At 69.4% G+C, this 112,716-nt stretch carries 111 protein-coding genes, 5 tRNA genes, 1 pseudogene and 1 other annotated feature; of the genes and pseudogenes, 69 read left to right on the top strand and 48 right to left on the bottom strand.

The window, feature by feature from the left end; all coding sequences use genetic code 11:
- Positions 1-40 precede the first annotated feature (40 nt).
- Positions 41-1,315, top strand: coding sequence for an ammonium transporter (locus DEJ24_RS06685; protein WP_110902409.1), 1,275 nt, complete (start codon positions 41-43; stop codon positions 1,313-1,315).
- Between the two features lie 155 nt (positions 1,316-1,470).
- On the opposite strand, the gene DEJ24_RS06680 is transcribed toward DEJ24_RS06685, so the two are convergent.
- Positions 1,471-1,800, bottom strand: a complete 330-nt coding sequence (locus DEJ24_RS06680) for a hypothetical protein (protein ID WP_111044215.1) — start codon at positions 1,798-1,800, stop codon at positions 1,471-1,473.
- A gap of 157 nt (positions 1,801-1,957) precedes the next feature.
- The gene (locus DEJ24_RS06675; protein ID WP_111077841.1) at positions 1,958-2,929 is read right to left on the bottom strand and encodes an aldo/keto reductase; all 972 of its coding nucleotides are present in this window, start codon (positions 2,927-2,929) and stop codon (positions 1,958-1,960) included.
- Between the two features lie 89 nt (positions 2,930-3,018).
- On the opposite strand from DEJ24_RS06675, the gene DEJ24_RS06670 reads away from it, so the two are divergent.
- Both DEJ24_RS06670 and DEJ24_RS06665 read left to right on the top strand, forming a co-directional pair.
- Positions 3,019-3,411: a ChaB family protein gene (locus DEJ24_RS06670; RefSeq protein ID WP_111077840.1), complete on the top strand. Its 393-nt coding sequence runs from the start codon at positions 3,019-3,021 to the stop codon at positions 3,409-3,411.
- Positions 3,412-3,462: 51 nt separating this feature from the next.
- Complete coding sequence (locus DEJ24_RS06665; protein ID WP_111077839.1) at positions 3,463-4,428, top strand: beta-ketoacyl-ACP synthase III; 966 nt, start codon at positions 3,463-3,465, stop codon at positions 4,426-4,428.
- An 87-nt stretch (positions 4,429-4,515) separates the two neighbouring features.
- Here the strand turns inward: DEJ24_RS06665 and DEJ24_RS06660 are convergent, their stop codons facing one another.
- Genes DEJ24_RS06660 through DEJ24_RS06640 form a run of 5 tightly spaced genes read right to left on the bottom strand, consistent with a single transcriptional unit; the run spans position 4,516 to position 8,621 of the window.
- Complete coding sequence (locus DEJ24_RS06660; protein ID WP_181432767.1) at positions 4,516-5,364, bottom strand: hypothetical protein; 849 nt, start codon at positions 5,362-5,364, stop codon at positions 4,516-4,518.
- A 41-nt stretch (positions 5,365-5,405) separates the two neighbouring features.
- Entirely contained in the window at positions 5,406-5,798 is a 393-nt protein-coding gene (fliW, locus tag DEJ24_RS06655; protein ID WP_111077838.1) for a flagellar assembly protein FliW, read from the bottom strand.
- Entirely contained in the window at positions 5,795-6,679 is an 885-nt protein-coding gene (flgL, locus tag DEJ24_RS06650; protein WP_111077837.1) for a flagellar hook-associated protein FlgL, read from the bottom strand. Before flgL ends, fliW begins: the two co-directional genes overlap by 4 nt.
- Positions 6,680-6,681: 2 nt before the next feature.
- Entirely contained in the window at positions 6,682-8,133 is a 1,452-nt protein-coding gene (gene flgK / locus DEJ24_RS06645; RefSeq protein ID WP_181436552.1) for a flagellar hook-associated protein FlgK, read from the bottom strand.
- Positions 8,134-8,135: 2 nt separating this feature from the next.
- Positions 8,136-8,621 (bottom strand): flagellar protein FlgN, encoded by a 486-nt coding sequence (locus tag DEJ24_RS06640; protein ID WP_111077836.1) that lies wholly within the window; start codon positions 8,619-8,621, stop codon positions 8,136-8,138.
- Positions 8,622-8,991: 370 nt separating this feature from the next.
- Here DEJ24_RS06640 and DEJ24_RS06635 point away from each other — a divergent pair, with 370 nt between their 5' ends.
- From DEJ24_RS06635 to DEJ24_RS06530, 24 genes and pseudogenes are all read left to right on the top strand, one after another.
- Positions 8,992-9,810 (top strand): sigma-70 family RNA polymerase sigma factor, encoded by an 819-nt coding sequence (locus DEJ24_RS06635; protein ID WP_111077835.1) that lies wholly within the window; start codon positions 8,992-8,994, stop codon positions 9,808-9,810.
- Positions 9,811-9,941: 131 nt separating this feature from the next.
- Positions 9,942-10,398, top strand: a pseudogene (locus tag DEJ24_RS17390) (flagellin); the annotation flags it as partial.
- On the top strand, positions 10,374-11,135 hold the full coding sequence (locus tag DEJ24_RS17385) for a flagellin (protein WP_375334697.1): 762 nt from the start codon (positions 10,374-10,376) through the stop codon (positions 11,133-11,135). The pseudogene DEJ24_RS17390 and the gene DEJ24_RS17385, both read left to right, overlap by 25 nt.
- A 122-nt stretch (positions 11,136-11,257) precedes the next feature.
- Positions 11,258-12,658 carry a flagellar filament capping protein FliD gene (gene fliD / locus DEJ24_RS06625; RefSeq protein ID WP_111077833.1) on the top strand — a complete coding sequence of 467 codons (1,401 nt, stop codon included), beginning with the start codon at positions 11,258-11,260 and terminating at the stop codon, positions 12,656-12,658.
- Positions 12,659-12,675: 17 nt separating this feature from the next.
- Positions 12,676-13,158, top strand: coding sequence for a flagellar export chaperone FliS (fliS, locus tag DEJ24_RS06620; RefSeq protein ID WP_111077832.1), 483 nt, complete (start codon positions 12,676-12,678; stop codon positions 13,156-13,158).
- Positions 13,148-13,459, top strand: coding sequence for a hypothetical protein (locus DEJ24_RS06615; RefSeq protein ID WP_146245947.1), 312 nt, complete (start codon positions 13,148-13,150; stop codon positions 13,457-13,459). The genes fliS and DEJ24_RS06615 overlap by 11 nt, the downstream gene beginning before the upstream one ends.
- A gap of 157 nt (positions 13,460-13,616) precedes the next feature.
- The gene (locus DEJ24_RS06610) at positions 13,617-13,961 is read left to right on the top strand and encodes a flagellar basal body protein (protein WP_110902396.1); all 345 of its coding nucleotides are present in this window, start codon (positions 13,617-13,619) and stop codon (positions 13,959-13,961) included.
- Positions 13,958-14,353, top strand: a complete 396-nt coding sequence (locus DEJ24_RS06605) for a flagellar basal body rod protein FlgC (protein WP_258368647.1) — start codon at positions 13,958-13,960, stop codon at positions 14,351-14,353. The genes DEJ24_RS06610 and DEJ24_RS06605 overlap by 4 nt, the downstream gene beginning before the upstream one ends.
- Positions 14,353-14,685 (top strand): flagellar hook-basal body complex protein FliE, encoded by a 333-nt coding sequence (gene fliE / locus DEJ24_RS06600; protein ID WP_181421458.1) that lies wholly within the window; start codon positions 14,353-14,355, stop codon positions 14,683-14,685. Before DEJ24_RS06605 ends, fliE begins: the two co-directional genes overlap by 1 nt.
- Positions 14,685-16,361 (top strand): flagellar basal-body MS-ring/collar protein FliF, encoded by a 1,677-nt coding sequence (fliF, locus tag DEJ24_RS06595; RefSeq protein WP_111077830.1) that lies wholly within the window; start codon positions 14,685-14,687, stop codon positions 16,359-16,361. Before fliE ends, fliF begins: the two co-directional genes overlap by 1 nt.
- On the top strand, positions 16,358-17,395 hold the full coding sequence (gene fliG, locus DEJ24_RS06590) for a flagellar motor switch protein FliG (protein ID WP_111077829.1): 1,038 nt from the start codon (positions 16,358-16,360) through the stop codon (positions 17,393-17,395). The genes fliF and fliG overlap by 4 nt, the downstream gene beginning before the upstream one ends.
- Positions 17,388-18,011, top strand: a complete 624-nt coding sequence (locus DEJ24_RS06585) for a hypothetical protein (RefSeq protein ID WP_110902393.1) — start codon at positions 17,388-17,390, stop codon at positions 18,009-18,011. Before fliG ends, DEJ24_RS06585 begins: the two co-directional genes overlap by 8 nt.
- Positions 18,008-19,366, top strand: coding sequence for a FliI/YscN family ATPase (locus tag DEJ24_RS06580; protein ID WP_258374749.1), 1,359 nt, complete (start codon positions 18,008-18,010; stop codon positions 19,364-19,366). The genes DEJ24_RS06585 and DEJ24_RS06580 overlap by 4 nt, the downstream gene beginning before the upstream one ends.
- Positions 19,366-19,791, top strand: coding sequence for a flagellar FliJ family protein (locus DEJ24_RS06575; protein ID WP_110902392.1), 426 nt, complete (start codon positions 19,366-19,368; stop codon positions 19,789-19,791). The genes DEJ24_RS06580 and DEJ24_RS06575 overlap by 1 nt, the downstream gene beginning before the upstream one ends.
- Positions 19,788-20,546, top strand: a complete 759-nt coding sequence (locus DEJ24_RS17305) for a C40 family peptidase (RefSeq protein WP_111077828.1) — start codon at positions 19,788-19,790, stop codon at positions 20,544-20,546. The genes DEJ24_RS06575 and DEJ24_RS17305 overlap by 4 nt, the downstream gene beginning before the upstream one ends.
- Positions 20,543-22,054, top strand: a complete 1,512-nt coding sequence (locus tag DEJ24_RS06565; RefSeq protein WP_111077827.1) for a flagellar hook-length control protein FliK — start codon at positions 20,543-20,545, stop codon at positions 22,052-22,054. Before DEJ24_RS17305 ends, DEJ24_RS06565 begins: the two co-directional genes overlap by 4 nt.
- Positions 22,055-22,082: 28 nt before the next feature.
- The gene (locus DEJ24_RS06560) at positions 22,083-22,523 is read left to right on the top strand and encodes a flagellar hook assembly protein FlgD (RefSeq protein ID WP_110902389.1); all 441 of its coding nucleotides are present in this window, start codon (positions 22,083-22,085) and stop codon (positions 22,521-22,523) included.
- Positions 22,524-22,566: 43 nt separating this feature from the next.
- The gene (locus DEJ24_RS06555) at positions 22,567-23,742 is read left to right on the top strand and encodes a flagellar hook protein FlgE (protein WP_111077826.1); all 1,176 of its coding nucleotides are present in this window, start codon (positions 22,567-22,569) and stop codon (positions 23,740-23,742) included.
- Positions 23,743-23,928: 186 nt separating this feature from the next.
- The gene (locus tag DEJ24_RS06550) at positions 23,929-25,224 is read left to right on the top strand and encodes a site-specific integrase (protein WP_146245946.1); all 1,296 of its coding nucleotides are present in this window, start codon (positions 23,929-23,931) and stop codon (positions 25,222-25,224) included.
- Positions 25,225-25,226: 2 nt separating this feature from the next.
- Entirely contained in the window at positions 25,227-26,408 is a 1,182-nt protein-coding gene (locus DEJ24_RS16555) for a hypothetical protein (protein WP_146242524.1), read from the top strand.
- Positions 26,317-27,873, top strand: a complete 1,557-nt coding sequence (locus tag DEJ24_RS06545) for an SIR2 family protein (RefSeq protein WP_111077824.1) — start codon at positions 26,317-26,319, stop codon at positions 27,871-27,873. The genes DEJ24_RS16555 and DEJ24_RS06545 overlap by 92 nt, the downstream gene beginning before the upstream one ends.
- A 704-nt stretch (positions 27,874-28,577) precedes the next feature.
- Positions 28,578-29,999, top strand: coding sequence for a PIN domain-containing protein (locus tag DEJ24_RS06540; RefSeq protein WP_111077823.1), 1,422 nt, complete (start codon positions 28,578-28,580; stop codon positions 29,997-29,999).
- Between the two features lie 198 nt (positions 30,000-30,197).
- Entirely contained in the window at positions 30,198-30,428 is a 231-nt protein-coding gene (locus tag DEJ24_RS16845) for a hypothetical protein (protein WP_181432769.1), read from the top strand.
- Positions 30,386-30,499, top strand: a sequence feature (AL1L pseudoknot). Its footprint overlaps the gene before it by 43 nt.
- Complete coding sequence (locus DEJ24_RS06530) at positions 30,425-31,201, top strand: IS3 family transposase (RefSeq protein WP_111077821.1); 777 nt, start codon at positions 30,425-30,427, stop codon at positions 31,199-31,201. It overlaps the preceding feature by 75 nt. Before DEJ24_RS16845 ends, DEJ24_RS06530 begins: the two co-directional genes overlap by 4 nt.
- Positions 31,202-31,251: 50 nt before the next feature.
- Here the strand turns inward: DEJ24_RS06530 and DEJ24_RS06525 are convergent, their stop codons facing one another.
- The 4 genes from DEJ24_RS06525 to DEJ24_RS06510 form a co-directional block, all read right to left on the bottom strand.
- Positions 31,252-32,082, bottom strand: a complete 831-nt coding sequence (locus DEJ24_RS06525) for a hypothetical protein (protein WP_111077820.1) — start codon at positions 32,080-32,082, stop codon at positions 31,252-31,254.
- Complete coding sequence (locus DEJ24_RS06520) at positions 32,082-32,591, bottom strand: SLATT domain-containing protein (protein ID WP_111077819.1); 510 nt, start codon at positions 32,589-32,591, stop codon at positions 32,082-32,084. Before DEJ24_RS06520 ends, DEJ24_RS06525 begins: the two co-directional genes overlap by 1 nt.
- A gap of 586 nt (positions 32,592-33,177) precedes the next feature.
- On the bottom strand, positions 33,178-33,324 hold the full coding sequence (locus DEJ24_RS16840) for a hypothetical protein (protein WP_181432770.1): 147 nt from the start codon (positions 33,322-33,324) through the stop codon (positions 33,178-33,180).
- 352 nt (positions 33,325-33,676) lie between these two features.
- Positions 33,677-33,892 carry a hypothetical protein gene (locus DEJ24_RS06510; protein ID WP_111077817.1) on the bottom strand — a complete coding sequence of 72 codons (216 nt, stop codon included), beginning with the start codon at positions 33,890-33,892 and terminating at the stop codon, positions 33,677-33,679.
- A gap of 315 nt (positions 33,893-34,207) precedes the next feature.
- Between DEJ24_RS06510 and DEJ24_RS06505 the strand changes: the two genes are divergently transcribed.
- A complete protein-coding gene (locus DEJ24_RS06505; protein ID WP_181432771.1) occupies positions 34,208-34,531 on the top strand; it encodes an SdpI family protein in 324 nt (107 codons plus the stop codon).
- A 1,084-nt stretch (positions 34,532-35,615) separates the two neighbouring features.
- Here the strand turns inward: DEJ24_RS06505 and DEJ24_RS06495 are convergent.
- The 4 genes from DEJ24_RS06495 to DEJ24_RS06480 all read right to left on the bottom strand — a co-directional run bounded on the left by DEJ24_RS06495 (position 35,616) and on the right by DEJ24_RS06480 (position 38,131).
- The gene (locus tag DEJ24_RS06495; RefSeq protein WP_111077814.1) at positions 35,616-36,101 is read right to left on the bottom strand and encodes a GNAT family N-acetyltransferase; all 486 of its coding nucleotides are present in this window, start codon (positions 36,099-36,101) and stop codon (positions 35,616-35,618) included.
- A 134-nt stretch (positions 36,102-36,235) separates the two neighbouring features.
- Entirely contained in the window at positions 36,236-36,910 is a 675-nt protein-coding gene (locus tag DEJ24_RS06490; RefSeq protein ID WP_111077813.1) for an alpha/beta fold hydrolase, read from the bottom strand.
- 89 nt (positions 36,911-36,999) lie between these two features.
- On the bottom strand, positions 37,000-37,821 hold the full coding sequence (locus DEJ24_RS06485) for a phosphotransferase (RefSeq protein WP_181436551.1): 822 nt from the start codon (positions 37,819-37,821) through the stop codon (positions 37,000-37,002).
- Positions 37,808-38,131, bottom strand: coding sequence for a transposase (locus tag DEJ24_RS06480; protein WP_220033983.1), 324 nt, complete (start codon positions 38,129-38,131; stop codon positions 37,808-37,810). Before DEJ24_RS06480 ends, DEJ24_RS06485 begins: the two co-directional genes overlap by 14 nt.
- A 210-nt stretch (positions 38,132-38,341) precedes the next feature.
- Here DEJ24_RS06480 and DEJ24_RS06475 point away from each other — a divergent pair, with 210 nt between their 5' ends.
- Both DEJ24_RS06475 and DEJ24_RS16550 read left to right on the top strand, forming a co-directional pair.
- Positions 38,342-38,782 (top strand): DUF4279 domain-containing protein, encoded by a 441-nt coding sequence (locus DEJ24_RS06475; protein WP_111194388.1) that lies wholly within the window; start codon positions 38,342-38,344, stop codon positions 38,780-38,782.
- A gap of 496 nt (positions 38,783-39,278) precedes the next feature.
- A complete protein-coding gene (locus DEJ24_RS16550; RefSeq protein ID WP_146242525.1) occupies positions 39,279-39,596 on the top strand; it encodes a hypothetical protein in 318 nt (105 codons plus the stop codon).
- Between the two features lie 461 nt (positions 39,597-40,057).
- Here the strand turns inward: DEJ24_RS16550 and DEJ24_RS06470 are convergent, their stop codons facing one another.
- Positions 40,058-40,453 carry a helix-turn-helix domain-containing protein gene (locus DEJ24_RS06470; protein ID WP_220033984.1) on the bottom strand — a complete coding sequence of 132 codons (396 nt, stop codon included), beginning with the start codon at positions 40,451-40,453 and terminating at the stop codon, positions 40,058-40,060.
- Between the two features lie 98 nt (positions 40,454-40,551).
- On the opposite strand from DEJ24_RS06470, the gene DEJ24_RS06465 reads away from it, so the two are divergent.
- Entirely contained in the window at positions 40,552-41,406 is an 855-nt protein-coding gene (locus DEJ24_RS06465) for an NAD(P)H-binding protein (protein ID WP_111077809.1), read from the top strand.
- 80 nt (positions 41,407-41,486) lie between these two features.
- Here DEJ24_RS06465 and DEJ24_RS06460 read toward each other — a convergent pair whose 3' ends face one another.
- Complete coding sequence (locus tag DEJ24_RS06460; protein WP_111077808.1) at positions 41,487-41,831, bottom strand: helix-turn-helix transcriptional regulator; 345 nt, start codon at positions 41,829-41,831, stop codon at positions 41,487-41,489.
- Positions 41,832-41,920: 89 nt separating this feature from the next.
- On the opposite strand from DEJ24_RS06460, the gene DEJ24_RS06455 reads away from it, so the two are divergent.
- On the top strand, positions 41,921-43,156 hold the full coding sequence (locus tag DEJ24_RS06455) for an MFS transporter (RefSeq protein ID WP_111077807.1): 1,236 nt from the start codon (positions 41,921-41,923) through the stop codon (positions 43,154-43,156).
- A complete protein-coding gene (locus DEJ24_RS06450) occupies positions 43,153-43,632 on the top strand; it encodes a nuclear transport factor 2 family protein (RefSeq protein WP_111077806.1) in 480 nt (159 codons plus the stop codon). The genes DEJ24_RS06455 and DEJ24_RS06450 overlap by 4 nt, the downstream gene beginning before the upstream one ends.
- A 248-nt stretch (positions 43,633-43,880) precedes the next feature.
- Here DEJ24_RS06450 and DEJ24_RS06445 read toward each other — a convergent pair whose 3' ends face one another.
- Positions 43,881-44,648, bottom strand: a complete 768-nt coding sequence (locus DEJ24_RS06445; protein WP_111077805.1) for an alpha/beta fold hydrolase — start codon at positions 44,646-44,648, stop codon at positions 43,881-43,883.
- Positions 44,649-44,893: 245 nt separating this feature from the next.
- Here DEJ24_RS06445 and DEJ24_RS06440 point away from each other — a divergent pair, with 245 nt between their 5' ends.
- Positions 44,894-45,145: a hypothetical protein gene (locus tag DEJ24_RS06440; protein WP_111077804.1), complete on the top strand. Its 252-nt coding sequence runs from the start codon at positions 44,894-44,896 to the stop codon at positions 45,143-45,145.
- 59 nt (positions 45,146-45,204) lie between these two features.
- On the opposite strand, the gene DEJ24_RS06435 is transcribed toward DEJ24_RS06440, so the two are convergent.
- The gene (locus DEJ24_RS06435) at positions 45,205-45,534 is read right to left on the bottom strand and encodes a hypothetical protein (protein ID WP_146242526.1); all 330 of its coding nucleotides are present in this window, start codon (positions 45,532-45,534) and stop codon (positions 45,205-45,207) included.
- Positions 45,535-45,563: 29 nt separating this feature from the next.
- On the opposite strand from DEJ24_RS06435, the gene DEJ24_RS06430 reads away from it, so the two are divergent.
- Positions 45,564-45,746 carry a hypothetical protein gene (locus tag DEJ24_RS06430; RefSeq protein ID WP_111077802.1) on the top strand — a complete coding sequence of 61 codons (183 nt, stop codon included), beginning with the start codon at positions 45,564-45,566 and terminating at the stop codon, positions 45,744-45,746.
- Between the two features lie 212 nt (positions 45,747-45,958).
- On the opposite strand, the gene DEJ24_RS06425 is transcribed toward DEJ24_RS06430, so the two are convergent.
- Positions 45,959-47,122 (bottom strand): MFS transporter, encoded by a 1,164-nt coding sequence (locus DEJ24_RS06425; protein WP_181436550.1) that lies wholly within the window; start codon positions 47,120-47,122, stop codon positions 45,959-45,961.
- An 86-nt stretch (positions 47,123-47,208) separates the two neighbouring features.
- Here DEJ24_RS06425 and DEJ24_RS06420 point away from each other — a divergent pair, with 86 nt between their 5' ends.
- The 3 genes from DEJ24_RS06420 to DEJ24_RS06410 all read left to right on the top strand — a co-directional run bounded on the left by DEJ24_RS06420 (position 47,209) and on the right by DEJ24_RS06410 (position 50,393).
- Entirely contained in the window at positions 47,209-47,520 is a 312-nt protein-coding gene (locus tag DEJ24_RS06420; RefSeq protein ID WP_111077800.1) for a helix-turn-helix transcriptional regulator, read from the top strand.
- 205 nt (positions 47,521-47,725) lie between these two features.
- Positions 47,726-48,043 (top strand): hypothetical protein, encoded by a 318-nt coding sequence (locus DEJ24_RS06415; RefSeq protein ID WP_111194389.1) that lies wholly within the window; start codon positions 47,726-47,728, stop codon positions 48,041-48,043.
- A gap of 901 nt (positions 48,044-48,944) precedes the next feature.
- Positions 48,945-50,393, top strand: coding sequence for a competence protein CoiA family protein (locus DEJ24_RS06410; protein ID WP_111077798.1), 1,449 nt, complete (start codon positions 48,945-48,947; stop codon positions 50,391-50,393).
- A 225-nt stretch (positions 50,394-50,618) separates the two neighbouring features.
- Here the strand turns inward: DEJ24_RS06410 and DEJ24_RS06405 are convergent, their stop codons facing one another.
- The 7 genes from DEJ24_RS06405 to DEJ24_RS06375 form a co-directional block, all read right to left on the bottom strand.
- The gene (locus DEJ24_RS06405; protein WP_111077797.1) at positions 50,619-52,307 is read right to left on the bottom strand and encodes a UvrD-helicase domain-containing protein; all 1,689 of its coding nucleotides are present in this window, start codon (positions 52,305-52,307) and stop codon (positions 50,619-50,621) included.
- Positions 52,304-53,911 carry an ATP-dependent endonuclease gene (locus DEJ24_RS06400; RefSeq protein ID WP_111077796.1) on the bottom strand — a complete coding sequence of 536 codons (1,608 nt, stop codon included), beginning with the start codon at positions 53,909-53,911 and terminating at the stop codon, positions 52,304-52,306. Before DEJ24_RS06400 ends, DEJ24_RS06405 begins: the two co-directional genes overlap by 4 nt.
- A 286-nt stretch (positions 53,912-54,197) precedes the next feature.
- The gene (locus tag DEJ24_RS06395; protein WP_111077795.1) at positions 54,198-56,105 is read right to left on the bottom strand and encodes a hypothetical protein; all 1,908 of its coding nucleotides are present in this window, start codon (positions 56,103-56,105) and stop codon (positions 54,198-54,200) included.
- 57 nt (positions 56,106-56,162) lie between these two features.
- Entirely contained in the window at positions 56,163-58,127 is a 1,965-nt protein-coding gene (locus tag DEJ24_RS06390) for a hypothetical protein (protein WP_111077794.1), read from the bottom strand.
- Between the two features lie 153 nt (positions 58,128-58,280).
- Complete coding sequence (locus DEJ24_RS06385) at positions 58,281-58,865, bottom strand: hypothetical protein (RefSeq protein ID WP_146242527.1); 585 nt, start codon at positions 58,863-58,865, stop codon at positions 58,281-58,283.
- Between the two features lie 756 nt (positions 58,866-59,621).
- Positions 59,622-60,278 (bottom strand): NADPH-dependent F420 reductase, encoded by a 657-nt coding sequence (locus DEJ24_RS06380; protein WP_220033985.1) that lies wholly within the window; start codon positions 60,276-60,278, stop codon positions 59,622-59,624.
- Positions 60,279-60,318: 40 nt separating this feature from the next.
- Positions 60,319-61,131, bottom strand: a complete 813-nt coding sequence (locus DEJ24_RS06375; protein ID WP_111077792.1) for an inositol monophosphatase family protein — start codon at positions 61,129-61,131, stop codon at positions 60,319-60,321.
- A 105-nt stretch (positions 61,132-61,236) separates the two neighbouring features.
- Between DEJ24_RS06375 and DEJ24_RS06370 the strand changes: the two genes are divergently transcribed.
- The 5 genes from DEJ24_RS06370 to DEJ24_RS16830 all read left to right on the top strand — a co-directional run bounded on the left by DEJ24_RS06370 (position 61,237) and on the right by DEJ24_RS16830 (position 64,909).
- Positions 61,237-62,145: a LysR family transcriptional regulator gene (locus DEJ24_RS06370; RefSeq protein ID WP_111077791.1), complete on the top strand. Its 909-nt coding sequence runs from the start codon at positions 61,237-61,239 to the stop codon at positions 62,143-62,145.
- 225 nt (positions 62,146-62,370) lie between these two features.
- Positions 62,371-63,027 (top strand): hypothetical protein, encoded by a 657-nt coding sequence (locus tag DEJ24_RS06365; RefSeq protein ID WP_146242528.1) that lies wholly within the window; start codon positions 62,371-62,373, stop codon positions 63,025-63,027.
- Positions 63,028-63,074: 47 nt separating this feature from the next.
- Positions 63,075-63,491, top strand: coding sequence for a DUF4259 domain-containing protein (locus tag DEJ24_RS06360; protein WP_111077789.1), 417 nt, complete (start codon positions 63,075-63,077; stop codon positions 63,489-63,491).
- 11 nt (positions 63,492-63,502) lie between these two features.
- Complete coding sequence (locus DEJ24_RS06355; protein ID WP_181436549.1) at positions 63,503-64,327, top strand: alpha/beta hydrolase; 825 nt, start codon at positions 63,503-63,505, stop codon at positions 64,325-64,327.
- A 126-nt stretch (positions 64,328-64,453) separates the two neighbouring features.
- The gene (locus tag DEJ24_RS16830; protein WP_181436548.1) at positions 64,454-64,909 is read left to right on the top strand and encodes a hypothetical protein; all 456 of its coding nucleotides are present in this window, start codon (positions 64,454-64,456) and stop codon (positions 64,907-64,909) included.
- A 135-nt stretch (positions 64,910-65,044) separates the two neighbouring features.
- Here DEJ24_RS16830 and DEJ24_RS06345 read toward each other — a convergent pair whose 3' ends face one another.
- Positions 65,045-65,416 (bottom strand): VOC family protein, encoded by a 372-nt coding sequence (locus DEJ24_RS06345; protein ID WP_111077786.1) that lies wholly within the window; start codon positions 65,414-65,416, stop codon positions 65,045-65,047.
- Between the two features lie 96 nt (positions 65,417-65,512).
- Positions 65,513-66,214, bottom strand: coding sequence for a YafY family protein (locus DEJ24_RS06340; RefSeq protein ID WP_111077785.1), 702 nt, complete (start codon positions 66,212-66,214; stop codon positions 65,513-65,515).
- A gap of 192 nt (positions 66,215-66,406) precedes the next feature.
- Here DEJ24_RS06340 and DEJ24_RS06335 point away from each other — a divergent pair, with 192 nt between their 5' ends.
- Positions 66,407-68,098 (top strand): class I adenylate-forming enzyme family protein, encoded by a 1,692-nt coding sequence (locus DEJ24_RS06335; RefSeq protein ID WP_111077784.1) that lies wholly within the window; start codon positions 66,407-66,409, stop codon positions 68,096-68,098.
- Positions 68,099-68,192: 94 nt separating this feature from the next.
- Here the strand turns inward: DEJ24_RS06335 and DEJ24_RS06330 are convergent, their stop codons facing one another.
- Complete coding sequence (locus DEJ24_RS06330) at positions 68,193-69,785, bottom strand: peptide chain release factor 3 (protein ID WP_220034441.1); 1,593 nt, start codon at positions 69,783-69,785, stop codon at positions 68,193-68,195.
- A 218-nt stretch (positions 69,786-70,003) separates the two neighbouring features.
- Between DEJ24_RS06330 and DEJ24_RS06325 the strand changes: the two genes are divergently transcribed.
- Both DEJ24_RS06325 and DEJ24_RS06320 read left to right on the top strand, forming a co-directional pair.
- Positions 70,004-70,933 carry a helix-turn-helix transcriptional regulator gene (locus DEJ24_RS06325; RefSeq protein ID WP_111077783.1) on the top strand — a complete coding sequence of 310 codons (930 nt, stop codon included), beginning with the start codon at positions 70,004-70,006 and terminating at the stop codon, positions 70,931-70,933.
- A gap of 70 nt (positions 70,934-71,003) precedes the next feature.
- Positions 71,004-72,197, top strand: coding sequence for an MFS transporter (locus DEJ24_RS06320; protein ID WP_111077782.1), 1,194 nt, complete (start codon positions 71,004-71,006; stop codon positions 72,195-72,197).
- A 12-nt stretch (positions 72,198-72,209) separates the two neighbouring features.
- On the opposite strand, the gene DEJ24_RS06315 is transcribed toward DEJ24_RS06320, so the two are convergent.
- A complete protein-coding gene (locus DEJ24_RS06315) occupies positions 72,210-73,544 on the bottom strand; it encodes an LCP family protein (RefSeq protein ID WP_111077781.1) in 1,335 nt (444 codons plus the stop codon).
- A gap of 90 nt (positions 73,545-73,634) precedes the next feature.
- Positions 73,635-74,039 carry a MerR family transcriptional regulator gene (locus DEJ24_RS06310; protein ID WP_110902375.1) on the bottom strand — a complete coding sequence of 135 codons (405 nt, stop codon included), beginning with the start codon at positions 74,037-74,039 and terminating at the stop codon, positions 73,635-73,637.
- 96 nt (positions 74,040-74,135) lie between these two features.
- On the opposite strand from DEJ24_RS06310, the gene DEJ24_RS06305 reads away from it, so the two are divergent.
- Positions 74,136-74,837 (top strand): SDR family oxidoreductase, encoded by a 702-nt coding sequence (locus tag DEJ24_RS06305; protein ID WP_111077780.1) that lies wholly within the window; start codon positions 74,136-74,138, stop codon positions 74,835-74,837.
- Positions 74,838-74,954: 117 nt separating this feature from the next.
- On the opposite strand, the gene DEJ24_RS06300 is transcribed toward DEJ24_RS06305, so the two are convergent.
- The 3 genes from DEJ24_RS06300 to DEJ24_RS06290 are packed head-to-tail and all read right to left on the bottom strand — an operon-like array spanning position 74,955 to position 78,155.
- Positions 74,955-75,854 (bottom strand): carbohydrate ABC transporter permease, encoded by a 900-nt coding sequence (locus tag DEJ24_RS06300; RefSeq protein ID WP_111077779.1) that lies wholly within the window; start codon positions 75,852-75,854, stop codon positions 74,955-74,957.
- Positions 75,854-76,804 (bottom strand): carbohydrate ABC transporter permease, encoded by a 951-nt coding sequence (locus DEJ24_RS06295; protein WP_111077778.1) that lies wholly within the window; start codon positions 76,802-76,804, stop codon positions 75,854-75,856. The genes DEJ24_RS06300 and DEJ24_RS06295 overlap by 1 nt, the downstream gene beginning before the upstream one ends.
- 10 nt (positions 76,805-76,814) lie before the next feature.
- Positions 76,815-78,155, bottom strand: a complete 1,341-nt coding sequence (locus DEJ24_RS06290; protein WP_258374748.1) for an extracellular solute-binding protein — start codon at positions 78,153-78,155, stop codon at positions 76,815-76,817.
- Between the two features lie 118 nt (positions 78,156-78,273).
- Between DEJ24_RS06290 and DEJ24_RS06285 the strand changes: the two genes are divergently transcribed.
- The 16 genes from DEJ24_RS06285 to csrA all read left to right on the top strand — a co-directional run bounded on the left by DEJ24_RS06285 (position 78,274) and on the right by csrA (position 91,883).
- Complete coding sequence (locus DEJ24_RS06285; protein ID WP_258374508.1) at positions 78,274-79,098, top strand: DeoR/GlpR family DNA-binding transcription regulator; 825 nt, start codon at positions 78,274-78,276, stop codon at positions 79,096-79,098.
- A 169-nt stretch (positions 79,099-79,267) separates the two neighbouring features.
- A complete protein-coding gene (locus DEJ24_RS06280; protein ID WP_110902372.1) occupies positions 79,268-79,486 on the top strand; it encodes a hypothetical protein in 219 nt (72 codons plus the stop codon).
- Positions 79,487-79,536: 50 nt separating this feature from the next.
- Positions 79,537-81,126: a Na+/H+ antiporter gene (locus DEJ24_RS06275; protein WP_111077776.1), complete on the top strand. Its 1,590-nt coding sequence runs from the start codon at positions 79,537-79,539 to the stop codon at positions 81,124-81,126.
- A gap of 124 nt (positions 81,127-81,250) precedes the next feature.
- Positions 81,251-81,532 (top strand): flagellar FlbD family protein, encoded by a 282-nt coding sequence (locus tag DEJ24_RS06270; protein ID WP_111077775.1) that lies wholly within the window; start codon positions 81,251-81,253, stop codon positions 81,530-81,532.
- Between the two features lies 1 nt (position 81,533).
- Entirely contained in the window at positions 81,534-82,346 is an 813-nt protein-coding gene (locus DEJ24_RS06265) for a motility protein A (protein WP_111077774.1), read from the top strand.
- A 2-nt stretch (positions 82,347-82,348) separates the two neighbouring features.
- Positions 82,349-83,278, top strand: coding sequence for a flagellar motor protein MotB (locus DEJ24_RS06260; RefSeq protein WP_111077773.1), 930 nt, complete (start codon positions 82,349-82,351; stop codon positions 83,276-83,278).
- Positions 83,279-83,346: 68 nt separating this feature from the next.
- Positions 83,347-84,228, top strand: a complete 882-nt coding sequence (locus DEJ24_RS06255; protein ID WP_111077772.1) for a flagellar motor switch protein FliM — start codon at positions 83,347-83,349, stop codon at positions 84,226-84,228.
- Positions 84,225-84,938 (top strand): flagellar motor switch protein FliN, encoded by a 714-nt coding sequence (gene fliN / locus DEJ24_RS06250; RefSeq protein WP_111077771.1) that lies wholly within the window; start codon positions 84,225-84,227, stop codon positions 84,936-84,938. Before DEJ24_RS06255 ends, fliN begins: the two co-directional genes overlap by 4 nt.
- A gap of 4 nt (positions 84,939-84,942) precedes the next feature.
- Positions 84,943-85,488, top strand: coding sequence for a flagellar biosynthetic protein FliO (locus DEJ24_RS06245; protein WP_181436547.1), 546 nt, complete (start codon positions 84,943-84,945; stop codon positions 85,486-85,488).
- A 50-nt stretch (positions 85,489-85,538) separates the two neighbouring features.
- Positions 85,539-86,312, top strand: a complete 774-nt coding sequence (gene fliP, locus DEJ24_RS06240) for a flagellar type III secretion system pore protein FliP (RefSeq protein WP_258374510.1) — start codon at positions 85,539-85,541, stop codon at positions 86,310-86,312.
- A 42-nt stretch (positions 86,313-86,354) separates the two neighbouring features.
- Complete coding sequence (locus DEJ24_RS06235) at positions 86,355-86,630, top strand: flagellar biosynthetic protein FliQ (protein ID WP_110902510.1); 276 nt, start codon at positions 86,355-86,357, stop codon at positions 86,628-86,630.
- Positions 86,630-87,391 (top strand): flagellar biosynthetic protein FliR, encoded by a 762-nt coding sequence (locus DEJ24_RS06230; protein WP_110902363.1) that lies wholly within the window; start codon positions 86,630-86,632, stop codon positions 87,389-87,391. Before DEJ24_RS06235 ends, DEJ24_RS06230 begins: the two co-directional genes overlap by 1 nt.
- Before the next feature lie 4 nt (positions 87,392-87,395).
- Positions 87,396-88,595, top strand: a complete 1,200-nt coding sequence (locus DEJ24_RS06225; protein ID WP_111077768.1) for a flagellar biosynthesis protein FlhB — start codon at positions 87,396-87,398, stop codon at positions 88,593-88,595.
- On the top strand, positions 88,592-90,646 hold the full coding sequence (locus tag DEJ24_RS06220) for a flagellar biosynthesis protein FlhA (RefSeq protein WP_111077767.1): 2,055 nt from the start codon (positions 88,592-88,594) through the stop codon (positions 90,644-90,646). Before DEJ24_RS06225 ends, DEJ24_RS06220 begins: the two co-directional genes overlap by 4 nt.
- On the top strand, positions 90,621-91,562 hold the full coding sequence (locus DEJ24_RS06215; protein WP_111077766.1) for a hypothetical protein: 942 nt from the start codon (positions 90,621-90,623) through the stop codon (positions 91,560-91,562). The genes DEJ24_RS06220 and DEJ24_RS06215 overlap by 26 nt, the downstream gene beginning before the upstream one ends.
- A 69-nt stretch (positions 91,563-91,631) precedes the next feature.
- Positions 91,632-91,883: a carbon storage regulator CsrA gene (gene csrA / locus DEJ24_RS06210; protein ID WP_111077765.1), complete on the top strand. Its 252-nt coding sequence runs from the start codon at positions 91,632-91,634 to the stop codon at positions 91,881-91,883.
- Positions 91,884-92,543: 660 nt separating this feature from the next.
- Here csrA and DEJ24_RS06205 read toward each other — a convergent pair.
- On the bottom strand, positions 92,544-94,697 hold the full coding sequence (locus DEJ24_RS06205) for an acyl-CoA dehydrogenase (RefSeq protein ID WP_111077764.1): 2,154 nt from the start codon (positions 94,695-94,697) through the stop codon (positions 92,544-92,546).
- A gap of 232 nt (positions 94,698-94,929) precedes the next feature.
- Here DEJ24_RS06205 and DEJ24_RS06200 point away from each other — a divergent pair, with 232 nt between their 5' ends.
- Positions 94,930-96,393 carry a peptide MFS transporter gene (locus tag DEJ24_RS06200; RefSeq protein WP_111077763.1) on the top strand — a complete coding sequence of 488 codons (1,464 nt, stop codon included), beginning with the start codon at positions 94,930-94,932 and terminating at the stop codon, positions 96,391-96,393.
- A 213-nt stretch (positions 96,394-96,606) separates the two neighbouring features.
- Here the strand turns inward: DEJ24_RS06200 and DEJ24_RS06195 are convergent, their stop codons facing one another.
- The 5 genes from DEJ24_RS06195 to DEJ24_RS06175 form a co-directional block, all read right to left on the bottom strand.
- Complete coding sequence (locus DEJ24_RS06195) at positions 96,607-96,948, bottom strand: hypothetical protein (protein ID WP_146242529.1); 342 nt, start codon at positions 96,946-96,948, stop codon at positions 96,607-96,609.
- A 46-nt stretch (positions 96,949-96,994) separates the two neighbouring features.
- The gene (locus tag DEJ24_RS06190) at positions 96,995-100,360 is read right to left on the bottom strand and encodes an ATP-binding protein (RefSeq protein WP_111077761.1); all 3,366 of its coding nucleotides are present in this window, start codon (positions 100,358-100,360) and stop codon (positions 96,995-96,997) included.
- The gene (locus DEJ24_RS06185; RefSeq protein WP_111077760.1) at positions 100,357-101,184 is read right to left on the bottom strand and encodes a DUF4194 domain-containing protein; all 828 of its coding nucleotides are present in this window, start codon (positions 101,182-101,184) and stop codon (positions 100,357-100,359) included. Before DEJ24_RS06185 ends, DEJ24_RS06190 begins: the two co-directional genes overlap by 4 nt.
- Entirely contained in the window at positions 101,181-102,716 is a 1,536-nt protein-coding gene (locus tag DEJ24_RS06180; RefSeq protein ID WP_111077759.1) for a DUF3375 domain-containing protein, read from the bottom strand. The genes DEJ24_RS06185 and DEJ24_RS06180 overlap by 4 nt, the downstream gene beginning before the upstream one ends.
- A gap of 128 nt (positions 102,717-102,844) precedes the next feature.
- Positions 102,845-102,917, bottom strand: a tRNA-Val gene (locus DEJ24_RS06175).
- Positions 102,918-103,165: 248 nt separating this feature from the next.
- On the opposite strand from DEJ24_RS06175, the gene DEJ24_RS06170 reads away from it, so the two are divergent.
- The 4 genes from DEJ24_RS06170 (at position 103,166) to DEJ24_RS06155 (ending at position 105,682) form a co-directional block, all read left to right on the top strand.
- Positions 103,166-103,237, top strand: a tRNA-Gly gene (locus tag DEJ24_RS06170).
- Positions 103,238-103,323: 86 nt separating this feature from the next.
- A tRNA-Cys gene (locus DEJ24_RS06165) sits at positions 103,324-103,397 on the top strand.
- A gap of 23 nt (positions 103,398-103,420) precedes the next feature.
- Positions 103,421-103,495 (top strand) — tRNA-Val (locus tag DEJ24_RS06160).
- Between the two features lie 267 nt (positions 103,496-103,762).
- On the top strand, positions 103,763-105,682 hold the full coding sequence (locus DEJ24_RS06155; protein ID WP_111077758.1) for a cellulose binding domain-containing protein: 1,920 nt from the start codon (positions 103,763-103,765) through the stop codon (positions 105,680-105,682).
- 55 nt (positions 105,683-105,737) lie between these two features.
- Here DEJ24_RS06155 and DEJ24_RS06150 read toward each other — a convergent pair whose 3' ends face one another.
- Both DEJ24_RS06150 and DEJ24_RS06145 read right to left on the bottom strand, forming a co-directional pair.
- Entirely contained in the window at positions 105,738-107,141 is a 1,404-nt protein-coding gene (locus DEJ24_RS06150; RefSeq protein WP_111077757.1) for a M20/M25/M40 family metallo-hydrolase, read from the bottom strand.
- Between the two features lie 75 nt (positions 107,142-107,216).
- Positions 107,217-108,614 (bottom strand): serine hydrolase, encoded by a 1,398-nt coding sequence (locus tag DEJ24_RS06145; RefSeq protein WP_258374747.1) that lies wholly within the window; start codon positions 108,612-108,614, stop codon positions 107,217-107,219.
- Between the two features lie 123 nt (positions 108,615-108,737).
- Here DEJ24_RS06145 and DEJ24_RS06140 point away from each other — a divergent pair.
- Positions 108,738-108,809 (top strand) — tRNA-Gly (locus DEJ24_RS06140).
- A gap of 369 nt (positions 108,810-109,178) precedes the next feature.
- Here the strand turns inward: DEJ24_RS06140 and DEJ24_RS06135 are convergent.
- The 5 genes from DEJ24_RS06135 to DEJ24_RS06115 all read right to left on the bottom strand — a co-directional run.
- Positions 109,179-109,430: a DUF6510 family protein gene (locus tag DEJ24_RS06135; RefSeq protein ID WP_111077755.1), complete on the bottom strand. Its 252-nt coding sequence runs from the start codon at positions 109,428-109,430 to the stop codon at positions 109,179-109,181.
- On the bottom strand, positions 109,430-110,332 hold the full coding sequence (locus DEJ24_RS06130; protein ID WP_309147009.1) for an FAD-binding oxidoreductase: 903 nt from the start codon (positions 110,330-110,332) through the stop codon (positions 109,430-109,432). The genes DEJ24_RS06135 and DEJ24_RS06130 overlap by 1 nt, the downstream gene beginning before the upstream one ends.
- Positions 110,329-110,922 (bottom strand): molybdopterin-dependent oxidoreductase, encoded by a 594-nt coding sequence (locus tag DEJ24_RS06125; protein WP_111077754.1) that lies wholly within the window; start codon positions 110,920-110,922, stop codon positions 110,329-110,331. Before DEJ24_RS06125 ends, DEJ24_RS06130 begins: the two co-directional genes overlap by 4 nt.
- 129 nt (positions 110,923-111,051) lie before the next feature.
- The gene (locus tag DEJ24_RS06120) at positions 111,052-111,726 is read right to left on the bottom strand and encodes a response regulator transcription factor (protein ID WP_111077753.1); all 675 of its coding nucleotides are present in this window, start codon (positions 111,724-111,726) and stop codon (positions 111,052-111,054) included.
- Positions 111,723-112,716, bottom strand: a 994-nt coding sequence (locus DEJ24_RS06115; protein ID WP_258374746.1) for a sensor histidine kinase, incomplete at its 5' end; no start/stop codon positions are given. The genes DEJ24_RS06115 and DEJ24_RS06120, both read right to left, overlap by 4 nt.

The following is a 112,716-nucleotide window of genomic DNA, read 5'->3' as shown; positions in this document are numbered from 1 at the left end:
CGAGGCGGACGAGAGCCGCACAGCGACGAGAGGTGCACACATGCTTGATCAGGGCAACACGACGTTCGTGTTGGTCATGGCGGCCCTGGTGTTGTTCATGACACCCGGCCTGGCCTTCTTCTACGGCGGACTGGTGAAGGCGAAGTCCGTCATCAGCATGATGATGATGTCGTTCGGAGCGATCGCCCTGGTGAGCGTCCTCTGGGTGCTCTACGGCTACGCGATCGCCTTCGCGAACCCCGGCGACCACACGGCGATCTCCGGCGTCGTCGGCTTCTTCAGCATCGACTGGAACCAGCTCGGCCTCGGCCAGGCGTTCGAGGAGGCCACGGCCTCGAAGATCGACGCGTCCTACCCGTCGATGGCCTTCGTCGGCTTCCAGGCGACGTTCGCGATCATCACCGTCGCCCTCATCTCCGGCGCGATCGCCGACCGCGCCAAGTTCGGCGCGTGGATGGTCTTCGCCGGCGTCTGGGTCACCGTCGTGTACTTCCCGGTCGCCTCCTGGGTGTTCAACCTGACCTCCGGCTGGGCCGCCACGTGGGGCGTCATCGACTTCGCCGGTGGCACCGCGGTGCACATCAACGCGGGTGCCGCGGGCCTCGCCCTGGCGCTGGTGCTCGGCAAGCGTGTCGGCTTCGCCAAGGGTGCGCACAAGCCGCACAACCCGCCCTTCGTCCTGCTCGGTGCCGCCATCCTCTGGTTCGGCTGGTTCGGCTTCAACGCCGGCTCCGAGGGTGCCGCTGACGGCATCGCCTCGATCGCCTGGGTGAACACGCTCGCCGCCCCGGCCGCCGCGATCCTCGGCTGGCTGCTCGTCGAGAAGCTCAAGGACGGCAAGGCCACCTCCGTCGGCGCCGCCTCGGGTGCCGTCACCGGTCTCGTCGCGATCACCCCGGCCTGCGCCAACCTGACGCCCGGATGGGGCCTGGTGCTCGGCTTCCTCGCCGGCATCGTCTGCTGCTTCGCGATCGACTGGAAGTACCGCCTGGGCTTCGACGACTCGCTCGACGTGGTCGGCGTGCACCTGGTCGGCGGCATCTTCGGCACGCTGTTCCTCGGCTTCTTCGCCAACGACACCGGCCTGATCTACTCGGGCTCGTTCGAGCAGCTCGGCAAGCAGGCCGCGGCCGCCGCAGCCGTCGGTGTCTACTCCTTCGTCCTGGCCTTCGTCATCGGCTTCATCATCGAGAAGACGATCGGCTTCCGCGTCAAGACCGAGGACGAGGTCGCCGGCATCGACACCGCGGTCCACGGCGAAGAGGGCTACGTCCTCTACGACGAGGAGGACAAGAGCCCGGTCGGCGTCCGCTGACACGCTCGCTCCACACGACGACGGCCCCCGCTCACCCGAGCGGGGGCCGTCGTCGTGCGTGCGCCCGCGAAACGCAACGTGGGCGACGCCGCGCAACGGAGTACCGCTGCGCGATGCCGCCGCGGTTGCGTTTCGCGGGGCCGGACGGGACGAGGTCAGTCCGTGTCGGCGCCACGCTCGCGCGAGCCGCCCGGTGCTGCCTGGTCGTCGGTCTGGGTGCCGGCGGAGGTGTCGCCGAGGTCGTCGCCACCGCCGACGAGGGCATCGCCACCACGAGCGTCGTTCCCCAGGGCGGCCAGAGCGGACTGCTCCTGGTCCCCACGGTCCTCCAGATCGAGGCCGGAGCGGTCGTCGTCTGCGCGCTCCTCGACGTGGGTGCTGCCGCCTGCGGTGTCCCCGGTGGTCGCAGCCTCGTGCTGCATCGCCTCACCGAGCTCGGTGTTGCCGCCGTCGCCGCCGTGGTCGTTGGGCATCGAGGTGGTCATCGTGCGTGTCCCTTCGTCGGTGGTTCCGTCGAGCCATCCGTAGCCCCGGCCGGCTGGACCCGCACCCGAGCCGTCCGGGAAACGCAACGTGGGCGGCGCCGCGCAACGGAACACCGTTGCGTGACACCGCCCACGTTGCGTCTTGCGGGAGGTCAGGTCACCAGGCGTAGTCCTCGGGGGACGTCTTGTGTCCCGGGAAGAGCTCGTCGAGGCGGTCGAGCGCCGACTGGTCCAGGCGCACGTCGACGGCACGGACCGCGGACTCCCACTGCTCCATCGTGCGGGGGCCGGTGATCGGCGCGGTGACGCCCGGCTGGTGCAGCAGCCACGCGAGCGCGACCTCGCCCGGCGTGTGTCCGAGCTCCTTCGCGAACGACTCGTACGCGGTCAGCTGGTCACGGTGCGCGTCGACGTACTCGGCGCTGCGGCCGGACAGGCGGCGGGACCCGTTCTCGGTCTTCTCGATGACACCACCGAGCAGACCGCCCTGCAACGGCGACCACGGGATGACGCCGAGGCCGTAGTGCTGCGCGGCCGGCAGGACCTCGCGCTCGATGTCCCGGACGACCAGGTTGTAGATCGACTGCTCGCTGACGAGCCCGAGGAAGTTCCGGTGCTTCGCGGCCTCCTGCGCCTGGGCGATGTGCCACCCGGCGAAGTTCGACGAGCCGACGTAGAGGATCTTCCCCTGGCCGACCGCGATCTCCATCGCCTGCCAGATCTCGTCCCAGGGCGTGTCCCGGTCGACGTGGTGCATCTGGTACAGGTCGATGTGGTCGGTCTGCAGGCGTCGGAGCGAGGCGTCGATCGACTGGCGGATGTTGTACGCGCTGAGCTTCTCGCCGTTCGGCCAGCCGGTCATGTCGCCGTAGACCTTCGTGGCGAGGATCGTCTTCTCGCGGCGTCCGCCGCCCCGGGCGAACCACCGTCCGATGATCTCCTCGGTGGCGCCCTTGCCCACCGAGCCGCCGTACGCGTTGGCGGTGTCGAAGAAGTTGACGCCGAGTTCGTGGGCCCGGTCCATGATCGCGTGCGAGTCGTCCTCGCTGGTCTCCGGTCCGAAGTTCATCGTGCCGAGCACTGCCCGTGACACCGACAGCCCTGTCCGTCCGAGGTGTGTGTAGTCCATGGTCCAGGTCTACGCCCCTGCCTCGATGCCCTGCCAGGCACTGGGAGTACCGGTGAGGAGCCGGACCAGCACGCGACGAAGGAGCGATCATGCCCGCCGACGACGACCTCCCCAGCACCCTGCAGCGGTCCCCGGAGCACGCGCAGGAGATCTACCGCGCCGCCCGGGAGTCCGCCGAGGCCGAGTACGGCGACGGGCAGCGCGCCGGCCGCACGGCCTGGGCCGCGGTGAAGCACGAGTACGAGAAGGTCGGCGACCACTGGGAGGAGAAGGACTCCTCCGGCCCGTCGGACTCCGGCGCAGCAGGGTCCCGCGGCTCCGGCACGACCGAGGAGGGCGTCGACGCGAACGCCTCGAAGGCGCACCTGCTCGACGTCGCGAAGCGTCTGGACGTCAGCGGCCGTTCCGGCATGACGAAGGACGAGCTCGTGGACGCGATCAAGAAGGCGAACCGTCGCGCGACGGCGAAGGCCCGGGAGTGAGCATGCCGTGCCGGGCATGCCGCGCTGGACGACAGGCGTAGCGTGCCGGGTGTGAACATCCCAGCACTCCGAGGCAGCCGGATCATCGGGTTCGGCCACCACCAGCCCGACCGGATCCTCACCAACGACGAACTGTCGACCATGGTCGACACGAACGACGAGTGGATCACCACCCGCACCGGCATCAAGACGCGGCACATCGCCGGGCCCGACGACAGCGTCACGTCGATGGCGACCGAGGCCGCGCGCAACGCCCTGGCGGACGCCGGCGTCGCGCCGACCGACGTGGACCTGGTGGTGGTGGCATCGACCACCCACCGGGACCGCTCGCCGTACACGGCCGGCCGGGTCGCGGCGGCACTCGGCATGTCGAACGGTCCCGCGCCGATCGACATCAACACCGCGTGCAGCGGCTTCGAGTACGCCATGGCGACGGCCGACCAGGCGATCCGCACAGGTGCCGCCGACACCGCACTCGTGATCGGCTCCGAGACGCTCTCCCGGATCGCCGACTGGACCGACCGTTCGACCTGTGTCCTGGTCGGTGACGGCGCGGGCGCAGCGGTCCTGGGCGTGTCCGACGAGCCGCAGATCAGCTCCGTGTCGTGGGGCAGCGTGCCGCACCTGCAGGACGCCGTCCGCGTCACGCACGACCCCGAGGTCTTCCAGCAGGAGGGCCGCTCGATCTACCGGTGGGCGATCACCGAGGCCGAGGGGCACGCCCGCGCCGTCGTCGAGCGCGCCGGCCTGACGCTCGACGACATCGGGGTGTTCGCGTTCCACCAGGCGAACCTGCGGATCATCGAGCCGCTCGTCACCGCGCTCGGCGGCGAGGGCAAGTACGTCGTCCGCGACGTCGTCGAGTCCGGCAACACCTCGGCCGCGAGCGTCCCGCTCGGGCTGTCGAAGGCCTGGCACCGCGGGGAGCTCCCCGAGGGCGTCCCGGCACTGCTGTTCGGCTTCGGCGGCGGGTTCGCGCACGCCGGTCAGGTCGTCATGACGCCGATCCGGCGCTGACGCTTCGCCGGTCGCGACCGCACGACGGACGGGAGGCCCGCCACCAGCTGGTGGCGGGCCTCCCGTCCGTCATCGGCAGGGTCTGCGTCAGTGGCCGCGTCCGCGGTCCAGGGCACGCTGCTGCCGCTTGCTCAGCGACTTCGTGTCCTTCGGTTCGCCGCCGGCCTGCTGGGGCAGCACGACCGTGAAGTGCGCGGGCGGCGGACCGAAGGCGCTCCGGGAGGACTGCACGACCTTGCGGCCGAGCGCGTGGTTGCCGAGCCCCCCGACGACCGCGCCGATGCCGAACGGGATCGCGCGGCCGAGGATCGACGTGCCCTGACGGGTCAGGAACCGCTTCACGAACGACGCGCGGAGCCGGCCGCCGATGCCGCTGACGGCCTGCTTCGGCAGGGACGACGTGACGAGCTCACCCCAGAAGGCGGTCCGACCCTGCCCGCCGCCGGCCTGCCCGGCGAGCTGCTTGACGAGCTGCGAGCCGGGCGCGCCGAGCATCATCGCCATGACCAGGGCGCGGGCCCGCTCGGGGTCCTCGACGGTGATGCCGTGCACCTCGGTGACGGACTGGGCGAAGAGCGCGCTGGCCTCGAGGAACCCGACGGTCTCGGCGCCGCTCAGCCCGAGGCTCGCGATCATGCCGACGCCCGGGATGACCGCGCTGGCACCGACCGCGGCCCCGCCGGACGTGACCGCGGTCAGGTACTGGCGCTCCAGGATCTCGATGACCTGCGCGGGGGACGCGTCCGGGTGCCGGCGACGGACGCGGGCGACGTGCGCGACGACGGCCGGACGCTGGACCGAGATGGCCCGGTCGAGCCAGCCGTTCCATGCGGGGGCGTCGGGCTGCAGGCGCCCGGCGTCGGGGGAGGGAGCGGACTGGACGGGTGCTGCGGGCGTCGGCACGAGCGCGTCGTGGTCACGGGGGGTGCTGGACATGTCGGCGACGCTACGCCGGGGGTGCCCGGGGACGCTGGGCGTCAGTGGCGCGCGAGCTCCGCGCGGAGCGGCAGGTCCTGGTCCTCGAGGATGAACTGCGCGCCGACACCGGTGCGGGCGTTCACGACGACGGGTGCCAGGAGGTTCACCGTCGTGCCCGACGCGTCGGGGTTCGCGACGACCAGCAGCATCGCCTCCTCGGCGCGGGTCAGCTCGATGACGTCGGCCTGCTCGTCGGACAGACGCGGCGCGTAGTCGGGCAGGTGCACCGCGGCGTCGAGCAGGTAGAGCCGCGGGGCGTCCACTCCGGAGGCCGTGGTGCCGAGGCCGATCAGGGCGAACAGGCCCTCGGCACCGTCGACCAGGTCGAGCGTGAACGCGCCCAGCGGCTCGAGGCCGAACGGTGCGACGGGGAAGGTCAGGTCGATGCTCATCGGAGGTAGTCCATCAGGGTCGGCTGCAGGACCTTCGCGGTGACGGCGAGGGCTGCCTGGTAGTTGGTGCTCTGGACCTGCAGGTCCAGGACGGCCTGGGCGAGGGCCTTGTCCTCGACACCGGACCGGCGTCCCTCCAGCGTGGTGGACAGGGTCTTCAGCGAGTCCTGCGCGGACAGCGCGGCCGAGTGCCGGACGCCGACGTCGGCCTGGGCGCCGCGGACGGCGAGCTGGGCGGCATCGATCTGGTTGAGTCGTGGGTTCACGTTCGTGCCTGCCTGCAGGTCGGCGACGATGCCGTCGAGGAGTGCGAAGACCGACGAGCTGCCGGTCCCGAAGACGGCGCTGCCGTCGGTGTCGACGCGGACCTGCTCGCCGGTGCCGATGGTGCGGGTGACGCTCGAGCTCGCGCTGCCGGCCCACGTGGTGTCGTCGGCGTACGCGGAGCCGGCGGGCGAGGACCCGGCGAAGACCGAGCGGGTGCCGTACTTCGTGTTCGCGGTGCTGAGCAGGTCGGCCTTCAGCCCCTGCAACTCCTTGACGAAGGCGTCGCGGGCGGTGGGGTTCATGGTGCCGTCGCTGGCGGCCTGCACGGTGAGGTCGCGGACCTTGCCGAGGACGTCGCTGACGTCGGCGAGGGCGGAGTCGGTCGTGGCGAGCCAACCGGCGGCGTCGTCCGCGTTCCGGGCGTGCTGGGCGGCCTGCGCCTGCTCCTTGCGCACCTGCATCGCGGTGGCCGTGCCGGCCGGGTCGTCGGAGGGCTTCCGGATCGCCTTGAGCGTGGTCGCCTGGTCGGTCAGGTCGGCGACCTTCGCGGCACCGGCCTGCAGCCGCGCCTGCGCGGCCGCCATGGTCATCTGGGTGGTCACACGGGCGATCACGGTCAGCTCCTCCCGACGAGGCCGAGGCGGTTGATGATGGTGTCGAGCATCTCGTCGACGGCAGTGAGGACCCGCGCCGCACCCTGGTAGGCGTGCTGGTAGGCGAGCAGTGAGACGTTCTCCTCGTCCATGTCGACGCCGGCGCTGGACTGCTGTTGCGTCCGCGCGTTGGTCAGGGCGAGTCCGGTGAGCGTCGATTCCGACGAGGCCGTCCGGGAGGCGCTGCCCACCCCCGTCACGAACGTCGCCCAGGTCGTGTCCGGGGCTCCGGCGCCGGAGCCGATGCCCGCGATCGCGGTGAGCACCGAGGCGTCGAACTGGCCGGAGGCGCTCCGCGTCGCGAGGCCGGAGCCGTCGGTGGGGACGACGGACAGGCCCCGTGCGGCGGGGACCCCGGCGGCGAGGGCGAAGAACGCGGTGCCCTTCGCACCCGAGGGGGTCGTGCCGGTGGCGTGCAGGGCGTTGACCTTCGTGGCGAGGTCGGTGGCGACGCGGTCGTACGCGGCGGAGGCTTCGGCGAGGGCGCCGCCGGTGTGGGCGTCGTTCGCCGGTGCGAGCAGCGACAGGCCGCCGGCGATCGAGCCACCGTCGAGGGCGACCGGGCCGACCGAGCCGCCGACCCAGCGGAGGGACGGGGCCGACGGCTGCCCGGTGCTCGTCGTCGTGTTCATGGCGTCGAGGGTGGGCGGGCCCTCGAGCGTGACACCGCGCGCGGTGGTGCCCTGCACGAGCGGGTTGCCGCCGATCACGACGTCGACCGTGCCGTCGCCGTTGTCGCGGACGGCCGCGCCGGTCAGGGTCGCGATCTCCTCGGTGAGCTGGTCGCGCTGGTCGAGGAGCTCGTTCGCCGTGCCGCCCGATGCCAGCGCGGTGCGGATCGCGCCGTTGAGGTCGGCGACCTGCTTCGCGGCGTCGTTGAGCTGGCCGACCTGCGTGGCGAGGGTCGAGCGGGTCGCGGACCACTGGGCGTCGATCGCGGACGAGCCGGCGGACAGGGCGGTGGCGACGGTCTTCGCCGCGCCGATCAGTGCGCTGGCCGAGCCGGGGTCGTCGATGTGCGTGGCGAGGTCGCTCCAGGCGGACCAGAGCCCGTCGAGCTTCGCGGAGAGGCCGTCGGCGCCGGGCTCGTGCAGACCGGTCTCGAGCTGGTCGAGCGCGGCGCTCCGGGTGTCGGCGTACGCGGCGGCGCCGGCCGAGAACCGGACACGGGTGTCCAGGGTCGAGGACGCCAGCCGGGCGATCGCGTCGACGGACACACCCTGACCTGCGAGCGCCGCGGTGCCGCGGACGAACCCGGTCTGGGCGGGAGCGCCGACCTCGGTCTGCACGATCCGCTGCCGGGTGTAGCCGGTGGTGCCGACGTTCGCCATGTTCTGGCCGGTGACGTCGAGGCCCGCGCGGGCCGCGGCGAGACCCGAGTAGGCGGTCTGCAGGGAGCCGAAGGTGCTCACCATCGCTACAGGTTCCCGTCGAAGAGTCGTGCGCCGTCGGTGGCGTTGCCGGACGACCCACTGGCGTCGTAGGTGTCGGCGTCGGTCACGGTGCCGGCGAGGGTCTCCTGCGTCGCCTGGGCGGCGACGCGCAGGAAGCGGTCGTTCTCGTCGCGCAGGGACCCGATGTGCGTGGTGAGCTCGAGCATCGCGGCGAGGTGCGACGCGAGGATCTCGCCCCAGGGGCCGGACGGTGCGGCGGCGACGACCTCACGCAGGGGAGCGTCGGAGGGCATGCCCCACTCCTCGGCGACGGCGGCGCTCTGGGCGCTGCGCTCGAGGCCGGTGGTGCGGAGCCGGTCGAGGACCTGCTCGACCTCACGGCTGGCGTGCGAGATCCAGCGGGAGCGCCCGGCTGCGAGCAGGAGCTGCTCCTCCTCGAGCTTGAACGTGAGCAGTTCGAGCAATTCGCGTTCGCGCCACAGGACGGCGGACAGGTCGTTCACGCTCATCAGCTCCCTCCGGGATCAGGCGACCGCCAGCTGCGGTCACCAGGACTTATCGACGCTGACCGCTCCGGCGTAAGCACCGGGCACGGCGTCCTCCGATCGGGGGACAAACCCGGCGCAGGTCCCCTGAACGGCGGACCGGAGTGGGATGTACCTCCCCCCGCATTGGGTACGGAAGAGGTCTCGTCCGGCGCTCAGGCAGCCGATAGGTTCGAGATCAGCACCGGGGGACAACCCCACACTCGCGTCCACGGGCGCGAGCGCACCGCAGGGACGGATCCCGGCGGTTCTTCGACGTATCCGGCGGTCCCGACGCCGGTGATCGTCATGCCCAGGGACGGGTCAGTCGACACAGGACGACCAGGGGAACACCATGGACCGGAACGAACGCAACGCGATGATCGTCGAGCACCTGCCGCTCGTCGGCTACATCGTCGCCGAGACCTGCGCTCGCGCCACGCACCTCAGCCGCGACGACCTCGGACAGGTCGGCTCCGTCGCACTGGTGCAGGCCGCCGACGCCTTCGACCCGACCCTCGGTGTGCCGTTCGGCGCGTACGCCCGCACCCGCATCACCGGTGCGATCGCCGACGACCTGCGCGCCGGCGACTGGGCCAGCCGCGGGACCCGGAAGCGCATCCGGGAGACCCTCGCCACCCAGGAGGCCCTCTCCGCCGGGCTCGGACGCCGTGTCACCCCGCAGGAGATCGCCGACGCGATGGGCGTCGACCGGCAGACCGCCGTGGACGCCCTCACCGACGCCGCCCGCACCGTCAGCCCGATCGACGAGACCGTGCACGACACCGTCGCCGCCGACCTGCCGCTGCCCGGCGAGGACCTGCTCGAAGCCGAGAAGCGCCGCTACCTGGTCGCCGCCGTGCAGGCGCTGCCCGACCGGATGCGCCTGATCGTCGAGGCCGTGTACTTCGGCGACCGCACGGTCACCGACGTCGCCGCCGAGCTGGGCATCACCCACTCCGCCGTCTCGCAGCAGCGGTCGGAGGCGATGCGCCTGCTCCGCGACGGCCTCGCCGAGCACTACGGCGACGGTGGTGCCGCCCCCGAGCCGGCGTCCCGCACCACCGCCGCCCGCCGGAGCGCCTACCTGGCCCGCGTCGCCACGAACGCCGCCGCCGGGGTCACCCGTGCGGTGCAGGACGCGACTTCGGTCGGCGTCGTCGCGGCCAGTTGACCGTCCGGCGGTCCAGCGGACGTGAACTCGTCCGACGGATCGTCTAACGCCTCCGGCCGAACGGCCGAGAGGAACACATGTCAGCCCACGGACGGGCTGACGATCGGCCCAGTTTCACGGAGGAACACATCATGGGTATGTCCATCAACACCAACCTCTCGGCACTCAACACGTACCGGAACCTCAACGCGACGCAGAACGACCTGTCGAAGTCCCTCGAGAAGCTCTCGAGCGGCCTCCGCATCAACCGTGCTGCCGACGACGCTGCCGGTCTGTCGATCTCCGAGGGACTGAAGTCCCAGGTCGGTGGCCTCACGGTCGCCGCCCGCAACGCGCAGGACGGCATCTCCGTCGTGCAGACCGCTGAAGGTGGCCTCACCGAGACCCACTCGATCCTCCAGCGCATGCGCGACCTGGCCGTCCAGGCCGGCAACGACTCGAACAACGACACGTCGCGTGCGGCGATCAAGACCGAGTCGGACCAGCTCCAGAAGGAGCTCGGCCGCATCGCGACGTCGACGAACTTCAACGGGATCAACCTGCTCGACGGGTCCCAGACCAACATGAAGTTCCAGGTCGGCGCGAACGGTGACGAGAACAGCCAGATCACGGTCGACCTGTCGGGCGCCAACGTCAAGTCGATCTCGAACGCACTCTCCGGAGGCGACCTCGACCTGACCGGCACCACCTTCGCCATCGACGACGTCGCGGACCTGACCACCGGTTCCGTGTCGTTCACCTCGACGAAGGACGGCGTCAGCACCACCGTCAAGACCGGCACGCTCAAGGACACCGCTGACGGCTCCGCCGCCAAGTTCCAGAGCGTCGACGAGTACGCGTCGGCCCTCCGTTCGGACGCCGACTTCTCGTCGCACTTCTCCGTGGCGGTCAAGAAGGACGACAACGGTGCCGGTGTCGGCATCGTGGTCACGGCACTCGACGGTGGCACCCTCGCCACCGCTGACAACGCCACCGCTGGCGACGGCCTCGGCGCCGGCGCTGCTGGCACGGCCGTGACCGGCGGGGTCAAGTTCGACACCGCGGCGAACGCCCAGGCCTCGATCAAGCTGATCGACGCTCAGATCGCTCAGGTCTCGTCGGCTCGCTCCAACCTCGGTGCGATCCAGAACCGCTTCGACCACGCCATCAACGTGACGAACGTGGCCAAGGAGAACCTCACCGCGGCGAAGTCCCGCATCACCGACGTCGACATGGCGGAGGAGATGGTCAAGTACACGCGCGACAACATCCTCAGCCAGGCCGGCACGTCGATGCTCGCGCAGGCGAACCAGAGCACGCAGGGCGTCCTGTCGCTGCTCCGCTAGTCGCATCGGTCGCCACCACCGAGGAGCCGTTCGGGTGCTCCTCGGTGGTGGCCTCCACCCCTGCGGACTGACCTCGGCCGGTCCGCCCACACTCCGAGCCGCCGACCACCGGGGAGCCAGCGATGTCCACCACGTCCGCGACGAGCACCTCGCTCGCGATCGACGGCCTGGTCTCCGGGCTCAAGACCACCGACCTCATCAACTCGCTGATGAGCATCGAGCAGGTCCCGCAGACCCTGCTCAAGTCCAAGGTCAGCACGACCAACTCGTTCATCTCGTCGCTGCAGACGATCAACGGACTCGTGCAGTCCCTGGCGACGAAGGCCTCGGCGGCCGCGAAGGCCGGTTCGCTCGACACCTTCACGGCCACGTCGAGCGCCACGAACGCCAGCGTGTCGACGAACGCGAGCGCGACCGCGGGCTCGGTGTCCTTCACGGTGGGTCAGACCGCCGCCGCGCAGGTCGGCGTCACCGCCGCGATGTCGTCCTGGGGGGACACCGCGTCGCCGTTGACCTTCACGAAGCCGGACGGCACCAGCACGACGGTCACCCCGGCGTCGGGCTCACTCGACGACACCGTGACCGCGATCAACGGCTCCGCCGCCGGGGTCACCGCGACGAAGGTCGCCGCGGGGACCGATGCCAGCGGCACCAAGCTCTACCGGCTGCAGTTGACGAGCACCGCGACGGGTGCAGCGAACGGGTTCACCCTGCACCGGGGGACCGCGGCGGACGTCACCGCGGGGACCGCGACCGACGTGCTGGCCGAGCCCGGCGCGGCCGTCGTCACCCGGGCCGCCGACGCGTCGGTGACCCTGTGGGCCGGGACCGCGGCCGCGCAGACCGTCACCAGTGCGACGAACGCGTTCAGCGACCTGCTGCCCGGCGTCAACGTCACCGTCTCGAAGGCGTCGACGGACCCCACGACGATCACGGTCGGCCGGGACAGCACGAAGGCGCAGGGCGTGGCCTCCGGGCTCGTCGACGCGATCAACGCCGTCACGTCGTACTACGCGTCGAACACCGGCGTCACGAGCACCACGAGTCCGACGAGTGGGACGACGAGCACCACGGCAGGTGTCCTGCTCGGCGACGCCACGACGCGCTCGGCCGTCCAGCGGCTGACCAGCGCCATGTCGACCCCGGTCAACGGGAAGTCCCCGTCGTCGATCGGCATCGTCATCTCGAAGGACGGCGACTTCGACTTCGACGCCGCCGCGTTCCAGAAGGCCCTCGCCGCCGACCCCGCCGGCACGCAGGCGATGCTGTCCGGTGTGGCCAAGGCCGTCTCGGACGCCGCCACGGCCGCCAGCGACAAGTACACCGGTTCCATCACGACCGCGATCACGGGGAACCAGTCCGTGGTCAAGGACCTCAACACGCAGATCGACTCCTGGACCGACCGACTGACCCTGCGCCGCGCGACCCTGCAGACGCAGTACGCCGCGCTCGAGACCAGCCTCAGCAAGCTGCAGTCGCAGTCGAGCTGGCTGGCCGGTCAGCTGTCGACGCTGTCCAGCTGAGCCGCAGGAGAACCGTCATGAACGCCTTCGACCTCAGCGGCGCCGCCGCCTTCCGGCAGGCCGCGCAGCCCCGGTCCGTCACCGACCAGCGCCGCGCCCAGTACACGAACGAGGCCGTGCTGTCGGCGACGCCCGCGCAGCTCGTCACGATGCTGTACGACCGCCTGCTGCTCGACCTGCACCGTGCCGAGACCGCCCAGGTCGCCGCGGACTGGGACGCCGCCCGCGAGCAGCTCCTGCACGCGCAGGCCATCGTCGGGGAGCTGTCCTCGACGCTGAAGATCGACGTGTGGGACGGCGGCGAGGGACTGCTCGCCGTGTACAACTACGCGTCGATGTCGCTCATCACCGCGAACGTCCACCGTGACGTCCAGGCCACCCGGGACTGCATCCGGATCCTCGACCCGCTCCGCCAGGCCTGGCACGACGCCGCTGCCTCGTTGCCGGCGGCCCCGGTCGCCCCGCAGCACACCGCCGGTGGGGCGCTCGGTGTCGCCTGACCAGGACACCCACGACCGCTGGGAAGCGGCCCTCGCCGACCTCGAGGCGACCCTCGAGCGCGACGCGGCCGACGTGACCGCCGCGGCCGGCGACGGCACCCCCTGGTCCGAGCCGACCGGGCTGGGACCGATCCCACGCGACCTGGTGGGTCGTGCCTCCCGGCTGCTCGCCGCGCAGCGGGACCGGATGACGGCGGTCGAGGACGCCCGCCGCGTGACGCTCGAGCACCTCGGCGCGCTCCGCGCGGTCGACGCCACGCGCACGCCGCAGGCCTCCGTCTACCTCGACGCGAGCGCCTGACGCCCCACCGGCCCCCGTTCGGGGCGACGGCTTACACGGCTCAGCGGAGCCGCCGATAGGCCTCTCTGAGCACGGATCGCTCGACCACCCGGCCACGGATCGGCCACCACCGCCACGGCGACGTCACCCCGACGACGCCCGACGAGGGGACCCATCCGTGTTCGACTCCGTGACGTCTGCCGCGCTGCAGAGCGCACTCGACGGCCTGTCGATGCGTCAGCGCGTGATCGCCGACAACATCGCGAACATCAACACCACGGACTTCCGGGCCGGCAAGGTCCAGTTCGAGGACGCGCTCGCGAAGTCGATCGTCGACGGGAACGGCCGCACCACGCCGACGGTCGCGCGGAGCCTGGAGCCGACGAACACGAACGGCAACAACGTCAACCTCGACGAGGAGACGCTGTCGAACGTCGACACGGTGCTGCGGTACCAGTTCGCGACGCAGGCGATGAACTCCGAGCTCACCAGCGTCCGTGCGGCGATGCGGACGAACTCGTGACGACCTTCGACGCGATCGGGATCGCGAGCACCGGCATGACCGTGCACCGCAAGTGGCTCGACGCGATCTCCGACAACATCGCCAACGTCAACACCGTCCGGTCCATGGACGACTCCGCGTTCCAGGCCCGCTACGTCGAGGTCCAGGAGGGCAACGGCGTCTCCGGCGCCTACGTCAAGGGCGCCGCGTTCGGCAGCGCCGCCGGCCGGGTCACCTACGACCCGGACAACCCGCTCGCGAACCCCGAGGGCTACGTCCGCATGCCGGACATCGACCTCGGCACGCAGATGGCGGACCTCATCATGGCCCAGCGCGGCTACCAGGCGAACGCCGCCGTGGTCGACCGTGCCAAGACCGCCTACGAGGCGGCACTGCAGATCGGGAAGAACTGATGCCCATCGACGCCGTGAACGGTGTGACCACCAACGCGATGACGAACGCCGTGACGAACGTCACCGGCACCAGCAGCGACCTCGGTTCGTCCGCGGTCACCGGGACCGGGGGCGACGGGTTCGCCGCCAGCCTCGGCAACGCCGTCGACGGGCTGCAGCAGCTGCAGAGCGACTCGAAGACGCTGGCCCTGAAGGCCGTCACGGGCAACCTCGACGACATCCACGACGCCACCATCGCGTCCACCCGTGCGCAGGTCACCCTCGAGCTCGTCGCCGCCGTCCGGAACAAGGGCGTCGACGCGTTCAACGAGATCATGCGGATGCAGGCCTGATGCCCGCCGGCATGCAGAACGTGCTCGGCCGACTCGGCGCGTACGTCAAGGGGTTCACCGCCGCACAGCGGACCATCGCGGTCATCGGCATCGCGGCACTCGTGCTCGGCGGCATCGCGCTCGCGTCCTGGCTCGGCAAGCCGTCGTACGCGCCGCTGTTCACCGGCCTGGCCGCCGCTGACGCGAGTTCGGTCACCGACCAGCTCACCACCGACGGCGTGCCCTTCCAGCTCACCGACGGCGGCGCGACGATCCTGGTCCCGCAGGCGAAGGTCTACACGGAGCGACTCAAGGCCGCCTCGAACGGGTTGCCGTCGTCGAACGAGGGCGGCTACTCGCTGCTCGACACCATGGGCGTGACGAGCTCCGAGTTCCAGCAGGACGTCACCTACAAGCGCGCGATCGAGGGCGAGCTCGCCAAGACGATCTCCGCGATGGACGGCGTGCAGACCGCGAGCGTGCAGCTGGCGATCCCGAAGAAGTCCGTGTTCGTGTCCGAGGAGAAGGACCCCACCGCGTCGGTCTTCATCGCCACGAAGAACGGCTCCCAGCTCGGCACCGACCAGGTCCAGGCCATCGTGCACCTGACCAGCGCCGCCGTCGAGGGCATGCAGCCGACCGACGTGTCCGTGGTCGACCAGAAGGGCCAGACCCTGTCGGCGGTCGGCACCGGCGCGACCGGCTCCGGCACCGACCAGGCCGCCGACTATGACGCCGCGACGAGCAAGAAGGTGCAGGACCTGCTCGACACCACGCTCGGTGCCGGCAACGCCAGCGTCGTCGTCGCCGCGACCATGAGCGACAACTCCGGCACCCGCACGACCGAGTCCTACACGACGCCGACGACCGGCCCGGTGGCGCTCAACGAGTCGTCCACGAAGGAGCAGTACGGCGCCGGGGCCACCGGTGCCGGTGCCGGCGCGACGGGCGTCCTCGGTCCGGACAACATCGCCGTCCCGAACGGCACCGCCAGCTCGGGCACCGGGAACGGCGACGGCGGGTACGAGAACCAGTCCGCGACGAAGAACAACGCCGTCGACAAGACCACCGAGACGACGCAGATCCCGGCCGGTGCGATGGACCGCCAGACGATCTCGGTCGCGCTCAACTCCAAGGCGAAGTCCGTGCAGGGCGTCAACCTGCAGAGCATCAACGACCTGGTGGCGAACGCCGCCGGCGTCGACACGACCCGCGGCGACCAGGTCAAGGTCGCGATGATGGACTTCGACACCAGTGCCGCCGACGACGCCGCGAAGGCGCTCGAAGCGCAGCAGCAGGCGGACCAGCAGGAGGCGCTCTGGTCGGCGATCCGCACCGCCGGGATCGTCGTCGGGATCGTCCTGGCCCTCGTCGCCCTGATGGTGGTCCTGGCACGTCGCAGCCGGCGCCAGCAGCGCGAACAGGTCGACATCGGTGAGCTCGACGCGTTCGGTGAGGCGTTCCCGCTGCCGCTCGCCGTCGAACCGGCCGACGTCCGCACCGGTCTCGAGGCCGGGGACGCCCCGACCGTGGCACTGCAGGCCCTGCCGCACGACGACGCCCCGACCGAGGTCCTCACCACGGACGAGATCACCGCGGAACGCCGCCGCCAGGACATCGCGGCCCTCGCCGAGCGCGACCCGAAACGCACCGCCGAGCTCCTCCGCGGCCTGCTCGACGACCGGGCGTCGGTGTGAGCGCCGTCGTCCCCGCACCCGGCACCGACCGACCGCTGACCGGGGCGCAGAAGGTCGCGCTCATCCTCATGCAGATGGACACCGAGCGGGCCGCCGAGGTCATGAAGCAGTTCACCGAGCTGGAGGCTGAGGAGATCTCGCAGGAGATCGTCCGGATGCGCCGTGTCGACGACGAGGTCGTCGACCGCACCCTCGGCGAGTTCCACCGCCTCACCCGCACCGGCCGCACGAACCGTCGCGGCGGCAAGGAGACCGCGCTGGGCCTGCTCGAGGCGTCCTTCGGCGCCGAGCGCGCCGCCGGTGTGATGGACCGGCTGGCGTCGAACCTGGCCGGTCAGTCGTTCGAGTTCCTCGACGACGCCGAGCCCGGCCAGGTCATCGCCCTGCTCGAGGGTGAGCTGCCCCAGACCATCGCCCTCGTGCTCGCGCACCTGAAGCCCGCCCAGGCGAGCGCCGTCCTCGCCGGGTTCGACGAGCGCGTCCGCACCGACATCGCGCAGGCGTTCGCCACGATGGGCACCGCCACGCCCGAGTCCGTCGGCATCGTCGCCGGGGTCCTGCGCTCGCGCGCCGGAGCCGTCGTCTCGCCGCGCGAGAGCGTCGAGGTCGTCGGCGGCATCGCGCCGCTGGTCGAGATCATCAACCGGTCGGACGTCGCCACCGAGAAGGCCGTGCTCGACGGTCTGGAGGCTCGTGACCCGGAACTCGCCGAGGACATCCGTTCGCGGATGCTCACCTTCGAGGACATCGTGAAGCTCGAGTCGCGCGACATCCAGCAGGTGCTCCGCGGCATCGACTCGAAGATCCTGGCCACCGCCATGAAGGGTGCGTCCACGCCGGTCGTCGAGACGATCCGCGCGAACGTCTCCGAGCGCAACCGCGAACTGCTCGACGACGAACTGCAGTCGATGGGCCCGGTCCGGGTGTCGCAGGTCGAGGAGGCCCGCGCCGAGGTCGTCCGCTCTGTCCGCGAGCTCGAGGCCCAGGGCGTCATCACGGTCCACCGCGCCGAGGAGGACGAGCTCGTTGACTGACGCCTTCGCCCCGGTCGCGTTCCCGGTGATCACCGACGCCGCCCTGGCCCGTCGTGCCGCGAGCGCGGACGTCCGCGGCCACGCTGCCGGGTACGCCGCCGGGCTCCGTGCCGCCCAGGTCGAGACCGACGCAGCCCGCGCCCGGATGGATGCCGAGCACGCCGCGCGACTGTCCGACCTCGAGGCGTTCGTCGTCGACCGGCTCGCGGTCCTCGACCGTGCCGCCGCGGCGCTCCAGGCCCGGGTCGCGCCGGTCCTCGCCGACGCCGAGCAGTCGGTCGCCAGCGCGGCCGTCGACCTGGCCGAGGCCGTCGTCGGGTACGCGGTGCGGGCCTCCCGGGCTGACGACGTGGACGGGGTGTCCGGACGTCCGGCCGCCGCCGAGGAGACGCTCCGACGCGCCCTGGCCGCTGCGAGCGCGCCCGTGGTGACGGCGGTCCGGCTCAGCCCGGCGGACGCGGCGGCCGTCGCGGACCTGACGATGCCGGTCCCCGTGGTGGCGGATGCGTCCCTCCGGGACGGCGACGCCGTGGTCGACCTGCCCGACGGACTGCTCGACGCACGCATCGACGCTGCCCTGGACCGTGCTCGCGCTGCCCTCGGGGGCGTCCGGTGAGCGCTTCCGGCGTCCTCGAGCACGGGCTGCTCCGCCCGCGGGGCCTCGACGACGCGATCCGTGCTGCGCAGCCGCAGCGGGTCGGCACCGTGACGAGCGCCGTCGGCCTCGGCCTGACGATCGCCGGGCTCGACGCCCACGTCGGCGAGGTCATCACGGTCGGCGGCGATGGCGCGGCCCAGACCGCGGTCGAGGTCGTCGCCACGGACTCATCCGGGGTGCGCTGCATGCCCCTCGGCCGCCTGAACGGGATCACCGCCGGCACCCCGGCACGCTCGACCGGCCGGCCCGTGCTCGTGCCGACCGGCCTCGGGCTGTTCGGCCGGGTCATCGACGGTCTCGGCCGTCCGATCGACGACCGCGGGCCGCTCGCGGCAGACGCCTGGGTCCCGCTGGACCACGACACCCCGAACGCCATGGCGCGCACCCGCATCGACACCCCGATGCAGCTCGGCGTCCGTGTGCTCGACACGCTGACCACCGTCGGCCGGGGCCAGCGCATGGGTCTCTTCGCCGGCTCCGGTGTCGGCAAGTCCTCGCTGCTGTCGATGATCGCCCGGGGGAGCGACGCTGCCGTCAACGTGATCGCCCTGGTCGGCGAACGCGGCCGCGAGGTCCGGGAGTTCCTGGAGGACGACCTGGGGCCTGCGGGGCTCGCCCGTTCGATCGTCGTCGTGTCGACGTCCGACGAACCCGCCCTGATGCGCCTGCGTGCCGCGTTCGTCGCGACCCGCATCGCGGAGTCCTTCCGCGACGCCGGCCAGGACGTCGTGCTGATGATGGACTCGCTGACCCGCGTCGCGATGGCGCAGCGGGAGATCGGCCTGTCCGTCGGCGAACCGCCGGCCACCCGGGGCTACCCGCCGTCGACGTTCTCGGTGCTCGCCCGCCTGCTCGAGCGCGCCGGCACCGACCGGGTCGGCAGCGTCACCGGGATCTACACCGTCCTGGTCGACGGGGACGACCACAACGAGCCGATCGCCGACGCCGCACGCAGCATCCTCGACGGCCACGTGGTCCTCGACCGGAAGCTCGCCGTCACCGGGCACTTCCCCTCCGTCGATGCACTCGGGTCGATCTCGCGCGTCGCCTCGAAGGTGACGACGCCCGAGCAGCGCGCCACCGCGACCGCGCTCCGGAAGGTCATGGCCGCACGGCGTTCCGCGCAGGACCTGCTCGACGTCGGTGCCTACCAGCGCGGCACGAACCCGCTGGTCGACGCCGCCGTGGACCACCAGGACGCCATCGACGCGTTCCTCCGCCAGGGCATGGCCGAGCAGGTCACCGCCGCCGGGTCGTGGGAGCGCCTCGCCGGTCTCGTCCGCACCCTCGGCAGCGGCGGGGGGCTCGTCTGATGGCCCGCCGCTTCCCGCTCGCCGGGCTCCTGCGTCTGCGGCACGCCGAACAGGACCGTGCCGCCGCGACCCTCGCGGACGCGAACGGCCGGGTCCGCGAGGCTGCCGACGCCCGGATGGCTGCCCGCCGCACCCTCGACGACGAACCGTCGACGGTCACCGACGCGGCGACGCTCAGCGCCGTCGCCTCGGCCCGTGCCGCGACCCGCGGGATGCTCGAGGAGCTCGACGCCGTCGTCCGGTCCCGCCGTGCCGACGTCGACCGTGCACAGCAGACCTACAACGCCGCACGCCGTTCGGCACTCGGGCTGGAGAAGCTCGAGGGCCAGCACACCACGCGGGTCGCCGCCGAGGACCTGCGCACCGAACAGAACGCACTCGACGAGATCGCGGCGCGTCGCCGCACCGAGGGGGGACACCGATGAGCATCGACGCCGTGCTCTCGCGGATCAGCGAGATCCGCAGCCAGATCGAGACGCTGCAGGGCGGCGCACCTGCGCCGTCCACCGCCGGGTCGGCCGCCGCTTCCTCCGCCGCTGCGTCCACCTTCGCCGACGCGCTGGCCACCGAGACCGGCGCCGGCGCGCGGTCCGGCACGACCACCGGTGCAGCCGCCACGACCGCGGCCGCCGCAGCCACCGCCGCACCCGCCACGTCCGTCGATGCCGGCCGCGGCACCCTGGCGACCGGCAGCGGTGCGACCGGCGGCGCCGTCGTCGCCGCGGCGGAGAAGTACCTCGGCGTCCCGTACGTGTTCGGCGGCGAGACGCGCGCCGGCATGGACTGCTCCGGTCTGGTGCAGACCGTCTTCAAGGACCTCGGCGTCACCATGCCGCGGGTCGTCCCGGACCAGGCGGACATGGGCGTCGCGGTGCCGTCCCTGGCGCAGGCGCAGCCCGGCGACCTCATCATCCCCAAGGGCGAGCAGCACATCGTCATCTACGTCGGCGACGGCAAGGTGCTGCACGCCCCGCGCCCGGGCAAGGACGTCCGGATCGTCGACAACTGGTACAAGGACTCCGACATCGCCACCATCCGCCGCATCGTGCCGTCCGGCCAGGAGGCTGCAGCCACCTCCGCCGCGCAGGTCGCCCGGACCGCCGGTGCGAGCAGCGCCACGAACGCCACCGACATGCAGATGGCCGCGCTGCAGTCGCTCTTCGCCGGGAGCGCCGCGTGAGCGCGCTCGTGACGGGTGCACCGCTGACGCCGGTGCCGGCCGTCGTCCGGCCGCGTGCGGCGGAGTCCCGTTCGGGCGCTGACTTCGGGGCCGCTCTGTCCGCCGTCTCCGGTGCGGGGGAGCGCGACCGCGGGCGGCAGGACCCGGCCGGGGAGCAGAGCGTGAACGCCCCGACGTCGTCGTCAACGACGTCGTCGGCCACGCCCGCGACCCTCACCACGCCGGTCACCGCGACGCCCGAGACCGGGCCCGTGACGCCGACGACCGGCACCGCTGCCCTGCCGATCGACGCCGCGCGGACCGGCTCCGACTCGACCGGGCAGCCCGCAGCGGGCACCCTCGCCACGGCCGTTCCGATCGTCGCCGCCGCCGTGCTCGTCCGCGCCAGTGCGGTCAGCACGGGTGTCGTCGGGACCGGCGTCGCCGGTGCCGTCGCCGACACCTCCGCGATGCCCGACACTCCCGGCGACGGCGGACCGGCGACGGCGGACTCCACCGATGCCACCGGCAACGCGCCGACCGTCGCGGTGCCTGTCCCCGGACCCGTCCTGCCGTCTGCGCCGCTGGTCGCCGCACCGGTGGGCACGGTTCCTCCGGGCCCGACAGCGGTGCCGTCGTCGTCCTCGTCGTCGTCCTCGTCCGCGTCCTCGTCGGTGAACGACACCTCGGCCACCGCCGCGGTCGGGGCGCCGGCAGTCGCAGTGCCGGCGGACACCGTCGCGAGCACCACCGCGGCGCCGCCCACCGCCGCCCTGTCCTCCGTCTCCGCCCCGGTGCCCGCCGCGATGGCTTCACCCACGGCCGCTCCGTACCCGGTCGCCCCGACCACGGGCGCGGCTGCTCCGACCGCGACCGTCACCGCGACCGCGACCGCCGCTGCTGCCGGCAATCCGGCCACCGCAGTTGGCCATCCGGCCACCGCGGCCGCCGCGGACCAGGGTGGGGCGAGCCTCCCGGCCGGCACCGGCACGGTCGACGTACCCGCCGTGCTGGCCGTCCCCTCGACCGCGGCTCCCGCAACCGTCGGGACCACCGCAGCGTCGGTCGCCCCGACCACCGCCGCTGCCGCGCCGCAACCGCTGGCGCAGCAGCTGGCGCGTCCGCTGTTCACGCTCGCGCAGGCCGGACCCGGAGAGCACGTCCTGACCGTGCAGCTCACGCCGGAGGCCCTCGGCCCCGTCACCGTCCGAGCCCACGTCACCGGACACGGCATGCACGTCGAGTTGTTCGCGGCCTCGGACGCGGGGCGCGACGCGGTGCGGCAGATCCTGCCGGACCTCCGTCGTGACTCCGGTGGTGGCACCACGCTCGACCTGTCGGCGCAGAACCACCCGGCGGACGCGGGTGCCGACGGTCGCGACCGCTCGGCCGCCGACACCGCCGGCCGCGACGGCGCCGGCCATGACACCGCTCGTCCCACCGGGCGGGAGGCCCGCACCGGCCCCGCCACGGCCCTCCCGTCCGCCCCGACCACCGTCCGCACCGCGGGACTCGACGTCCTCGCCTGACCGGCCACCACGACAAGGAACGAGAACCATGCCACTCGACGGGATCACCGGCTCCGTGGACACCGCCACGGCCGCCGCAGCAGTCGCCGCCAACCCCACCTCGTCGCGGTCGCAGACGATGGACTCCGAGGTCTTCATGAAGCTCCTCGTGACGCAGCTCCGCAACCAGGACCCGTCGTCGCCGATGGACACGAACCAGATGATCAGCCAGCAGACGCAGCTCGCGATGATGGAGCAGGTCACCAACCAGACCACGACGGCCAACGAGGACTTCTCGCTGCAGATGCGCATGGCCGCCGCGAACCTCGTCGGGAAGCAGGTCAGCTACACCGACGCCGCCTCCGGCGCGGCCGTCACCGGGACCGCCACCGCGGTCTCCTACGCGAAGAGCGTGCCGACCGTGACCGTGAACGGGAAGGAAGTCGATCTCGACGTGATCTCCGGTATCACCACCGCCTCCGGTTCCTGACCCCACCCACTTCCCACACTCCTCGTCCACGAAGGGACGCACCATGCTCCGCTCGCTCTACTCCGGGATCTCCGGCCTCCGCTCGCACCAGGAAATGCTGGACGTCACGGGCAACAACATCGCGAACGTGAACACCGTCGGCTTCAAATCGTCGACCACCGTGTTCCAGGACACCCTGTCGCAGATGACCCAGGGTGCCGGCGGCCCCCAGACCGGCATCGGCGGCACGAACCCCGCACAGATCGGCCTCGGCGTGCAGGTCGCCGGCGTCTCCACCAACTTCGCCCAGGGCTCCGCACAGGCGACCGGCAAGGCCACCGACCTGATGATCTCCGGCGACGGCTTCTTCGTCACCCGCCTGGGCAACGACACCGTGTACAGCCGCGCCGGCGCGTTCGACTTCGACGCTGACGGCCGCCTGATCAGCGCGGACGGCAAGATCGTCCAGGGCTACTCGGCCACCAACGGCGTCGTCAACGACGGCGGCCAGATGAGCGACATCACGCTGCCGCTGCAGGCCGCCGCCCCCGCCACCGCGACCAGCACTGCTGGCGTCACCGGCAACCTGCCGTCCGACACCAAGACCGGCGATGTCCTCAACCGCGACGCCACCGTCTACGACCAGTACGGCACGAAGCACACCCTGTCGCTCGCGTACACGAAGACCGACACCGGGTGGACCGTCGCCGCCTCGAACGGGCAGGGCGCCTCGGCCACCGGCACCGTCACGTTCGGCGCCGACGGCAAGATCACACGCGGTGCGACCCTGCAGGTCGGCGGCGTTTCGGTCGACATGACGCAGCTGACGGGCTTCGCCGCGCTCAACACGGCGTCGATCTCGTCGCAGAACGGGCACGAGGCCGGGTCGCTGAAGAGCTACTCGATCTCGAAGGACGGCACCGTGATGGGCACGTTCTCGAACGGTGCCTCGCTCGCCGTCGGCCGCATCGCCCTCGCGACCTTCGCCAACCCGGCCGGCCTCGAGAAGACCGGGGCGTCGGGCTACCGCGCGACCGCGAACTCCGGGGCCGCCACCGTCGGCGTCCCGGGATCCGCGGGCGTCGGCTCACTGGCTGCCGGCACGCTCGAGATGTCGAACGTGGACCTGTCGCAGGAGTTCACCAACCTGATCGTCGCGCAGCGCGGCTTCCAGGCGAACGCCCGCATCATCACCACCTCGGACGAGGTGCTGCAGGAGCTGACGAACCTGAAGCGCTGAAAACCCGGAAAACCCCCCTGTCTCCTGCTTGAGGGCTGGCAGGGGGGTTTCTGCGTGCTCATCCGGAATACTCCTGTCTCCAGCACGCTCGGCAGGCCATACTGGCCTCACCGAGCGGGAGGTCACCCAGTGGCGAGAGTTGGCGTGCACAAGGGGGGTGCGTGGGATCCGAGCATCGTTCGACGTGTGCTCGGCGTCGTTCCGCATGACCTGCCACCGGTCTCCGCGCCCGTCATCACGATCGACGGGATCATAGAAAACGACGCAACAGCGTGGCTCCGCGAGGTCGACGCACGCTCCGGCCTCCGCAGGACTAAAACGGCACTTACCCGCGCCGACAGCCTCCGCGCATTCTTAAACTACGTCCTTGCGCAAAACACGTCGATCCGCGGCGCAACAAACGCGCACATCATCGGCTACATCCGCACCCGCACAACCGGACCGAGGCGAGTGTCCGGGAACACGATCGCTTCCGACCGCTCGACGATCCGCGGCTTCTACGAATGGCTGCGCGACGAGCGCGGCATACCCCTCCCGATCACACTCGACGAATTGCGGACTCCCAATGGTCCAGTCCTCTCAATGCGTGAAGGACGAGGTATTCCGAAGGCCAGTGCCGCCCAAACACCCCTCGAACCGCCGCAAATCGCCGAACTCCTCGCAGCCGCGACCACACGCAACAACGGCCAGAACTACACAGCAGCCCGCGACGCAGCCTTCATCTCACTCGGACTCGCTTGCGGCGCTCGAGCCGACACCCTCGCTCACCTTCTCACCTATGAGATTCCGGCGTCCCCTCGACCCACCCCACGCAATCGCAAGCCAACTGAAGGCGACCTCATCGAGATCCGCCTTCCTGCCGCAGAAGTAGTCCTGCCCGCCATACGACGACACCTCGACCGTGTCCGCAGATTCATCAATCCGGAAACGGGGGCACGACGACACCAACTCGACCGGTGGACGCCTCCAAAGAACCCGATCCGGGTGGCAACCGGGCCGACCGCAACGTTCCGCGGCATCGTTGACACGGACGGCAATCGGAGAAGCTTCAACACGATGACAGCAGAGGACCGACGGCGACTCGTCACAGAAACCAACGAACCAGCGATGATCTTCCTGACAGTGCATCGAGGGCGCCCGCTGAGCGAACGCTCGGCCGAGGAGATCGTCAGCACCGTATCCGCTGAAGCCGAGGACCGCGCTGAACAAGCCGGGACCGTCTTCCCCCACGTCACCACCCACGACCTCCGGGGAACCTACGCAACGCACCTCGCAGCGCTCTTCTACTTTGGAGTCCCGACCAGCGCTGGTCGAGACCTCGACGGCAAACCGCATCGCGTCAACATCCAAAGCGCTGTGAAGATGGCAGCAACCGGCCTCGGCCACATCAACGCGAGAACGACACAGCTCTACATCCAACAAGTCGGACTGATGGCCAGCCAATACTCGATCAATGCGTTCCTCGGGCGGGAACAGCAATGAGGATGGACAACGACCGCGCCTACCTCAGAGCGCGAAACACCGACCAACGCGGAGTCAACCCCAACTTCATCACAGAAGCCACGAGGACCTCGAGCGGGGATGTTCGCCTCATCGTCAGCGGGTCACGGGATCCGATCCTGATCAAGCAACTTCGCCTGAACGATGCGGGGGATCAGCTCACTGAGCATCTGCTGATGTCAATTCACTTGCATGGCGGCACGTGGACATCCTCACAGACGGTGCTAACCCTGGCAAACCGGGCCGGGAGGTTTCTGTCGATACTTTCGCGAGAGACAGGATCCATAAGTCTAAGTGATGCGACACTGGATGTATCCGTCCTCTGGAGCGCAATCAACGGCGCCGCTAAGAATCATGGCGACCGCCGGAACTTGCGCCGATGTGTGTGTGGCGCATTGGAACGGTGGCATCCGAACGGAGCAGCGCTTTCGGAAGCCCTGTTCAGCTACACGATTCCCGTCACAAAGCCAGCGGTAACCGGCTACTCGCCGGACGTCGTGGACGCCATCGAAGCCATGATGAAGGACCAGGTGGCCGCCTGGTTCCAGCGCTACCGAAGAGCAGTCCAGGACGCATACGGAAGCCTGCCACAAGACTGGCTACAACTCGACGCGTCTGACCTCGCCCCGCAAGAAACGGCGCTCCCGAAGAGATTTGCGACCACCGAGGACGAACTCGTCCCAGCGATGATCCTGCTCGCCACCCTCGACAATCTCGGACCCAACCTGGGGATCATCCGATCATTCACCTCCGATTCCGTCGAGCGATCGAGCGAGATAGCTGGATTCGCGACCGGCGTCAAGGCACGCAACAATCAAGTTATTCGAACACCAGCGCCGGCGGGTGGACTCTTCAGTTTCGTCGGACTCCTTGACTTCGTCACTGCAGCCACGAGCGTCGACCGTGCGTTCCGCCAACACTCTTTCGACTTCGACCGTCTGCTTTTCATCCCGACCGGAGCTGACGGAGTGCTTGACCATGCACCTATCGGCAAGTGGTGGTCGTCGCAAGTCGCAGCTGCGGCTGATCGGCGCGATCTCCCGGATTCCATCAGTTTTCGCAAGCTGAGGAAGGGTGCCGCAAACCGCGGAAGAAGCTCCGGGCAGCGGATCATTGGCCAGCCGTCGCTATGCGAACACTCCAGACTGGACGGGGCTCCTCCGTGATTTTGCTGACACGATCGGCCGCCCGTACGAGCGTTATGCCTCGGATGCGAACGGACACCTTCCCACCGTCGCCAGTCTTATCGGGGAAGACTTCCGCGACATCTGGTGGGAATCAGACGCGTTCGCGAGCAGTCGCTCGAAGTACCCATCTCCGGCCACCCGCCTGTCGCCGCTCAAGATCGAGGTGGCTCAGAAGTTTGATGATATAACGCCAGACCTGCCGAAAGACGGCCCCCTCAACGATGAACTTGAGGCCCTGCGCGTGGCGGTCGTCGAGGGCATCATAACCACAAACTATGACACCGCCCTCGAGTATGTCTTCCCGGACTTCACTACCTATGTCGGTCAGGATCAACTCCTCTTCAAAGATCCGTTTGGCGTTGCAGAGATCTATAAGATCCACGGCAGCGCGATTGACCCAGAGAGCTTGGTTCTAACGGCCGCTGACTACGACAAGTTCGATGAGCGAAACCCATACCTTGCGGCGAAGTTGCTCTCGATATTCGTGGAACACCCCATCATCTTTTTGGGCTATTCGATGTCCGATGACAACGTTCGCCAGATTGTGACCAGCATTGCATCGGTTCTCACCGCCGATAACCTAGACCGCCTTGCCGACCGCTTGATCTTTGTGAACTGGCGACCGGGCGCTGAAGCTACGCTCGCCTTCGGAAACTTTGATGTTGGGTCCACTGTGGTGCCTGTTCGATACGCCACGGTTCCGGACTATCTCACGGTATTCCGCGTCCTTAGCCAGCTAAAGCGGCGTTTCCCGGCGCGAGTCCTGCGCCACTTGAGGGAAGAAGTATACGAACTGGTGCGCACGAGCGAGCCCTCCGCGACGGTGATGGTTGCTGACCTCGAGTCGGACACCGACATCAGCGAAATCGACGTCGTCATTGGTGTCGGAGTGCAAAAGAGACTTGGGGAATCGGATCGCATCAGTGGTAAGGGGCTTATCGGACTAAAGCGCCGAGATCTGCTCGACGACGTCCTGCATTCCACGCTCGACCCGGCTGACTACCTGGAGATTGTTCGCGAGGTGCTGCCGATAGTTGGCCCACCACGAACGCATGCCCCAGTGTTCAAGTACCTACGCGGTGCAGGCTTTCTCACTGCCGAGGGAAACCTCCACGACGATGCAGACGTGCCGAAATCGGTGCGTGCAAAGGCCAGGCTTGGCATTGGACCGCCGCGCAATAAGGGGTACTTCGCCGAACGTGCAGCCCGGATTCGGGCGAAGCACAGCGACCTCGCCGCACTGATAACAGACGCTCGCCTCACGGACACACTTCTCGTCATCCCGAACCTTGAACCGGATGACGTCGATATTGACGTTCTCAGAAACTTCCTCGTGGAACACTGGGACCTGCTGGACGAGGGCAAGGTCACGGATGCGACTCAATGGGTGAAATGCGTGTGCTTCTATGATTTTCTTGCAAACCGCACGGCTCCAACTGCATAGTCGGGTGCATATCGTTCACGGTCTTTGCGACTGTCGAGCTCCTGTTGCGCGAGACCCTCGGCCGGCACGCCCGTCGACGCTGTGCGAAGCTAATCGCACGGAGACTGATCAAGACTGAGCAGTCGTGGACTCGGTTCACAATCGGCCATCGGACGACGGCCAGGTCGTGAGCTACGGGGACCACGCGCACGAGCCGGTCGTTTTAGTGCGAGCCTCGGGGACGGCACAGGCCGCCCACGACTGCGACCATCACGCGGACCATCGATACTGCGAGGCCGATGTGCGGAGTGCCGGTGAGCTGCAGGACAACACCGATCACGAAAGCGATCGGACCCAGGAGGAGTGCCGCGAGCCAGCCCGGAACTTTCATGAGCCGAGCCTGCCACTGGCGTTCCCGCGCGTCCGTTAGCCAACCGGCTTACGGACAGCCTTCAGTAGCTTTGCGGACCGCTACCGACGTCACAACATGACCGACTCTGATAGGCCTCGCGAGAGCTGGGAGCAGCGGGTGATGCGTATCGCCGACACGACGGACGTCGAGGAGCGCCGAATTGCAGGTGGTGCACCCGGCTAGGTAACCCCGTGCCTCCCTGAGCTTCCACGTCGCAGCGCCCGGGGACCCTCACGCTGCCCATTGCCTAGGAGCTAAAAGAACCTGGCCGCAACCTTGCCCGTGGACGGAACGGATAGGCGAAGATGAACTCATGCTCATCGTCGTCCTCGACACCAACGCCGTGCACCGGGATCCTTGGTTGACTCGAGACGTTGCACCGAAGCTCATCCAGCTGGCTGCTTCAGAAGTATGTGAGATCGTGTATCCGCAGGTAGTGATCAAGGAGCTGACGCGTCAGCGGATTGAGAGCGCACGAGAGGCCCTTGACTCTGCAGCAGCCGGCGTGGAGCAGATGGGGGCTGCCGGCATCAACGTCGCCGAGACAGTAACTCTCCTGCAGAATGCTCACGATCGGATCGAGTCTGATATCGACAACGCCTTCGTCGAGGTGCTGGCGAAGCCTGGCGTCCGCGACGTTCCTGTGCCGGAAGTGAAGACCACGGACCTGCTCGGCCGCGACCTGGGACGCCGGCGACCGTTCCTCGAGATCGAGCAAGGCAAGACGAGAAAATCCCTCGGCTTCCGCGACGTGCTGATCTGGGAGAGCGTGCTGGAGGTTCTTCAGACGTCTAACTCAGGAGACACGGTGTTGTTCGTGACTTTCGACGGGGGCTTCATCGCCGATGACAAGAAGTCCCTGCATGCCGACCTGCTAGAGGACCTCGACGGATTCGGTATCCCGAGGGAAAGAATCCGACTGGCGCGGGGGGTTCCGGAAGCCATCTCCCTCATCGAGGACCTCGTGGCCGATACGGTTTCTCAGCCTTCGGATCACGCGCCAGAAACAATGTCCCCCTCACGGACGCCCGACGACGCGCAGGGCGAAAGATCCGCGGTCTCAGAGGGCGCCCCTGCGCCCGACGAGCCGGAGCTTCCCGCAGTAGAAGACCTCGACGACACAGCGCCCGGGGGGAACCCGGTCGAGATTGCGGTTGACGAGCTGAAGCAGGACCGCCCCGGCGTATCCCGCGCAGCCCTTGTCGAAGCAGCCACCGATGCGCTTTACGGCCTCGTCAACGAAGACGTCTCCGAGCAGCTCGCCTACGGCGGAGACTACGAGTACCCGTCGTTTGTGAAGTTCACGGTCCCCCTCCCCGAAGGTGGCACCATCGCGGCCATCGATCAGACCACAGAGTTCTCTTTCAAAGAGAGCGAGCAGTCGGCTGACGTGCTTGTGGGAACTGCTGAAGCGGTAATCACGATCGAGGGCGGTCTCTACCGGGGGGACTGGTTCGAGGTCGAGGGAGCCGTCAGCATTTCGGGACAGCTCAGCGATCACTACCTGGACGCCAGTGCCGAGGTGGAGGTCGAAGTCAGGGTCGAGATTGACATTGAAGGCGGCGAGACCAACGTCCTGGACATCGTCCTGGAGGATCTGCCGACCCCGCCAGTGAATGGTGCCGATCAACTAGAGTTCGACTTCTTCGATGTCGACCAACCCGACGCGGGGGACGAGCGGCCCTCCGACGAGAGCGAAGCGGTCGCGGACCGCCGAGGCGAGACGTCCGGATGACAATCGGCGGTTTCAAGGGGTCGTTGCAACGGGTGGTTGTTTCGTGTCCGAGAGTTGTTCCGCCCCGGGTCTGATGGAGGCTCTCAATCCACGGGAGGATGGGAGTCATGGGAGCACCGAGGAAGTACCCGGAGGAGCTTCGGGAGCGAGCGGTCCGACTCGCGGTGGAAGCGCGCCGCGACCCGAACACCAGAGGCGGTGCGCTACGTCGGATCGGTGAACAGCTCGGGATCAATCCGCAAGACACTGCGGAACTGGGTGCAGCAGGCCGAGATCGACGCGGGTGACCGGCCCGGCGTCACGACCGACGACGCGCAGCGGATTGCGGAACTCGAACGCGAGGTTCGGGAGTTGCGGCGGGCGAATCAGATTCTGAAGTCGGGGTCGGCTTTCTTCGCGGCGGAGCTCGACCGCCCCTCCAGCAGATGACGCAGTTCATCGACGCGCATAAGCACGAGTTTGGGGTCGAGCCGATCTGTCGCACGTTGCAGATCGCCCCGTCGAGCTACTACGCGGTGAAGGTCAGACCACCGTCGGCGCGGTCGATCAGTGACGCTGCCCGCACGGTCGAGGTCGAGCGGGTGCACCGGACCAACTACGGCGTTTACGGCGCCCGGAAGGTACACGCACAGCTACGGCGGGAGGGGCACGTGATTGCCCGCTGCACCGTTGAGCGACTCATGCGGTCCACCGGACTGCACGGCGTGTCCAAGCGGAAGGGGCCGAAGACGACGATTCCGGGCCCGGTCGGGGACCGGCCGGCGGATCTGGTGCAGCGGGCGTTTACCGCGACCGGCCCGGACCAGCTCTGGGTCGCCGACATCACCTACATCCGCACCTTCTCCGGGTGGGTCTACGCCGCGTTCGTCACGGACGTGTTCTCCCGCCGCATCGTCGGCTGGCAGCTATCGAAGAACATGCGCACCGACCTCGTCCTCGACGCCCTCGAGATGGGCATCTGGACCCGGCAACGCGAGAACCGAGATCTGTCACAGCTGATCCATCACAGCGATCGAGGAGTCCAATACCGAGCTATTCGCTACACGGACCGGCTCGCTGAGGCCGGTGCGGTCGCGTCCGTTGGGTCCAAGGGCGACAGCTATGACAATGCCCTCGCGGAGGCGGTGAACTCGATCTTCAAGGCCGGATCACCCGCCGCGACCGCATCACGAGCGAGCACGGACACGCACACCAACCGGTAGAGGCGACGAGAAGTACACCTCGATCGTCGAACCCCTGCCGGCGGAGGCGATTAGGGCGAAATGAGCTGCTGAAGATGCAACTGCGCGCCAAGATAGTCCGACGCGAGGTACGCACTTCGGGCTTGATCAGCTCGCGAGGCAGCCCTCTCTGCATACAGCCGCGCGAGCGGGAGAAGCGAGTCGCCTGCCGCGGTGATCCGGCGGCCATCAAATCGGCTCGGGTCGTTCAACCCGGCGAGCTCGATCGCGTTGAGCCAGGAGAAGAAGCCCGTCAGGTCCAGCATCATCGCGAACGGTTGGTGCTCACGCAGGTACTTCGCCGCACGCAACTCCAGGTACAGCGACGTGATCGGCGCCCCCGACCGGTACTTCCACAACTTCACAAGTCGCACGAAATCCTTGGTCCGCGGGATCAGATCACGGGTGCCGTTGACGTACTCGTTGTGCTTCAACGGACTCGACTTCACCCACCCGGTGCCCTTCGGATCAGGGATCCAATAGTCATCATCGCTAGTGACGTGCGCCGGCATGACCTCCGTTGACGGTCCACTGGGCCATTCGATGCGCACCCCGGGACGGTCGATCGTGACCGACCGTGCGGACCACCGAAGCTTGTCCGCCAGGACGTTCTTGAGCTCCAGGATGTCCTCGTAGCTCTGGCTCGGACGGACATGCCGCATCGATGCGAAGTAGTCGACGTCGCTCCACACACGGAGGGCGGTCCCATGGGACCAGGACCCAGTCTCAAAGATCCGAAACGCGTCCATTCCGGACACGACGGCATCCTGAATGGCGGTTCGATGGGCACTCGCGACCGTGCGGTCCTCCGCTGAGGGCGTCATTGCAGCGACAGCATCATCCAAGTAGCTCTGAACGGTCATCAGGCGTCCACCCGATGAGTCTGACCGCCGTCGCGCTCGATGTTCCGTTTCGCCCGGCGATAGGCCCACCGCGGCGTCGGGTCGGCCCGTTCACGCGCAGCGTCGAGCTGTGACGCAATCACATCAAGACGATCCCGGAGAACCGAGTCGTCAGTCGACGTCAGCGCGTCGACGCGTCGTAACCGCCGTGCTCGGTCCTGGACCGAAAGGAACTGCACCGCAACTGATTGCGCACGTTCCGCCCGCTTCGCAGGACGCAGCGTTCCGTGAACGCCCGTTGCTGCTGCTGCCAGTAACGCCAGCCCACCGGCGAGGTACTGCAACGCGTCCGTTGCGAACGTCAGCACACCGCCGACAGCACTTCCCACAGCGATGACGCTTCCCAAACCCCAGCTCCATCCGGTCCACAGCTTCGCCGCTTCAAGGTTCCCCTGTTGCCCGAATGTCGCGTTCTCCTCGAGGCGATCAGCCTCAGCGCGGATCTCGTCGCGCACACCCCGATCAGCCATGCGCAAGAATCTATGCGTCCTACGCACGTCCGTTCAACCAGTCTCGATAGTCGATCCGCTACCGGGCGCCCGAATGGTCCCCTGATCGGTGTCCGTCCCCGGGAGAACGGACTCCGATCGTCCCCTTGAAGCAGGCACTCGCGGCGGCGCCAGGAGGAAACCTCGTCCTGACGGAGGACAGCGCTGTCGACAGAGGGAGACCAGGACTCATCGAAGCCCTCGGCAGCTGACTCCTAACCCACTCGAATAGAGCTTCGACTCACGCTATCGCACCTGGGCGGCACCTGCGCACATGCAGCGGGACTGATCCTCCGAACCCTCAGCGGTGCTGACAACGCAGCACTACTTGTCAAAAGCGCGGTCTCGGACAATTTAGGTTGCGTGTTTGACACGTTGTTCCCGCAGCCACACGACACACGACTGTCGGCGGAGTCACTACTTGTCGCCGACTCCGCTCACGAGTCTCGGCGACGGCGCGCGTGTCACTCAATTCGACCAAACATCGTGTCGCCGCTTCGACGGCGCTAGGGCCGTCTCGATAGCCAATCCAGTACCGAACGAGACGACCCAGCTCTCCGAGGGGCAGTCAGCGCTTGCGGCGAAGAAACATCGTGACTCCGACAGCGACGATCGCCACGATCACGAGGACGAACGCCCACAGAGGAATCGTGGCGCCCGACTTCGGACTGACAGCAGCGGGCATGACGACCGCGGTTGCGACGAGTGCGTTCATGTGCCTGAGACTAGAGGGCGACCGCTGTCTCATAAGCCGATCGGCTACCGAGACGGATTTTGCGGCTCGCGTCGTGCTGCTCGTACGGATAGGAAGATGCTGGCACCCCAGCAGACAACCCCGAGCAGGATCACCCCGCTACCGATCCAAATCGCAGTCGAGTGACCGAGCGCTGCATTGCTAGCGACGAGAGCGATGCCGGACAGTACGAGCGTGCCACTCACCACGTCGAGCAGGACGCGAGCCCATGATCGTCCTGTTCCTTCGAGGCCGAAGGTCTCTCTCAGGGTGCGCATGATTGGAGGGTACGCAGTCGTCTTGCTCCTGGCGCACCGGCGCCGTAGTGACCTGTTTAGAGGAATGGGAGCACGACAAGCATTCCGCCGATGAGGAGTACGAAGCCACCAGCCAGGATCCCGCCCGCTGCGAGGACCGAGACCGTGCCGGTCAGGAGTGCCAGCAGGCCGCCCAAGCCCACAACTTGCCCGACCGCGGTGCTGTTCCGGACGCTCTGAGTTCCACGGACGAAGAGTTCATCCATGTCGCTCGGGCCGTCGTCGGTGTGCACACGCCGAGCATCGCACGCTTGAGCCTCGTTGAAGGATCCCCTACCGGAACGTCCACGAGCGACCGAGACAGCGTTCGGTAGCCCACCGGCTATCGGACGCTGCTTCCGCGTCAGCTTCCTACGACCACTGCCGGCGATCCCCGCGCGGCGTCGGTCAGCGTCAGACCGGCCCCTAGCTGCCGGCCGGCAGTGTCCGGTTCGTCCGTCGGGCTCGCGGAAGGGGCTGACCGCCGCCGCGTGATTCGCTAGTTTCAACCGAGGGAGGCGGAGATGACGAGTCCGGGGTGGTTGGGAACGGTCGGCTGCGCTCTGCTCGTGCTCCTCGTTGACGCGGCGATCTGGGGTGTTGTGTCGATCGCGACGAATGGAATGGGTCGGAATCACGCGGCTGGCATTCGATTGCCGTCGCTGATGCGCAGCGACGAGGCCTGGCGAGCCGGCCATCTTGCCGCGCGGAGAGTCATGCGGCCGTTCTTGATCGCGGCGGCGATCGTCGTGGTCGTGTCGATCCCAGCGCAACTGGCGCCAGCGCTCTACGTCGTGCTGCTCGGGCTTTCCCTCGCCTGCACGCTGGCCGCTCTCGGGGCAGGTGCGCTGTCCGCGTCCCGGGCTGCTCGCCAAATCACTCGGGACGGCTGATGACCTGAGCCTCCTCGACACCCGTTGCGCGCGCTCAGCGACCTCGTTGCGTGACGCGGGGCATCTCCTAGAACTATCGGCACGCGAGACCGCGGTCGCGCCGGACTCGGCCTGATCCATCAGGCCGGCGATGGTCGATCACTTCCCGGGCGGCCGAGTCCGCATATGGATCGGCGGTTTCAAGGGGTCGTTGCAACGACCAGCTGAACCCAAGATCGGCTACCGGGCGACCCGAGGTGGCTTGTCAAGGCGGGACCACCGCTGGAGGTCTCTACGGCCAATCACTTCACCGACGTGACCTCTCTGGTGCGGCAAGAGAGACCGCAGCGCTGACGACGAACAGTGCGCCGCCGAGTCCGATACCAGTGGCACGCCAGTCAGTCTCTGGTGAGAACACCGGCGGACCCGACCCGTCGTCGAACTCGCACGAAACGCCGAGAGGGATGACCGTGCGGTGAGCGATCCGCGGCCCCTCAGGCGGGTACCCGTCCGGAGCTCGCCGCTCTTGGCAGGTTGCCACACCGACACCATGATGAATGTCACTTCCGTAAGCGCAGAGCAGCGCAACGACGATCAACGCGCACCCGACCACGCCGAGCAGAAGCACTCGTCCCCATCGAACCCGGCGACGAAACGGATACCCTGTCCCCGATCGCGTCGCCATAACCGAACCCTAGGTGGAAAGCCGCAGCCCTTGTCCCAGGAGACCATCCGGTACCGGACTCCATCTGGTCGCGCTTTCGACTTTCCGGTCACTCAGGGTGACCGAAGATGGACAGGAGTGTCCAGACGATGCCGATCATCGCCAGCCCTGCAGCGAGCACACGGACGAGTCCCGGGGTCATCGCACCTTGCGGACCCCGGCTTCCCAGCTGGGCGTCGAGGAAGAACTGGGAGATCGGCGCCGGACGTACGAACGCGGTGACCGCTACTGCAACGATTGCCGGCCCAGCGATCAGTCCGGGGATCCACATGAACTCCACACAACCAGGTCGACCTGATGGCGGTGGGGTGTAGCTGCCCGCTAGCGGATCGGCAACCGGACGGGGCTGACGGCCCTGACCGTGTCCTGGATGACGATCGTCTACCGGGCGGCTAATGCTCGTTGGTAGAAGATGAGCGAGTCACGGCGCCCCGTCTCCGTGAAGCCGTTCCGCACGAGAACACGCTGTGATGCATCGTTGTCTTGGGCCGTGTCTGCGGTCGCGACGGTGGCGCCGCAGTCGCGGGCGCGTTCGAGGGCCAGCTTCACCGCCTCGGTCGCTAGCCCCTTGCCGCGGGCCGCCGGCACCAGGCCGTAGCCGAATTCGACCACCCCCTGCTCGTCGGGCGGGCCGAAAAAGCCAAAGCCGCCTACTGCCAGACCATCCGAGGTACGGCGAATCATGTACATCGTGAAGTCCGGGTCAGGCTTTGGCGCGTCAGCGAGTGATCGGAGTGGGTCGAGCTCGTCGGGGTAGGGGTACTCCGGATGCCAATCGTCTCCGGGACGCTCGTCCCGAGCGACGATGCGCCGTGCAAGCTCTGGCGAGATCGGCTCGAGGACCACATGAACGTTCCGAAGGATCATGAACCGATCCTCGCAGGGCAACGCCAGAGGATGCAGCGCTTGTGCCCGGTAGCCGATCGTTCACCGGGACCGCTCCGACCGCCTCGCTTCCACTCTGCGTGCGGTGCCTACCTTTGCAGTTGCCCGGTGAACCCCTACAAGGCGTCAGCGGCGCCCGGATGATCCTGTGGCCGATGTCCGTAGCCGGTGAGAGTCATCCGTCGGGCACGGTGCAGCTGCGAAGCAATTGCTTCGTACTCCTCGTTCCAGCCTCCGGTGATCACGAGCATCGGCACGTCGACGTCCGACGGCGTATCCAGGGTCCACGGCCCAGGGAGCCTGCGCTGCCGATCGGCAGCCAGGAGTTCGTCCGGGCTCACCGGCGATGTCCCGGCAATGCCAGTGAGGGCTGTTGCGAACGCGACGGCGAACTGCGCGGTGTCGATTTCGGCCGCGGTATCGAGCACTGGTTGTACGCGGTCGATGTGCGCCTCGACTGCCGCGTTGCCTCGAGCCAGCGCGTACGCAGCAGGCTCAAAGAGCACCAGCCCTGCGATCAGGTCGGGCCGGTGAGCTGCGGCGCGCATTGCGATCGGCCCACCGTACGAGTGTGCGACGACGGCAGCGCCTGGTGAGCAAGTGCCGATGAGCGTCGACTCCCAGGCATCTTGCTCGAAGGCGACAGCTGCGCCGTCCCCGTAACCAGGCATCACCGCAAACCGAGCGTGCTCGATGTGAGCCGCGATGGGCCAGGCGCGGTCGAAGGTCCGGTTCGATCCGTGCAGGAAGACGACCGCTCTCTCGCGGTTCCCGGGAAGGGCGTCTGCCATGACTGAAACGCTAGCAACCGTGGCTCCGCTCGTTGCAGCGGAGCACGCCCGATCAAGGATCGGCTACCGGGCGGGCTCGGCCGCAACAGCTACCCCGCTGCGTGCTCGAGCTGTTCGGTTGCTGCTCGGCCCCACCCGTTGGGGTCGTCCCCGGGGGGCACAACGGCCATGGAGTACCAGCACACGAGGACCGGCCACCAACGGAGTTCCTCGTCCGTGAGGGTTTGAACTGCTTGGTATCCGTCTAGAAAATGCTCCCGAACGGACACTGAGACCGGTCCCCAGTCCCGGAAGAGTGTGCCGAGCATGACCGCTGAACGAGCGAGTTCAACGATTCGATGGTCAAGTCGAAGCTCTTCGAAGTCGAGAACGCCGACGACTTCAGTGCCTGCGCATAAGATGTTCGCCGCGCGGTAGTCGCCCTGCACGATCTGCATGGGCGGAAGGTCCGCCGGCACTCGTTCGAGCATCTGCCCGAGGACGTCGCGGGTCTGCGGGGACACCGTGGACGGCTCGGAGGCGAGCCAGCCCGATACCTGCTGGGTGAGCGGTGCCGGCGGCGACAGGACCTCGTGTTGCGCGTCGCGCATCGGGTACGAGCGCAACGCATCGTGCAGCCGAGCAAGCGTCGCCCCCGCTGCCCGAACCTGATCGGCGTCCTCAACGCTGAGATGGACTCCATCGATGATGCCCTGCACGCCCATCGATACGCCGTCGTTCGTCACCTGAACCTCACCCGCGAGCGTCGGCAGCGGAGCAGACACCGGCAATCCCTGTGCCCCGAGCCAAGCAGTGAGCTCGGCTGCGAAGGCGAGCCGTTCGAACCGGTCGGATGCGACCGACCACTTCAACAGCAGACGCTCGTCGTCTCTGCGAACCCATGCAAGCGCGTTGCTGTCACTCAGCACCACGCGCTCCGGGAACCCGACCCGAACCCGGCAGGTTCGCCTGCGACAGATACGCCGCCGCTCGGCGCAGCACCTCGACTTCCTGCTCGAGGAGCCGGTTCCGCCGCCGCAACTCACGGACTTCGTCGGACTCGGCACGCGTCGTTCCGGGACGCTCCCCGTCTTCGACGGCAGCGCGGCGCAGCCACTTCGTCAACGTCATCGGGTGGACACCGAAGTCGGCGGCGATCTGCTCGATTGTCACTCCCGGCTCACGGCTCCGAGCAACACGCACGACATCGTCGCGGAACTCCTGCGGGTAGGGCTTGGGCACGATGGCATCCTTCCAGGCTGCCCTCCCGGGCAAGCCAGATCAGACGTCACCTATCCGTGCAGCAGACCCCTGGAGTCGGTGTCCCGCTTGACGGTGGGCTACCGAACGCTGGCTCAATCGCTCTTGATCGTTCCGGTAGGGGATCGGTGAGCGGACGCCTTCGTATCAGAGGCCACGACCTCGGCGCAGCGCGAGTGAGACACTGCCGGAGTGATCAAGAACATCCAGGTAGAGTTGAACATCCATGGACAACGAGGCTCTTCGGTGCATGTGACACAACTCTTGGGCGTCGCACCAGACGAGCAGTACGAAATCGGCGACCTCAAGGGAGACGGTCCCCGCGTCTTCGACGTATCGATATGGAACCTATTCAGCAACCGTCACGTTGACGAGATCCGCACAGAGCACGGGCGAGACCCTTGGGGGCGTGTGCAGTGGATGCTGCCGGAAAACTCGGCGGAGCTATTCGCGGGTCTACGCGACGAGGGCTACGGGGCCAACCTGTCTGTGTCCCTCATCACCGACCACAAGGAGAACACCTTCACGGTGCCGGCGGAGGTGTTGCGGCAGGTGGCAGCCGCTGGGCTCGATCTCGAGCTGTCACCCGTATCGACCAAGCACATGGACATCTCGTACCGCGACTTCTGGTGATCCCGACGCCGTCAGCGGGACACGCTCAGAACCGTCCGATGACGGGTCGGCTGTCGGACGCAGGCCCCGGTCTACGCTGGATGCTATGACCAGGCCAGACCCAGGGAAGTCGGCGGATGAGATGAGTCGGTCAGGCTCAGTGGCGATGCTTGTGTTCGGAGTGATTTCGCTTGGAGTCGCTCTTCTGTTTGTGACTACCGCGAGCCCTTTTGAGCCGGCCGGCCGCAGCCAGCTTCCCGCAATTGTCCTCGCAGGCGTCGCTGCCTTGGCTGGGATTGGTTGCATCGTGCTCGGGGCCCGACAGCTCGTACGCCTCCGGAACACACGCTGAAGGACAACGAGCCGCGCGACCAATAGTCGGCCCTACGCTCGATGTCACTTCCACGTATCGGATGACGATCGTTCACCGAGACGGAAGCAATGCTCCGGTGAGCGGGCAGACGGGCGTAGCGTCGAGGTCGCGAAGTAGCTTCGCACTGCCCACCGAAGGAGCCCCATGCCACAGGTTGTCGTAGGCGTTCCGCTGGCGAAGGTGCCGGAGCTCTTCCGCCAGGCGGTTCACGCCGTGCAAGGTGCCACCCTCATCGAGGTCCTTGAAGACCGCGCTCTCGTCGGCCGCCGTACTACCTTCGCAGTACGATCCGAGACGACCCGCTTCACGTTCCATGCCCGGTCGGAGTCGACATCTGAGATACGCGCCGAGTCCACCAACGGTGGAGTATTCGGCATCGCCACCTATCGCGGAGCGGTCCTCGAAATTGGTCGCGCTGTACTCAAGGAACTAGAACGCGCCTCTGCGCCGAACCAGGGCTGATCCTCCAACTGCCGATCGGCTACCCCTCCGATAGCCGGTGGGCTACCGAACACCGCCTCGGTCGCTCTTGGTTGTTCCAGAAGGGGATCGGCTGCCGGGCGGTTCCGTGCGGATGCGTTCTCAATGATCGAGCGTGGGCCACTCCTGCGATCGTAAGAAACGTGGACGCGGAGGATTGGCTCGTCATCATCCATGGAGCGGGGCTCGGTGATCACTGCGATCTGACCCAGGTCGGTGTACGACGTTGCGGTGGCATCCCGGCCCGTGCTGCCCTCGGGCCAGCTGCCGGGGGCTGTGCTCAACTGGGTGGTCCTCGCTGTGGTGCTCGCGCTGACGTGGGTCCCGTCGCTGCGGGCCCGAAGCGCAGCATCGCGCCGACAGGGACAGCACGACCACAGCGCCAGCGATGGTGACGATCGCTGCGGCGGCGAGCACCCACCGGCCCACGTGCAGGAGCCGCATCAGTGCGACTGCAGCCGATTGAGCGAGTCCACGTGCTCGACGTGCTCCTCTGCCCACTCCCGCAGTACCTCGAGCGGTCTGCTCAGGGACATCCCTAGCGGTGTGAGTTGGTAGTAGACGCGAGGGGGAACGGAGTCCTCAACACGGCGGTCCACGAGCCCGTCTCGGACAAGCCCCTGCAGTGTCACCGAGAGCATCTTGTGCGAGACCCCGGGCATGCCGCGGTTCAACTGCGCGAATCCCATCTCGGCGAAGTCGTTCTCCGCCAGAAGCGCGATGACCATCGACACCCACTTGCCACCGATCCGGTCAAGGAGAACCCGGGTCGGGCAGTCTTTTGAGAAGAGGTCTCCGCGCTGACTGCGCTGCCCAACGGTCGTTGACTCGGTTACCACGGGGTTACCTCCGATCGACGAAGTGCGTTCTTCCGCGCTCCTCCGGCTTGAGCATACGGTGACCACGTCACCATTCGTTACCTCGCGAAAGTACGGTTATGACCCTCTCCCTTATTGGCGCCACTGGACAGCTCGGCGGCCACGCGATCGACGCCCTCCTGGGCCGCGGAACTGCCCCGCGGGACGTGCTCGCGCTCGGTCGGAACCGCCGCCGGCTCATCGAACTAGCCGAGCGCGGCTTGTCCGTCGCTGAACTCGACCTCGATGACGAGGTTGCGACGGCCGCGTCGCTTGAGGGCAGCGACGTGCTCGTGCTCATTTCCGTCGGCGGGATGTCTGGTGGATTGGCGCCGCGGACCGCTGCCCTCCGCGCCGCAAAGGCCGCCGGTGTCGGGAGGGTGGTGTACACGTCGGTACTGCGGGCGTCGACGACTCGTCTCGAGATCGCTGCTGACCACAGGGCAACAGAGAAAGCGATCGAGGCTTCCGGGATCCCGTACACGATTTTGCGGAACGGCTGGTACACGGAGAACCAGCGTCCTGAGTTCGGTGCGGCGCGTAGTGGCGGCGCGATCGCGAACAGTATCGGCCAGGGCCGGATCGCTTCCGCGCCGCGACGCGAGTACGGAGAAGCCATCGCGGTCACCTCGACGACGGCCGGACACGAGGGGGTTGTGTACGAGCTCTCCGGTGACACGGCGTGGTCGTTCGCGGAGTTTGCGGCGGCGTCCGCTGAAGTGCTCGGCGCGTCCGTCCGCTACGAAACCCTGACGGCAGACCAACAACACGCGGCCCTGATCGCTACGGGTCTTGACGAGGATACTGCTTGGCTTTTCGGCCGCGCCTACGCCGACATGGCAGCCGGCGAGCTCGACGCCGTCTCAGGAGACCTGGCGCGCCTCATCGGTCACCCGACGGAACCGCTCCGCACCACGCTCCAGAGCTGGCTCTGACCACGCACCCGCATTGCAACAGAAAGCGCTCCTGGATACGGCCGGGAGCTGGGGCGCGCCGACTGCCTCGCAGTGCTCGGTCACGCGCTCGTGATCAGCGCATCCAGGAGGCCGGGGAATCGTTGCTCAAAGTCCCATCGGCGAAGTTGCACGCGGTGGGAGCGTCCCTCCGCGAACGTTCGTGTCAGACCGACTTCTCGGAGGATGCGGAAGTGGTGCGACATGGTCGCTCTCGACAGGTCGCATCCCCAGTCCGTCGTGCTCTTGTTCAGCGCCTCACCAGAAGCAAGGACCTTCACGATCTGCAACCGGACCGGGTCGACGAGGGCTTTGAGCACGTCGACCAGCTCGACACGAGCCAGATCCGCCACCGGGTACTCATCGGTATCGGGCGCAAGATCCGTGCGTAGGTCCGTCGCGTGCATGTGCTGATTGTACGGCGATGACCGAACGAAACGTCGGCGCTTTGGTGGATTGGTTGACGGTCATCTAACAGTGCGGTAGCGTCCACTGCATGACGTCGATCGAACAATCAAGGTCCCCGCGCGGCCCGTACCTCCGCCTCGGAGTCCTGGCGGCGGCGCTCTTCGTCGTCGGCACGAACGCCTTCGTCGTCGCGGGTGTCCTCCCTCAGATCGCTGCAACTCTGCACGTCAACACGGCACAAGTCGGCTACACCATCACCGTGTACGGAATCGTCGTAGCGATCGTCTCCCCGGTAATCGCAACGATCTTCGCGAAGGTGCCACGCGCTGCACTGATGGCTGTGGGGCTCGCGGTGATCACGGTAGGTGTCGCCGTCACGGCCGCATCCACCACCATCGGATCCTTCACGGTCGGACGCTTGGTGGCGGCTCTGGGGGGTGCCGCGCTCGTGCCCGCAGCGACCGCCGTGGCACCACGGCTCCTTCCGCCCGAGCGCCGCGGTCGAGCATTGACCGCGGTAGGCCTGGGCTTCACCCTGGCGACCGCGCTCGGGGCACCCGCCGGGACGGCGCTTGCTGCGGTGACGAGTTGGCGGGTGCCGTTGGTGGCCGTGACCATCGTGTCCGCCGTCCTGGCCGTTCTCGTCGCCGTCAGCCTGCGCCGCGCACCGACCGACGCGCCTCTCTCCGCCCGAGCTCGCCTCGGAGTGCTGAGGGAGCGCCGGGTCGCCGCTGCCTTGTTGACGACGGTGTTCCTCTGCTTGTCCTTCAACATCGTTTACTTCTTCAGCTCCGCCGTCTCGGCTCCTGTGACGCACGGGAACGGGTCACGCCTGGCTGTCCTGCTGCTCCTGTACGGCATCGGCGGGATCGTCGGCACGCTTCTTGCCGGCCCTATCACCGACAGGTTCGGCAGCGGGGCCATCTTCACCGCCGCGATTACCGTCGAGGTAGTCGTCTTCGTGCTGCTGACACTCGCCGGCAACTCATTCGCTGAGGCCGCTGTCCTGTTCGCCTTCTGGGGACTCGCGGGCTTCGGCGCAGGCATCCCCCTCCAGCACCGTCTGGTGAGCATCAACCCGGCCACCGCAGGAATCGCCCTGTCCTGGTACAACACGGCCCTCTACGTCGCCATCGCGCTGGCTCCGATCCTGGGCGGCCTCGTCGTGGACGCGCACGCTCAGGCTTTGCCGCTGATTGGCGACGGAGCGGCTGTGCTTGCGCTCGTGGTCTTCACCTTCACCCGAGACGGCCGGCCGAACACGCACACGGCCACCCTGAACCGGCCCGCAACCCAAACCACCCCTCCCGGAGGACAGAAATGACCAACTCAAACACCGAACCGTCCGACGTCCAACTGCTCCTCGACCAAACGGCGATAACACAGCTCGTCTACCGGATTGCCCGTGCGATGGACGCGCGGGACTGGGCGCTCCTCAGTGACTGCTTCACCCCGGACGCAGTCGGCGACTTCGCAAACGGCGACGCCGATGGCTTGGACGCGATCCTGACGCAGTACCGGAACTTCCTCAACCCGCTCGAGGTCACACAACACCTCGTCAGCAACGTCGAACCTGCTGTCAGCGGCGACACCGCAACCGCCCACACGACGTTTCAGGCCCAGCACCTCCGCACGACCGACGGCACCGGCCAGTACCTCCTCGGCGGAAACTACGACGACGAGCTCATCAAGACCACGGCGGGCTGGAAGATCCAGAAGCGACGCGTTCGGGGCCTTTGGAGCGCTGGCGACGCCACCGTCTTCGCTCGACCTCTCACGCGTCCCAGCGCCTCGAACTGACCGTCGGACCACCACCGCAAGCGGCCCTGGCGCGGTCGAACGAGAGCGGTCAGTTGTCCGCCTCGTCCGCCCGTGAGGGCGTGCGGACGATGGCGACCTGCTGCTCAGCGTGCCCTTCGCAGGCCCATGATGTCTCGGAACCGGCGTGATCTCGACCGGCGACGTCTGACCACGAACAAACACCCGCAGAATTCGCCGCCGTGCCATGGTTCGCTCGAGCGGCGGGGCCGTCTGTAGGGCGTCGTCTCTTACTCCTCGAAGTGCTCTCCGGTCCTACGCCGCCGGGCTGAAGCACCGCTCGTTGCCAAGTTGTCTACCCACTCGCGAAGGAGTGCGCTCGTCGCCCCAGGGCAATCTCGGTGAGGACTGTGCCCTGCCCCGGCCACCGTCTCGTACCGCACACGTGAGTTCGCGCCCAGCACCTCCCGCGCGATGGACGGGCCGAAGACCGTGAAGACCTTTGGATCGCCAGCGATGATGAGAGTCGGAGCACGCAAAGCCGCAACGTCGGCAAGCCGGTCCCAGGGATCGTTGTCGTCAAACGTTGCAGCGACGGCGGCTGGGTCGGCGGCCTGAAGGCCTACGAATCGCTCGGCATGGTCTCGAGCATCCCAATGAGGCTGCTCGGCCACGACCTGCTCAAGCGAGCTCTCAAGAGCGATGAGCTCTTGACGACGGGTATCGGCCCTGACGCCCTCGTCGAGCCGGAGAACAGGATCGATCAGCACAAGCTGGCGCGCCCAACTGGTGTCTCTTGCCGCGGCACGGACAGCGATCGCGCCCCCAAGCGAGTGCCCGACGACGACATCCCAAGGACCGGAGGCCGGCCGCAGCGCAAGTACGTCGTCCGCGTAGTCATCATGGCGAGACGCACCACCACGCGTCCCCGCACCGTGGCCCCGAAGATCAGGCGCGGCTACGGACCAGCCCATTGCCTGCAACTCTTCCTCGAAACGCCACCACGTGCCGGCCGCGCTGCCAAGACCGTGCACGAGCAGCGCGCTGCGATTCGTCATGGCACCACGCTATCGGCCCCGACGGAGACTGAAGGTAACGACCGCCCCGCCATCCGTGCATTACGCGAGCCCTCCACCGGACCGTACGGGAAGGTCCGCAATTACTCATTCTGGACGCGGAGGACGCGCGACCGACGCGGAAGACCGCCGCAGAGCGCATCCAAGGAGAGCTCCTGCGGCCGTAGCGCCCGGTAGACGATCGGTCAGCGGACGAAGCCATCGAGCGTTCATATAGCGTCATTCGCGTGACCGACATGCAGCAGCGCAGCCTCCTTGAACGACTTGTCGGGAAGCCAAGACCGTGGGTCGTCTGGGCATATGCCGGCCTTGCCGTTATCTGGGACCTCCTCGCCATCATCGATCCGTCCAGGCTTCACACCTTCATGGCAATCGCGTGGACGATCCTCGCCGGGCTCCAGATCGGCTCCGCCCGCTACGTCCGCCGGCAGGAGCGAAGCCGCGCTCACAACGCAGACAGAGGTGACGTCGCCCACTGACCTCAACGGCGCGTCCGGTAGCCGATCGGCTACCGGGACGACAAAGGACGAACTCGCTATCAGCCCGTCGTGTTGACGGGTGCGGATGGTTCGTCGGGTTCGTCGGGTCCGTCGGCAACGAACTCCATCGTGATGAGGTCCAACAGGTCCCGTGACAGCACGGCGGTAACGATGCGTCCGTCGGGCAGCGGCGCACCGACCCCGACCACGAACGCATCCGTGTCGATCATCATCCCGCCATCAGCGACAGCCCCATCGACGATGACGTCCGCTGACTGCACCGCAGACTGCTGCACCAGGGGTGTCCACGGTTCTTCGGTCGGATCACCGAGCCCGTAGTCGCGACGAAACGAATTGTGAAGGACGTAGTCGACATGCTCGGTGAGCAACGTCGGCAGGTCTGCGGTCGTTGCGTCGGGTGCTGACCAGCACCACGTTCTCCTACTCCGACGGTCTGGCCCTGTGGGAGAAGGCGCCCAACGCCAAGGACTTCGACGTCGTCGAGGGTGCTGGGCACTACGAGATGTACGACGAGGCGGAGTACGTCGACGAAGCAGTCGAGACCCTGCATGCCTTCTACCGGGAGCACCTCGCCGACTGAATCGCTCGACAGCATCTTCCGCGGATGACGAATGGGCACCGCCGCTTGTAGATCTCCAGGGCTTGGCAGCGGCCACGGGACGATCGGCCGCTGAGACGAGACCACCCGAGCAGAGAGGGTGTCCATCGGCGCTCTGGTCCGCTGATCCACGTTGAGCGTTCTCGTAGATCGTTTCGACGCTGATCCCAACCGAAACCTGATGCACGTGCGACTCATCGCGCCGATCGGCGTTTCCCGGTCCGCGTCGAGACGGCGACGAGTGCGAGCGCGACGAGTGCGGCGATGCCCGCCACGAGGAGCACCGCCCACGTGCCGAGGTGGAGTGCTGCCGCACCGAGGACGGGAGCGACGGCGATGCCGACGTACGTCGCGGTTGAGTACCACGACAGTGAGACGCCGATCTCTGCCGGGTTCGCCGCGACGAGGACGGCCTGGATCCCGATCTGCGGGGCGATGGCGACGAGGCCCCAGACGGCGTAGAGGGCGATCGCGCCGGGGAGGGAGTCGGTGGATGCCGAGAGCGCCGCGTAGACCGCGGCCATCGCGAGGAGGCCGAGCACTGTGGCCCACACGCCGCTTTGACGATCCACCGCGACGCCACCGAGCCAGGTGCCCACCAGGGTTGCGAGCCCGAAGGAGAGCAGCACGACGGCGAGCAAGGCGGGGCGCCCGCCGACGACCGGCTCGAGGACCTCGGAGGTGAAGACGTAGAGCACGTTGAACGACACCATGTAGGACACCATCGCGACCAGCGCGAGGAGGATCCGGCGATCCGCGAGGACGCTGAAGCGCTCCCGCAGCGACCGCGCGGCAGCGCCGGGGATACCCGTCATCGTCGACCCGAGCGTGAGCGCGAGGAGGCCGGCGAGCACCGCGATGCCGACGAGCGCGGCCCGCCACCCGATCCCCGCAGCGACCGCGGCGCCGAGCGGCGACCCGAACGCGATCGCGCCGGCGAATCCTGCGGTGACGATCGCGATCGCGCGTCCACGGTGGTGCGGCTCGACGAGCGTCGGGGCAGCGGCGGTGGCGGGCGGCACTAGGGCCGCGCCGCCGAGCGCGGCGACGATCCGGCCGACGATGAAGACGTCGACGTTCCCAGCGACCGCCGTGACCGCGGTGCCGATCGCGACCAACGCCATCCCGGTTGTCAGTAGGCCCCGGCGTGGGACCACCGCCAGGAACGTCGCGACCACCGGCGACGCGAGCGCGACGACGGCGGCGTACCAGGTGATCGCCGTGGCGACCGTCGCGGTGGAGGTGCGCAGTCCCTCGGCGAGGTCCGGTAGGACGCCGGCGATCACGAACGCGTTCGTCCCGACCACGAACAGTGCAGCAGCGAGGACCCACAGGCGTGCCAGTGCAGGAGCGCCCATGCCACGAGCCGGATACGATCGTTCGAAGGATGTCATACGGACACGCTAGTGGACCGTTAGGCTTTTATCGAACGATTGGATGCGCAATGCCCGAGTACCCGAGTGCCGACCTCGCGGACATCCCGCTCGAGACGGTCCTGAAGGCGCTCGGCGATCCCACACGCCTCGAGATCGTCCGGATGCTCGCCGACGGCGCGCCGTTGCCGAAGAACGACGTCTGGGCGGCGTTCGCCGCGTCGAAGGCGACCTGTTCGTACCACTTCAAGACCCTCCGCGAGGCGGGCGTGGTGGTGTACGAGGTGCACGGCCGCACGCACGACATCCGCCTGCGTGTGAACGAGCTCAACCTGCGGTTCCCTGGCCTGCTGCTGGCTGTGACATCGGGCCCGCATCGCTGAGGTCACCGGAACAATGCCTTGACGCACCGCATACGCCGCGATCGACGCTGCCATTGGCGTCGTCGACGCTGACTGCTTGAATCGCGCAGGAGTGCAGCCCGACGGCATCGCCGCCCTTCGCGCTCGGTTTAGCTCCGACGCAACCCCGTCTCAGTAACCGATCCTTTCCTGGTCACTGGACTTGAAGAGCGAGGAAGCTCGAGCGGTGCAAGCGAACATCAGATCGGTGACGGTGCAGGGCCGGGCTCAGGACCGTGACGCCGACCTCGACCGTGTACAGCAGATCGAAGTTGAGACCGATACGGGTCACCGTTATGTGGTCACCTGCGAAGGCCCACCGGTTGGGTCTCCCTCGGACTGGAAGGTGACTAGCGCCGATGATGGTCACCTGGTCGGTAGTGTCCGGTTACTTGGCGCAGGCATGCCTGGCGCGACCAACTACCGGTACAAGAGAGCCGGCGCGCTCCTCGCGGGCGGTAAGCAGTTCGATCTGTGGAACGCGGTGCAGTCCCTGTTGCGGTGATGGCCCCTGCTGGCCGGGCATACAACCAGCGCTCGGCCACTTCGCGGAGCTCTTGAGCGTGTCCGATAGCCGGTCGTCCACCGGTACACGGTTGGCGGCGACAACTACGACAACTTACCCGTCTCCTGCTTGACCTGGGGATTCCCGTATGACTGTCCCGCGAAAATGCCCGGTGAAGGGGCGCTAAACGCAACACCGTCCACGTACCCGAGCAAGGGTGCGGCACTTCCAGTCGGGTGACGCCAGCGCGGGGACCAGATCGCTGCGCGTCCCGCTCGAGCACGTCCCTGCCGAACGCCGTGTTCACCTCGCCAGCGACCTAGCGCGCACAGCACGCTGCTCCTGACTCGCCGGGAGACGACCCCTGACGGAGGCAGCACCGAGGAACGCGCTCCGGCGACAAGTTGTGTGCGAAAAAGACAGGTTATTCGCGCGGCGACAGTATGTTCGCAATCGATCTCGTCGCTCGGGCCCTCGCTCGGTTGCGTTCGCAGTTAATCCTGTCGCTGACCGCCTTCGCGACAAGTTCGGCTGCGAGCGCGACAAGATCGGCTGCGGACGACAACAACTGTGAGTGTCATCGCAATGTGTCGCGTACCTCCGCCTGACATCGCCGATTGCAGCTTGCTTGTCGCCGAACTTTTGCAGAGTTTCGTGTCGCCTGAGCGAAACCCCCGGTCAGAAGGAACGGTCCTCATGGACGGTTGCCTGGTGCCCGCCGGCAGATGGCTTCAAAATCCGGAGCTCGCAGTCCCGGAGCTGAGTGTGCGCTTCGTATTCCGCGAAGTTGCGTGAAAACAGGCAGGTCTAGGGAGAGCGCAGCTGTCTCCCCTGCGAGACATGACCTTGACCCTTTGTGGGGACCTGACGATGTCGAAGCTTCGGGCTACGGTCAGCTCCTGTGGAGCAGTCCTTCGTCTTCGACCACGCAGCGCTGCTAGCGGCGTTTCAAAAGGACGGCGATCCCAGGTTCCTGTGGGGCCTCGACCGGAGCACCGGTGGCCTTTTCTACCTCGAGGACAACCAGGCCCACGAGCGGCGCGACCACGTCGTTGCGAACGTGACGTGCCCTGTACCCGGATGCGACGCACAACTCACCACCGTCCACAGCACCGTCAAACGCGATCACCTGCGCCATCTGTCCTCCGCCGGCGGACACGGGCACGAATCGCTTTCCCACTCCCAGGGCTGCGCCTTGATCGAAGAGTGGCTCCGGCTGAAGTACCCGCAGTGCCGCGTCAAACGCGAGGAGTACATCAGCCCGGAGGGCGAGAGCCGCGCCGACGTTCTCATCACGCATCCGTCAGGTGAGCGCGTTGCGTTCGAGGTGCAGTACTCGCCGCTCACCGCCGACGCTTGGAACGAGCGACACGAGCGCTACCGTGCCCGCGGCGTCCGCGACGTATGGCTCTTCGGCCACACCAGGAAGCAGCTCAAGCTCGACAACGCAGGCCGGCTGCAGTCGAACCCCGCCCTTGCTGCTGTCGCGGCGACGGGAGTTCCGCTGCTCTTCATCAATCCTGAGGCGCGGCAGGTCGCGCTTGCGACTTCCTGGGTGTCGTCCTTTTCCGCTGAGATCGGCGCTGTGACCCTGCCGCCGGACGTTCCCGTGCTTGGCGGCGCTGACGGAGCAGTCCTCGAGGTGTACCCGCTTAAGCACTTCCGCCTCGGTCGTCCCGCGTTGACCTCGGACCGAATCGCGTGGCTGCTCGACAACGCGCGCGAGCTGCCGGTCTACAACGAACGGCAGCGCCAGCTGTACGCCGAGCGGCTTGAACGCGATCGCCTCCGAGAACAGGCCCGGCGCGCGCAGCAGGCAGAGCAGTGGGGACGCGGTCGCAAGCGCCGCGAGGCTCAGGTCGAGGCCATCCGCACTGCGCTGCAGGTGATCGCGCCTTGGAATACATCGCACCCGGCGGTACCGCTCATCGAGCAGTTTCTCGACGGTCGCAGACCGCGGGATCTTGGTCGGACGGGCAACCTCGAACAGTGGAAGTGCATTGCATACTTCTTCCACATCGCCGGCCAACTCGAGGTCCGCTTCGGCGTTAAGGACGTTGCTGACTCGCTCTACCGACACCGCATCCAACTTGGCCAAGGGACTTACAAGACGATCGGTCGCTGGCTTAACGAGCTCGTCTACGAGGAGTTCCTCTACGAGGGCCGAGGCACCGACGGGTTCCCCATCTATAAGCCGCACTTCACCGGCACCTGGTGGTGGCCGCACGTCCGCCCCTCGGTGAGGTGGGCGCGTGAGCTCCGACGCACTCGACCGTTCAACCCTCGTCCGTGCTGTGCACGAGGCGCGGGACCGACGCCTGCGCCTGGTGCACGTCACCATCGCGACTGAGGACGGCGACGGCTACCCGTCGTTCTACGTCGACCGCTGGGTCACTGCGGTGAGTGTGCCGCTCACGAACAACCAGGCCAGGGCTGACCAGTCGCGCGGGTGAGGGCGTTCACCGTCCGCGTGCCCGACGAGATCGTCGAGGCGCTGCAGGCCTCCGTCGCCCAGGGCTCGCAGTCGAAGCAGCAAGGTGACGGGCGCCGCGCCCTGGCTGTCGTCGAGGCCCCGTTAGCGGCTCGCAACGGCGGCCCAGTCTGCATGCTTGAACCATTCAACCATCCCCGCGGCGTCCGTGAGCTGGGCCCGAAGTTTCGCCGTGAGGAAGCGAGACGGGTCTTTCGACCACACAGCGCCGTTCAGCGCCGGAACCGCAGTCGCGTGACTCAATACCAAACCGTGACGGGCACGGGACATCATGACCGAGAGCACGCGCGCCTCTTCGAGGAGCGCGTCTGGGGTCTTCGCCTCGAAGAACGGCACGCTTCCGTCTTCGACACCGATCACGAACACCCAATCGAACTGCTGTCCTTTGCCGGCGTGTCCAGAGAGGAGATGAACGCCCGGACGTGTGAGGAGAGTGGAGTTATCGCCGACTCGAACTCGTCTAGCGATTTCAGTGGGATGCGATGCTTGACTGAGAAGTTCCAGCACCCAACTAAGCGCATCAGCGAGCGCAAGTCGGTTGGCAGGATCTTGAAGCTCGTCGAAGCCCGCAAGGTCGCGTAGAGCTTCGATCGGATCCTTCGAATTGAGCACCGCCGCGCTATCGATGTTTGCAAGTATGGACCGTACGCGACGAGCCGTCTCGGTGTCGAGGACGCCGTCGTCCCAGCGATGCACCTCGAACTCTGACTTCGCAGTGAAAGCGGCATCAGCGAACCGGCGGCGGGAGCCGATACGCGAAATTACACCGACCCGGTGACCTGGAGCGTGCGTGAGGATCGCTCTCGCTACTTTCACGAGCCACTGGGCCTCAGTGTCTGCAGACTGGTGATGAACCTCTGCGGCGACCCCGCCAGAAGGCCAGGTGTCCGGCGCCGCACAAGTGAGTTCGGACCCGAGAGTGAGCGGGGTGACGGCGTTGACAGCCGCAAGCACCGCGGGCGAGGAGCGGTGCGACTCATTCAACTCAATCACAGTGTCGACCTCGGCCAGGATGGCAGCGTGGATCTTCTCCGGGTCCGCGCCAGCGAATCCGTAAATCCCTTGAGCGAGGTCGCCCGCGTAGGTTGTGCGCTTCGCTCCGATTCGGTTGATGATCCGGAGCTGCTGCGGAGTGAGGTCCTGGAACTCGTCCACTACGACCGCAGCAAAGTGGGCGATGTATAAGGTGGCGACCGCGGGATTGGCGAGGATTAGCTCTGCCATCCGAGGAAGGTCGTCGTAGGTCAACCGCCGCTCCCTTACGCGAAGGCTTTCCACCTCGATTGCGTCCAGGTTACCCACAGCGGTCAGACGCTGCATCACCTCATCGTCATCGACCATATCCCGCTTAGCGTTTCGGAGCGCCTTGTCGACGGCCGAGATTTGGCCGTATCTCAGCCCCATACGCTGGCACTGTTCCTTCACCCAATCGTTTTCCGGTAGCTTCCATTCGGGGTCGAGTCCGATCGCAGCAGCATGGGAGCGGTAGAGACGCGAAGCTAGTCCATGAAAGTTGATGATGGTAACCTTGTCGCGAAGCTCGACCGTAGTCAGATAGCTTCGAAGGCGCTCGCGGATGTTGTCCTTTGCGCGGTTGGAGAAGGTCGCAACGAGAATGCGACGCGGGCCGCTTGCGACACCGCGATGAATCATGCCTTGGACTCGCAGCGCCAGCGCCTCGCTCTTCCCGCAACCCGCGGGTGCGACGACAAGCAGCCCGAGTTCCAAGGTGTCGCGAACTCTCAGCTGCAGAGCTGTGGGTTCGACGCTCACAGCTCGGCTTCAATCTGCGCGAGCATCCCCTCGATGCTGGTGATGTTGCGTGCCTCAGTCTCACCCATCATTGTCACAGCAACGAGCGCGGATTGTACTTTCTTCGTGCGGCAGAACGTGGCCACATCAGCCACCGTAAAGGCCCCATCCGAGCCAGAAGCCTTGAGCGACGCAAGCTCGTTCGGTTTGAAAAGTGTAGACGTCTGGAGCGCTGTCGCGAGGGCACTTGCGCCGATGGCTCGGACGTACTCATCCTCGAGATCGGAACGGGAGACCCACACGAAGCTGGCGTTGAGATCCCTTACCGCTATACCTAGGCGATTGGCGACCTTTTTCTCAGCGTCCTCGTCAATCAGCATAGAAACGGGCACATCGAAACCGTCTTTGCCGAATAGGGTGTCGATGGCTCCCATGTCGCCGAAACCGTTGGCTTCGAGGAGGGAAACCCCGAGACGGTCGAGCGTGCGGTCTGTGAGATCTGCGGCCCGTTCGACGATGATCCGGTCGGCTAGGCCTTCTACAGCGATCACTCGAGAGGCCGTGAGGGGCTCGAGGCGGTCACGCACCCACCATCGCACCGTAGTGCGCTCGTCGTGCGAAAGAAATCCGGCCTTTGGCTGCACAATTCGTCCTCCGGGGCGCACCACCACGATTGAGTCCGAGTCGAACGCGCCGACGATGTCCGGCGAGTGAGTGGCAACGACCTTCTGACTGCCGCTGCCCTTCAGAAGGTGCGCCAGGCTGCGCTGGCTAGTGGGGTGAAGATGGATCTCTGGCTCGTCGATACCTACGACGTTCGCGCCGGCGCTGGTCAGGTCGTAAAGCGCGATTGCGTAAAGTGCGCGCATTCCATCCGACTGGGCCGCCAGGTCGCGAGGAGTGCCGTCTTTCTGCACTTGCAGCCGGACGTCGCTCAGCGGGTCCTTATCTGCGCTCGACCCGGGAACGAAGGCGAAGTCCTTCGTCTTGAGTCTGCTCGGTAGAGCCTTGGTCATCTGAGAAGCGAGGTCGTGGCGGACCCGTTTGAGGATTTTCGAGTCGGCAAGGGTGTTGGTCAGGGTCTCGACCGCCTTATCGAAGTCAGTCTGCTCGGCTCCGAGTTCAACCGCCGCGAGGAACTCAGTGAGGGCGGAGCGACGGTCGCTTCGGAGGTCTCTCGACTGCGATGTCGCGCCAAGGAATCGCCAGCCGATCGTTTCGAGTTGCAAACGCGACAACTGGCGGCGATTGCCGACTCCCACCGCTGTACGCTCGATGCTCATCGTGTCTTCGGAGTCGATGGAGGCGGCTAGCCGGATGGTCATCGTAGCTGGGCCGCCGTCCGGATCCACGTTGATCTCGTCAGGAAACGCAGCCTCCTCGTCCCGGGAGAAATCGGTGAGCGCGACCTCGATGACGAGGTCCTGTCCCGCGTCACGAAAGTCTTCGCTCGTGATTTGTGCGTAGAGCTGCGCGGTGGAGGCTCCGAGCGCAAGCTGAAGGCAGCGGAGCACGGAACTCTTGCCGACGTCGTTCGCGCCAACGAGCACAAGATGCTCGCGCACTTCGATTTCGACGTCCGTCAACCGGTCATGGTTCTCGATGCGCAGCTTGCTCAGTCGCATGTGACGAGCTTTCTTCCCCTTGGCGAGACAGAGGGCTCCCCTGCCCGAGCCGCGTCTTGCGACTCTCAGGCCAATTGTCGTTCACGTTCCAACCTCGAAGGGCGGGGCGCGCCGATCCGAAGGGCTTGCAGAGCCCGACCGGTCGACCGAGCGAGTCACCTCTTGCGACCATCTCGTTGCATTCGCCGCGAGGACACTCACCGCGACGATCGAAGCGAATGCTGCGGCATGCACGATGTCCTCAGGACCACGCCTCGCCTTCGAACAGCCGTTATCTCGTTGGTTGTCATGCGGACGCTTCCCGCGTCTTCGTACGCCCTCGGCGATATGCCTTGGTCGCGGCCGACGGCGTAGCAACGTTTGCCTGGATCCGGATGCCTGTGAGCGCGTACGCGCGCTGGACTTCAGGGAGGGAGTGCGAGGTAGTCCAAATGGCGGTGTCCAGGTCCAGCCGGGTGACTCGGCGACTGTAGTCGAGCAGCGCGAGGAAGGTGATTGGCTCCGACGTGACCGCGTACTGCGCCGCCTGATCTCCATAGTGAGCAGCGGCCGCGCCGTCCTCCTCGGTGGACAGAATGCGTTTGACTTCTACGTAGAACCGGCACCCGGGGAACGTGACTCGAACATCGGCTCTGCCACCTGCGATAGCTTGCGGCTCGACTTCGGCGGTCAGGCCTGCTCCAAGTAGCCAGCCACAGATAGAATCCGCGAGAAAGGCTTCGTTCCGGTTCTTGCCTTCCTCAGTCACGGAGGGTCCCAAGAATGGCAGCAGGCGCGGCCCCGTTTGCGGCTGGTTCGTCACCCACCCCGCGAAGCGCACAAGTGCCAGCACCAATGCGGCCAGTTCCGGTCCGCAATCCGAAACCGCGTCCGGCGCGATCCTCGAGATGTCCCCGATGATGCGGCGTACGAGACGGATGTCGGAACGATCGGGAGTCGGGACCGCTGCCGCGGCGTCCCGAATGATCTGCGCGATGGAGGCGGCATGGGCGTTGTCGTCCGTTCCGCCTTCAGCTTTTGGGCCAGACCTCGCTTCAAGGTCCGCGCGAAGCTGCCGAACACCGTCGATGAGGTCCTGACTCTGACCGGTCGAGACGGATGCGAGCCACGTGTCGAGGAAAACCTCGGCCGGTTGATGCGCGGCGAACGCCTCCGCGAGGCGAGGGCGGACTAGCGCGCTGATGCCACGTTGGGCGGCATCGCCCTTGTCGCGAACAACGAGTTCGATGCTGGTCTCGGCCGAGTACAAGGTCCCAGCCGCAGAGATGACTGTCGCAGGAGCGAACCAGTGTTGATCGTCGGCGGATGCCGCCGCCGCCAGTAAGTCGGTCAGCTGCACCCAGCCGGAACAGACGTCCGCGTGGCCCTGGCGCCAGTGGCGACGAAGTCCCCGGTAGCCGCGAATGTAGTCATTGACTCTGAAACGTGCAGCGGCAACATCGTCATCCGTGACGACCCCTCCGTCGGCGAATCGCAGCAGCGCACGGACGGTGGCCAAGTAGGCGGCAGCATCGACCCTGCCGTCGTGCCGTTCCGCGGATTCAAATCGCGCAACCGCATCACGAAGGTGCGCCAGCGCTTCGTCCGTGCCCTGGGCAGTTCCCACCGCAGCGAGCGACCGCAACGCTAACTCGAACTGCACGTCGCCTTCGAACGCGTCCAATTCTCCGAGCGCCTGCATCGTCGGCAACAGTTCGACGTCGTCCCATCCGTTGACTGCCGCAGCGACGGCGCGGACGAGATGAATCGATGCTGATGCGCCAACCTGCGCGACTCGCTGCTGCAAGTGGCCGCGGACACTGTATGAAGAACACCAATCGCCAAGCGCCAAGCGTGTCCACGTCTCTGACGCGATGTCACCGAACAGACCGTCTGTGGTTGCCTGTTCTGCGACGACGACAATGAGCTGGTCGGCGATTGCGGTCAAAACCTCGGGGTTACCTAGTAGCACGTCGTGGACAGCGTCGATCTCAGGGTCAACGGCTGCAGCGGCACCGGTTAGAGCTGCAACCGCGCGGTCCCCGAAGGTCGAGAACTCGCTCCAGTAGGTGCAGACCACCTCTGTGACGGTCAACGGATCGACACCGATGAGCCGCTCGACGTCGTCGAGGAACGGACCTGCGCCTCCGAAGTCGGCAAGAGCGACGTCTTCGTCCTGCATCCATCGCTCGAGGAGTGCATCATCGATCGGCATCGGCTACTCCTTCCTTGTGAACCACAATGCGGCCAATCGTCGACCCCCGGCCGATTGCTACCAGAGAAGTTGCTGCCCGGGTCTGGGTTCGCGCACCGCGGCAGGTTTGAGGATGTCGAGCATCAACTCTGCATTCGCGGAGCTCGCGATCACCTGCAGACCTGTCTCCTCAGCAATGCGCGCGAGTTCCGCCATCATCTGCCGAACGTCGTCGTGGTCCATCTCTTCGCTGGCCGGCGAGTCGATGACCAGCAGCCCGGGATGGCGCCCGACGCCGGCGCGGCTGCCGACGCGGAGCAACGCGATGACCACGGCAATCTTCATCCGCAGCTTTTCGCCGTCGGTGAGGTCGCCGAAGTTGGCGCGTTCTCCACCCTTGACGACGGGGAGGTGCCCGTTTCCCTTGAGGGTGGCTTCCTCCAGCTCACGGAAACCGAGTCGCTTGCCGAGTTCGACCAGGTGCGATGACACCGCGTCGAGGAGATCACCTCGTTCCATGCCGCGCAGCCGCTCCGCTTCCTTTTCAGTTGCTTTCAGCACAGCTATCATGTGGTCTACCCGCGCAAGGTCGTCGGCGCGGACGACGGTCTTCGACCGCTCGTCGATTCGTGCCTGCAACGTGGCAATGCGCAATTCCAGCGCCCGCACGGTGGCGGGATTCACGGTGTGGGTCGTTATCTGTGTACGGAGTTCCGCGACGCGACCCCGGAGTTCATCGCGGATAGAGCGGGCGGATTCCGCATCCGTGTCAGCAGCGGTCAGCGACATCACGAGCCGGTCAACTCGGTCGTCGACGAGGTGTTGTTCGTCGGTGGAGTCGTCGTCGGACCCATCGTCGACCGTCGCGACCACGGTCGTAGCCGTTTCGGCGGTCAAGTCCAGCGGTGAGTCGCATAGCGAGCACTGCCCGTCGTCTTCACGAGCCCAACGAGCCGCATCGACCTGCGCGTCGCATCGAGGGCAGCAGGACGGCTTCAATGCGTGCCAGAACTTGTCCGTCAACGCCGCCTCACGGATGGCAACTCGGTCGGCTTCGGCGACGGCCACTTCGCCGCGGAGGCGGGCAGCGAGGGCGAGGGCGTCCGCATACCTGACTTCTGCGTCCGCGAGCTCCGACGCCGCCGAGCTGAGGTCTGCGCTAGCACGGTCAAGTTCGTCGATAGCATTGAGCTCCGGCAATCCTGCGCGCTCAGCGAATGCTTCGTTCAGCTCCTGTTGCAACGCCTCTGAAGCGCCGCGCTGCTGCTCATCGTCGCGTCGAAATGCCCGACGCGCGCTCGCGGTCTCCGCGTCCAGGTTCATCCACCGGGCGTGTGCGGCAGCTTTGGCCGGCCCCCATGTTGTACCTAGGTAGGTCTCCATCACGAACGCGGCGGTCGCGGGATCGGATCCGAGTGTGGTGGTGATGGTCTTCTTCGGGATGACAAGCGCTTGAGACCACAGCGGCCAGGAGTGCGTCACCATCCCTCCGTCGGCGTTGTCGCTCGCGTTGTTGTTCTTGCGGAAGACGTCCAGTCGCTCGAATCCGAGGCGCTCGCTCATGAATGCGGAGACCGCGTTCTGGAACGTCCCGGCGTCCGAGAATCGGGCGTTGATCACGCCTCCTGCCGCCAGGACAGCGTTCAGAGCGTCGTCCCATGCTTCGGTCTGCGGATCACCGTCCGCATCTTCTCGCATCTGCTTCAACGCTTGCTCGTCGAGCGCCGCCCAGTCGATGTCATATGAGTCGGGCAGGGTGATGATCAGCCCGGCAGGCTCTTGACCGGTGATGGTCCACGCCACCAGCACGTCGTCCTCGCCGACTCGGAGGGCGACGAGTACGTGCCGGGTCCACGCTCGAACATCCACAGCCACATCAGCCACACCTCGCACTGCCCAGAGAATCATCTCCAGGACGCTGGACTTCCCGGCGTCGTTGCGCCCCCGCGTCGCGAACGCCGTCAAAGGCTCCGTGAGCGTGTGCGTGAAGCTGAATGGCTCGAGTTCGCGGGTCTGCTCGTCGGACGCGAGGCGGTTCTTCACGCCGGCGAAGTGAACTGTGTTGACGCGCAGGCGCTTGCGCGACGCAAGAGCGCGCGGGCCCGGTACCGCCTGCGCGTCGCAGGATCCCGGCAATTTCGGCTTCGGACGTTCCGGTCTTTTTCGCGATCCGCTGGTGCCATTCAGTCGTGTCGGTCATGCGTCCTCCTCGAGAAGACTGAGCCGTGTGGCGCGCTCGCGGACACGGTCAAAGATTGCCGGGATGTCGCTTCCGAGCGGCGCATCTCGGTATTCGGGCTGTTCGTACTGGCGTTGCTTTGCGGTCGATCCGACGTAGGCGTCACGCAGGTACGCGACCGCTTCGGCCTGCTGCTCCCACCAGCTCAGGGTCGTCACGGTCGCTCTCATGTCGGCGAAAACTTCCTCGCCTCGTTTGAGGAGGTAGTAATCGTGCCGTGCGCGGTCGCCGGTGTCCGCGCCGCGCCGATGCATGATCAGTGCATACGCGCGGAGTTTCGCGAGCGCGTTGTCAACCGGCTCGTACGCGCCGTACTTGTATCGCATCATCGGGTAGTGGTGGCCTGCCGCCTGGGCACCGAGCATGCGAGACACGTGCGCTCGAACGACCGGTTCAGGTAGCTCGTGCTCCTCGTACTCGGTCATGAGTTCGTCCGCGAGGTAGTCGGGATTCCGCATCCAGAAGTCAAGCTTCTCAAGTCTGGTGAGCGACGTCACTACCTTCACTGCGTCCACAACGTCGCAGTCATCGTCGACGGGCACGCCAAGGACGTTCATCAGTACGAGCAACCGCGCCGCGGTTTGCGCGGACGTGCCCCCTCGGAAACGCGGTGGCCGTGTCACAGCCGTCGTTGTCGCCACAATCCTCCGCTCGTGTGCGTACTCATTGTAAGTAGCGCGCACCCGCAATGTGAGCCTCCGTCGTGTGCACGAGCGGGCGCTGGGCACTGCTGCAGGCTTCGTTGACTCCTTCGTTTAGGCGGCGTACCTGTCAGGAGTCAACCGAACCTGCAGCAGTCCCGCGCCGCGACTTGTCTGTTCGGTCAGGAGGAGCTCGGCGCTCCAGGCGCGCAGGCTCCACTCGACGGCTGGTACACGCAAGGACGAAACTCGAACGCATGCGCAAGCGCTTCGCGCTCCAGGGTCGGCCATTGCTCGTCGCCGCTCGGCTACTCGGGAACCAGGGGAGGGTTGCTGACATCCATGATCTTCTCCTGTTCACGAGTTCCTCGCAGTCGGAAGAGGCGCCGACGCGCCTGCAACCTACGTCCGCACCGCGATCAGGTCAACGAACCGGCGTCAGGTCCTCAACGACACGCACCTAGCATTACCGCGGCAGGAGACAGCTGCGGCGGGTCCTTCAAACAGATGCCGACGGTGGAGGAGACAGCCGGACGGGCGCAGCGTATGGGAGACACCCCTGGTTTCCGACAGATGCAGTAATGATCGACGAGGACCCCCGGTCTCCCGTGTGAGGGGAGACCGGGGGTCCTCGGTGTCGGCGTGCTGGCCGGACGGTCAGCGGGCGACGGCGATCGCGAAGGGCACGAAGCCGACCGACCCGAGCAGACTCGGCACCAGGAGCGCCACCGCCTCGGTGCCCCGAGCGGTGCTGATGTCACCGAGGTCGACCACCCAGTCGTCCTGCCATCCGAGGCTGCTCAGGACGGTCCGCACCAGGTCCTTCGCGTCGGGGTCGTCGCCGGAGAGGAACACAGTGGGTGGGTTCCGGAGCACACCGGGACTCGTCATGACGGAGAACAGCATCGTGTTCAGGCCCTTGACGACCTTCGTCGCCGGGAGTGCTGCCTGCAGGAGCTCACCGAGACTCGTGTCCCGGTGGAGGAGCCCACCGGGGAGGCCGTCGGCGCTCCGGACGGTGGCGTTCGAGACGTCCAGGAGCACCTTGCCGGCGAGTGCCTCACGGTGGCCGGTGAGACGTTCGAGCGAACCGTCGCCCGGGGTCGCGTTGATGACGAGATCGCTGTTCGCGATCGCGGTCGCGACGTCCGAGACGCTGGCGTCGCTCCGGGCCGCGGCGGTGCCCGGGTCGCGGACCCCGAGCGTGACCCGGTGGCCCGCGGCGGCCAGCCCGGCTGCGAGGGTCGTGCCGACGCGCCCGGCGCCGAGGACGGCGATGGTGCTCGTCGTGGTCGTGGTGGTGTTCATGGTCATGGGGACTCCTTGTCCTGAGGAAGCTGCGGGGCGACCGGCGTCAGCGGAGAACCGCGGCGATGCCCGATGCCAGGCCGAGGGTGGTGGCGATGAAGTCGTCGCTGGCGAGGGTCCACGGCGCGCCGGTGGAGTCGATGACGGCGCCGTGGGCCTCCTGCACGAGCAGTGCGCCGGCGACGAGACCGGACCGGACCTGGCCGTACTGCCAGAACGCGTCGGTGTGCCCTGCGGCGACCTGCACGAGCTGCAGGGTCGCGGGGACGGTGGCGGACACGAGCAGTGCGGCGCCGAGCATCCGGTCGATCGACGCACTCATGCGGCGGCGGGCGTCGGCTGCCTCGCCGGGCGCGGCCTGCCCGGTGCCGACGAGTGCGGCGGCCAGGTCGGACTTCGCGGACACCGCGAGGGGTGAACCGTTCAGGGACGCCCCTGCGCCTCGGACCGCGGTGAAGGTCTGGCCGAGGGCGGGCAGGAACACCGCGGTGACGACGGGGACGTCGTCGCGGACGAGTGTCGCGGTGACTCCCCAGTCGACCCGGCCGTGGATGTGGTTCACGTTGCCCTCGGCGGCGTCCGTGACCCACCACTCTCCGGCACCCAGGGAGCCGCGACCTTCTTCGTCGTCGTCCCACCGGGCCTCCGGACGGAGCCGCTCGAGTGCCGGGCGGAGCACCGCGACCGAAGCGGCGTCGTTGTCGCCGATGGCCGCGAGGAGCGTGTCGAGGTCGTCGACGCGGTCCTCGGTCGAGAAGCGGCCGAGCAACACGGTCCCTGCTTCGGTGACCGCGGCCGTGAGGCCGGCGAGCAGCGCGACGTCCTCGACCGTCTGCGCAGAGTTGGTCGTGTCATCCATGGGTTCTTCTCCTTCGCCGCGGCGTTCCTCGTCGCTGTGGTGGCAACGGTAGGAGCGGGCGGTGATGCGCACAAATACAATCCGTGCACATGTAGATTGCGTTTCGTGCAACTGGACCTGAACCTCCTGACTGCGTTGGATGCGTTGCTCGACGAGGAGAGCGTCACCGGTGCCGCAGACCGACTGCACCTGTCCGCCCCCGCGATGAGCCGCACCCTCGGTCGGATCCGCCAGGCGACCGGGGACCAGATCCTCGTCCGTGCGGGTCGCGTCATGCGGCCGACCCCGCGTGCGATCGCGCTGCGGGACGAGGTGCGAGCCCTGGTCCTGCGGAGTGCTGCCGTGTTGACACCGGAACGGGAGTTGCACCTCGACGCGCTGCAGCGTGTGTTCACGATCCAGGCGCACGACGCCCTGACGACGGCACTGGCGCCCGTTCTCGTGCAGCGGGTGGCGACGGTCGCGCCCGGTGTCCGGGTGCGGTTCCTCGGTGAGGCGTCCGGCGGGAACACCGAACTCGGACGTGGGGTGGTCGATCTGGAGATCGGATCAGCGGCGCCGGTGTCACCGTCGATCGACCACGAGGCCGTCGGCACGGACGAGCTCGTCGGAGTGGCCCGTGCCGGTCATCCGATGCTCTCGGCACCGATCGACCTCGAGCAGTGGGTCGCGGTGCCGCACGTGGTGGTGTCGCGCCGAGGCCGGTTGCGGGACCGCGTCGACGATCACCTGGAGTCGGTCGGCCGGTCGCGGACGGTCGTGTCGTCCCTGGCGGCGACCGGCGCGGCGATCGATGTCGTCCGGTCGACCGACGCCGTCGCCGTCGTGCCAGCCTCCGTGGCAGCACGGCTGGACGACGGAGTGGGGTCGTTCCGGCTGCCGGTCGCTCTCCCGCCGGTACCGATCGTCCTCGCGTGGCACCGTCAGTTCACCGCCGACGTAGGGCACCGGTGGTTCCGCGCCCTCACCGGGGACGTGCTGCGCTCCGGGCGGGATCCACGCCGTCAGTCATGATCGGGTTCACGGACCTCGGACCGTCCCCGCACCAGACCGTGCGGCAACTCGAGCGCTGGTCCGAAGCGCACCGGGACGACGTGTCACCGAACCAGGCCCGGTTCGACGCCCGGTGAACCGCCGGGCGGCGACGAGTGCCCGATGCGCGCACCACGGCGCTGACCCCTAGGCTCGGACGCGGACTCGCCGGTGCACGGGGCGCACGGCGGAGGCAAGGGGGAACGCATGTCCATCACGTCCAGGATCAGCAGCGTGGGCGCGGCAACGGTCATCGCAGTCATCGCGTTGTCCGGGTGCGCAGGACCCGGCAGCACTGCGCCGGCCAGCCAGCGTCCAACGTCGCAGGCATCATCGCCGAGCGCGTCGTCGACACCGGACGCATCGCCGACACCGACCGCCGACGCCGCAGGACCGACCGACCTGACGTTCGAGGACGGCACTGCGCTCTCGACGACCGAGCTGCCGGCGTTCAGTCTCGAGATCTCCGCGCTCGGCGACTGGAAGCAGACCGGCGAGGACTCCGCCACGGGGACGCGGGAGTACACGAAGTCGGACGGGTCGGTCGCGACGATCACGCAGCAGCGGATCACCGACCTCGACCCGTCGATCGGGGACCGCGCGGCCACGGAGCAGCTGTTCACGGCTGCCGGGCTGCCGGCCGAGCAGCTCGAGGAGCAGCTCCTACCGACCATGACCGATGGGACGGCGCAGTTCCTGTCGATCGCGGGCCACAACACCGACGGATCGTGGTCAGCCACGGTGGCACGCGCGTTCGCGAAGCCGGGAGCAGCGCTCATCGTGAAGGTGAAGACCTCCTCACAGGAGGCGCTGCGTCCCGACCTGCACGACATCCTCGTCCACGCGACGGTCGTCATCGTCTGAGTCGGCGGTCCTGCTCGTCCACCGTGCACGCCGTCTAGGGTTGCCGCATGGGGACCTGGAGCGCAGAACCGGTCGGCAACGACGCAGCGGCGGACTTCGTCGGCGATCTCGAGGACGAGCGGGGGTGGACCGTCGTGGAGTCGGCACTCACCGCGGCGACGGAGGCCGGACCCGGGATGGACAGTGACGTCGCGGAACTCGCGATCGCCGCCGCCGAGGTCGTCGCGCACGGTCTCGGACGGCCGACGCAGGACGACGCCTACACCGCGACCATCGGGCAGTTCGTCGCCCGTGCCGGCCAGCCCGATGCGGGGCTCGTCCGACTGGCCGCGCAGGCCGTCGCCGCTGCCTCGGCTGACGAGGGCGAACTCGCGGAACTGTGGGACGACGCCGGTACGACCGAGCTCGCCGAGTGGCGTGTGTCGATCGCACGCCTGGGCGCGAACCTACGCACCGACCAGTAGGGCGCATCCCCGTGCGCAGGGTGGAGGCCGTCGGTGCGGGATCGCTCCGCTGGTACCGACCGGAGGCGGAGGACAGCAGCGCGGGTCCCACGCTGCTCTGGCTGCACGGCGGCGGGTTCTTCCGGGGGAGTCCTGCGCAACCCGAGGCCCACGACGTCGCCCGTGTCCTCGCCGACCAGGGCGTCACGGTGGTGACCGCGGCCTACCGCCTGGCGCCGTTCCCCGGCACAGGACCGCTGCGGCGGCGACCGGGGGGTCCGGCGCGGCAACCGGAGCGCTTCCGGCTGCCACTCGAGGACGTCATCGCCGCGGCACGGGCCGTGTCGGCCGAGTCCCCGGAGGGCATCGTCCTCGGCGGCGCGAGTGCCGGGGCGTGTCTGGCTGCCGCCGCCGCCCTGCACGCGGTGGACGACGGCACCCCTCCGGTCGGAGCTGTCTTCGCGTACGGGTTCTTCCACGCCACGCACCCCCGGGAGATCGACCCAGCGCACCGCTCGCGCGGCCACCGTCGGATCACGCACGCGCCGTGGGCGCTCGACGTCGCGAACCGCAACCACGCCGGCACCCGGCGGGCGCTGGTGCACCGGTACGCGTTCCCCGGCGGGCACGACCTGACCGGTTTCCCGCCGACGCTCGTCGTGAACGCCGAGCGCGACACGATGCGGACCTCGGGCGATCGCTTCGCGGCCGAGCTCGCGGCCGCGGGCGGGGACGTGGAACGCCATGTGCTGCCGGGCAGTGCGCACGCCTTCCTGAACCGCCCGGGCCTCCCGGCCTTCGCCACGGGAACCGCGCTCATCGCCGAGTGGATGCGGTGCCGCCGGACTCCCGCGTGAACAGCCGGTGTCCGATCGGTCCGATCACTCGACCGGTCGCGCTCCTCCGCATCCCGAGGCCGACGCCCAGGACGACGTGACCGAACCGTGTCCCACGGTCGGGACCGCCCGGTGCAGGATCGACGCATGGGGACGGGGCGAGCGGCGGCCATCGGCGGGGCGGTGGCGCTCGTCGTCGCCCTCGGCCTCGCCGGGTGCAGCGTCGGTCCGACCACCTGCACGGCGATCGGCTGGGCGAACGGCGTCGAGGTGACGCTCCTCGGTGACACCACCGACGTCGCCACCGTGACCGCGTGCGGCGGTGCCGGATGCGAGCCACCCGCAGCCGACGATCCGCCGCCCTTCCCACCGGAGGCGGACCCGGGGAACACACCGACACCCGTCGCCGGCGGCGACAGCCGGACGCTGTACCTGGGCATGGACACGCCGGAGCGCGGTGCGGTCGCCGTGTACGACCGTGCCGGCCACGTGCTCACCGAGCAGTCGGTGGCGCTGCGATGGGAGAGTCCGCACGACGCGGAGCCGTGCGGCGGTCCGTCCTCCGGTCGCGTCACCGTCCGCCTTCCCGCGTCGCCCGGCTGACCGCTGCGGCACCCGCCGGACGGGAGGCACGGCGCCGGCCCGCACCGCGCCTCCCGTCGCGTTGCCCGGCTGGGGAGTGACCGGACGGCCGCCGGACGAGCCGCGACGTCCCTGCCGCTGTCGAGCGGCCGCCGGTCAGGACGCCGGCCTGCTGAACAGGTTCACGACGTTGCCGTCGGGGTCGCGGACGAGCGCCGACCGGTTGCCCCACGGCATCGTCGTCGGCGCCAGGACGACGTCGCCGGGGTCAGGCTGCAGACGTTCGAACTCGCCGTCGACGTCCGCGACCTCGAACTCGATGAACACCGACCGGTTCGTCTGCGCGGACACGGCGTCCCCGAGCATCGCGACCGTGGCCGTGCTCGCGATGGCCAGGACCGCGCCGGAGCCGCTGAACCGCGCGAAGACCGGCGCGGGTCGTTCGGCGGGGCGGCCGGTGACACGCTCGTAGAACGCGGCGAGACGGTCGACGTCCTCGGTGACGATGCGGATGGATGTGAACGACACGGGTGCCTCCTGGAGCAGTGGTGATCTGGTCCGGCCAGCCTCCCCGACACCCGCGACACCGTCCTGTCGGTGTTTCCCGGATCCGGTCGCCTCCGGTCAGTCGACGTGCTCGGTGACTGATCGGAGGCGACCGTACGGGATGTCCAGGTCCTCGCGGCGGAGCGTCCGCGGCTGCGGACGCTCGTCGGTCAGTTCGATCGACAGCACCCGGTCGCCGCGGAAGGCGCGGACACCGTCCCGCAGGCGGCACCAGGCGATCAGGTACCAGTCGCCGGTCTTGCCGATCGACCCCAGCGGTTCGACCTCCCGGACGGACTCCGACCCCGAGCGGTCCCGGTACCGCAGCCGGACCACCCGGTCTGCCCGGAGTGCGGCGGCGAAGGCCGGCAGCACCGGTGCGTCGTCGGCGGGTTCGAGCAGGTGCACCCGTGACGCCAGGGCCCTGGCACGTCGAGCGTCGTCCTCCGGCATCACCGCGAGGACCTTCCGGACGGCGGTCGCGGCGGCCTGTCGGAAGGGCCCACGCTGCAGCGTCCCGAGCCCGACCAACACCGCGAGCGCTTCGTCCGGTGTGAACCCGGTCGGCCCGAGCGTCGCGGTCGCGTCGATGACGTAGCCCCCGGTCCTGCCGGGCTCCGCCCAGATCGGGAGGCCCGACTGCTGCAACGCCGAGAGGTCGCGCTCGACGGTCCGCACCGACACCCCGAACCGCTCGGCGAGCCAGCGCGCGCTGCGGGGCCGGGGAGCGACAGCGCGCAACTCCTCGACGAGGGCGTAGAGGCGGTCGGTGCGGTTCACTCCACCATCATGCGACTCGGGAGTCGGCGCGGAGACCACGGTCTGGGACCCGCCGACGGCGGCCGAGCTCGACGAGCCCTGCCCCGGGTCCGGGAGTGATCCGGCGGTGCACGTCTGTCCGCACTGCGGGGTCCGGGTTCGCTCCTGGCGGAACGGTTCCGGTCCGGAAGTTCATGCGGCTTTGATCGTCACATGAGTGCAGATGGTTCCGACGTCCGACGTGCCTACGACCCGACCCGGCTGCGGGCGGTCTTCGAGCGGAACTTCACCTATGCCTCCGCGGTGGAGCGCAACGTGCACCGGTTCGGCAGCAAGCCCGCTCTGAGCGACCCGGAGACCGGGCGGTCGTGGACGTACGCCCAGCTCGGCGCGGTCACCGGACACCTGATCGGTGGCCTCGCACGCCACGGTGTGCAAGCCGGCGACGTCGTCTGCTACCAGCTGATGAACCGGCCGGAGTTCGCGTTCCTCTACGTCGCGACCCAGGGCTTACGTGCCGTGGGTTCGCCGATGAACTTCCGTCTTGCACCCGGGGAGACCGCACACATCCTCGACGACGCCGAGCCCGTGGTCTTCGTGTACGAAGCCGCTGCTTCCGCCGACGTCGCGACCGCGCTCGCACTGGCCTCCCATCGACCGGCCGTGCTGGTCTCGGTCGGAGAGCCGGTCCCCGACGTCGAGCCGTTGCCGGCCTCGATCACCTTCGAGGAGTTGCTCGACACGTCGGCACCGTCGTTCCGAGCTCCCGAAGCCGGCACCGTCTGGGACGAGACCACCCGCCTCTACACCTCGGGCACCACGGGCCGCCCGAAGGCCGTGCCCCTGTCGAGCCTCAACGAGACCCTGAGTGCGCACGACGTGATCATGCACCTGCCGCTGTCACCCCGGGACCGGACGCTGAACATGTCGCCCTGGTTCCACCGGGGCGGCGTGTACTGCGCGGGACCGAACCCGGTGTTCTACGTCGGGGCGGAAGCCGTCACCCTGCGGCAGTTCGACCCGGTGCGTGTCCTCGACCTGATCGAGGAGTCGAGCCTGACGTTCGTCGTCGGAGCTCCGACGAACCTGGAGCGCCTGGCGGACGAGCAGGAGGCGCGGCCCCGTGACCTGTCGAGCCTCACCGGCATCGTCACGATGGGGGCACCCTTCGAACGGCAGGCGGCGCTGCGGTACCAGCGGGTGCTCACCCCGAACATCTCGAACGGGTACGGCACGACCGAGACCTTCTGGAACACGTTCCTCCGCGGCTACGAACTGACCGCCAACGCGGGTGCTGCCGGGCGCGCGAACATCGACGACGACGTCGCCGTCGTGCAGGCCCTCGCCGGACGGCTCGCCGACCCGCGGGACCAGGTCGCGAAGGACGGCAAGGAGATCGGCGAGATCGCGATCCGGTCGATCAAGTCCGGGTACGCCTACGTGCACGACCCGGACGCAGAGCAGGCGAAGTTCCAGGACGGTTGGTTCTACCCGGGGGACCTCGCCACCTGGAACGAGGACGAGGTCGTCACGATCGTCGGCCGGAAGGACGACATGCTCATCTCCGGCGGCGAGAACGTGCACCCCGTGCAGGTCGAAGAGGTCCTCGCCGGTCACGCCGGGGTCGCGGACTCGATCGTGGTGGGGAAGGCGGACCCCGAGTGGGGCCAGGTCGTCGTGGCGTACGTCGTCCGTCGCAGCGGACAGCTGACCGATCCCGCTTCCGCGGCTTCGGCTCTCGACGCGCACTGCCGGGCGAGCACCGACCTCGCCGACTTCAAGCGGCCGCGCCTCTACGCCTTCGTCGACGAGTTGCCCTACACGGCCACCGGGAAGAAGCAGCACTTCGTGATGCAGCGCCGCACGTCCGACGACGCGGAAGCCGGCCTGTTCGTCCGCCCCTGAGTGCAGTGGCAGCAGCGCGGTGCAGTGGCGCCAGCGCGCAGACGGCCCGTCAGCGGAGTCGGCGGACGTGCACCGTTGCGACTCAGCGGGAGGTTCACACCGGTGCCGGCAGCTCCAGGCCCTTGAGCTCGCGCATCACGGAGTTGAGGTGCCACTGGTCGCGGAACAGCCCGTACCGGTCGCGGTCGGTGGTGACGATCTCCAGGTCGCGCCGCCGCTCGAGCAACGCGAGGTCGGAGTCCGTGACGGTGCGGACCATCGTCCACGGCAGCGGTTCGACGCGGACGGCGGTGCCGAACTCCGCCGACAGGCGCGACGTCAGGACCTCGAGCTGGAGCGACCCGATGACGCCGACCATCGGCGCCTGCGCGGTCCGACGCTCGGACTCGAGCAGCTGCACGACGCCCTCGCCGGCGAGCTGTTGCATGCCCTTGCGGAACTTCTTCGCGGTGCTCGGGTCGGTGGGCGCGACGGTGGCGAACAGCTCCGGCGCGAACCGGGGGAGCGGCTCGAACTCGACGGCCTCGTCGCTGTACAGGGTGTCCCCGGGGTGCAGCATCGTCGCGTTCACCAGACCGACCACGTCGCCGGGCCAGGCGACGTCGACGGTGTCGCGCTCCCGACCGAACACGCTGAGCGCGTGCTTGGTGTTGAACCGTCGGCCGGACTGCGCGTGGGTCAGCATCATGCCGCGGTCGAACCGGCCCGAGCAGATCCGGACGAAGGCGACCTGGTCGTGGTGGGCGGGGTCCATGTTCGCCTGCACCTTGAACACCTGGGCTGCGAAGGGCTCGGTGACCGGACGGGGCGCGCCGTCCTCGGTGCGACGCGGGAGCGCGGCAGGGGCGGTGTCGCGCAGGAAGCGCAGCAGGTCGACCGTGCCCAGGTGCTTGGTGGCGACGCCGAAGAACACCGGCATGCTCACGCGCGCGTGGAAGTCGTCCTGGTCGGGCAGCCCACGGACCTCGCGGGTGAGCTCGACCTCTTCCAGCGCGGTCGCCCACGCACTTCCGAACAGTTCGGCGGCCTCGTCCGCCGAGCGCTCGGTCGCGACCGGCAGGTGCCCACCGCCGGTGGACTCGTACGTGGTCAGGGTCCCGGTCGTGGTGTCGACCAGTCCCCGCAGGTCACCGGCCTCGCCGACCGGCCAGGTGACCGGCGTCGGGGCACGTCCGGTGCGCTCCTCGAGCTCGTCGAGCAGGTCGAGGGCTTCACGGCCGGGGCGGTCCCACTTGTTGACGACGGCGATGACGGGGATGTCGCGGGTGCGGCAGACCTCGAACAGACGGATCGTCTGCGCCTCCATGCCCTTCGCGGCGTCGATCAGCATGACCGCGCAGTCGACGGCCGCGAGCGCGCGGTAGGTGTCCTCGGAGAAGTCGGCGTGGCCCGGGGTGTCGACGACGTTGATGAGCGTGCCGCCGGCGTCGAGTTGGACGACGGCAGAGCTGATCGAGATCCCGCGGCTCCGCTCGATCTCCATCCAGTCGGACACGGTCGCGCGCCGGGTGGCCTTGCCCTTGACCGCACCGGCCTCGTCGATGGCGGAGGCCGCCAGGGTCAGCGACTCGGTGAGCGTGGACTTGCCAGCGTCCGGGTGGGCGATCACGGCGACGGTCCGACGGCGTTCGGCTTCCCGCTCGATCGTGCCGGCGGCGGCGGTGTCCGCCGGGGACGGACCGGTCACGCGTCGCCCCGCTCGTGGCGTCGACCGACGGCGTGACCTGGGTGTTCCGACTTCTGCACCCTCCGACGATACCGACTGCTCCGGACAGTCGACGAACCGGGGCCCTCCGGGAGGCGCGCCGGGTCCGGCGCGTTCCGGACGCCCGCGACCCCGCGACCGCCGCCGGGGTACCGCGACAGGGAACCCCTCTCCGGCACCTTCCGCCGTACCGTGGGCCCATGCCGAACGAGAACGAGGTACGGGACTTCCTGATGTCGCGGCGCGCGCGCATCGCGCCGGAGTCGGTCGGACTCCCGGGCGGTGCCGGTCGGCGGGTCCCGGGCCTCCGACGCGGCGAGGTCGCGGTCCTCGCCGGGGTGAGCGCCGAGTACTACGCGCGGATCGAGCGGGGGAACCTGGCCGGGGTCACCGACACCGTGCTCGACGCGATCGCCCGGACGCTGCGGTTCGACGACTCCGAGCGATCGCACCTGTTCGACCTGGCCCGGTCGGCGAACGTGTCACCGGTGCGCCGGGCCCGCACGAGCACCTCGGGGTCGGTCCGTCCGGGGCTCCGCTTCGCGCTCGAGGCGATGCGGGACGTCGTCGCCTTCGTGCAGAACGCCCGTCTCGACGTGGTGGCGATGAGCGACCTCGCCCGGGCGCTCTACAGCGACGTCGTCGAGACCGGAGGCGACCAGCCGAACTTCGCCCGGTTCGCGTTCCTGCACCAGGACCTGTCCCGTCGGCTCTACCCGGACTGGGAGGGAGCGGCGGACATCTCGGTCGCGATGCTGCGGACCGCGGCCGGCCGCCACCCCGACGACCGCGGACTGCGGGACCTGATCGGTGAGCTCGCGACGCTCAGCCCGGAGTTCCGGCAGAAGTGGGCGGCGCACGAGGTCCGGTTGCACACCCACGGCGTCAAGACCTTCCACCACCACGCGGTCGGTGACGTCCGGCTCCACTTCGAGAACCTGACGCCGGGCCTCGACAGCGAGCACAGTCTGCTCGTCTACGCGGCGGAGCCGGGCAGCACGGACGCCGAGTCCTTGCAGCTGCTGGCGAGCTGGGCCGCGACACGGGCGGCGGACGGTGCACGGGCGACGGGCGTGTCGGACGAGATGCGCGCCTCCCGACCGGCTGGTGTCGACCGAGACGTGCCCTGACAGGGCGTCCTCCGTCCGGTGGCCCCGCCGTACGGTCGATCCGGCCGCAGCACCGACAGGACGGACCCCGATGACGACCACCGCACCCACCCCGACGACGACCGGGGACACCCAGACCCGCATCCCGTGGAGCGCCCTCGTCGCCCTCGCCGCGATCGGGTTCCTGCTGCTGTCCGCCGAGACGATGCCGGCAGGGCTGCTGCCGCTGATGGCCCGGGACCTGGACACCGGTGAGGGTGTCATCGGTCAGTTCATCAGCGTCTGGGCGCTCGGCACCGTCGTGGTCACCGTGCCGGCCATCACGCTCACCCGCGGGATGCGCCGGAAGCCGCTGCTGCTCATGACCCTGCCCTGCCTGGTGCTCGCGAACGCCGTGACCGCGATCTCGTCGGACGTCGTCGTCTCGCTCGTCTCCCGCTTCGTCGGCGGTGCGGCCACCGGCGTCCTGTGGGGGATGCTGGCCGCGTACGGGCGTCGGATCAGCCCGCCCTCCCGTGGTGGCCTGGCCCTGGCGATCGTGTCGACGGGTGCGCCGGTCGGTTTCGCCCTCGGCACACCACTCGGCGCCTGGGTCGGCGGGGTGCTGGACTGGCGCTGGTCCTTCGTCGGCATCTCCGTGCTCGGCGTCGTGCTGCTCGTCCTGGTCACGCTCCTGGTGCCGGACGTCGCGGGACAGCCCGCCGGCGGACGCCTGCCGCTGCAGCGGGTGTTCCTCCTCCGCGGTGTGCCGGTCGTCCTCGCCGTCATCTTCGTGTGGATGCTGGGCCACAACACGATCTACACGTACATCGCGCCGTTCCTGCGGGACACCGACACGGGTCTCTCGGCGGACCTGGTGCTGCTGGTCTACGGGGTCTGCTCGATCGGTGGCGTCGTCCTGACGGCGGTCCTGATCGACCGGTACCCCCGGGGGCTGCTGTGGGCGAGCCTCGGCGGCTTCGTCGTCGCTGCGGTGCTGCTCGTCGTCGGGCACGGATCAGCCCCGGTCGTCCTCGGTGCGGCCGTGCTGTGGGGGCTGACCTTCGGCGGTGCGGCGCCACAGTTGCAGAGCGCACTGACGATCGCGGGCGGCACGGAGTCGGACCTGGCGAACGCGTTCCTGCCGGTGGCCTTCAACCTCGCGATCTCCGCCGCCGGTCTGGTCGGCGCGCTGCTCATCGCGGTCTCGGGCGGGCTGGTCCTCGCGGTGTCCATGGCCGTCCTCGGGGCCCTGGCGCTGGTCGTGACGGTGGTCGGCCGGCAGACCTTCGCCGGTCGTGCCTGAACGGAGCCCGGCCTAGTACTCCGACTTCGCCGCGCAGGTCACCGTGTCGGCGGTCTGGCCGGACACCGAGTCCGGCAGCTCGGCCGCGGACGCGCTCGCCCGGGGCGTCGCCGGAGGCGTCGTCGTGCTCCCGGAGGCGGGCGGGGTGGTAGTGGCTGACGGGCTGGCGGGAGCCGACGGCTTCGCGGTGGGCGCGTCGGGATCGCGAACGGCGGAACGGCCGAGGCTGTTCGGGGCGAGCCGCACCGGTTCGTCGTCCTGCAGCGCAGCCGTCAGGGTCGCCGCGGGCCCCTCGGACACCAGGACCCGAGCCGGGTCCTCGGGGTCGTCGACGACCGGGAACTGAACGAACACCATGTTCGAGAGTCCGACGGTGTTGACCGCGAGTGCGAGGCGCGCCAGGGTCGCCGCGTCGTCGAGCGAATCCGACAGGACCATGTTCTTGAAGGCGGTGTCCGCGAGCCGCAGGACCTTCGCCGGGTTGGTGAGCGTGCCGGCGGAGACGGTCTGGCGGGCGAGGGCGGACATGAACGTCTGCTGGTTGCTGATCCGGCCAAGGTCGCTCGCGTCGCCGACGCCGTGTCGCGACCGGAGGAACGCAGCGGCCTCGGCCCCTCGGAGCTCGCGGTTGCCGGGCTGCAGGTCGAGCGCCGGGGTGACGTCGTCGTCCTTGATCGGCGTGGCGAGGCAGACCGTGACACCGCCGACCGCGTCGGCCATCCGGACGACCCCGTCGAAGGTGATCTTGCCCGCGTAGGCGATCTGCAGGCCGGTGAGCTTGCCGATGGTGCTCGCGACGCAGGCCAGGCCGTGCTGCTCGCCGCCGCGGGAGAGCGCCGTGTTGAGCATCGCGGCGGACGAGGCCGGGGTGACGGCACCGTCGTCGTTCGTGCACGCCGGGATCGGGACGACGAGGTCGCGCGGGAAGCTGATCACCGACATGTTCGAGTGGTCGGCCGAGATGTGCACGAGGATGTTGGTGTCGTTGTTGCCGACGCCGTTGCTGGCCTGCTGGTTCGCCGGGTCGTCGAACCCGGCACCCTGTCCGTCGCGGGTGTCGGTCGCGACGAGCAGCATGTTGACCTCGCCCGACTGGGCCGTCAGCGCGGGCGCCTTCTTCGCAGTGGTGCCGGGCATCGCGAGCGAGACGGACGGCTGGGCGCCCTGCAGGACCTGCCAGGTGGCGATGGCGGCGATCGAACCGGACCCCACCACGGCGACCGCGGCGACGACGGCGATGCCGCGCAGCACGAACCCGAACGGACCGCGACGACGCAGCCTGCCGTGCCGGATGAGCGGTGACGGGCTCGTCGACTGGTCCGCGTGCGCTCGTCCGTCGTCCGACATGCATCCCCCGGGGTCAGTCCGGGAGAGGTCCCGGTCCCGTCATCATGCCGGACCGCAGGGCTCCGCACCGTCGAGACACCTGAGAGACCGTCAGGCGGCGGCGCCCTCGTCCACCGCGAGCACCTCGGTCCGGAGCGCCGGGCAGTGCTCGGGACTCGGGTGCTCGGAGATGTGGATGACCTCGTCCAGCCGGTCCCGGGTCGCCGTCAGCTCGGCCAGCTGTGCGGTGATCCGGTCGCGTTCCTGCACGAGCAGGGCGAAGGACTCGGCCGTGGCTTCACCGGCGTCGACGCAGGGCAGGAGCCGGACGATGGTGCGGCTCGGCAGTCCGGCGGCGAAGAGCTGCTGCACGAGGCGGACCCGGTCCACGGCCTCCGTCCCGTAGGTCCGTTGCCCGGTGCCGGTCCGGGTGGCGGTGAGCATCCCCTGCTCCTCGTAGTAGCGGAGCGAGCGGACGCTCACCCCGGTCCGGGCAGCGAGGTCGCCGATGCGCATGTCGTCTCCGTTCGGGGCTTGCCCCTGACACTGATGTGAGGTCTTACCGTAACCGAGCCGCAGCGGGACGGACCCGTTCGGCGGAAGGAAACCACCATGGACATCACCGGATCCGTCGCCCTCGTCACCGGTTCGAACCGCGGGATCGGACGACACTTCGTCGAACAGCTCCTCGAACGCGGCGCGTCGAAGGTCTACGCCACCGCCCGGCGTCCCGACCTCGTCGACGTCCCCGGGGTCGAGGTGCTCGCCCTCGACATCACCGACCCGGCCTCGGTCGCGGCCGCCGCCGCAGCAGCCGGCGACGTCACGCTGCTGATCGACAACGCCGGCGTCTCGTCGTCCGGCTCGCTGCTCACCGACGACCTGGCGGACGCCCGCCGAGCCCTCGACACCCACCTCTGGGGAACGCTCGACATGGTCCGGGCGTTCGCGCCCGTCATCGAGCGGAACGGCGGGGGTGCGATCGTCAACGTCCTCTCCGCGCTCTCCTGGTTCTCGGCGCCGGGCGCGGGTGGGTACGCCATCGCGAAGGCCGCCGAGTGGAACATGACCAACGCCGTCCGGCTCGAGCTCGCCGGCCGGGGAGTCACCGTGCAGGGCCTCCACCTCGGCGCCGCCGACACCGACATGATGGCCGGCTACGACGGCCCGATGACCGACCCCGCGGACGTCGTCCGTGCGGCCCTCGACGGGGTCGAGCGGGACGCCACCGAGGTGCTGGTCGACGACTGGACCCGCCTGGTCAAGGCCTCCCTGGCGGGCGACCCGGTGGACTTCTCGGCGCAGATCGCCTGACCCGGTCAGCGCGTGCCGACCGGCACCGGACCGGGGAGACGACGGACGGGAGGCCCGTGGCGACACCGCCACGGGCCTCCCGTCCGTCGGGTGCATCAGTCCGCCAGCGCTGGTCGGTCAGCCCTTGAGGCCGGCGGAGGCCATCGTGGCGACGAACTGCTTCTGCGCGACGAGGAAGAGCAGGATCAGCGGCAGGGTCGCGACGACGTTGCCCGCCATGAGGAGCGACCAGTCGGTGCGCCGCACGCCCTGGAAGTTCGTCAGGCCGAGCTGCAGCGTGAAGGCGTCCTCGTCGTTGATCGCGATGAGCGGCCAGACCAGGTCGTTCCAGGACCCGAGCAGTGTGAACACCGCCAGGGTGGCCAGGGCCGGACGGGCGAGTGGCAGCACGATCCGGAAGAAGACCTGCAGCCGGCTGCAGCCGTCGATCATGCCAGCCTCCTCGAGTTCGGCGGGCAGCGACAGGAAGAACTGCCGCATCAGGAAGATGCCGAACGCCGACGCGAGCCACGGCACGATCGCGGCCCCGAGGTGGTCGACGAGGTGCAGTCGGGCGAACATGACGTAGGTGGGGATCATGAGCAGCTGCGACGGGATCATGATCGTGGCGAGGACGGCCAGGAACCCGAAGGTGCGGCCGGGGAAGCGCAGCCGGGCGAAGCCGTACCCTGCGAGCGAGCACAGGACCAGGTGCGAGACGATCGCCGACGCCGACACGATGACGGTGTTGAGCAGCCAGTGCAGGACGTCGCTCTCGGCGAAGAGCCGCTCGTAGCCGGACAGGGTGAACTGCGTCGGGATGAAGGACGGCGGGAACCTGTTGATCTCGGACGCGGGCTCGAGCGAGGTCGTGAACATCTCGATGAACGGCACCAGGAAGAGCAGCGAGATCGGCAGGAGCAGGAGGTGCCAGGGGCTGAACGGCAGGCGTCGCCGTCGCCGCGAGGTGGGTGCCCCGACGGCGTCGGCGCGGTCGGGACCGGGTACGAGGACGGGGACACGGGTCTCGGTGGACATCAGGGCGTGCTCCTTCCGGCGTGTCGCTGCGCGACCGTGACGATGACCGTGGTGACGAGGGTGAGGAAGAACAGGCCGTAGGCGATGGCGGAGCCGTAGCCGAACTGGAGGTTCTGGAACGCGACCTTCCAGAGGTGGTAGACGATCGTCTGCGTCGCGTCGAGCGGCCCTCCGCGGGTGGTCGCGTAGACCAGGTCGAAGAGCTGGACCGCCTGCAGGGTCTGGTAGACGGCGACGAACGAGGTGACCGGCCGCAGCTGTGGCCAGACGACCCGCCAGAAGGTCTGCCACGAGTTCGCGCCGTCGATCCGGGCGGCCTCGATGACCTCGCCGGGCACGTCCTGCAGTGCGGCGAGGTAGATCACCGTGGTGAACGCCGCCTGCCCCCAGAGCGACATCACGATGATGACGAGCATCGCCTCGCTCCGGTCCTCGAGCCAGCCCTGCTGCGGCAGGTGCAGGACCCGCAGGACGTTGTTCACGATGCCGAACTGCGGGCTGAACAGGTACGTCGTGAGGATCCCGGTGGCGGCCGCGGATGCGACGAACGGCACGAAGACCGCCGTGCGGTAGAGCCCGATGAACCGGATCTTGCGGTTGAGTGCCACCGCGAGGAACAGCCCGAGCAGGAGCGACGCCGGCACGAAGAGGACCGTGTAGAGCCCGGTGTGCAGGACGGCCGCTCCGAGCGAGGCATCGGTGGCCAGGTCCTGGTAGTTCTGCGTGCCGACGGCCGTCGCCGGGCTGAACCCGTCCCAGCTCTGGAACGAGAGCACGAGTGCCCACACGCCGGGGAAGATCGTCAGACCGAGGACGATGGCGAGCGCGGGGGCGACGAAGCCCCAGCCGGCTGCTGCCTCACGCCGGGACCGGGCGGACCGCCGACGGGCTGCGGCCTTCGCGGGCGTCTGCTCCCGCTGCCGGGGCGGCCGGATCGTGGAAGTGCTCATGTCGTGGCTCCTAGCCCTGTCGCAGTGCCTTGTCGGCGGCGACGGTCGCCTGCCGCAGCGTCTCGGCCGGGGTCCCCTCGCCCTGGAGCACCCGCGCGACCCCGTTGCCGACGGCTTCGGACAGGCCGTTGTAGCCGGGCACCGTCGGTCGCGCCTGTTCGGCGTTGGCGGAGTTCGCCTGCATGACGTCGAGCCCCGGCAACGCGGCGACCTGCTTCCGGAACGCGGCGCTGGAGGTCTCGCTCGAGCGGAGCGGCAGGTTGCCGACGGCGACGTTGAACCACTCGTCCTGTTCCGCCGAGGTCAACCACCGGGTGAACTCGGTCGCCCAGTGCGCGCGGTTCACGTCCTCGTTGTCGAACACCGTCCAGAGGTCCGGGCCCGACACGGTCTGGTGGTCGCCGTCGGTGCCCGGCAGCTGGACGACGCCGTACGAGGTCTTCGCCGTCTGCAGGGCCGAGAGTTGCCACGGGCCGGAGGTGATCATCCCGATCCGGTCGCTCGCGAACAGCTGCGCGGCCTTCGTGTCGGTCTGGTCGAGGTACACGCTGCGGTCGTCGACCGCCATGGCGCGGAGGAACGCGACCGCCTCGACCCCGGCCTTCGAGTCGAAGGCGGACTGTTCGCCGTCCTCGCTGAGGATCGCGCCGCCGTTCTGCCAGAGGTGTGGCCAGAGCTGCCAGGTGGTCTCCTCGCTGCCGGAGACCGAGTAGCCGTACCCGTAGGTGTGGCTGTCCGCGTCCGTCAGTCGCTTCGCCGCACGCCGGAAGTCGGTCCAGGTCCAGTCCGCGGTCGGGTACGCGACGCCGGCCCGGTCGAACACGGTGGTGTTGTAGAGCAGCGAGATGTTGTCGACGACGGCGGGGAACCCGATCACCTTGCCGCCGGTCGGTTGCGCGGTCTCCCGGGCCGCCGACGAGAACTCGTCCCAACGGACCTCCGGATCGGACACCACGTCCCGGAGGTCGAGCGTCCGACCGGAGCGCTCGAGCTGGCTCGCCCAGGAACCGAACGTGTAGGAGATGTCGGGGGAGTCGTGGCCGGCGAACGACGCCGCGAGTTTCTGGAGGAGCTCCTCGGTCGACGAGGCACCGGAGGACATGTCGATCGTGACGTTCGGGTGCTCCTCCTCGAACTCCGCGACGAGGCGCTGCAGGAGCTTCTCGGCCCGGTCGCTCTGGCCGGACCACATGGTGATGGTGACCGGTGCGTCGGTGTCGAGCACGGTCGCCCCCGGGGAAGCGCAGCCGGCGACCATCGTCGTCGTGACCGCGAGGGCGACACCGAGCACGAGGCCCTTCAGCCGTCTGGTCGATGGTCGGAGGGTGGACGTCCGTCGTCGTGTCGGCACCGAGAACTCCTTCGTGATCGAACCGTGGGATGGGTCGTGGAGGCATACTGTGTGGTTTTGAGCAGTTGTCGCAATGAACGACCAGAAACGCGCAGTCCAGTTGAGCGAAAGGGAATCCGTGACGCACTTCCTCGAGTCCGCCCCGATCCTCCGGACCGGGTCGTCGAAGCGGTCCAGCCGCAAGATCGCGATCATCACGGCCGTTCGCGAACGTCGGAGCGTCGGGCTCGACGACCTGGTGCGGGCGTTCGGGGTGTCCGCGGCGACGATCCGGCGAGACCTGGCGGACCTCGAGGACCAGGGGCTCCTCGCCCGGACACACGGCGGAGCGCGGACCCTGTCACCGGCGTCCGAGGTCCCCGTCGGGCTGCGGGACTCCCAGTACCGCGACGCGAAGCTGCTCATCGCCCGCTGCGCCGCGACCCTGCTGCCCGAGGGGCCCTGCGCCGTGGCGATCGGCGGTGGCACCACGGCCGCCGGGGTCGCGCGTGCGCTGATGTTCCGGGCAGACCTCACCGTGGTCACGAACTCGGTGACGACGGCGTCGGAGATCGGCGGCCGGCCGAACCTCACGGTGGTGGTCACCGGCGGCGTCGTCCGCGGGCACTCCCTCGAACTGGTCGGTGCGCTGGCGGAGAGCACCTTCAACGCCGTCACCGTGGGGACGGCGATCCTCGGCATGGACGGTGTCAGCGTCGCGGGCGGGGCGACGACGCACGACGGGACCGAGGCGCGGACGAACAGCGTCATGGCGCGTCGGGCTCACCGGGTCGTGGTGGTCGCCGACTCATCCAAGATCGGCCGGGTCACCACGGCCCGGGTCGCCGACCTCGGCGACGTGGACGACCTGGTGACCGACGACGCGGCGGATCCCGACGAACTCGACCGCATCCGGCGGCACGGCGTCCGCGTCCACACGGTCAGCGTGCCGCCGCCGCGCTGACCCGCACCCGGCCGAACCGGTCCCGCCCGGCGAGGTGCGGCGCGGAGACGATCGTAGGAGCAGCTGCGGCATCGACGACGGAAGCGAGCACCGTGACTGCGCGGCGCTGGTGGTGCGTCGTCGGGGGTCGGCGGTCCGATGTCCACGAGGTCCGGGGGAGAATGAGCCCGTGGACGGTCAGGGACAGCAGCCGCGATGGCGGAAGACGTGGTCGACGGTGCAGGTCGGGGTGTTGTCCGCGGCCGTGGTCGGGTGCATCGTGCTCCTGCTGACCGGGGACGGGACGCTCGACCGGGTCTACGCGGTCGCGCTCGTGTTCTTCGGCATCGCCCTGCTCGGGCACGTCACCTTCCTGGTGCTCACGGCGCGGGCCGAGCGGGGACGCTGAGCGGACGACCGCGCACACGTCCACCCGCACCCTGTCAGGCTGTACTCCCCATGGAACTCATCGCGCCCGAACTCGTCGTCGTGCTCGTGGTCGCGATCGCCGTCGCCACCGCCGTCTCGAACCGGCTGCGCGTCGCGCCCCCGGTCCTCCTGCTCGCCTTCGGGGCCGCGATCGCCTTCATCCCGGCGTTCGGGAAGCTGGAGCTGCCCGCCGACGTGGTGCTCTTCCTGTTCCTGCCGGCACTGCTCTACTGGGAGAGCCTGACGATCTCGCTCCGGGAGATCCGGAACAACCTGCGCGGCATCGTCCTGATGGGCACGCTCCTGGTCGTGCTCACCGCCGGCGGTGTGGCGACGCTGCTGCACCTGCTCGGGATGCCCTGGGGCCCGGCGTGGGTGCTCGGTGCGGCGGTCGCGCCGACGGACGCCACCGCGGTCGGTGCGCTGACCCGGTCGCTGCCACGTCGGAACACGACCGTCCTGCGCGCGGAGTCCCTGGTGAACGACGGGACGACGCTCGTCATCTACGGCATCGCGGTCGCGGTCACGGCGGGGGAGCAGGAGCTCACCGTCTGGAACGTGTCCGGCATGCTGCTCCTGTCCTACGTCGGTGGGATCGCGGCCGGACTCGTGACGTCGTGGCTCGGGATGCTCGTCCTCCGTCGGATCCACGCGGTCGTGCTCGAGAACCTGCTGACGCTGCTGGTGCCGTTCGCCGCCTTCCTCGCCGCCGAGGCGGTGGGTGCCTCCGGCGTCCTCGCGGTCGTGGTGGCAGGGCTCGTCGTCAGCCAGGTCGCGCCGAAGCTCGACCGGGCCGAGACGCGCCAGCAGGTGCGGTCGTTCTGGTCCTTCAGCACCTTCCTGCTCAACGGCGCCCTGTTCGTGCTGGTCGGGATCGAGGCGACGATCGCCGTCCGGGAACTCGCCGGCAGTGAGATCGTGATCGGCCTCGGGCTCATCGGCGCCGTCTCCGTCGCCGTCGTCGTGCTGCGGTTCGCGTTCCTCAACCTCTCGTGGGGCACGATCCGTCTCGTCACGCTGCGGACGGGAGGGTCGCCCCGCGAAGGACACCGCGACCGGCTGGTCAGTGGGTTGACCGGGTTCCGCGGCGCCGTCTCGCTCGCCGCCGCCGTGGCCGTCCCGCGGCTGGTCGAGAGCGGTGGCGCGTTCCCGGACCGCGACCTCATCGTGTTCGTCACCGCGGGCGTCGTGGTGGTCACCATCGTCGGGCAGTCGCTCGTGCTGCCGGCCGTCGTGCGCTGGGCGTCCTTCGACGGCAGCGGCGAGGTCCTCGAGGAGCGCCGATCCGCTGAGCGCACGGCACTCGAGGAAGCCCTCGACGCGCTGCCGCGGTTGGCTCGGAAGACCGGTGCCGAGGCGGAGATCGTCGACCGGATCCGCGAGGACTACGAGGGTCACCTGGCGCTCGTCAAGGCCGAGGAGAGCGAGGACGACGAGCACCCGCTGCTGGTCCAGCGCGGCGCGGCGGTCGAACTCGAGCTCGCACTCGTCCGGCTGAAGGCGGCGACGGTCCTGCGGTTGCGCGACCAGGGTGAGATCGACGACCTGGTGCTGCGGCAGGTCCGCGCCGAGTACGATGCCGAGGAGACCCGACTGCTCCGGCTCGACCAGCGCGGCTGACGATCCGTCCGCCTCCTTACGGCTGGCGGGCGTCCGCCGATAGTGCGTACTGACCACCCACGGACGGGCGGTCGAACACCTGCCCCACGGACGGCGGCGGGTCGATCGAGAACCAGGACGGGCCATGATCGTCGTCACGCGACTGAACGGCAGCGGATTCGCTGTGAACCCCGATCTCGTGGAGCGCATCCAGGAGACGCCGGACACGACGCTCATCATGGTCGACGGGGCGAAGTACATCGTCCGCGAGTCGCTGGCCGAGGTCATCGACCGCATCGCCGGGTACCGAGCACGCATCGTCAGCATGGCGTACGGCACCGACCTGCCCGTCGGCCGCGACGGCACCGGCCCACAGCCGACCCTCGCCCCGGTCGCTCCGCTCCGCATCCAGGACGGAGGTCGCTGACGTGGACATCGCGACCATCATCGGCATCCTCCTGGCCTTCGGCGCACTCTTCGGCATGGTCGAGATGGAGCACGTCGAACTCGGCGGTCTGTTCCTCCCCGCGCCGATGCTCCTGGTGTTCGGCGCCACCATCGGCTGCGGCATCGCGAGCACCACGCTGAAGGACGCCCTCTCGGCGTTCACGTCCGCGCCGAAGGCGTTCACCGGCAAGGTCACCCCGCCGCAGGCCGTCATCGACGACGTCGTCGGACTGGCCGAGACCGCCCGCTCGAACGGCCTGCTCGCGCTCGAGCAGGAGGCCGACAAGCACGACGACCCGTTCATGAAGAAGGCACTGCAGAACATCGCCGACGGCACCGACGGCGACGAGCTGCGGATCCTGCTCGAGGACGAGATCGAGTCGAACGCCGCGCCGATGCGGAGCGCGAGCGCGTTCTTCATGGGGCTCGGCGGCTTCGCCCCGACCGTCGGCATCATCGGCACCGTCGTCTCGCTGACCCACGTCCTGGCGAACCTCGGCAAGCCGGACGAGCTCGGCCCGCTCATCGCCAGCGCCTTCGTCGCGACGCTGTGGGGCCTGCTCACCGCCAATTTCCTCTGGCTGCCGATCGGTGGGAAGCTCCGGAAGCTCGCCCAGCTCGAGTCGGACCGGCAGACACTCCTGATGGAAGGCCTCCTGGCCGTGCAGGCCGGCAGCCAGCCACGGCTCCTCGGCGAGCGCCTCACCGCGATGGTGCCGCCGAGTGCCCGTGGCGCCTCGGGCAAGAGCGCCAAGGTCAAAGCCGGCGCCGACGACCAGCAGCTGGCGGCCTGAGCATGAGCGCCAACCCCCGGGGGCGCGGGCGCGGTCGCAAGAAGGGCGGCCACGACGAGGCCGAACACCCCGACGAGCGCTGGATGGCCTCGTACATGGACATGATCACGGTCCTGATGTGCATGTTCCTCGTGCTGTTCGCGATGTCGACCGTCGACCAGGAGAAGTACATCGCGCTGAAGAACTCGCTCGCCACCGGGTTCGGCGAGGTGAAGTCGCAGAAGGTCGACACCGCCTCCGGCACCGTCGTCACGAAGGACCAGGTCGAGGACGGCTCCGGCTACGCGACGGACAAGGCGCAGGCGGACCACTCCACCGCGGCCTCGGGGACGAAGGACACCAACGTCGACCCGGCGTCCACCGTCGTGCCGCAGACCGCGACCGAGGCGGACGTCAAGGCCGCGCAGGAGGAGCTCGACGACCTCGAGGCGATCGAGGCCGCGATCAAGGGCAACCTCGACAAGGCGGGTCAGAGCTCGAACGTGCAGTTCACGGTCGACGCCCGCGGACTCACCGTCCGGCTGATCGGCAGCGAGACGTACTTCGGCACGAACAGCGCGGACCTGTCGGACCAGGCGAAGCGGATCATGGACGCCATCGCCCCGGTCCTCCGCGGCGCCGACCACGACGTCAGCGTCGAGGGACACGCCGACAGCCGGAACTCCACCGCCCCGTACGCCACGAACTGGGAGCTCAGCGCCGCCCGCGCGACCGGGGTGCTCCGCGACCTCGTCGAACGGGGCGGGATGCCGGCCGCCCGGATCCAGTCCGTCGGCTTCGGGTCCAGCCGGCCGCTCGCGAAGGGCTCCACGGACACCGACCTCGCGTTGAACCGCCGTGTCGACATCGTGGTCCTGTCGAACGCCGACCAGGACGTCAGTGCCCTCATGCCGAGCCTCGCGAAGGCGCAGGACGGAGCCCGCTCCGGGTAGGCGCGACCGTCGCCCCAGAAGAGGGGCCAGAGCTGACGGCCGTCCCCCGGCGGCCGAGAGTACGACTCGTGACCGAGACCCTGACCGCGCCCGAGGTGTACGACTTCGCGCGCCCGTCGACGCTCGCTCGCGAGCACGCCCGGGTCCTCGAGCTGGCCTTCGAGACCTTCGCGCGGCAGTGGGGCACGCAGCTGACCGCGAAGGTCCGTGTCCTCAGCCAGGTCGCGTGCGAGCAGGTCGCGATGATGACCTACGACGAGTACGCGGCGTCGTTGCCCGCGCTCACCGGGATGGTGCTGCTGCCCATCGAGGGCGTCACCGCCAAGGGCGTCCTGCAGGTCCCGCTCGACGCCGCCCTGACCTGGGTGTCACACTCGCTCGGCGCCTCGAAGCCGCTGCCGACACCCGAGCGGACGTTCACCCCGATCGAGCAGGCCCTCGTGCGCCGCCTGGTCGAGGACGCCCTCGACGACCTCCGCTACTCCCTCGGCGGGCTGCTCGACCAGCCCGTCACCGCCGGGGCCTTCCAGTTCAACAGCCAGTTCGCCCAGGCCGCCCAGAAGTCCGACCTGATGATCGTCGCGTCGTTCGAGATCCGGGTGGGGGAGCGCATCGCCGCCGGCACACTCGCCCTGCCCGCCGAGGCCGTCCTGCCCCAGCTCGTCGACCGCCCGGCCGACGTCTCGACCGCCGACGCGAAGGCACTGCTCGACGCGCAGCTCGCGTCGGTGCCGGTCGGCGTCTCGCTCCGCTTCGCCCCGGCCACCGTCCTGCCGGCACAGGTCCTCGGCCTCGCCGTCGGCGACGTCCTGCCGCTGCCACACCCGCAGCACCGCCCGCTCACCATCTCCGTCGACGGTGAACCCGTCGGCACCGCCGCCGTCGGCGCGAACGGCTCGCGGCTCGCGGGCGTCGTCGTCACCACCACCGCATCGGAGCCGTCCGCATGACCGTCGTCACCGCCACCCTGCACACGACCGCCGCCGAGGCGCTCGCCAGCGCACTGCCCACCGCCGTCCCGCTCGTGGCCGTCGCCCAGCCGGGAGGCCCGTCCGCCGACCTGCAGGCACGTGCCGCCGACGCCGTGGTCGCTTCCTTCGTCGGTGGCGTCTCCGCGGACCTCGCCGTGGTGCTGCTCGACCTCGCCGCCATCACGGCAGCGGGCGGCGTCGACTCCGGCCTCGTGTCCGTCGCCGACGTCCTCCGCCCGTCCCTCGAGGCCGCGGTCGCCCCGTTCGGTGCCGGCGTGCTCGGTGAGGGCCGCCGCGACTCCGCCGTCGCCCTGGTCGCCGACCCGGAGGCCGTGGTGTTCGCCCTGACCGCCGCCGGGCAGCCGATGGGCTGGATCGCGATCCGGATCCGGGAGAACGGCACCGTCGCCGAGCCGATCGCGGCCGCGCCGGTGTTGTCCGCCGGCAACCTCGGCCGCATCAACAGCGTCGAGATGACCCTCACGGTCGAGATCGGTCGCACCCGGATGTCGGTGCGGGACGTGCTCGGCATGGAGCCCGGTGCCGTCGTCGAACTCGACCGCTCCGCCGGTGCCCCTGCCGATGTGCTCCTCAACGGACGGCTCATCGCGCACGGCGAGGTCGTCGTCGTCGACCAGGACTACGCCGTCCGCATCACCAAGATCCTCGACGTCGCCGAGACGGTCTGACCCGGTGGACACGCTCGTCATCGCACTCCGCGTCGCACTCTCCCTCGGTGTCGTGCTCGCCCTCATGTGGGTGCTGCACCGCCGCATGCAGAAGGGGCAGTTCGGCGCGGGACGCACCCGGGGGCGTCGTTCGGCGTCACTCGAGGTCGTCGCCCGTCAGGGCATCGGCGGCAAGGCGAGCGTGGTCGTGGTCGACGTCGACGGGGAGCGGCTCGTCCTCGGCGTGGCCGAGCACGGTGTGACCCTCCTCACGAGCGGCCAGGCACCCGCGCCGGAGCTCACGATCGTGACCGGTCCGGTCGCGCTGCCGACGGCGGACGCGTTCCGTGCGGAGCTGGACCGACAGGACGAGGGCCGGTCGGGCCTCCAGTCTGAGACCGACACCGACACCGACGCCGCCGAGTCGCTGCCGCTGCGGCCGCGCGGCCGACGTGCCGCCCCGCGGACGAACGCGGTCGTCCCGACCGCCACGCAGCTGCAGGGCTCGGTCCTCTCCGCGGACACCTGGCGCCAGGCGGCGTCGGCGCTCCGCTCCCGGCGGACCGGGTGAGCGCGGCCCGCACGGGCAGGGTGCTGCTCTTCGTCCTCCTCGGACTGACGATGGTGGCCGGCTTCCTGATGCTCACCACGACCGGCGCCCACGCGGCCGGTGTGGTCCAGCCAACCGCCCCCGCGGCGCCGACCGCCCCGCCGACGCCGTCCACCGGCGGCTTCAGCGTCGACGTCAACGGCCCCGACGGCACGCCGTCCTCCGCCGTCGTCACCCTGATCGGGATCACGCTGCTCAGCGTCGCCCCGGCGCTGCTGCTGATGATGACCTCGTTCACCAAGATCTTCGTCGTCCTCGCCATGACCCGGAACGCGCTCGGCCTGCAGTCGATCCCGCCGAACCAGGTGATCGCCGGACTCGCGCTGTTCCTGTCGCTGTTCGTGATGGCACCCGTCATCGGGCACGTCAACGACGACGCCCTGCAGCCGTACCTGGCCGGGCACCTCGACTTCCAGCAGGCCGTCGAGATCGGCACCAAGCCGCTCCGGACGTTCATGCTGCACCAGACCCGCGACGAGGACGTCGCCCTCATCACCCGGGCTGCCGGTCAGGCGAACCCGAAGGACATGTCCGCCGTGCCGATGACGACGGTCATCCCGGCGTTCATCATCTCGGAGCTCCGCAGTGCGTTCATCATCGGGTTCGTCATCTTCATCCCGTTCCTGGTGATCGACCTCGTCGTCTCCGCAGCCCTGATGTCGATGGGCATGATGATGCTCCCGCCGGTCATGATCTCGCTGCCGTTCAAGATCCTGCTCTTCGTGCTCGTCGACGGCTGGGGTCTCATCATCACGTCGCTGATCGAGAGCTACCACGTTGTCTAGCCGCACCTCGCTGCTCGGCGGAGCACTGCCCGGGAGGCACGCGTGAACCAGCAGGCGGTCATCGACCTCACCCTCCAGGCGCTCCTCGTCGCCGGCAAGCTCGCGGCACCCGTGCTCATCACCTCGCTCGTCGTCGGCTTCGCGATCTCGCTGTTCCAGTCGGTGACGCAGATCCAGGAGGTCACGCTCTCGTTCGTGCCGAAGGCCCTGGCCGTGGCGATCGCCCTGGTCGTCTGCGGCAACTGGATGATCTCCGAGATGATCGCCTTCACCCACGTGGCGTTCGACATGATCCCGAAGCTGCTCGGGAGCGGCTGATGGACCTGGTCTTCGACGCCGCCCGGCTCGAGGGCACGATGCTCGCCGGCGTCCGGCTCGTCGCGTTCTTCGTGGTCGCCCCGCCGTTCTCGTACAAGGCGTTCCCCGGCGTCGTGAAGGTGATCCTCGGCCTGGGGCTCGCGATCGGCGTCGCCCCGAAGGTCACCGCCGGGTACGAGCAGCTCGACACGGCCGCGTTCCTCGTCGCCCTCGTCACCCAGCTGCTCGTCGGACTGGTGCTCGGCTTCATGGTGTACCTGGTGTTCGCGGCCGTGCAGTCCGCGGGCGCGCTCGTCGACCTGTTCGGCGGGTTCACGCTCGCGCAGGCGTACGACCCGCAGTCGCAGGTGAACGGCGCCCAGTTCACCCGGCTGTTCCAGATGGCCTCGCTCGCGTTGCTGTTCGCCTCCGGCGGGTACCAGCTGATCATCGGCGGGCTGGTCCGGTCCTTCGACGGTGTGCCGCTCGTGGACGGCCGGTTCCCGATCGACGGGATCGCGCCGATGCTCGTCGCGGCGTTCGGGCAGATGTTCCTCGCGGCACTGCAGATCGCCGGCCCGCTCGTCGTCGTGCTGTTCCTCGCCGACGTCGGCCTGGGCCTGCTCACCCGCGTCGCCCCCGCCCTGAACGCGTTCCAGATGGGCTTCCCGATCAAGATCGGCCTCACCGTCCTGTTCGCCGGCGCGCTCTTCATGGCCCTGCCGAGCGTCGTGTCGTCCCTCACGGGTGACGCCGTCCAGGCGATCACGGGCAGGGGGTGACGGCATGTCGGACAGTGGAGAACGCTCCGAACAGGCATCCGACAAGCGGATGCGCGAGGTGCACCGCAAGGGGCAGCTCGGCCGGTCGCAGGACCTCAGCGCCTGGATCGGCATCGCCGTCGCCGCGCTGATGGTCCCGTCCACGATCGGGCACGCCTCGGCGGCCGGGCAGCAGCAGCTGCACGCCGTGACCCTCGTCATCGCTGACCCGAGCATCGGCACCATGCGGCACGTCCTCGACGACGCCCTCGCCTCGATCGGCAGCACGATCGGCCCGATGCTCGCCGTCGTCGCCGTCGCGGTGCTCGCCGTCGCGGTCGCCCAGGGTGGGGTGCACATCAAGAAGCTCACCCCGGAGCCGGACCACTTCGATCCCGTGGCCGGCGTGAAGCGGGTGTTCGGTACGCAGGCGCTCTGGAACGGGGTGAAGGCACTGCTGAAGACGGCGGTCGTCGGTCTCGTGCTGTGGTTCGCCGTGCAGGGACTCGTCCCCGTGCTCATGTCGAGCGGCTCGCTGCCGCTGACGAGCGTCCTCGAAGCTGCCGGAGCCGGCGCGGGCACCCTGCTCCGTGCCGCGATCGCTGCCGGGCTCGTCCTCGCCGCGCTCGACGTGTTCGTCGTCATCCGCCGGAACCGCAAGCGGACGATGATGACCAAGCGCGAGGTCAAGGACGAGAACAAGCAGGCCGAGGGTGACCCGCTCGTGAAGTCGCAGCGTCGCTCCCGCCAACTCGCCGCCAGCCGGAACCGGATGATCGCCGCGATCGGCACCGCCGACGTCGTGATGACCAACCCGACGCACTACGCCGTCGCGATCAGGTACGAGGCCGGCAAGTCCGCACCCCGGGTCGTGGCGAAGGGCGCCGGACCCGTCGCCGACGCCATCCGCCTGAAGGCCACCGAGGAACGGGTGCCGATGGTCCAGGACATCCCGCTCACCCGTGCCCTGCACGCCGCGTGCCAGCTCGGGCAGGAGATCCCCGTCGACCTCTACACACCCGTCGCCCGCGTCCTGTCGTTCGTGATGACGCTCGCCGCCCGCGGTGCCACCGCCGGCACGCACACCCCGCCCCGCCCCACCACCCCGGAGGAGGTCGCCACCGTGCTCGACCCGACCACGCTCAGCGGCGACGTCCGACCCCGCAAGCTCCGGACTCCGCGTCCCGTCACCGAACCCACTCCCGGAGAGGCCCTCCCCGCATGAAGCGCGCCGACCTGCCGCAGTTCGCCGTACCGGTGCTCATCGTCGGCATCATCCTGCTGTTGATCCTGCCGGTGCCACCGTTCCTGCTGGACGTCCTGATCATCTGCAACATCCTGCTGGCGCTGGTGATCCTGCTCACGACGCTGTTCGTGAAGAAGCCGCTCGACTTCTCGGTGTTCCCGTCGCTGCTGCTCGTCGCGACGCTGTTCCGGCTCGGGCTCAACGTCGCCTCGACCCGCCTCGTGCTCGCGCAGGGCTTCGCGGGCGACGTCATCCAGGCCTTCGGGCACGTCGCCGTGGCCGGCTCGGTCATCATCGGCGCGGTCATCTTCCTCATCCTCGTGGTGATCCAGTTCGTCGTCGTCACGAAGGGCGCCGAGCGCGTCGCCGAGGTCGGTGCGCGCTTCACCCTCGACGCGATGCCCGGCAAGCAGATGGCCATCGACGCCGACCTCAACGCCGGACTCATCACGGACGAGCAGGCCAAGGAGCGCCGCGCGTCGGTGTCCGCCGAGGCCGACTTCTACGGCGCGATGGACGGCGCGTCGAAGTTCGTCAAGGGCGACGCGATCGCCGGCATCCTGATCCTCGTCATCAACCTCGTCGGCGGCATCGCGATCGGCATGCTGCAGAACGGCATGTCGATCACGGACGCGCTGTCGCACTACGGCATCCTCACCATCGGTGACGGCCTGGTGTCACAGATCCCCGCGCTCCTGATGGCCGTGTCGACCGGCATGATCGTCACCCGCTCCGGGGCCGAGTCCGACATCGGCACGTCGGCCTCCGACCAGCTGTCGCAGTCCCGGACCGCCCTGATGATCGCCGGCGCTGCCGCGATCGCGATGGGGTTCATCCCCGGCATGCCGATCCTGCCGTTCCTGCTCATCGGCGCGACCCTGCTCTTCACCGGGTGGCGGATCGGTCAGAACGCGAAGCGTGCCGCCGCCACGGCCGCCGAGCAGCAGGCACTCGCGGCCGCCGCACCGGCGAGCGACACCCCCGAGGACCTCCTCGAGCAGATGCGCGTGCACGCCCTCGAGATCCTGCTCGCCCCCGACCTCGTCGACATGGTCTCCGGCGCCTCCGACGACCTCCTCGGCCGGGTCCGGGCACTCCGCCGCAAGATCGCCATCGACATGGGGATCGTCGTCCCGCCGGTCCGGACCCGGGACAGCATCGACCTGCCGCCCTCCACCTACGCCATCCGGATCGCCGGGGTCGAGGCCGGTCGCGGCACCGCGCCCGCGCGGAGCGTCCTGGCCCTCGGCGAACAGCTCGACGGCCTGCCCGGTGACCCCACCGTCGAGCCGGTGTTCGGCCTCGCTGGCAAGTGGGTCCCCGCGGAACTCCGGCACGCCGCCGAGATGACCGGCGCGACCGTCATCGACCGCGTGTCCGTGCTGGTCACCCACCTGCAGGCCGTGATCGGCGACAACGCTGCCCGGCTGCTCACCCGCGAGGACGTCAAGGTCCTGGCCGAGGGGGTCAAGCAGGTCAACCCCGCCGCCGTCGAGGAGCTCGTCCCCGGGATGCTCTCGATGGCCGAACTGCAGCGCGTCCTGCAGGGGCTGCTCGCCGAGCGGGTGCCGATCAACGACCTCGGCCGGATCTGCGAGGCGCTGACCCTCCGCGCGAAGGTCTCCACCGACCCCGAGGGCCTGGTCGAGTCGGCTCGCGCCTCGCTCGGTCCGGCACTGGCCGCCCGACACCTCGACGGCACGGTGCTCCGTGTCATCATGATCGACCCGGTGCTCGAGCAGGCGATGCTCGAGGGGCTCCGGCCGTCCGAGCAGGGCAGCCAGATCCTCCTCGACGCGCACCGGATCGAACAGGTCCTGGGCTCCGTCCGGGACTCGGTCCGCGCCGTCGAGGACCAGGGGCTGTCCGCCGTCCTGGTCTGTGCACCCCAGCTCCGTCCGGCCGTGCACCGCATGGTGTCGGCGCAGGCGAACGGGCTGCCGGTGCTGTCGTACCAGGAGGCGACCGCCGCGGGCTCCACCATCGAGACCGTGGGGGTGGTCCGTGCCGCCGATCCGATCGCAGCGTAGCGGCGCGACGCTCGACGAGGTCCGCGCCGGCGTCCTCGCCGAGTTCGGCCCCGGCGCGCGCATCGTCTCCGCCGAACGCGTCACCACGGGCGGCGTGGCCGGGCTGTTCCGGAAGGCCCATGTCGAGGCCGTCATCGAGGTCCCCGACCCGCTCGACCCGCCGACCGCCCGCGTCGCGATCGCCTCCTCCCCGGCCAAGCGCGTGGGCATCGCGGCGCTCCTCGCCGACGCCGAGGCAGCCGAGTCCCGCATCGCCGGCTCCGACGGCACCGCCACCGTCCGGGCGGACGCCTTCGCGTCGGTCCTCGACGGTTTCGCCGCGGACGGACTGGCCCCGCCGCGCCGGGCCGCCGCCCGACCCGCCGGGGTCGAGCCGGGCCTCCCGTCCGCGACCGACGGTGCGGTCCCGTCCGTGACCAGCCTGCCGGGAGGCCCGGACACCGACCCCTGGGCCGACCTGCGCGCCGAGATGCTCGCCCCCGCGACCAGCGGCGTCCCCGCCGCTCCGGCGCCCGCACCCGCGGTCCGCTCGGCAGACGGTGACCTCGTCCTGCTCGTCGGCCGCGCCACCGACGTCGACGCCGCCGCCGGGGTGTTCGCGAGCCGGCACGGCCTGCGTGCCACAGCGGCCTCGGACCGGCGGAGCGGCATCCTCGCCCGCGCCGACGCCGTACGCGACGGCGCCGCACTGCTCGCGGTCGCGGCGTGGACCGACGTCGCGACCACCACGTCCCTCGCGCCGGACCAGGTGTGGGTCGTCGTCGACGTCGGGCGGAAGCACGAGGACGCGGTCACGATGCTCCGGGCCGTGGTCGAGGTGGGTGTCCCGATCGCGGGCGTCCTGGCGATCGGCGCCGAGGAGACGAGCACGCCGGAGACCGTCCGCCTGCTCGGGGTCCCGGTCCGGACGCTCTGACCGATCCTCGCAGCCGCCTGGTGCTCGTCGCTGCCGGGCTGGCGGCGGGGGAGTCGCTAGGCTGGCGCGGTGCTGGTACTCACGCGGAAGGTCGGCGAGCGGATCCTCATCGGTGACGACATCGTCATCACGGTGCTCGACTCCCGCGGTGACGGCGTCCGCATCGGGATCGACGCCCCTCGTGGCGTGAAGATCCAGCGCGAAGAGGTCGTCCGTGCCGTCGCCGAGGCGAACGTCGCCGCTGCCGCAGGCGCCGATGACGACGCCGAAGCACGCCTGCGGGCCGCACTCGGCGCCCCGCGGCCCACCGCTGCCGACTGACGCGCTGCGGCCTGCTGCCGCGGCGCCGCTCGGCTGCGCCGCCCGCGCTGCGGCCTGCTGCCCCGGCGCCGTTCGGCTGCGCCCAACGGCATCCGGCCCGAACCGCGGTGTCCCGCGGTTCGCCGGGGTTCCTGTTGTGCGGGTCCTCGCCGCGCCAGCTGGCGGCAGCCCGGCGGTACCCCGGCGGCAGTGCCGCCCGCCCGCCGGCCGGCCGAGCGCGGCGCCGTTCGGCTGCGCCCAACGGCATCCGGCCCGAACCGCGGTGTCCCGCGGTTCGCCCGGGTTCCTGTTGTGCGGGTCCTCGCCGCGCCAGCTGGCGGCAGCCCGGCGGTACCCCGGCGGCAGTGCCGCCCGCCGCGCCCGGCCGAGCGCGGCGCCGTTCGGCTGCGCCCAACGGCATCCGGTCGAACCGCGGTGTCCCGCGGTTCGACCGGGTTCCTGTTGTGCGGGTCCTCGCCGCGCCAGCTGGCGGCAGCCCGGCGGTACCCCGGCGGCAGTGCCGCCCGCCGCGCCCGGCCGGGCGCGGCGCCGTTCGGCTGCGCCCAACGGCATCCGGCCCGAACCGCGGTGTAGCGCGGTTCGGGCCGGTTCCTGTTGTGCGGGTCCTCGCCGTGCCAAGCGCCGCGCGCGCCACGCCGGACGCCGCGCGCCGCGCCGCGCCTACGGCCGGGGCTTCTTCTCCTGCTCGGGGAGCCGACCTGCAGCACGCTCGGCGGCGTACCACGCGCGGGCCTCGTCCTGCCGTGCCTGCTCGGCACCGGCAGCGATGGGGGAGCGGACGTGCGCCGGCTCGTACCCGAAGGACTCGATGAGCTGCGGGACGACCGGACGGATCCGCGCCACGAGCCGGTCGACGTACGCCGAGACCGCTCGGGCACGCTGCGCCGAGAGCCGACCGTGCAGCAGGTGCCAGTCGAGGTGCTGCTCGATCAGCCCGAGGGCGAACAGGTCGCGCAGCCAGACCAGCACCGTCCGGGTGTCACCCGGCGGGACGTCGGCGATCGCGTCGGTGAAGGCGTCCCACTGCATGAGCTCGGCGTGCGCCTTCGACGCCTCGATGAGCTCGTGCTGCGACCGGTTCAGCAGCACGGCCGCGCGGGCACGGTCCTTGCCGGCGGTGCGGAGGCGCATCCCGATCTCGGTCACCATGGTCTCGACGCGCCCGGCGAGCAGCGCGCGCTGCGTCCCGCTGTCCTGCAGGTCGGCCACCGAGGCCGCGAGCGAACCGCGGTCGGACACGGTCTGGCCCAGCCGACGGAGGCCGGTGGCATCGGCGAGCTTCGACCCGACCTGGGTCGCGACGAACTTCGCGGTCGACGCGGCATCGCGCGGTGCGGCCTTGCGGAAGTCGGTGAGCAGGCGCTTGCCGACGAGCTGCAGCAGGACGGTGTTGTCGCCCTCGAACGTCACGTAGACGTCGAGATCGGCGCGGAGGCCCGTGATGCGGTTCTCGGCGAGGAACCCGGCGCCGCCGGTCGCCTCGCGGCACTCCTGGAGCGTGTCGAGTGCCGACCAGGTGGACATGGACTTGAACGCCGCTGCCTGGGTCTCGAGGTCTTCACGACGCTCCGGGGTGTCCGCTCGCCCGCTGAACACGTCGTCGAAGGTCTGCAGCAGCTTCTCGTGGGCGAAGGACTGCGCGAACACGGTCGCCAGACGCGGGATGAGACGGCGCTGGTGCCGGCCGTAGTCGAGGAGCACGCCCTCCTGCCCGTCACCGGTGGGGAACTGCCGACGCTGCATCGCGTAGGTCAGGGCGATCTGCAGCCCGACCTTCTGCGCGACGACCGCGGCGCCGTCGAGCGACACCCGGCCCTGCACGAGCGTGCCGAGCATGGTGAAGAAGCGCCGGCCGGGGGACTCGATGGGTGAGGAGTACGTGCCGTCCTCGGCGACGTCGCCGTAGCGGTTGAGCAGGTTCGTGCGGGGGATCCGGACGTGGTCGAACCAGAGCCGGCCGTTGTCGATGCCGTTCAGTCCGCCCTTGACCCCGTCGTCGTCGCCGCCGACCCCGGGCAGGAAGCCGTCGTCGTCGCGGAGCGGGACGTAGAAGGCGTGCACACCGTGGTCGATGCCCTGCGTGACGAGCTTGGCGAACACGACCGCGGCCTTGCCGTGCAGGGCGGCGTTGCCGATGTAGTCCTTCCACGCACCGCGGAAGGGCGTGTGCACGACGAACTCCTGCGTCTCCGGGTCGTAGGTCGCACTCGTCGCGATGTTCTGCACGTCGGAGCCGTGGCCGGTCTCGGTCATCGCGAAGCAGCCGGGGACGTCGAAGGCGATGATGCCGGGCAGGAACTCGCGGTGGTTCCGCTCGGTGCCCAGGTGGTGCACGGCCGAGGCGAAGAGACCCCACTGCACGCCGGCCTTGATCTGCAGTGACGGGTCGGCGACGGTCAGTTCCTCGAACGCCGCCAGGTTGCCGCCGTGGTTGTCCTGACCGCCGAACTCCGGCGGGTAGGGACGCTGGATCGCCCCGGCGTCGACCAGGATGCGGAGCTGCTCGAAGACCCGGGCACGGTGCTCGGCGATCGGCTGTCCCTCGATCTTGTGCAGCGCGGGGTCGCGGGCCAGTCGGCGGGAGATCCGGCGGTCTTCGGCCCAGCGACCGAGCAGGTGCTCGGCGAGCAGGTCGACGTCGATCCGGACGTCGGTGTCCGTGCCGCCGGTCGGGGTGCCGGCTGCCGGGTCGCCCGTGGCGTCGGCCTTCGGCGCGCTGCCGGAGGCTCGCGTGTCCGAACCCGGCGTGCCGGTCGGACCGGCGCTGCTCGGACGGCGCTCGGTGTTGCTGCGGACTGGTGCGGTGTCGACCATCGGGTGCCTCCTGAACTGCACGGTGGACGGACCGCGTCACTGCAGGGCGGTCCGACCAAGCCAGCGTAGGCACCCGTGTTGCGGATGGCATGACAGCCGTGCCAGGGCCACAACCGGTCCGGTCGGCTGATCCTCGTCGTTGGTGGGAACCCTCCAAGACCCGCCCGGGACATCCGTGGGGACCCTGGTGGGGATTCGGCGTGTACCTCGTCCCGGGGGCACACTGGCCGGCATGTCGAGCACCACGGAGCCGGACCGGCGCGGCAGCGGACGCACCTTCTTCGGGCAGCCGTTCGAGCTGTCCACACCGTTCGCCGTCGAGCTCTGGGAGCGCTTCTCGTTCTACGGCATGCAGGGCATCGTCCTGCTCTACATGTACTACTCGCTCACACGGGGTGGCCTGGGCATCGACCAGGGGGTGGCGAGCGGCATCATGGGCGCCTACGGCGGCTCGGTGTACCTCTTCACGATCCTCGGCGCGTGGGTCGCCGACCGCCTGATCGGCGCCGACCGGACGCTCTTCGGCAGCGCCGTCGTCGTGATGCTCGGACACATCGCGCTCGCACTGGTCCCCGGGGTCGCGGGCATCGGGGTCGGGCTCGTGCTGATCGCGCTCGGCTCCGGCGGCCTCAAGGCCACCGCCACGACGATCGTCGGCTCGCTCTACACGCGCGACGACCCGCGGCGCGACGCCGGCTTCTCGCTGTACTACCTCGGTGTGAACCTCGGCGCCTTCGCCGGGCCACTGCTCACCGGACTGCTGCAGTCGACGCTCGGATTCCACTACGGCTTCGGGCTCGCCGCGGTCGGGATGGCCGCGGGACTCGTGCAGTACGCGATCCGCCGACGGAACCTGCCCGACGCCGTGCAGAAGGTGACGAACCCGCTGCCGCGTTCGCGCTACCCGCTGGCCGTCGTCGTGGCGGTCGCCGGACTGGTCGTCATCGCGGTGGCCGTGCTCACCGGACTGCTGACCGTGTCGACGCTGCCGGTCGTCGTGGTGGTCGTGGTGGTCGTCGCGACCATCGCCTACTTCGTCGTGATCCTGTCCAGTGGCCTGACCCCCGACGAGCGCTCCCGGGTGTTCGCGTTCATCCCGCTGTTCATCGGCAGCGCGGTGTTCTGGTCGCTGTACCAGCAGCAGTTCACCGTCGTGACGGTCTACGCGGACCAGCGCCTGGACCGTGACCTGTTCGGCTTCACGATGCCGGTGTCGTGGGCGCAGTCGATCAACCCGGTCATGATCATCGTGCTGTCGGGGCTCTTCGCCGCACTCTGGACCCACCTGGGCGACCGCCAACCGTCCACGCCGACGAAGTTCGGCCTGGGGACGGGGATCATGGGCGTGGCGTTCCTGCTCTTCCTGCCCTTCGTCGGCACCGGTGAGAACGGCACGCCGCTGCTCGCCCTCGTCGGCATCCTGCTCGTGTTCACCGTCGCAGAACTGCTGTTGTCACCGACCGGGCAGTCCGTCGCCACGAAGCTCGCGCCGCCGAAGTTCCAGACGCAGATGGTGGCGCTGTTCTTCCTGTCCGTGTCGCTCGGCACCGCGCTGACCGGCGTGCTCTCCCGGTACTACGACCCGGAGCACGAGGCGCCGTACTTCACGGTCCTCGGCCTGGTCGCCGTCGTGGTCGGTGTCGTCCTGCTGGTGATCGCTCGGCCGGTGCTGCAACTCATGCGCGGCATCCGCTAGCTGACGCGCGGCACCGCACGTCCGACGGGCACGGTCCGGTAGCCTGGAGCGCAGCAGACCGGCCCCGCCAGACCGGCACCAGATCACGAGGAGTCACCCCCATGCTCGAGCTCATCGCAGGCATCATCATCGGCATCGGCGTCCTCGGTGGGTTCGGCACCTGCCTGGCCTTCGCCGCCATGATGAAGTCCGGCTCCGAAGAGTACTGACCGGTCAGGACGCTCCGGCGTCCACGGTCTCCGGTTCCATCGGGACCGGCACCAACTGACGACTCTGGACGGTCGCGCGCTCGAACGGGCCGCGGCCGTCCGTCGTGTAGGCGGGCTCGTCGAACTCGACGACCCAGGCCACGCGGACCCCGGCACCGGCGTACCCGGCGAGCTGCGCGCCTCCCGGAGCGACGATCAACCCGATCGGGTCGTCCGCCCACTGGTCGCCGCGGTCCGACGGGACCACCCGGACGACGGCACCGATGCCGAGGACCGGGACGTCCGGCGGCACCGCTCCGGCGGAGTCGTCGGGAGCAGCAGGGCGGGGAGCGCGACGTCCGAACACGCCACGACCCTACCGCCGGACCCCCGGCAGCGAGCCTAGACCGTGCTCAGTCCCGCCGGATCTGGGTGACGGACGAGTAGCCGGTGTCCGGGTGCTTCCGCATCGACAGCAGCCGCTCCATCGACGGTTCCAGGGCCGTGACCTTGTCGAGCGGCGCGCTGACCACGAGCTGGAAGCCGAGTCGCAGCCACGCGGTCACCGCACGGCCGGCGAACTCCGAGTCGGCCTTGATGAACGCCTCGTCGAGGAACACCGGCGCGAACCGCGGTCGGGGCCGGGTCTCGTCGCCGAGCTGGTAGCGGAGCGCCGCACCGACGATGAACGCCACGAGCTCCTGCGTCTCGCCACCGGACTTGTCACCGAGGGACGAGTACACGCCCAGGTCGTCACCCGCCGTGTCGTAACGGACGGCCGTGATCTCCATGTGCCGACGGACGTCCAGGACGGCGTCCCGCTGCGTGGTGCGCCCGCGCGGGGACTCCGGGTCGGGTCGGATGACGGCCATGAACCGGCGCAGGCGTCGGAACCGTGTCTCGAGGACGTCGTCGGTCAGCTCGGTGTCGACCGAGGCGGACAGGGCGCGGAGCTCCCTGCGGAACTGGGTGACGTCCTCGCGCGTGACGCGGCGGATGACGATCTTCAGCCGGTCGCGGTTCGCACCGAACGGCAGGTCGCGCAGGATCTCGTTGACCGGTTCGAGGCGCTCCTCGATCTCCACGACCGCGCGGTCGAACGCGCCGGAGAGCGGCACGAGGTCCTCGCCGCTCCATTGGGACAGCCGTCGACGCCATTCGCTGCGTCGCGCATGGAGGCCCGTGGCGACGATCTTGTCGAGGATCGCGCGGTAGTCGGGGTACGACGCCACCCCGGTGCCGAGGTTCGGGTCTGGCCAGGCGTCCTGGTAGCGCTCGAACGTCGTGGTGAGTGCCACCGAGGCGGTCGCGGCACCGTCGAGGGCCTGCGACAGGCGCTCCTCGAGTCGCCGCCGGAGGCGTTTGGTCGCGTCGTCAAAACCGTCCACGCCCTCGGGTGCCCCGACCTCGTCGAAGGCCTCGGCGAGCAGACGTTCCTGCTGCTCGTCCGGCAGCCGCTCGGGCGCGTCGGTGAACCGCTCGAGGATCTCGCTGGCGGCGTCCTGGCCGTCGACGAGCACCGCGTGTCGTTCCTCCAGACGCTTGACGCTGAGCCGTGCGGCGGCGCGACGGTCGGCGGCGTCGTCGAGTGCCGCGCGGAGCCGGGCGACGGACGCGCGGAGAGTCCGCAGTCCGTCGTCGGCAGCCAGGAGCGCCTGGCGTTCGTCCTCCAGTCGGGTGAGCGACGCGTCGGCGCCGGCCACGTCGACGGCGTCCCACGTGACGTCCACGCGGTGTCGGTGCGCGGTGCGGAGCGTGTCGAGGGCGGCCAGGTCCTGCGCGATGTCGGTGCGGCGGGCCTCCAGGGCGGTGAGGTCGGCGGCGATCTCGGCGAGCTCCGTCTCGACGGAGCGGACCCGGGACTCGTTCGTGAAGCCGATGACGTTCGCCTGGCGGCGGTCGCCGTGTGCGCCGCGGCGGCCGTCGCGGAGCTGCCCGGCGACGGTGACGCGTCGGCCACCCCCGCCGAGGTCGGCGGCGTCCTCGACGCAGCGGGCGTCGATCCGGTCGGACTCGATGCGCTCGCGGACCCAGGTGCTGAACGGCGACGGCTTGATCGCGAGCTTGCCGGAGACCATCGAGCTGTCGCCGGGCAGGTCGATGTGCGGACCCATCGGGACGCCCTCGAACTGCACCCGGACGGGCAGACGCAGCGCGTCGATCGCGGCGCTGAAGTCGTCCAAGCGGTCCTCGTCGACGAGCAGGGTGCGGGCGACCGGGGCCAGCACGGACTCGATCGCGGTGCGCCACTGCTCCTCGGCGGGCAGGACGTCGAGGAGTTCGGCGACGAACGGCACCGCCGCGGGGTCGATGCCGGCTGCGCGGGCCATCGCGACGCGGGCTTCGTGCATCGGCAGCGGCATGGCGCCCTGGCGGTGCTCGAGCGACCGACGCTCCTGACGCAGGGTCCGCTCGCGGTCGAGGAGCGGGTACTCCTCGCGGGTCAGGGCGTCGCGGCGGCTGTCGAGGTCGTCCCGCCGAGCGGGGTAGGTGCCGATGAACTCGTGGCTGGCGCGCTGGGCCTCGGTGAACTCGGCCTCGGTGGACAACGGTTCGCCGAGGGGCGCGGTGCGCTCGTCGAAGACCTCGCGGGCGCGGGCGACGGCGGCGCGCTCCCGGGTGCCGCGGTCGATGCGGTCCTCGAGCTGCGCCAGCGCGTTGCCGCCGGAGTCGCGCAGTCGGGCCTCCGCGTCGCGGAGCTCGACCTCGACCGCGGCGTGCCGGGCCGAGGCGGCCTCGACCTCGGCGCGGGTGGCGGTCCGCTCGCGGGTGTTCCGCTCGACCTCGAGGTCGAGCAGCTCCCGCTTGCGGGACGCCGTCCAGTGCGCGAAGGGCGAGACGTCCGCGCCGGTGGCGATGCCGTCGAGCGCCGCCGCTGCCGCCCGGGACCGTTCGATCTCGTCGTGCAGCTCGCTGATGGGGGAGAGGATGCGGACCTTGCGTTCCTCGGTGTCCATCGCCTCGTACGCCTCGTCGAGGGCGGCGAAGTGGGCGAGCGCGCGGTCCGCCGCCTCGTAGGTGCCGGGGGTCTCGAGCACGAGCGACTTGTACAGGGCATCGACGGTCGGCATGTGCTGACCGGCCTGGATGCGGGCGAGCAGGCGCATGGCGCGGTTCCCGCCGCCGGAGTCGCCGATGCCCAGTCGGGTCTGCAGCGTGTACGCGAGCTCCTGGTAGGTGTCACGGATCACGAGCCCCGGGATCCGGCCGGTGAGTTCCAGGTGCGCGAACCGGGAGGGCACGAAGTCCTCGAGTCGGCGCAGGTCGAACACGTCGTCGACGGTCGCCATGGTCATCTGGATGTCCGCCACACCACGGGCGCGGCGCGGCACGATGTAGGCGCGGAGGACCGTGAACCGCCGCTCGTCGTCGTTCCGGAACGTGACCGCGACGGCGCCCCAGGTGGTCTGCTCGTCGCCGCGGAGCGTGACGTCCTTGAGCGCACCGGTCTCCGGGTCACGCCGGGTGTCGACCTTGCCGCGCAGGTAGGTGAGCAGGTTGCGCTGGTCCGCGCTGCGCGCCCGGCCGGTCGTCGCGTCGTTCGAGGCGCCGTTGAACGGCACGTCGGACGGCATCATCACCGCGAGGTACGCGTCCATCAGCGTCGACTTGCCGGTCCCCGAGGCACCCGAGATCAGGGTCGCCGTCCCGGAGAGCTCAACCTGGCGGTGGCCCTGGAAACCGCCCCAGTTGACGACCTGCATGGACTCGGCGCGCCACTGCGCGACGGTGTCGAACAGGGCGGGGATGCCCGTGGTGTCGATGTCGACGGTGCTCACGCGCGGTCCTCCTCGGTCTCGTCGGTGTCGGTGTCCGTGTCGTCATCGGTCAGGAGTGTCGGATCACCCTCGTCGGACGCCGCACCACCGTCGGTGGTCGCGTTCCGCAGCGTGGTGCTCGTCAACCACGTGTCGAGCTCGACCAGTCGTTCGAGGGGCAGGAGGACCTCGACGACGCTCGCGATCCGGAAGCGGTCCGGGTCGGAGGTCTTCAGCAGAACCCGGGCCGTCACCAGTCGCTCGACCGCCTTCGCCACGCGGGCCTCGTCACGGGTGCGGTCGGTCGCGGTCGCCGGTCGGAAGCCGGACACGTGCCCGAGGATCTCGGTCCGGTCCACCACGACCTGGTCGGGGCCGGGTCGGGCGTCGGCACGCAGTCGCATCCGCAGGTAGACGAGGACGATCGTCTCCTCGCGGGTGTACGGGGCGTCGCGGAGCAGGGTCGGGAAGCCACGCCGGGTGCTCTCGGAGCGGGCCTGGCGCTTGAAGGCGACCTCGCGGTCCCGGTCGACGTGGAGTTCGAGGAACAGGTCGTTCAGTCGCGACCGGAGCTGGTGCTCGGCGTCCAGGACCGCACGCCACTCGTCCACGTGCGTGCGGGCACTGACGTAGGGGTGCCGCAGCAGGGCGACCAGGGCGCGGCGCTGCGGTTCGTCGAGGCGGCCCTCGTCGCCCTCGAACAGCGCGAACGTGCTCTCGTCACGCTCCGCGAGTGCGTCGCCGGAGAAGTCGCCGGCGAAGTCGACGGTTCCGTCGGCGTCCACGCCGGAGGCGTCCTCGAACGCGACCTCGTCGTGGACGGGTGCTGGCGTCGTGTCGCTCACCGTGCCTCCTGGCCGGGTTCGTCGTCGGGGCCCGGTGCATCGCCCGCGGGGGCGAGTGCTGCGGTGGGCATGTGGAAGGTGACCGGCTCACCGTCGGGGCGGACGGTGTGGTGCGGCGCGGAGGCCGTGCCCGCTTCGAAGTCCGGGTGTCCGGTGAGCAGGTGGGCGAGTCCGAAGAGCTCGACGGGGCGGCGCTGCTCGGCGGGCAGCGCGTGGAAGGCCTCCACGCTCGAGCCGGTCGCGGCGTGCCCCAGGGCGTCGCGCAGCTCGGCGAGCAGCGGACCGCCGTGGCGGCGGAGCGACTCGACGTCGATGTCCTCGAACACGTCGTCGTCGGGTTCCTCGATCGGCGGTGGCACGGACTCGGAATCCGGGTCGTGGAACTTCTCGCGGAGCGTCCCGACCGCGGCGGACGGGGGCAGCAGGCCGAGCGGGACCCGGTCGCGCGCCGAGCCGGTGTCCATCCAGGCCGCGAGTCCGCGGTTCACCGAACGCAGCACGGCGTCGAGTTCGCGGTCCCGCACCACGTCGTGCGCGACGATCTGGTCGCGCAGCGTGGCGGTGAGCATCCGGCGCTGGGCGAGGACGTCCTCGATGCCCTGACGGAGGATGCCGACCGTGCCCCGGAAGGTCCGGCGCTCGGTCGCGCTGAGCGAGCTCGCGAACGGGTGTTCCAGGATCGTGGTGATGTCGTCGCGGAGCCGGAGGAGCAGCGCGTCGTCGCGCAGGAGCTCGAAGGCCCCCTGGAACGCCCGGCCCTCGGGTGTGGACTCCATGAGGTTGTCGGTCCGGGCCAGGTAGTCGTCCAGGATCTCGCCGATCGGACGGACCTCTTGGCGGAAGTCCTCGACGATCTCGCGGTGCATCGTCGCCACGGCTTCCTCGACGCGCTTGAAGTCGCTCGGGAGCTGGCGGATGAGGTCGGTGAGGTTCGTGTAGCCGTCGCGCATCCGGTCCTCGTCGACCGTGACGACCTCGTCGCCGCGGGCCAGGCGGTCCCGCTCGGCCTGCAGCTCCGCGATCTGGGCGTCGAGCCGGCGGACCTGGGTGTCCCGGTCGGGTTCGGCACGGGCGGCCCAACGGTGCACGGCGTCGACGATCATCGCCAGGCGGCTCTCGCTGATCAGCGCGCGCTCGGACGACAGCGCGTCGATGAGGCTCAGCGCTTCGAGGGCGTGGCTCGTCAGGCTGTACTGCTCGTCGCCGTCGGGGGAGTTCGAGCGGACGAGCCACTGTGCCGCCACCCACTCGCGGCAGAGCGACCGACCGTTGGGACGCGGCGCCTCGCCCGGCGGCAGGTCCCCGCTGGGGGAGTCGCCCGCCGGCACCCGCGCACCGGTCGCCTGCAGTCGGGCGACGTGCTCCTCGACCTGCAGGTGCATCCGGTCAGCCGGGACGTACTGCACGTCGCGGTCGAACACCGTCCGGAACACCGAGACGACCGCGGCACTCGTCGGACGGGACATCAGGCGGAGCGTCGGACGGTCGAGCACCTGGCGGACCCGGGCGAACTCGAGGTCGACGTCGGTCATGCTGCCCCTGGTGGTCGGACGGGTCGTGTGGTTGAACGGGTCGTGTGCTCGGACGGCTCGTGGGATGCGAAGAGCCCGACGCGGTGGCGTCGGGCTCTTCGGGTGTTCTGCTGCCCGGAACGGGCACGTGGGCGATACCAGACTCGAACTGATGACCTCTTCGGTGTGAACGAAGCGCGCTACCAACTGCGCCAATCGCCCCTCGCACTTGCGTGCGGAACGATAGTAGCGGATGTCCGGCCGTGGTCGGAACACCGGCCGCTCGTCGCGCGCGTCGCCGGCCTCGCGGGCGCACTGGAGGCCCGTGGTGACCCCGCCGATCCGCATGAACCCGGGGGACACGCCCGGTGAACGGAACCGGTTTTGGAGAAACAGCGTGAACTGGGTACAGTTTACGAGTCGCCGCGAGAGCGGGTCGGACAACACCGGTGTGACTCAGGTCAGACCATGCGGATGTGGCGCAGTGGTAGCGCATCACCTTGCCAAGGTGAGGGTCGCGAGTTCGAATCTCGTCATCCGCTCGAGGTGCCTGTCTTCTCTGGAAGACAGCAACTCTCCAGAAGAGGTATCCCACCGATCGGGTACTACGCCAGACGTGGACCTTGATGGTGGGGTGGCCGAGAGGCGAGGCAGCGGCCTGCAAAGCCGTCCACGCGGGTTCGAATCCCGTCCCCACCTCCAGTCCGCTCCGGCGGAACTCATCTGGGCGATTGGCGCAGCGGTAGCGCGCTTCCCTGACACGGAAGAGGTCACTGGTTCGATCCCAGTATCGCCCACCACGAAGAAGCCCCCGGCAGGAATGCCGGGGGCTTTCGTCGTTCCCGCCGTCGGGACACCTCGTGCGACCGCGTCGGCTCGGAACGAGGTTCGAGGGGCGAGGTTCGAGGGGCGAGGGGCGAGACGACGATGGTCCCGCACGGCCGCACCCGTCCGGAGAACTCTGCGGCTGGCGCCGACGGATCCGGGGGGACTGCCGATAGGGGCTGACGGAACGTGACGCCCGGCCCGAGGGGCGGCGGGCGGTTCCCGACCCGAGGAGTGGCACCATGCGGCGTCCGACCCCGATGCGACGGTTCCTGCCCGCGGCGGTGCTCCTGGCGATGCTCGCGACCACGGTGAGCGCGACGACGGTCACCGCGGTGCCGGCCGTCGCAGCGGCGAGTCCGAAAGTTTCCGTGTCGTGGAAGAACAGCGCCGTGACGGCCACCGGCTTCCGCTCCACGGTCGGTGTCACGAACGGGTCCGGTGCCGCCTGGCGTGGATGGACGATCCAGTTCGCGTACGCGTCCGACGCGCGGACGTTCCGCGACGTCCGCAAGGTCTCGAGCGCGAAGGGGTCGCTCACGGTCGCCGGGGTGACGGCACGACCGGACATCGCCAAGGGGGCGACGGCGTCCTTCCGGATCGACTCGCGGAAGGTCGCGAAGGCGAAGACGGTGCCGACCTCGTGCACGGTCGTCGGAGCGGCCCTGCCGTGCTCGGTCAACGGTGGAGCGGCGACGCCGGGCAAACCCCCGGCAACGCCGACACCGACACCGACACCGACACCGAAGCCCACGCCAGCACCGACGCCCACGCCAGCAGCGACGCCCGCTCCCACGCCGAAGCCGGCCACCGGGCGCGACGGCACGGTCGCGGTCGGTTGGCTCGACAACGCCACCTGGGCGACCGGCAGCCAGTCCTCGGTCAGCGTGACGAACCGGACCGCGCTGCGCCTGGCTCCGTGGCGGATCCGGTTCACCTACGCCGCCACCGTCGACACGATCTGGGACGCCACCGCGAGTGCCACGCCCGGCGGGTTCATCGCGTCCGCCCCGTCCTACGCCGGCTCGCTCGACGCCGGTGCTGCGACGTCGTTCGGGCTCACCTCGAAGACCGCGGGGGGCGCCGGCGTCCTCCCGACCGCGTGCACCGTGCTCGACCTGCCCACCGGCACGGACGTCGCCTGCACGGTGAGCGGCGTCCCGTCCGGCACGCCGGCCACGAGCACCCCCGCGCCTGCGCCGATCGCGGTCCCGGCACCCCTGACCGAGCCCCGTGCCGGTCGGACCCTGATCGCCCCGTACGTCGACCTCGGGCTCTGGCCGACCGCGGACCTGCGGACCTTCGCGGAGCAGACCGGCATGCGTGCCTTCACGCTGGCGTTCGTCGTGTCGGACAACGGCGGCAGTGCCTGCACGCCGGCCTGGGCCGGCTTCGACGCCTACCGGATCGGCGGTCCGCAGGACTTCCATGCGAACATCGCCGCGTTCCAGGCGAGCGGCGGCCAGGTGGTGGTGTCGTTCGGCGGCGCGGTGAACAGCGAGCTCGCCCTGCGGTGCACCGACCCGGTGAAGCTGCAGGCCGCCTACCAGCAGGTCGTCGACCGGTTCGGCGTCGACCGGATCGACCTCGACATCGAGGGCACGGCGCTCGGCGACACGGCAGCCAACCAGCGCCGCGCGACGGCGATCGCCCGGGTCGTCGCCGCGCAGGCGGCGAAGGGACGCCACCTCGACGTCTCGCTCACCCTGCCGGTGATGCCGACCGGACTCCTCGGCGAGGGCGTCGCCGCGGTCCGGGGACTCACCGTCGCCGGTGTCCGTCCGGTCGCCGTGAACCTCATGGCGATGGACTACGGACAGGGGGCCCAGCCGATGGGTCCGGCCGCGAGGTCCGCCGCCCTGGCGACCGCGAGTCAGCTCGCCACGATCCCCGCCTACGCCGGACTCAGCGCCTCGGCCCGACTGTCGATGATCGGCATCACCCCGATGGTCGGTCTGAACGACACCGGCGAGGTGTTCACCCGCACGGACGCCCAGGACCTGGCGGCCTGGTCGGTCGCGAACGGCATCGAGGTGCTGTCCTACTGGGAGGCCACCCGCGACCAGCCCTGCAACCCGTCCATCGGCGCCTACATGTGCTCCGGGGTCCGGGACGCGCAGTGGTCGTTCGCGCACGCGGTGGTCACCGGCGCGACGCGCTGAGCAGGCGGCGCGACACGCTGAGCAGGCGGAGCGGCACCGACGGCGGCGGCACGCGTCACCGCAACGCGTCGGCGAGTTCCTCGAGCAGGAACGCGATCGAGGCCGCCCCGTCCAGCAGCATCTGCACCTCGATGCTCTCGTCACTCGAGTGCCAGTGGTCCTCCGGCAGCCCCGTCCCGATGAACAGCACCGGCGCGTCGAGCACCCGCCCGAGCAGTTCCGCGGGCCCGCCGCCGGCGTTCCCCATCCGTCCCGCGGTCTCGGTGCCGTGCCCCCGTTCCATCGCTCGGACAAGGGCCTCGGCGGCCGGACCGGGGGGTGTCACGTAGGGGTCCTGGCCGGACTCCTCCGGGATGTCGAGCTGGTAGGTCACCCCGTCGGGCATCTGCTCGGCGACGAAGGCCCGCATCTGCTCGGCGACACGGTCGACGTGCTGACCGGGGACCGTCCGGATGCTGATCTCCGCGGTGGCCTCGCTGGGGATGACGGCGCGGGGGAACCCGGTCGGGTCACCGGCGAGCAGCGTCAGGACCTCGATCGACGGGCGCGCCCAGAGTCGCTCCTCGATCGTGTGTCCGGGCTCGCCGACGACGCTCCGGGTCTCGGTCCGCTCGAGCCACACGTCGGTGTCGAAGTCCAGGTCACGGAGCTCCTGCTGCCGCTCCTCGGTGAGCTCGTCGACGTCGTCGAGGAACCCCGGGACGGCGATGCGACCCTCGTCGTCGTGCATAGCCGCGAGCACCGAGACGAGCGCGTGCACCGGGTTGGGCGCCGGCCCGGACACCGCCCCACTGTGCACGTCCCGAGCCGGGCCGGTGACGGTCAGGGTGGCTCCGGTCATGCCGCGCATCGAGGTGACGACCGCCGGGTTGCCGCTCTTCCACTGCAGGGTGTCCGAGAAGACGACGACGTCGCAGGCGAACCGCTCGGGGTCGCTCTCGAGCAGCGCGGCGAAGTGCGACGACCCGAGCTCTTCCTCACCTTCGACGAGGTACCTGAGGTTCACCGCAGGCTGGCCGTCGTCCCGGGTCCCCAGGTGTGCCCGGAGCGCCCAGAGGTGTGCGATGACCTGCCCCTTCGCATCCGACGCGCCGCGGCCGTACAGTCGGCCGTCGCGGAGCACGGGTGCGAACGGCGCCGTCTCCATCCACTCCTCGGGCTTCGCGTGCCGGACGTCGTGGTGGCTGTACACCAGGACGGTCGGCAGCGACGGGTCGACCAGCCACTCGCCGTACACCGCGGGTGACGGCCCGGCCCGCAGCACCTCGGTCCGGAGCCCCACCTCGCGCATCGCGCCGGCGAGCCACCGCGCAGAGCGCTCGACGTCGAGCGCCCGCTCCGGCTGCGAGGCGACGGACGGGATCCGCACCCACTCCGACAACTGGTCGATGATCGTGTCCTGCGCGGCCTGGAGGCTCGTGGTGACGTCCGCCCCGCCGCTGTCCGTTCCGTGTTCCACCAGTCCGACCGTAGAGACCGGACGGTCGGAGGCGACTCCGGATCCGCGCACACAGGACCTCGGCCGGAGGTCTGCTCAGTCGACCGGGCGGTGCAGCGTCGCGATGCCGTCGTGGAGCGGCTCCGTCTCCCACGTCGCCGCGGCGGTGCCCGCAGCCAGGTCGCACCGGACGTGCAGCAGGTGCGGGGTCTCCACGAACCGGACGTCGATCGACACGACGTCACCGGCGCGTGCGCCGCTGGTCGCCGTCGCACCGGACACCGCCCACGTGCCGTCGCCGACCGGGGCCGCGACCTCGCCGGAGGCGTCGCGGAGGGTGAGCACCCACCCGCGCTCGGTGCCCTGGGTCAGGTGCAGGGCCTCCAGTCCGGCTCCGATGCCCGTCGACCCGGACGCGGCGGAGAACCCGCCCTCGGGCAGCGGGGTGAGTACTCCGAGCGCGTCACCGGCGAGCGGGGGGAGTGCCAGCCCGGCGAGTCGCTCGCGCAGGGCCGGGTCGGCGGTCTCGGCCCCCTGCCGGTCGATCGCCGGCAACAGGTGTTCCCACACCGCGTCGAGGACGGCCTGCATGTCGAGGCTCTGACCGGTCATCGCCACCACGACGTCGTGTTCGGGCAGGACGACGCAGAACTGGCCGTAGGCGCCGTCGCCGCGGAAGCCGTGCCGCGCCATCCAGAACTGGAACCCGTAGCCCGCCGACCAGTCCGGGTTCTCCTCGTCGGGGTTGGCGACCCGGACGCTGGTGGCCGTCTCGACCCAGTCCTCGTCGAGCAGGCGCTGCCCGTCCCACATCCCGCGCTGCAGGTACAGCTGGCCGAGTGCGGCGACCGCTTCCGTGGTCGTGTAGCCGCCGCTGTACCCGAGTTCCGCGCCGGAGTCGTCCCGCCGCCACGCGAAGTCGTCGATGCCGAGCGGCGCGAACAGCCTCGGACGCAGGTACTCGAGGAGCGATGTCCCGCTGACCCGCCGGACGATCTCGCCGAGGGTGTAGGTGCACGGCTGGTTGTAGGCGAAGACGCTGCCGGGCTCCTCGTCGGGCGGGAGGAGCAGGAACCCGCGGACGGTGTCCCTCGGGTCGATCGCCTCCGCCCGGTCGATGGTCTCGGTGCGGTGCCCGCTCGCCATCGCCAGCAGGTGCCGGACCCGCATCCGTCGGGTGCGCTCGTCGGTCACCTCGGCGTCGAGTTCCGGGAAGTGGCTGACGACGGTGTCGTCCAGGTCGATCAGCCCCGCGCGCACGGCGATGCCGACGGCCGCGGCGGTGAAGCTCTTGCTCAGCGAGTAGAGCAGGTGCACCCGGTCGGCGGCGAACGGGGCCCACCAGCCCTCGGCCGCGACCGCGCCGTGCCGGAGGACCATGACGCTGTGCGGCTCAACGCCGTCCGCGCCCTCCAGCGCGGAGACCAGGCGGTCGAGCCCGGTCGCGTCGATGCCGAGGGCGGACGGGGTGCTGCGTCGGAACGTCGTCGTCACGGAGCAGACCCTAGTCCGGTCGTCGCTGGCAACGTCCGGCGCGCCCGACATGCGGACGGGAGGCCCGGATCGCGTCGGTCGTCGGGTACAGTGGTGGATGTTGGTCACCCTGGTGGGCAGCGTGCGGATGTGGCGCAGTGGTAGCGCATCACCTTGCCAAGGTGAGGGTCGCGAGTTCGAATCTCGTCATCCGCTCAGGACAGAACACAGGAACCAGAACCCCTCGGCCGATCGGCCGGGGGGTTCTGTCGTCTGTGGTCGACGAGCACGTAGTGGTCGACGAGCACGTCAGTGGTCGACGAGCACGTCAGTGGTCGACGAGCACGTCAGTGGTCGACGAGCACGCCGGCGGGCGACGAGCACGTCGGCGGGCGCAGGCTTCGGGTCCCCGCGCCCACCGGCGTGGAGGCGCCGTCGCCTCGTCGTGGCCCCCGGATGGGTCGTCCGGACGCGGGCCCGGGGATCTGTTCGGAGCAGCAGGGCCAGCGGGAGGCCCCGCTGGCGGGTCGTGCGGTTTCCCGCACGATCCGCCGCCCGTCGGCCTGTCGACTTGCGGCGACGGGGTCAGGCTGTCGCGACGGCTCTCGTGCCCGGCATGCCGACCCACAGCGACGCGCCGGTGTCGACGACGGTCACGAGCACCGTGTCGCACCCACGGCAGCGGGCGACACTGCCCATCGCCGTCCGGTGGACCCGGGTCACCGCCAGGAGGCCCGTGGTCCCGCAGCCGGAACAGCGCAACCGGGCGGACGTCGCGTCGACCCCGAGCACCTCGGCGAGGTCCCCGGCCAGGGCGTTGCCGTCGACGAGCGTCATCACGAGCCTCCGAACCGTTCCGCACGCACCTCGGTGGTGTCGTGGCCGAGTTCACCGAGCCAGCGCAGCACCTGTTCGACGAAGGGTGTCGAGCCGCACACGTACACCAGGGCCCCGGCCTCGGGCGGCAGGACCGACGCCGCCAGCCGCTCCCGGGTCAGTCGTCCGGCCGGGGTCGTCACGCCGTCCGGCGTCCGGCGGCTGTAGACGACGTCGAGGACGAACGGTGCGTGCTCGGCAGCGCTCACCGCTGCGTCGAGTTCCGGCCGGAAGAAGACGTCCTCCGGGGTCCGGACGGCGTAGAGCATCCGGAACGGTGACGGATCGCCAGCGGCTGCGTGCGCGGTGACCATCGGCAGGAGCGGCACGACGCCCGACCCGCCGGCGATCAGCTGCACCGGGCGCGGCTCGGATGCCGCGGGGCCCGGACGCCAGACGAACCACCCGCCGAGGGGCCCGTGCACCTCGAGCGCGTCCCCGATCTCGACGGCGTCGACCAGGAACGGGGACACCTCGCCGTCCTCGACCCGGTCCACCGCGAGCGTGACCCGGGAGTCGTCGCCGGAGGAAGCGATCGAGTAGGAGCGCGTGGCCTGGTAGCCGTCCTCCGCCGTGAGCCGCAGGTCCAGGTGCTGCCCGGGGTCGTTGCCCGGCCAGGTGGGCACGTCCAGCACCAGGCGTCGGGCGTTCGGCGTCTCCGGGGACACCGACGCCACCGTGGCGGCGTGCCAGGCGGGACGCCGGAGCGGGCGGACGGGGGCGACACCGGGCCAGGCCGGTGCGGCACCGGACCCGGCCGGTGCCGCACCGGACCCGGCCGGTGCCGCACCGGGCCGGTCCGACGGGGCGGACGGGGGACGGGCCTCCAGGCCGGGGGCGTCGTCGGCTGTGGAGAGGGTCACCAGTACCGCTCTTCCTTCCACGGGTCGCCGTGCATGTTGTAGCCGGCGTTCTCCCAGAACCCGGGTTCGTCCTCGGCGTGCATCACGATGCCGCGGACCCACTTCGCGCTCTTCCAGAAGTACAGGTGCGGGACGAGCAGCCGTGCGGGGCCGCCGTGCTCGGGGGTGAGGGGTTCGCCGTCCGCCTCGAAGGCGATCCACGCCTGCCCCTCGAGCAGCTCGTCGAGTGGCACGTTCGTGGTGTAGCCGCCGAAACTGTGCACCATGCAGAAGTCGAGCGACGTCTCGATGTCGGCGAACAGCTTGTCGAGCGGCACACCGCGCCAACCCATGCCGAGCTTGGTCCAGTGCGTGACGCAGTGGATGTCGACGGTGATGTCGTCCAGCCCGAGTGCCCGTACCTCGTCCCACGTCCACGAGTGCAGGCCGGACTCGGTGCGGATCGAGAAGCTCCACTCGGACGGTTCGATCTCCGGCGTCGCACCGGCCGACAGCACGGGCCAGTCGTGCACCAGTGTCTGCCCGGGCGGGATCTTGCTGTCGTCGACATCACGGCGGCGTCCGCCGAACCCGCGGGTGAAGCTGGCCATCGCGTCCTCGTTCCTGTCGTCACCGGCGTCGGGACCGCTGCCGCCCCGATCCGCCTGCTGTGTCGATCCTGCCGCACGGCCGTGCTCTTGTCAGCCGCCGCGCGGACGGCCGCGGCGCCGATGACGGGTTCAACCGGCCGGGGTGACCAGGCCCGACTCGTACGCCAGGACCACGGCGTGCACGCGGTCCCGCAGCTGCAGTTTCGCGAGCACCCGGCCGACGTGTGTCTTGACGGTCTGCTCGGCGATGAACAGTTCCCGTCCGATCTCGCCGTTCGAGCGCCCGCGGGCCATGAGCATGAAGACGTCCCGCTCGCGGCCGGTCAGGACCGCGAGCACGTCCGCCTGCGGAGCGGCAGGTCGGGGTCCCGCGATGAAGGCCTCGACCAGGTGTCGGGTGACGCGAGGCGCGAGCAGGGCGTCCCCGGCCGCGATGGTCCGGACGGCGGCGATCAGGTCCTCGGCGCCCGCGTCCTTGAGCAGGAAGCCGCTCGCCCCGGCCCGCAGCGCGTCGAACACGTAGTCGTCGATGTCGAACGTCGTGAGCATCAGGACGCGGACCGGCGTCGGACTCGGCCCCGAGCGCGGCGCTGCCGTGAGCCGCCGTGTCGCTTCGATCCCGTCGAGGACCGGCATCCGCACGTCCATCAGCACGACGTCGGGCTCGAGGTCGATGCCGAGCGCGACGGCCTGGGCACCGTCCCCGGCTTCGCCCACGACCTCGAGGTCCGACTGGGAGCCGAGGATCGCGACGAGTCCCGTGCGGAACACGGCCTGGTCGTCGACGACGAGTACTCGGGTCATCGGGGGTCTCCGTCCGGGTGGCGGGGCAGGGTCACGGCGACACGGAAGCCACCGTCGGCGGTGGGGCCGGCGTCGAGCGTCCCGTCGAGCGCGGCGACGCGGGAGCGCATGCCGGCGAGGCCGTACCCGCCGTCGTCGGCCGGGGGCGGGGGAGCGAGGGGGGCCCGGGCGTTCGTCACGACCACCGCGACGGCGGCGACGGACACCTGGACGATGACGGTGGTGTCGGCACCGGGGGCGTGGCGGACGACGTTGCCGAGGGCCTCCTGCACGACGCGGTACACCGTCAGCTGCGTGACGCTGCCGACGGCCCCGACGTCGACGGCTGCGTCGTCGACGGCTGCGTCGTCGACGGCTGCGTCGTCGACGGCTGCGTCGTCGACGGCTGCGTCGTCGGTGGCTGCGTCGTCCCGGACGTCGAGGGTGACCGCGAGCCCGGCGGCGCGCGTCGAGCCGACGAGGGCCGGCAGGTCGGTCAGGCCCGGTTGCGGTGCACGCTCGGCGTCCTCGTCGCCGCGCAGCGTGCCGAGGAGCTGTCGCATCTCCCGGAGTGCGGTGCGGGAGGTCGCGGCGATCGTCGCGAACTCCTCCCGCGCCGCCGGTGGCAGGTCCGTCACGCGGTAGGGCGCCGACTCCGCCTGCATGTGCACGACGGACATGCTGTGCGCGACGACGTCGTGCAGCTCCCGGGCGATCCGGGCGCGCTCCTCCACGGCACGGCGGGCACCGGCCTGCTGCTCGGCGTCCTGCCGTGCGGCGACGAGCTCGGCACCCACTGCCCGGCGCTGGCCGAGCAGGACCGCGGCCGCCCCGATGAGCAGCCCGCTGCCCGCGGACACCACGAGCGTGCTCACCCAAACGTCCGGCTGGTCCCACCGGCTGGGCGTCGCGGCGACGAGCACCAGGGTCAGGACCGTCGAGGCACCCCAGGCGACCGCGGTCGTCCGCCACGGGGTCCGCAGGCCGAGGACGACGAGCAGCACCGACAGG

The sequence above is a fragment of the Curtobacterium sp. MCPF17_001 genome, from assembly GCF_003234615.1.
In the GTDB taxonomy this organism is placed as follows: Bacteria; Actinomycetota; Actinomycetes; order Actinomycetales; family Microbacteriaceae; genus Curtobacterium.
This window is presented reverse-complemented; position numbering and strand designations above follow the sequence as displayed.

What these genes read in the sequence shown, in the direction of transcription:
- DEJ24_RS06685 (WP_110902409.1), top strand. Translation starts at nt 41, where the DNA reads ATGCTTGATCAGGGCAACACGACGTTCGTGTTGGTCATGGCGGCCCTG.
- DEJ24_RS06680 (WP_111044215.1), bottom strand. Translation starts at nt 1,800, where the DNA reads ATGACCACCTCGATGCCCAACGACCACGGCGGCGACGGCGGCAACACC.
- DEJ24_RS06675 (WP_111077841.1), bottom strand. Translation starts at nt 2,929, where the DNA reads ATGGACTACACACACCTCGGACGGACAGGGCTGTCGGTGTCACGGGCA.
- DEJ24_RS06670 (WP_111077840.1), top strand. Translation starts at nt 3,019, where the DNA reads ATGCCCGCCGACGACGACCTCCCCAGCACCCTGCAGCGGTCCCCGGAG.
- DEJ24_RS06660 (WP_181432767.1), bottom strand. Translation starts at nt 5,364, where the DNA reads ATGTCCAGCACCCCCCGTGACCACGACGCGCTCGTGCCGACGCCCGCA.
- fliW (WP_111077838.1), bottom strand. Translation starts at nt 5,798, where the DNA reads ATGAGCATCGACCTGACCTTCCCCGTCGCACCGTTCGGCCTCGAGCCG.
- flgK (WP_181436552.1), bottom strand. Translation starts at nt 8,133, where the DNA reads ATGGTGAGCACCTTCGGCTCCCTGCAGACCGCCTACTCGGGTCTCGCC.
- DEJ24_RS06640 (WP_111077836.1), bottom strand. Translation starts at nt 8,621, where the DNA reads ATGAGCGTGAACGACCTGTCCGCCGTCCTGTGGCGCGAACGCGAATTG.
- DEJ24_RS06635 (WP_111077835.1), top strand. Translation starts at nt 8,992, where the DNA reads ATGGACCGGAACGAACGCAACGCGATGATCGTCGAGCACCTGCCGCTC.
- DEJ24_RS17385 (WP_375334697.1), top strand. Translation starts at nt 10,374, where the DNA reads ATGAAGTTCCAGGTCGGCGCGAACGGTGACGAGAACAGCCAGATCACG.
- fliD (WP_111077833.1), top strand. Translation starts at nt 11,258, where the DNA reads ATGTCCACCACGTCCGCGACGAGCACCTCGCTCGCGATCGACGGCCTG.
- fliS (WP_111077832.1), top strand. Translation starts at nt 12,676, where the DNA reads ATGAACGCCTTCGACCTCAGCGGCGCCGCCGCCTTCCGGCAGGCCGCG.
- fliE (WP_181421458.1), top strand. Translation starts at nt 14,353, where the DNA reads ATGCCCATCGACGCCGTGAACGGTGTGACCACCAACGCGATGACGAAC.
- fliF (WP_111077830.1), top strand. Translation starts at nt 14,685, where the DNA reads ATGCCCGCCGGCATGCAGAACGTGCTCGGCCGACTCGGCGCGTACGTC.
- DEJ24_RS06575 (WP_110902392.1), top strand. Translation starts at nt 19,366, where the DNA reads ATGGCCCGCCGCTTCCCGCTCGCCGGGCTCCTGCGTCTGCGGCACGCC.
- DEJ24_RS17305 (WP_111077828.1), top strand. Translation starts at nt 19,788, where the DNA reads ATGAGCATCGACGCCGTGCTCTCGCGGATCAGCGAGATCCGCAGCCAG.
- DEJ24_RS06560 (WP_110902389.1), top strand. Translation starts at nt 22,083, where the DNA reads ATGCCACTCGACGGGATCACCGGCTCCGTGGACACCGCCACGGCCGCC.
- DEJ24_RS06555 (WP_111077826.1), top strand. Translation starts at nt 22,567, where the DNA reads ATGCTCCGCTCGCTCTACTCCGGGATCTCCGGCCTCCGCTCGCACCAG.
- DEJ24_RS16555 (WP_146242524.1), top strand. Translation starts at nt 25,227, where the DNA reads ATGGACAACGACCGCGCCTACCTCAGAGCGCGAAACACCGACCAACGC.
- DEJ24_RS06540 (WP_111077823.1), top strand. Translation starts at nt 28,578, where the DNA reads ATGCTCATCGTCGTCCTCGACACCAACGCCGTGCACCGGGATCCTTGG.
- DEJ24_RS06530 (WP_111077821.1), top strand. Translation starts at nt 30,425, where the DNA reads ATGACGCAGTTCATCGACGCGCATAAGCACGAGTTTGGGGTCGAGCCG.
- DEJ24_RS06525 (WP_111077820.1), bottom strand. Translation starts at nt 32,082, where the DNA reads ATGACCGTTCAGAGCTACTTGGATGATGCTGTCGCTGCAATGACGCCC.
- DEJ24_RS06520 (WP_111077819.1), bottom strand. Translation starts at nt 32,591, where the DNA reads ATGGCTGATCGGGGTGTGCGCGACGAGATCCGCGCTGAGGCTGATCGC.
- DEJ24_RS16840 (WP_181432770.1), bottom strand. Translation starts at nt 33,324, where the DNA reads ATGAACGCACTCGTCGCAACCGCGGTCGTCATGCCCGCTGCTGTCAGT.
- DEJ24_RS06495 (WP_111077814.1), bottom strand. Translation starts at nt 36,101, where the DNA reads ATGATCCTTCGGAACGTTCATGTGGTCCTCGAGCCGATCTCGCCAGAG.
- DEJ24_RS06490 (WP_111077813.1), bottom strand. Translation starts at nt 36,910, where the DNA reads ATGGCAGACGCCCTTCCCGGGAACCGCGAGAGAGCGGTCGTCTTCCTG.
- DEJ24_RS16550 (WP_146242525.1), top strand. Translation starts at nt 39,279, where the DNA reads ATGCCACAGGTTGTCGTAGGCGTTCCGCTGGCGAAGGTGCCGGAGCTC.
- DEJ24_RS06465 (WP_111077809.1), top strand. Translation starts at nt 40,552, where the DNA reads ATGACCCTCTCCCTTATTGGCGCCACTGGACAGCTCGGCGGCCACGCG.
- DEJ24_RS06460 (WP_111077808.1), bottom strand. Translation starts at nt 41,831, where the DNA reads ATGCACGCGACGGACCTACGCACGGATCTTGCGCCCGATACCGATGAG.
- DEJ24_RS06455 (WP_111077807.1), top strand. Translation starts at nt 41,921, where the DNA reads ATGACGTCGATCGAACAATCAAGGTCCCCGCGCGGCCCGTACCTCCGC.
- DEJ24_RS06450 (WP_111077806.1), top strand. Translation starts at nt 43,153, where the DNA reads ATGACCAACTCAAACACCGAACCGTCCGACGTCCAACTGCTCCTCGAC.
- DEJ24_RS06445 (WP_111077805.1), bottom strand. Translation starts at nt 44,648, where the DNA reads ATGACGAATCGCAGCGCGCTGCTCGTGCACGGTCTTGGCAGCGCGGCC.
- DEJ24_RS06425 (WP_181436550.1), bottom strand. Translation starts at nt 47,122, where the DNA reads ATGGGCGCTCCTGCACTGGCACGCCTGTGGGTCCTCGCTGCTGCACTG.
- DEJ24_RS06420 (WP_111077800.1), top strand. Translation starts at nt 47,209, where the DNA reads ATGCCCGAGTACCCGAGTGCCGACCTCGCGGACATCCCGCTCGAGACG.
- DEJ24_RS06400 (WP_111077796.1), bottom strand. Translation starts at nt 53,911, where the DNA reads ATGCGACTGAGCAAGCTGCGCATCGAGAACCATGACCGGTTGACGGAC.
- DEJ24_RS06395 (WP_111077795.1), bottom strand. Translation starts at nt 56,105, where the DNA reads ATGCCGATCGATGATGCACTCCTCGAGCGATGGATGCAGGACGAAGAC.
- DEJ24_RS06380 (WP_220033985.1), bottom strand. Translation starts at nt 60,278, where the DNA reads ATGACCATGAACACCACCACGACCACGACGAGCACCATCGCCGTCCTC.
- DEJ24_RS06375 (WP_111077792.1), bottom strand. Translation starts at nt 61,131, where the DNA reads ATGGATGACACGACCAACTCTGCGCAGACGGTCGAGGACGTCGCGCTG.
- DEJ24_RS06365 (WP_146242528.1), top strand. Translation starts at nt 62,371, where the DNA reads ATGTCCATCACGTCCAGGATCAGCAGCGTGGGCGCGGCAACGGTCATC.
- DEJ24_RS06360 (WP_111077789.1), top strand. Translation starts at nt 63,075, where the DNA reads ATGGGGACCTGGAGCGCAGAACCGGTCGGCAACGACGCAGCGGCGGAC.
- DEJ24_RS16830 (WP_181436548.1), top strand. Translation starts at nt 64,454, where the DNA reads ATGGGGACGGGGCGAGCGGCGGCCATCGGCGGGGCGGTGGCGCTCGTC.
- DEJ24_RS06335 (WP_111077784.1), top strand. Translation starts at nt 66,407, where the DNA reads ATGAGTGCAGATGGTTCCGACGTCCGACGTGCCTACGACCCGACCCGG.
- DEJ24_RS06325 (WP_111077783.1), top strand. Translation starts at nt 70,004, where the DNA reads ATGCCGAACGAGAACGAGGTACGGGACTTCCTGATGTCGCGGCGCGCG.
- DEJ24_RS06320 (WP_111077782.1), top strand. Translation starts at nt 71,004, where the DNA reads ATGACGACCACCGCACCCACCCCGACGACGACCGGGGACACCCAGACC.
- DEJ24_RS06315 (WP_111077781.1), bottom strand. Translation starts at nt 73,544, where the DNA reads ATGTCGGACGACGGACGAGCGCACGCGGACCAGTCGACGAGCCCGTCA.
- DEJ24_RS06310 (WP_110902375.1), bottom strand. Translation starts at nt 74,039, where the DNA reads ATGCGCATCGGCGACCTCGCTGCCCGGACCGGGGTGAGCGTCCGCTCG.
- DEJ24_RS06305 (WP_111077780.1), top strand. Translation starts at nt 74,136, where the DNA reads ATGGACATCACCGGATCCGTCGCCCTCGTCACCGGTTCGAACCGCGGG.
- DEJ24_RS06300 (WP_111077779.1), bottom strand. Translation starts at nt 75,854, where the DNA reads ATGTCCACCGAGACCCGTGTCCCCGTCCTCGTACCCGGTCCCGACCGC.
- DEJ24_RS06295 (WP_111077778.1), bottom strand. Translation starts at nt 76,804, where the DNA reads ATGAGCACTTCCACGATCCGGCCGCCCCGGCAGCGGGAGCAGACGCCC.
- DEJ24_RS06275 (WP_111077776.1), top strand. Translation starts at nt 79,537, where the DNA reads ATGGAACTCATCGCGCCCGAACTCGTCGTCGTGCTCGTGGTCGCGATC.
- DEJ24_RS06270 (WP_111077775.1), top strand. Translation starts at nt 81,251, where the DNA reads ATGATCGTCGTCACGCGACTGAACGGCAGCGGATTCGCTGTGAACCCC.
- DEJ24_RS06260 (WP_111077773.1), top strand. Translation starts at nt 82,349, where the DNA reads ATGAGCGCCAACCCCCGGGGGCGCGGGCGCGGTCGCAAGAAGGGCGGC.
- fliN (WP_111077771.1), top strand. Translation starts at nt 84,225, where the DNA reads ATGACCGTCGTCACCGCCACCCTGCACACGACCGCCGCCGAGGCGCTC.
- fliP (WP_258374510.1), top strand. Translation starts at nt 85,539, where the DNA reads ATGGTGGCCGGCTTCCTGATGCTCACCACGACCGGCGCCCACGCGGCC.
- DEJ24_RS06230 (WP_110902363.1), top strand. Translation starts at nt 86,630, where the DNA reads ATGGACCTGGTCTTCGACGCCGCCCGGCTCGAGGGCACGATGCTCGCC.
- DEJ24_RS06225 (WP_111077768.1), top strand. Translation starts at nt 87,396, where the DNA reads ATGTCGGACAGTGGAGAACGCTCCGAACAGGCATCCGACAAGCGGATG.
- DEJ24_RS06220 (WP_111077767.1), top strand. Translation starts at nt 88,592, where the DNA reads ATGAAGCGCGCCGACCTGCCGCAGTTCGCCGTACCGGTGCTCATCGTC.
- DEJ24_RS06205 (WP_111077764.1), bottom strand. Translation starts at nt 94,697, where the DNA reads ATGGTCGACACCGCACCAGTCCGCAGCAACACCGAGCGCCGTCCGAGC.
- DEJ24_RS06200 (WP_111077763.1), top strand. Translation starts at nt 94,930, where the DNA reads ATGTCGAGCACCACGGAGCCGGACCGGCGCGGCAGCGGACGCACCTTC.
- DEJ24_RS06180 (WP_111077759.1), bottom strand. Translation starts at nt 102,716, where the DNA reads ATGACCGACGTCGACCTCGAGTTCGCCCGGGTCCGCCAGGTGCTCGAC.
- DEJ24_RS06155 (WP_111077758.1), top strand. Translation starts at nt 103,763, where the DNA reads ATGCGGCGTCCGACCCCGATGCGACGGTTCCTGCCCGCGGCGGTGCTC.
- DEJ24_RS06135 (WP_111077755.1), bottom strand. Translation starts at nt 109,430, where the DNA reads ATGACGCTCGTCGACGGCAACGCCCTGGCCGGGGACCTCGCCGAGGTG.
- DEJ24_RS06125 (WP_111077754.1), bottom strand. Translation starts at nt 110,922, where the DNA reads ATGGCCAGCTTCACCCGCGGGTTCGGCGGACGCCGCCGTGATGTCGAC.
- DEJ24_RS06120 (WP_111077753.1), bottom strand. Translation starts at nt 111,726, where the DNA reads ATGACCCGAGTACTCGTCGTCGACGACCAGGCCGTGTTCCGCACGGGA.